Here is a 115343-nt window from a genome sequence, read left to right on the forward strand (position 1 = left end):
AGTCATCAATGCACTTTCGCTCTGGATTAATTTTCAATTGAGGCAAGGTTTTGGGTTCGCGTGTTAATTGTAATTTAACTTGCTCCAAATGATTTTGATAGATGTGGGCGTCGCCCAAGGTGTGCACAAAAGTGCCTGGTTGTAAATCACAAACCTGAGCCACCATCATGGTTAAAATGGCATAGGAAGCAATGTTAAATGGTACGCCTAAAAATATATCCGCACTTCGCTGATAAAGTTGACAACTTAGTTTACCATCGGCTACATAAAACTGGAATAAAATATGACAAGGCGGTAGTTGCATATCATCTATCGCTCCTACATTCCATGCACTAACGATGTGCCTGCGCGAGTCGGGATTGTTTTTGATGCTCTCAATCACTTGCTTTATCTGATCGATATGACCGCCATTGTAATCGGGCCACGATCGCCACTGGTAGCCATAAATAGGGCCCAGATCCCCATTTTCTTTAGCCCACTCATTCCAAATGCGAACACCGTTTTCTTGTAGATATTTGACATTAGTACTGCCTTTTAAAAACCAAATGAGTTCGTGTATGATCGATTTTAAGTGCAGCTTTTTTGTGGTTAATAATGGAAAGCCTTCGCTTAAGTCGAAACGCATTTGATGACCAAAAACGCTGGTTGTACCTGTTCCTGTTCTATCTTCCTTTTTAAAACCCTCTTCTAAAACCCTGTCTAACAGGTCTAAATACTGCTTCATTGTATTGATGTTTGGCGGTAAATAAACTGTTGTTTTAATTAGCAACAGCTATGCTTTTTTAGAAGCAAACAAGCATTTAGTTCAACTTGTTCAAGTTCAAAAAAGCGAGTGTAAAAATAGAGAAATTATTAAGATTTATGGTCTATGAAAAAACATGCTTACGTTTTTATAAAATTATAGTGGCGTTTTTTAATACTGCAGAAATGTGACTGTTTGCTTTTTATTTGTTTTCATCGGGACTGAGATCCAATGTGGTTATTATTGGGTAGTGATCTGATAAATCGAGCTTTAAGCGTTTGAAATTATACGATTGAAACGCATCATCGTGAAAAATGAAATCGATGCGAAAAGATGGTAGGGGACCATTGTATGTTCCGCCAAAACCTTGTCCCGAACTAACAAATGCATCATTTAACTTGCCTCTCATCTTTCGATACACATACGAAACAGGTGTGTCGTTAAAATCGCCACAAACGATAGGCGAATAGGGAGAGTTGGCAATGTATTGTCCAATGTTTTCGGCCTGTGTGGCTCTGCTTTCAAAGGCCGTACTTAATTTACTCGAAATTGCTTTTATTTTTTCGTTTCGCTCGTTTTCATCGGCATAATTAAGGCTATCCATAAAATTTAATTGCTGTCTGCTAAATTTGATCGACTCAAGGTGGTTGTTAAAAATCCGTAGACGTTGACTACCTACTTTTACATCGGTGTAGATACTAAAATTATTCGACTGCTTAAATTTTAGACTGTGTTTCTCAACGATGGGATATTTACTAAAAGTAGCTAGGCCAAAATTGCGTTTGCTTTTGGTGCCTGCCCTGTATTCGATGTGTTGATACCTAAACTGACTGAGCCGCCTAAGTATGTAGTTTTCGTTGTAGTCTTTTGAGTTTCGCGAAGTGAAAAATTCCTGAATGCAAAGTACATCTGGATTTTCCTTTCTGATCATATCAAAAATCTTCTCATTGGTTCCATCGCCTATCCAGTCGTAATAATCAAACATACGAGCATTAAAGCTCATAACCTTTAATGCTTGCGTTATTTCCGATTGATCCTTTTCAGTTGCTTTCCATTGAAATGTGTGTTGCCAATGCACCCAAGTGATAAGTATTGCAATTAAAGGCATAAGCGATTGCCAGCGTCGTTTTATCAGCCAAAAGGCAAATAGTACAAAATTAACCGCCCAAAGAAATGGAAATAAATAGCCAGCAAAGGCCAAAACTGATGTGTGAGTAGGACTTACGTAGGCCGTTGCAGCAGAAAAAAGCAAAGCTCCTGAAGCGATGAGACTGATTACGGTTACTATTGATTTAAAAAAACGTCGTACCACAATTAATTATTTACTGGCATCAAATAATGTTTGTTTTTCCTCCTTGCTTAGGCTGTCGTATCCACTTGACTTTATTTTATCTAAAATTTGATCAACTTCTTTTTGCTTGTAGTTTTTACGAGCATTAAACTCCATATCGGTCATTGGCTTGCGGTGTGTTACCGTCAGTTTCGATTTTGGTTTAAATAAACTGGCCAGTTGATCCATTACTCTATTAAATCCTAAAGTTAGGTCTTTACCTGTTGAAATCTGACTTCCATAAAAATAACCAAATAAGGCACCGCCAATGTGAGTGATATGACCTCCTGTATTGGATAGAGTTGGTATGCTTATTAAATCGATGATAAGAGCTGCCAAAGCCATGTATTTTAAAGGAACAGCACCAAAAAACATGAGGTGTATTTTATGATTGGGGGCGTAGCGGGCAATGGCAAATAGTATGGCCATAACCGAACCCGAAGCACCCATTAAAATAGCATAATGTATTTGCTCTTGAAAAATAGGTATCAGGTTGTAGCTGAGTAAATAAAATACTACACCTGATAAACCACCTAGAATATATACGCCTAATAATTGGCGTGCATTTAAAAATTCGAGAAAAATGCGCCCGAACCAATACAAGTACAACATGTTAACTAGAATGTGCAAGAAATCGTAATGCACAAACATGTAAGAAATAAGTGTCCAGGGTTTTAGCAAAAGTGCCGTAAGGTCAGCTGGCACCGATAACCATGTTAATACGGGATAATCATTAACACTGGCCGACCCTGTTGAAAAACTAAAGAATACTTGAATTAAGCGTAGGGCAATAAATATACCCACATTGATGTAAATCAATTTGGTAAGTGCGCCTCCCTGCTTGTACGATAACTTTATTTCATCAAGTATGCTCATGTTCATTTAATTTAGATGCCTTTTTTCTCCCAATATTTTATTAAGATAAAACCAAAAATCATTCCACCCAAATGGGCCCAATGCGCCACGTTGTCATAAGAGAAGTTAGCAACGCCCATAAATAACTCGGCAACACCATAAATTATCACAAAATACTTGGCCTTTATTGGTATAGGCGGAAATAATAGCATTAACTCTGTATTTGGAAATAACATACCAAATGCCAAAAGAATACCAAATACAGCTCCTGATGCTCCTACGGTAGGAATGTTAAGCGTAAGGTTTAACTTAGCCATGCCAGGATTGGTAAAGTTTTTCATTTGCCCTAGGGCTTGGGCTCCCTGTTCAAAAACGATGGCTATTTGCTCTTCCGTAAGTTGTGCTATTGCCGATCGGTAATCGATATAATTAAATAGTATGTGGATAACTGCAGCACCTACCCCTGTTGCGATGTAATAGATTATAAACTTTTTGGGTCCCCAGTAAGATTCTAATATGCGACCAAACATAAATAAGGCAAACATATTAAAAAACAAGTGCGTAATACCTCCATGCATAAACATGTAGGTTCCAAATTGAGCTGGATTAAACTTTTCAGAAAGAGGAAAATGTAAACCTAGATAATTTGATAAATTAATGCCGAATGTATTTTCTATCACCCAAGTTGCCAATAAAAAAAGCACATTGATGATTAATAAGTTCTTTGTTACTGGCGGCAAGCCCGCTAAGGGTGATGGACGATAGTTCATCTGTTATTATTTTTAAGTTGGGCTTTGACGTACAACATCAGTGCCAATTTTATAATCTTAAATATAACGCAAAATCAGCCAATTTTGTTGGTTAAAAGAGGCTGAGTTTCTGACATTATGGCATTTTTAAAAACGTTTTTGCATTTCTTCAATATCCATAATGGAAATGATGGTTTTACCCGTAGGCGAAAAATTAGGTACCTGACAGGCAAAAAGCTGATCAAATAGCTCACTCATCTCAAGTCCTGAAAGCGCTTTGCCGTATGGTATTGCGGCACGCTGTGCCATGGAGGTTGCTACTTGTTCTGTAACTTCCTTTTGAAGATCTACTTCGCCATCCCTAAAATCGGTTAATATACCATCAATTAATTGAGCGGCAGAAACATTTTCCAATCCAGCTGGTGTTGATAGTACTTTAAAGGTGTCGTCGCCCGACTTCTCAAGTTCCAAGCCCAATGTCATTAAATCAGTGTTAAGTTCACTTACCATTCCCATTTCTTCGGGGCCAAAGCTTAGTTCTTCGGGGAATAAACTTTTTTGCGATAATGAGGCTCCACTTTGTAATGTTCGAATAAAGCCTTCAAAAACGATGCGCTCGTGAGCACGCTTTTGGTCAATCATCATTAGACCCGATTTTACCGAGGTCAGTATGTAACGGTTCTTAAGCTGAAAAAAGCGACTGTTATTATTGGTTTCCTCCGTATTGGCCGACGATAGAATGGTTTGCTGAACAGGTTCATGCTGAGCTTGTTCAAATGAACGCTCTTGAGATTCAGGGCCATTGCTATAATTGGCCTGATCGTTAGAGTTATTGTCTGCGTATAAATTTTCCCAATTTTGAGTCGATCCTTTAGATTGAAATGTGGTAGTGCCTCCACCACTATAAGATGCACCACTTTGTTTGTTTTCCTCTTCAAAAGGATTGTAAAAAGGGTTAATCTCAACCGTTGGCTCAGTCATAGCCATCTCCTGACCCGAAACAGGAATTTGTATCTGGTCTGTGGTGTCAAAATCAATCGATGGCATCACGTTAAATTTTCCTAAGCTCTCGCGGATGGCTGCATTTAATATTTGCCATATGGCACGTTCATCTTCAAATTTAATCTCAGTCTTAGTTGGGTGAATATTAACATCAATAATCTGAGGATCTACTTCGAGGAAGATGAAATAAGCAGGAATGGTTTCGGGTTGTAAAATATTGTCGTAAGCATCCATAATAGCTCGGTGCAAATACGGATGTTTCATAAAACGATTATTGACAAAAAAGAATTGATCGCCCATGGTTTTTTTAGCCGATTCGGGCTTACCAATAAAACCACTTATTTTAATCATAACGGTATCGGTATTGATGGGTACCAGATTGTTACCCATTTGCTTACCATTCATATTTACCACGCGCTGTTTGTTGTTTCCTGCAGGCAGGGTAAACATTGGTACATCGTTGTGGTAAAGCGATAGGGCAATAAGTGGATTGGCCAATGCCACACGCTGAAATTCGTTGATGATATGACGCAATTCGGTTGAGGTCTTCTTTAAAAATCGGCGACGTGCTGGCACATTATAAAACAGGTTTTTTATAATGAACTGACTACCTACGGCACATTGAATTGGCTCTTGGGATTCTACTTGCGAAGCAGCAATGTTGATTTGAACACCCAGGTCGTCTTCAGCCCGCCTTGTTTTTAATTCAACTTGAGCTATGGCAGCAATAGATGCCAGTGCTTCGCCCCTAAAACCCATTGTTTGTAGAGCAAACAAATCACTTGCTTCCCTAATTTTTGAGGTAGCATGTCGTTCAAATGCCATACGAGCATCTGTTTCAGCCATTCCACAGCCATTATCAATCACTTGAATCAGGCTTTTTCCGGCATCTTTGGTAATAACTTGTACCTCGGTGGCGCCAGCATCAATGGCATTTTCCATTAACTCTTTAATTACAGACGCTGGACGTTGAATTACCTCACCGGCGGCAATTTGGTTTGCTACCGAATCGGGTAACAACTGTATAACATTCGACATGTGCTTACTATCTCTTTTTTGTGTTTTATCTGGGCAGATAATTTGTTGTAAATAGGTGTGGTACAATTAGGCATGAAATCGTATGCCCCTTGAGGCATCGTATCATTATGTTGATAATAGATGGTTTACTCAACAAAGAATGTTTCCATCCATGTCATGGCTTCTTGTATGAGGTAAAAACCCAGTATCATCAAGACAATTAGAATAGCCACCAAGCGCAGATTGGAACGTTTTTTTTCACTTCTCGATACTTCGTAATGCGATTTCAGGCGTCGGCGCATGCCTCCTTTTATCCGATTGGCATAACCTGTTTCCTTTTCCTCCTCCGATAAAAGACCCAATTCTTCCTTTATCCTTCGTTGGCGTGCTTCTTGTTTTTCCTTCTGCTCATCGTAATAGATGGGGTCGTGTTGAAAAACACGATGACGTGAAACTTTTGAAAATGTAAACTTCATCCTATTTAATTTTATATGGAAGAACCTGATTGAGTATAAGGTGTATTTAAACACTTTATGTTGTTTTCAGAGTTCGGCCATTGTTATGCAACAAATAGTTGTTTGCATCTGCACCAATGCAAAGATAACAAGTAATCGTTAATTATAAGAAAAGCAGGTGAGCTTGTGTTGATTAAGTGTCTGATATGAATTGATTGTGAGGCATTAGTGATTTACCAACAGCTATTGTGAAGATTTTATTAATAACTTTTTCATGTGTTTATCGTTTTGTATTTAATTGCCACTACTTGTCCCGATTTATCGGGATGGAACTCGCCAAATTAATCATGCTCCTGTGTGAGAAGCTATTCTCATGGCTCGTTTCAAATAAGTTTATGACCACAATATTTGCAGAAACTAGCTTCTTGATCATGTCCTTCTTCGAGGCAGGATGGGCATGAGCGTGAAGTGCTTGGTGTTGTTTGAGTGTTAATGAGTTCGCTGGTAACAATACCTGTTGGTACTGCAATAATAGCGTAACCAATAATCATTATAAACCCAGCAATAAACTTACCGAATACGGTAATTGGAGCTATATCTCCGTAGCCAACTGTTGTGAGGGTAACTATGGCCCAATAGAGACTTTCGGGTATACTGCGGAACCCCTCGTTGTGTGGGTTTTCAATAATATACATAATGGTACCAAGTATGGTTACCAGAATAAGTACCACAAACAGGAAAACACCAATTTTATTACGTGCCAGAACCAAAGCCTTCCACAAAGCGCTGGCTTCTTTAACGTAGCGCGTTAGTTTTAAAACTCTAAATATTCGTATTAAGCGTAATGAACGAACTACAATAAGAAAATGAGTGCCGCCAAGTATTAAGCCTAAAAATGTAGGTAGGATGGATAGTAGGTCGATGATGCCAAAAAAGGAAAAGATATATTTCCGTGGTTTGTCAACGATCCATATACGCAAGAAGTATTCTGCAGTAAAGAGTATCGTAACAATCCATTCGGCTATATTTAACCACTTGTCGGCTTGCGGAGCAATTTGATCATCACTCTCAATCATTACCACAACAATACTAAAGACTATTAAGGCAATTAGAAAAATATCGAAGCGTTTACCTGTTTTGGTATCTGCTTCAAAAATGACTTTGTGCAAGCGACGTTGAAGTGAGGTCATAATTTTATGCTGAATGTGTCATCTCAAAGATAAGAAGCCTTTCAGCGAAAAAAAATTTTAAGTTTAGAAAAGCCATTGTACTTTTACAGCGTAAAACACAATTATGACACGAGACGATATAATCACGGAATTTAAAGAAGCACAAGCTGTATTAGAGCGTTTTATGGCTGAGGATAGTAACTGGGAGAAAATGCTTGCTGCTGGTGATCTAATGGTGAGTGCTCTGCATAAATCTGCGAAGATCATTTCGTGTGGTAATGGCGGGTCAATGAGTGATGCCATGCATTTTGCTGAAGAGCTAACGGGGCGTTTTCGTGATAATCGACCTGGTTTGGCTGCTATTGCTATTGCCGACCCAACGCACATTACCTGTGTTGGTAACGATTATGGTTTTGATTACATCTTCTCACGTTATGTTGAGGCTGTGGGACAAAGTAATGATGTTTTGTTGGCCATTAGCACAAGTGGCAACTCAACAAACGTACTTAATGCGGCCAGGGCCGCTAAAGAAAAAGGAATGACGGTGATTGCTTTAACCGGGAAAAGTGGCGGTGAGTTGGCTGAAGTGGCCGATATTGAATTGCGCGCGCCTCATCAGGGTTATTCAGACCGCATTCAGGAGATACACATTAAAATAATTCATGTATTAATTCAATACATTGAATCGAAAGTTGTATAGCACAGTCTTACAACATTTATATTTCATTATGTGCTGGTGTAATGTCGTTACATCATCAAAGTGGCTTTAGAACTGGAATGCACTAAAGGCATATTTTGATGAGTATGCGGTATTATAATTAAGCAGGATCAACATCTATCTGGAAGGTAACAGAGCGAAATTGCGGCTGTGCCTGTAAGCTAAAAATAGCTTCACGCATAAGGTGTTTAACCTTGTTGGGTGATGCTTTCTTTTCCAGTTTTATTAATACCTTTTTTATAAACAAGTTCTGAATCCGGTTAATAACGGGTGCTTGTGGACCTAGGACACGACTGCCAAAGATTACACGCAATTGGTCGGCAAGTAAAGCTGATGCTTTGTTGCATACTTGCGGTTCTTTGTGTTTGATGGTGATGTAGATAAGGCGATAAAATGGTGGGTATTTAAACGCTTGCCTTTCTTCCAATTGCCCCTTGTAATGCTGAATGAAGTTGTGGTTAATTACATCCATAATTACCGGATGCTTAGGGTTGGATGTTTGTAAAATTACCAAGCCTCTTTTGCGTTTTCTACCTGCTCTTCCACTTACCTGTGTCATTAACTGGTAGCTGCGTTCAAAAGCTCTGAAATCTGGGTAGTTAAGCATGTTATCAGCATTAAGAATGCCTACCACACTCACATTGTCAAAATCCAGTCCTTTGGAAATCATTTGAGTGCCAATTAGTATGTGTACTTCGCCATCTTCAAATTTCTTGATGATTTTATCGTAGCCTGCCTTGCTTTTGGTTGTATCCAAATCCATTCGAGCAACTTTATGGTCGGGATAAAGCAGGCTCATTTCTTCTTCAATTTTCTCGGTTCCAAAACCTCTGGTTTCAATGGCAGGACTATGACATGCCGGACAAACAGTAGGTAATGGTGTACTATGGTTACAATAATGACACACCAATTGATTCAAGTGTTTGTGGTAAGTCATGCTTACATCGCAATTGGTACACTTGGCCACATAAGCACATTGTCCGCACTCAATAAACGGACTAAAACCCCGGCGGTTTTGAAATAAGATGACTTGTTCGCCCTTTTGCAGTGCCTCATCAATTTTCTCTAATAACATGGGTGAGAAATGTGAGTTCATCTGCTTTTTTCGCTTGGCCTCACGCACATCAACAGCCTTAATCTCTGGCATTTCAATGCCCTCAAATCGTTGCAATAGCTCAACCAAAGCATATTTGCCCTGTTGTGCGTTGTAATACGATTCAATAGATGGGGTGGCTGTTCCTAAAAGTGTTTTGGCACCAAACAAACTGCTTAATACGATGGCAGCATCGCGTGCATGGTAGCGGGGAGCAGGATCAAATTGCTTGTAGGTATTTTCATGTTCCTCATCAACAATGATTAAGCCTAAATTGCTAAACGGTAGAAAGATGGATGAGCGAACGCCCACAATCAATTGGTAATTTTTTTGCTTTTGAAGGTTTTGCCATGCCTCTACCCGTTCTGCATCGGCAAACTTACTATGGTAGATGCCCATTTTATTGCCAAAGTGCTTGAGTAATCGCGATGTTATTTGCGTTGTTAGTGCAATCTCTGGTAGGAGGTACAGTACTTGTTTGCCCAATTTGAGTTGCTCCTCAATCAGGTGAATGTATATCTCGGTTTTACCACCTGAGGTAACGCCATGTAATAGTGTTACAGCGTGGGTTTCAAAGCTTGTTTTAATTTCGTCATAAGCGGTTTGTTGAACCTCGCTAAGGGCATTGGCCATTTGCACTTCTTTCTCAGCTAAATCAATTCGGTCGATCGCTCGCTCTTGTTCTAATAAAACCTCCTTGTTGCAGAGTTCCTTTAAGGCAGCAGCACTGGCATTGGCCTTTTTAAGCAATTCGGCCTTGGCTACAACATTGTTGGTAATGGCTCCGTTTAAACCACCAACTTGCGATAAGAGGGTCATTAATAACTCCTGCTGCTTGGGAGCACGCGATAATTGATCAAAAGTAGTTTGAAGTACCTCTTCCGATTGACATTTTGGATGAAGTGAAATTAGTTTCTCGGTTTTGGCTTTATAACTTTCCTTTAGCCGCTCGTTAATAAAAACCGCATTGTACTCTAGCAGACGTTTAATTATTGGTAAGCTGTTTTTTAATCCACTTAGTTGATTAACATCGTTAATGGAACATACTTTTTTGCCTGCTATAATATCAAGTATTTTGTTTTCTCTATCGGATAAGGGGGACTCCGCAACAAAATCAGCATTGTAAATAATGCGTGTTTCACTTTCCATTTTCAAGCCTGAGGGTAAGGCTGCTTTATAAACCTCCCCAAGTGTACACTGGTAATAGTCGGCAATCCAGTCCCAAAATTTTAGTTGAAAAGCATTTACCACCGCTTCCTCATCCAAAATTGAACTGATGTCCTTGGTTTCGTACTCTTCGGGTTTGTTATGATGCAGGTGATAAACAATGCCTGAATACACTTTTTTCTTGCCAAAAGGAACCACTACTCGTTTGCCAACTGCAATTAAATGAGATTGATCGGCTGGAATAGAATAGGTAAATAGCCTTGGTAAAGGCACAGGTAATATAATATCGGCAAATAGTGGTTGGTAATTCATGCATTATTCTTGAGGTGGTAAAGATACAATAGTTCATTCGTTTTTTAGGTAGTCCTATGAGAGAAGCCGCTTAAACCCGCAATATGCATTAGAAAATCTATTACACATTGAAATTGCTTCAAAACAAGTCACTTCGTTGTTTCATCTCAACTCACCAGAACGGTGCTATGCCTCGTTTCGATAAAACCTTTTTTTATTAGTATCTGATTCTTGCTTCGTTCAGCATAGCTTAAGCAAGCTTAGCTCTACTTTCACTTATCGCAATAATTGCACTTCCAATGTTCATAACGACATTCTAATTCATAATCCGGGTTAAACGGATAAGGCTTTTGTTAATGGTTTTAATTAGTAAAGCGAATTGCTACATTCGTATAATCATTTGCTACACTATGAGACTGACGACATTAATTGACAATAAGCAGAGCCGTAAACAAGTCCAGTGCGAACACGGCCTTTCTTTTTTGCTGGAGCAAGATGGACTTAATGTGCTGTTTGATACTGGGCAGTCGGGTAAGTTTTTATCCAATGCCCTAAAAATGGGTATTGACATGAGCGATGTTGATTTTGTGGTTTTGAGTCACGGTCATTACGACCACTCGGGTGGATTGCCTGAATTTTTTAAGCTGAATAGCAAAGCCAAACTATTGGTTCATAAAAACACTTTAAGGCAACGCTTCTCTCGATCATCTGTAATGGTTAAAGAAAATGGCACTCCTTGGCGAAGTGACTTGGCAAAGTATTTACATCGAATTGTTTTTATTACGGAGGATTATCAATTAGCTGAGGGTTTAAATTTGGTGTGCTCCATACCTCGCCGTGAGGGTTTTAATGCCGTTAATGATCGATTAGTTGTTAAACAAGCAGGTGCTTATGTTCCTGATCCATTTGATGATGAGATTGTTTTGGTAGCTGATCATGGCAACAAAACGTTGCTTTTATGTGGCTGTGCGCATACGGGTATCGTTAATATTCTGCATCATGTGAAAGAGCGATTTAATGTCGAAGTTTTTAGCTGCGTGGCGGGCGGTATTCATTTGCACGGGTGTAGCGCCGATTTTATTTTACCAATTGTAAATGAGCTGTCTAATTTTAACATTGAGAAATGGGCTCTGAATCATTGCACCGGCGCGAAGGCTTTTCAGGTTTTTGAAAGCTACTTTCCAAATAAGGTGGAGTATATGGGTAGTGGAGGTCAGCTTGAGTGGTAAATGATTTTATAATAAGTCTGTTAAGTGATGGTGTCATCAGTCCTATAGAAACTCAATAATCAAGTGTGTTGTTGTAAAGTATTTTTAATATCTTAACAATAAAATTTTTAACCATGCTTGTAAAAACCTTTGGCTCGGCCGTTAGCGGCATAGATGCCTACACCATAACTATTGAAGTTAATGTTTCTAAAGGTATCCGTTTTTTTCTTGTTGGATTGCCCGATAATGCTGTAAAAGAGAGTCATCAGCGCATAGACTCATCTTTGAAAGAGTGCGGTTATAAGTGGCCGGGACATAAGATTGTTATTAATATGGCCCCTGCTGATATTCGTAAGGAGGGAGCTGCTTATGACCTGCCTTTGGCCATTGGAGTGTTGGCGGCATCAACACAAATTGTTCATCATAAATTGAGTGATTATATACTGATGGGAGAATTGTCATTGGATGGCAGTTTGCAACCTGTTAAGGGGGTGTTGCCAATGGCCATTCGAGCAAAGGAAGAGGGTTTTAAGGGATGTGTTTTACCACTGGAGAATGCGCGTGAAGCAGCAGTGGTTGAAGGGATTGATATTTATGGTTTTGAAAATATTAAACAGGTTATTCGGTTTTTAGAAGATGATGAGGAGTGTGAGCCTGTGCGAGTTGATACGGTAAAGGAATTTGAAAAAGGCACACAGGCTGTTGACTTCGATTTCTCCGATGTAAAAGGGCAAGAAAGTGTTAAGCGATCATTAGAGATAGCCGCTGCTGGCGGTCATAATCTGATTATGATTGGACCTCCGGGAGCTGGTAAATCCATGTTGGCAAAGCGTCTGGCTAATATATTGCCTCCCTTAACCTTAGATGAAGCTTTGGAAACAACTAAAATACATTCGGTAGCCGGCAAAACTGGTAATGAAACTGCCTTAGTAACTCAGCGACCATTTCGTTCGCCCCACCATACTATAAGCGATGTCGCGCTTGTGGGCGGAGGTTCATTTCCACAGCCAGGAGAAATATCATTGGCTCATAATGGCGTTTTGTTTCTGGATGAATTACCAGAATTTAAGCGAACTGTTTTGGAAGTAATGCGACAGCCATTAGAAGATCGTCGAATTAGTATATCACGTGCTCGTTTTACCATTGATTATCCTGCTAGTTTTATGCTGGTATCATCAATGAATCCCTGCCCATGTGGTTATTTTAATCATCCAGAGAAGAAGTGTGTTTGTAGTCCGGGTGTTGTGCAAAAATACCTGAGTAAGATATCGGGACCATTATTGGATCGAATTGATTTACACATTGAAGTAGTGCCTGTCCCCTTTAATAAGTTGGCAGAAGCGGCCCCATCAGAAAATAGCGTTGCTGTTCGAGAAAGAGTAATGCGTGCTCGAAAAATACAGAATCAACGTTTTGAGGCGCATGACACCGTTCATTGCAATGCACAAATGAGTAGCAGGCAATTGGCACAATACGCAACGCCAAACGAAGAAGGTATGCAAATATTAAAGATGGCGATGGAGAAGCTGGACTTATCGGCTAGAGCTTATGACCGTATTTTGAAAGTATCGAGAACGATTGCTGATTTGGAAAACTGTGAAACGGTTGAGGTACACCATGTGGCGGAAGCGGTGCAGTACCGAAGTTTAGACCGCTCTAACTGGGGTATGTAGAGGTTTTTATGGACTAGTTATTATTTCCAAAAGCGTGTTGATTAAACATTCTGAGTACTTGTGAGTTATTATTAATAGGAGTGCCTTTCGAACAGGGAATTTTAAAGGCTCACGGGATGAAAAGGGAAACAAAAATAATTAAAGTAATTGGAGTTAGGGGCGAAGTGTCTGTTTCTGAAAATGGTGAGGTGCGCTATAATCAAGAGCTTAAACACCAATCCTTAATCAAAGATAAGAGTCATCGCTATGGTTACATGCAGGTATCCATTGAAGGACAACGCTTATATGTGCACCGCTTGGTGGCGCAAGCATTTGTACGCAACCCTAAGCCAGTATCCAATAAAATGGTGTTTCATATCGATCACAATACCTTGAATAACCACTATTCGAACCTTAAATGGGGTAATAGGCAGGACGCCATAGAGCGGATGCGTGCTACTCGCAAGGAAGAGCTGAAAAATCCTAATTACAGGGGTACTTCAAAATTAAGTGGCGACGATGCGGTTAAAATTGCTGCACGTTTGGATGGTGGTGAAACGGCGAAAGTACTAAGTGCCGAATATGGGGTGTCTGAGATGAGTATTGCCCGCATACGTAAACGCTACTGCAAGCAAAAATCCGCCTCGCCACGCTACAGTCAAGAGCATAAAGAGATGGTACGTAAGTTATTAATGAAGTTTCGTCCGGTTGAAGTGGCAAAGAGCACCGGTATTCGCTACGAAACAATATTAAAGTGGAAAAAACAGTTTGCCGCATCGGAATAAGTCATGACTTCTATCTCATTTTGGGCTTCGATAAACAATCGAGTAGTATGCTTGTTTAATAAGCATTCCAAAATCAACAAAAAAGAAAAATATGACTTCAAATAGCTTAATGGATCCGATTGGACGCTTAATGGGCTTACGGTATAAATCTCATCCCTGGCATGGGGTAGATATCGGTGATAAAGCACCTGATCAGCTGACTTGTTTTATTGAAGTGGTGCCCACCGATACCATTAAATACGAGGTAGATAAGAAAAGTGGATACCTTCGTATTGATCGTCCCCAGAAATACTCTAACGTGGTGCCTGCTCCTTATGGTTTTATACCTCAAACATACTGTGGTACACTTGTGGGTAAGTATTGTGCCGAAAAATCGGGTAAGAAAGACATTATTGGGGATGGTGATCCATTGGATATTTTGGTGTTGACAGAAAAAGATATTCCGCATGGGGATGTGTTGGCACAAGCCATTCCTATTGGAGGTTTTCGAATGCTGGATGGTAACCAGGCCGATGATAAAATTATATCGGTACTGCAGAATGACGTGGTGTACGGCGAGTATAAAGATATTAGTGAATTACCTGAAATGGTAATTAAGCGTTTGAAACACTATTTTCTAACGTACAAAGATATGCCAGGTTTGAGTAACGAATCGGAAATCACACATGTGTACAATGCTGAGGAAGCAAAGGAAGTGATTAAATTGTCATTAACTGATTACGAAAATCGCTTTGAGGGATTGCGTGCTGCGCTTTCTACTTACTAAAGTCGAGTTTAAATATGTGTTCTTTATCTTTTTGATCATAGTTGATCACTATGTCGGAGATATCGCAAATACGTTTTACAATAGAAAGGCCAATGCCCAAGGACTGTGGGTGTTGGCTGTTTTTTTTGAATCGGCCAAACATTTGCTCCGGTTCGTAGCTTACCACCTGTCCACTGTTGGTAATCTCAAGCTGTTGTTGTTTAATGGAGATGCGAATATATCCATCAGGTATATTATGGCGAATAGCATTTTTCAATAAATTCTGCATCAATGTATGAGCCAACGATGGGTTCATGTTTGCCAATAAGCGGTCTGTCGATGTCATTTCAACTTTTAACTTAGCCTCCGAAATAAGTGGCTCCAGATTTTCAAGCTCTGTTTGTACAACATCGTTAAAGCTCACACTTTGCGCATTGGCAAATACGCGGTTATCCAGTTTGGCTAAAAATATTAAGGCCTGATTGGTTTTTGATAGTCGGTTGGTTGTTTCAATTAAACCCGCAATGGATTGAATCTGTTCTTCGCGCAGGTTATCAGCCTGAATTAATTCATCGAGCTTAGTGTTAATAATGGCCAAGGGAGTTTGTAGTTCGTGCGATGTATTTTCGGTGTACTCTTTCAAACGTTCATAATCCTCCTTAATCTTTTTATCCATGGCACTAAACACTTCATTGAGTTGTTCAAACTCATCAATGTCAGAGGTCATTAAGTCAAGTCGGTTTTCTTTATTGACATCAAACACGCGTAATTTATTGATGGTGTCGTAAAAGACCGTAAGCGAATATTTGGTTGATGCTCTGTTGACCAGATATAAAATCAGGAAGAAGATAATTGGAAACACAGTGAGCATGAGTGTAAACTTCATCACCATTAGGTCAGATGGTGCAGTGGATCTGATGACTGTATAGTTGACCGCCTGTGCTTCGTTAATGGGCTTTAGCAAGGAGAGCTTGCGATAGAATTCAAAATTACCATCGCCATTATGCATTACTGTGTCGGTAAAGCTATACTGTTCTGTATTAAGTGAAAGTGCTAAGGTGTCAATGGAAACATCGGCATAAGTTAATAAGGTATTGTTATGCTGCTCCACTTGTTGTTGTGCTTCCAATAGCTCGTTATTAAACATTTTATTAACGGCATAGCGGATAAAGTAATAACCTCCTAAACTACCAATGAAAAAGAAAAAGATGCTGGCAGATATGAAGTTGAGTCCGGTTTTCGTTAATAATTTCATTCAACTAAGTTTAATAATTAATGATGGAATAAGTATAAGTGGTTTTTAATTTGAATCGGTAAACTTATAGCCTACACCGTATACATTCTTGATGTAGTCATCACAGCCCGCCTTAATAAGTTTCTTACGTAAGTTTTTAATGTGCGAATAAATAAGGTCATCGGTAAAGCCGTAATCCATAAAATCTTTTGACATGTGCTCGCCAATACCTGTTTTTGTTAGTACCCTGTTTTTATTCGCAATAAAGTACATGAGTAAATCAAACTCCTTTTTGGTAAGGTCTATCGCTTGTCCATTAACTTTTACCAAAAGCTCACTTGGTGTTATCTCTAATTCATTAAACACAATGTTCTCTTCACCTTTAAAGTGAACGCGTCGTACCAGTGATTTTAAACGGGCATTGAGTTCTGCCATCTGAAACGGCTTAGTAAGGTAGTCGTCGGCACCCAACTCCAAACCTTCAATTTTATTCTCCAAACTATCGCGCGCCGAAACCACAATAACGCCTGTTTGCATGCCTTTACTTTTTACTTTCTTGATAACTTCCAGTCCATTGCCATCGGGTAGATTTAAATCAAGAATGATGATGTCAAACAGATTATCTACTAAGTAGAGGGCAGTAGACAAATTGTCGGCCAATTCGCAGCTATGGCCTTCAGAAAGAATAAATTGCTGAATGCTTTGTGCCAGTTGCGGTTCGTCTTCTACTATTAGTATCTTCATTTTTTCTTCAAGCGGATAGACCAAAGACAATCGTCAGCGGTCGGGGTTCAAAATTTAAATAGCATACCTGACAATGTTCATCACCATAGAAACAGTTATCATGGTACATGCTATGCCAAAATACAGAAAATTCTTTTTAAATATGAGTCGTGGTGTATGGTTGCTTTTGGCAAAAATCCAACCAATATGGCTCACAACAAGTGTAAAAACCATTAGGATGAAGTGTTCGACGGCCCAAAAGCGTCCTTTCAATACCTGATTTTGATACACATTAACTTCTCCACTGCTAAATTCGACCATGTACATAATAAAGAGGATGGTGCCCAAAACAAATTGGAGGTAAAGCAGTATAGTGGCCACAAAAGGTAGCTTAACATCCAATTGCTTAAGTTCATATTTCTTTAGCAGGCCACCAATGGCTCTAAAAAGGATAATGCCTGTAATAATAAAGGCCATTATACTTGTTATAATATGAAGTATAAGTATAAAACCTTTCATTATAGAATTTCTTTAGCGATCAAAGTGGCTTGCTTAATGCGGTCGGCCATGCCAATGCCATCACGCAGATTACCAGCAATGATTAATCCAGGGTAGTTATTTTGTACCTCTTCAATGGCTTTAAAACGTTCGTCGGAATTGATGCCATATTGCGGAATGGCATGTGAGTATCGTTTAATTTTAATCATTGATGGATTAAAATGTGGTAGCTCCATTAAGTCGCATACTTCTGATTCCAGTACAGCTAGTAATTCCTCATCGTTGAGATCGCACAATTGCTCGTTACGTATGCCACCCATAAAAATGGTTAGTAAGGCACCACCTTTAGGAGCGCGGTTTTTAAATAAGGAGGACATAAACAGCACCCCAAGCAACTGCCTTTGTTCTTTGTGTGGAATTAAACCGCCAAAACCATCTAGGGCTCTGCCATCCCACTGATCAAAACCCAGTGAAACCTCCACCACACGAGCGTACTTTAGGTTGGTAAGGTTTTGCATTTGTTTTTGCTCAATAAAAGGCAATGTTTTTTCCAGGCCAACTGAGCCAAAGGTGCTAACAACTTTATCAGTTGTTACTGTTTGCGTTTCGCCATCTAATAGATAGCTTATTTGATAACCCTTATCCAAAGGAGTAATCCTTGCTTCAGAAGTATTAAACTGAAAGTGATCTGGGCCGGCACTATTTAATAAAGCATCGCATAGTTTGCTAAGACCTCCCTCAAAGGAAAACACGGCACGATCGGTACGTTTTTCCAATTCGGTCTTAGGTTCTTTGGCTTTTTTACGTGCACCGCCAATAAAACTGCCGTATTTCTGTTCCAAGTTATAAAGCTTAGGCATGGCATGGCGCGTTGCCAATTGTGCCGGGTCGCCTGCGTAAATACCCAAAATAAATGGGTCAATGGCATAATCTAAAAAACTATTGCCCATGCGGCGCTTTACCAATTCAGCTAATGATTCATCTGGATTGCTGCCTTTTTTGCGGAAAGGTTCACCTAAAATTCTGAACTTATCTTTTAAAGAAAACAGGGGTGTAGAAATGGCAGAGATAGGACTGTGGGGGAGAGCCTGCCATTGACCATTTTTTAGTACATAGCGTATCTTAACCAGATCGTTGCCCTTTTCAATTTTTATCTTGTCGCCCAAGTCATCAAATAAAGCCACTACTTCGGGCTGCGATACAATGCCGGAGTTGGGACCAGACTCGTATACAAAACCCTTTTCACTTTGGGTATTTACAACCCCACCGTGGCGATTATTTTGCTCCAGCACTTTAAAGCTGATATTTTGTTTTTTAAGGTGATGAGCTAAGGTTAAGCCTGTGACTCCTGCACCTAATATTACTACCTGATAATGTTGATTACTCATTAATCACTCGTTTAAGTGTTTCAATAAAAAGCGGATGAGCCACAGGTATTTCCACCCTTGAAATGTGCTGTACACGCTCATCGTTTTTGTATATATCAACCAGTTTTATATTTAAATCGTAAACTGTTTCCAAACATTCGGTAGTGAAACTGACAGGTATCATCACTACGTTTTTAGTTCCGTTGGAAACTAATTCTTCCAAATGGTCATCGGTATCGGGGCCAACCCATTTTACTGGACCAACGCGCGACTGAAAGGCCACTTCATAGGGTCGGTCCATAATGTCGGCTAAGCGTTTAGCCATGTGACGAACCGTATCGGGGTATTTATCGCCCCGCTTAACGCCGTAAAGTGGTATGGCATGAGCTGTGAATAGTAATAAGGGATCTTCAATGCCTTGCTGTGCAATATGCTCTTCAATGAGTGTTTGCCAATACTCTAAAAATGTGGGATGCACACTGTAGTCGCAAATTTCGCGTATACGCAAGCTCTTGAGTTTCTTGGCAGCTTTTCGAACATCGGTAAATACCGATGAGGTAGTGGTATCGCTGGCCTGCGGATACATGGTTAGTACATCCATTTTATCAATACCATCCGCTACCATTTGTTCCATCACATCGGCAATAAACGGAGGAGTATAAGAATAGGCTGTGTAAACCGGCATGTTGGCTTCCGCCTGCAAAGCTTTACCCGTAGCTTCGGTGTGCTTAATAATGGGAGTGCCACCTATTAATTGATACTTTTCCCATGACTTAGGGTGCCTTTTCTTGGCAATCATATTGGCAACAAACTGCCTTAATCCCAATGGAAGTGGTAGTATGTATTTATCGCTAAACATGTTTTTTAGAAACAGGCGCATTTCACTAATTGATTGTGGTCCGCCCATATTCACTAATAGTATTCCCTTCATGTTCATTGTGTGATTTAGTTGACTTTTTCTTTCCAACAATTCAACAACAAGATAAGTAGAAAGGTTGACAATTTAATGAAATAAAATTGAGCCTTTTGATACACTTCAATGCCTTGCTATATGGTGTGAAATGTTAGGTGATAAGTTGTAGAAAATGAGAGTTATATGTGTTTGTTGAATTTGTAAGCTTAGAATCTTGAATTTGTCACCTGTGACAAAATGATTTTACACAGGTGATAAATTGATTTGTCTTAGGTGACAAAATCGTTTCTTACCTGAGTAAAAATTTCAGGTGTAGTATGGGTATAAAAAAACTCTCCTGCAAAGGGAGAGTTTGAAGCAATGCTGTATAGTTAAATTAATGGTTCTTTATTCAATAAGGGTTTGTTTAATCTCTTCTAACAAGTCTTATTTTTATTTAACTACACTTATTGAGACCTGATTTTTCATCTGTTGCCATTACAACTATGTTTTTTGTGTAAAAAGGATTAGTGTGTAAGTACTTTGAGTTGTCATACTAATGAACCTTAACAGCTATAAAAATGAAATGTTTTTTTAAATATTTATTTTTAGTTGTGGTGTTTTGTTCAACCAAAGCTATCACCTTATCACAAGTTAAGAATATTAAGGAAAATGTAGCTGAGGAAAGTAATCAGAATACCAGTGGTTCTTGTAGCGATGAAGATGATAATGTGTCGAGCTTTTATTCTGACGATATGAGTTTTGGTGAAAGTTTGATGGCAGAAATCTTTTTAGGAATTATTAAAGGTGTAAGTATAGTAACAGTTGAGGCACAAAGACATGTTTTATCTGATATGGACAAATATCCGAACCTGATCTCTACAGTGGTTGGTGTTGATTACGGAACCAATCTAAGTGCTTTAACTTTAACTCCATCCCTCAGAGTAAATTGGGGTATTGTAGCTTCTGACCTTCGATATTCACTTATACATGATTATACTGGTTCATTGAAATCTTTTGACTGGCAAGTTTTTATTTTGCGAATTCCAGTGGACATAGTCAAGTTGAATTATGGTATTGGATTCACAGCTCTGCTAGAGCCTAATGTAAGTTATTTTGAAAGTTCTTTGGGGGCTGATGTGCATCTGTTGAAAAACAGACTCAATGTAACATCTAACTACCGCTGGACAGCAAAGAAGACAGAAGAGCGTTATAGGCAAGAGTTTAAATTTACTGTAGATTATAGATTGGTTAATAAAGGAGAAATAGATATTTGTCCAATGATTGGGGTTTCATATCAGGACTATTTTAAGGAAGATAACTATCTTTTTTTTAATGTTGGAGTAAAGATAAGGTTCTGTGGTAACGATAGGTAAAGCGTGTATAGTCCTCCTATTGAGTGAAGAATTACACACGCTTATAACATTTTTTTTAAACGGTTTTTGAATACTGGCCTTTACCTTTCTTTAATGCAGGGTCAAATGCCATGGCGATGTTACGAATGACATAACGTCCTTGTCCTTGAACCGTAAAAGCATCATCCTTTATCTCAAGCAAATTATCATCAATAAAAGACTGCACTTTTTCTTCGGCAAACTCAACTGCTGAATATACTTGATCGATGCTTACCGAAAAATCTGCAGCTATTTGCTTGAAGTCGGCATAATAGTTACACATTAACTCATTAATTACCTGACGGATAATCTGCTCATCTTGATTTAAGCGATAGCCACGAACCACAGCTCGTCCGCCTGCCTCAACACGTTCCATGTATTTCTTAATGGTTTTTTCGTTTTGGCTGTAGGCATTAAATAACTGGCTGATGCTCGATGTACCAAAGCCATATACCTGACCTGTTTTCTCGAGTGTGCAGTAGCCTTGAAAATTGCGATGCAATTTTTTCTCATCTAAAGCAATGGCAAACTCATCATCAGGACGAGCAAAATGATCCATGCCAATGGCTACGTAACCTGCCTCAATGGCCATGTTGTAGGCATCTTCCAGCATCGATATTTTTTCGTTTGGCGTAGGCAATCCGTATTGCTCTAGTGTGCGCTGACGTTTAATAACCGTAGGGATGTGAGCATATGAGAATGTCACTAATCGATCGGGATTGGCTGCCAGTGCTTCAGCAACTGTTTCTTTGAATGTTTCTTGCGTTTGAAAAGGCAAGCCATACACCAAATCGAGGTTGATACCTGTAAAACCAATTTTACGCAGGTAAGTAATCATTTCGCCAACCGGCACCTTTGCTGGGCGACGGTTAATGGCTGCGAGCACTTCCTTTTTAAAATCCTGAATACCCAGACTAATGCGGTTAAAACCCATGTCGCGAAGCTGATCTACCATGTCGAAATCGAGGTAAGCCGGGCTACATTCCATGGCCATTTCATACTCATCGGCAAAATTAAAATTAGCCTTTATGGTATCGGTTACCTTGCGAATAAGGTCGGCCGAAATAGCATTTGGTGTTCCTCCTCCCCAATGCACCTGAGTAAGCTTGCGATCTTTTGAAACATCCTGAGATACCAATTCTATTTCCTTAATCAGCACATCAATGTACTTTTCAATGGTACTTTGCCCCATGCCGGTGTAAGTGGTGCAGCCGCAAAAAGTACACAGTTGCGGACAAAAAGGGATGTGCACATACACTGATACGTTCTCAGGCTTCTCGTCATTTGATAGAATCACACTCTCCTTGTAATTCTCATTCCCATACTCCTCATGAAAAAATGTAGCAGGCGGATAACTGGTGTAGCGTGGCCCGGCAATATTGTATTTTTCCAATAGGTTTCTATCAAATTGTAACATAAATCTAAATGATTAATTGTTAATGATTAGTGGTTAATTGCTATTAATGAAACAACAAATGAAGTGTTTTGCTCACTCACATTGATAATTTTACCATTAAGCATTATTAATTATTTTCTTCCCCAATCAACCGACTTTACCCAGTCGATAACAAATTTTACGTTCTCAACCGGAAGATCTGGTAAAATGCCGTGTCCAAGGTTGAATATCCATTTCTGGTTATCGCGACCGAAAGGCAGGTATTTCTCATTCAATACTTTCTCAATCTCTGGCTGTGAAGCGTATAATAAACGAGGGTCAAGATTACCTTGCAACCCAACTTCTGGATCTACAATTTCGCGTGCATGATTCAAACTCATTCGCCAGTCGATTCCAACAAAATCAGCCACTTCTTTATCAATAGCTTTAATGCCATTACCCAAATCTTTTGGGAAATAGATGGTTGGCACGCCAGCATCGCGCACCGCATTTAATATCTTTTTAGAAGCCGGTAAGAATAACTCTAAATACAGATCCTCAGGAATCAAGCCTCCATAGGTTTCAAACAACTGGAAAGCCTGTACGCCATGTTTCACCTGCGTTAAAGCATACTCAATGGACACTTCAGCTAATGCGTCAATAATCTGCTCACTCGCCTTACGGTTTTTATACAAAAACTCTGTGGCATTCTTAAAAGTGATGTCGCGCACATTATCGCGGAACATAAAACAGAAGGTCGTTAACAAGCCCCCGCAGAAACCGATTAATGGTTTTCCTTCGGCACGTGTTTCGATGATTTTATCGATGGCACCATACACATGATCCAACTTGCTCATGTCGCGCTTAAGCTGAGCCACCGGATCATCAAACGTGTGTAAAGGAGCTCCAAATTCAGGCCCGGCATCTGTAAATTTCAATGACATACCCAATGCCTCAGGCACAACCAAAATATCAGAAAACAAGATGGCTGCATCAACACCTAAATCATAAATTGGCATCCATGTTACTTCAGCTGCTAATTTTGGATCTTCCATCAACTCAGAAAACGTGTAATTCTCTTTTAACGCTCTGTAGTTGGGTAATACTCGTCCTGCCTGACGCATAAACCATACTGGCGGACGCTCTGTATTTTTACCGTGTATTGTATCTAAAAATATGTTATTCATAGTTATCCATGCTTAGTGCTTAGTGCTAAGTGTATAGTTCCTGTACTGACAAGAACTGGGCACTTGGCACTATGCACAATTATTACTTAATCGCTTGCAAGGCAGCTCTATTGCCTTTAATCAACTTCTCTAAATCTTTTTCGGTGTGAGCCATCGAAATAAACAGGCACTCAAACTGTGATGGTGCGATGTATAAACCATTTTCAACGGCATGCTTAAAATATGTGGCATATTTACCGGTATCTGAAGTCATTGCTTCGTCAAAAGAGGCCACTTGTTCAGCATCGGTAAAGAATGCTGTCATCATGGATCCAACACGGTTAAGAACAACATTCATACCTAGTTCCTTTGCATTGAGTTTGAAGCCAGCCTCCACAAATGCAGCTTTTTTCTCCAAGTCTTCATAGGCATTTGGTGTCTCGTCTAACTTTTTAAGAGCTGTTAATCCGGCTGCCATGGCTAAGGGGTTACCTGATAGGGTTCCGGCCTGATATACAGGGCCAAGTGGCGCAAGCATGTCCATAATTTCTTTACGACCGCCATAAGCACCAACAGGTAATCCACCACCTATAATTTTCCCAAGCGTTGTTAAATCTGGCATCACACCAAAATACTCCTGTGCTCCGCCTTTTGCTAAACGGAAACCGGTAATTACTTCATCAAATATTAATAAAGCGCCGTTTTCAGTTGTCAGGTTTCGTAATCCCTGAAGAAATCCTTCAGCTGGAGGAACAACACCCATGTTGCCTGCCACAGGTTCAACAATAACCGCTGCAATCTGGTCTTTATTTTCAGCAAATAACTTGGCCACCGATTCGAGGTTGTTGTAATCGGCTGTTAAGGTATCTTTTGCAGTGCTTTTTGTAACGCCGGGACTATCTGGTAAACCAAGTGTTATAGCACCCGAGCCAGCTTTAATTAAAAAGCTATCACCGTGTCCGTGGTAGCATCCCGAAAATTTGATGATTAGCTCGCGGTTTGTATAACCTCGTGCTAAACGTACAGCACTCATTGTTGCTTCAGTACCCGAATTAACCATGCGTACTTTTTCTACCGATGGCACCATCTTAACGATTTGCTCTGCCATTTCTGTTTCAATCTCGGTAGGAGCACCGTAGCTAGTGCCATTGGCTGCAGCATCAGCAACAGCTTTTAGTACATCATCATGAGCATGACCAAGAATAAGCGGACCCCATGAGGCCACAAAGTCGGTATACTCGTTATTATCAATGTCCCAAATGGTTGTTCCTTTGGCTTTTTTAATAAATATTGGGTCGATGCCTACACTTTTGAAAGCTCGTACCGGAGAGTTGACGCCTCCAGGAATAACTTCCTGAGCTTTTTGAAAGGCGCTTTTGCTATTATTGTTGTTCATGTTTTTTAGTATCAAGATTTAAGACACAACTATCAAGATGATTGATCTGATGTCTTATGAAATTATTAAAGAAGCCACTAGCTCTTAATAAGTCGCAAGTTGCTTTTTTATTTCTGTGCATTTAAAATGTCAGCAGCATCTAAAGCATGGTACGTGATGATGATATCAGCTCCGGCACGCTTTATTGACAATAGAACTTCCATCATAACTCTTTGTTCATCGATCCAGTCTTTTTCACCAGCTGCCTTAACCATGCTAAACTCACCGCTTACATTGTAAGCTGCTGTTGGCATTTCAAATTCATTTTTGGTACGGTAGATGATGTCTAAATAACTCAATGCCGGTTTTACCATTACAATGTCGGCACCCTCTTCAATGTCAGAAGCAATTTCGCGCATGGCTTCGTCAGAGTTGGCAGGATTCATTTGATACGTACTACGATCTCCAAACTGGGGAGCGCTCTCGGCAGCCTCGCGGAATGGGCCATAAAAGCCTGATGCGTATTTAGCTGCGTAGGACATGATTGGTGTTTTTTCAAAACCTGCTAAATCTAATGCTTCGCGAATACGTAATACACGACCATCCATCATATCACTAGGCGCAATAATGTCGGCACCTGCTTCTGCTAAAGAAACCGATTGATCGGCTAATGTTTTTAAGGTACTGTCGTTATCCACATCACCATCAATGATTGTTCCGCAGTGTCCGTGGGTTGTGTACTCACAGTTACATACATCGGCTACGATCATAATATCCTCGATCTCCGCCTTAATCGCTCTAATGGCTTTTTGTACAATTCCATCGCTATGGCACGCCACATGTCCGTGCTCATCTTTACTCTCAGGAATACCAAATAAAAGAACGCTCTTTACACCTTTTGATACGGCTAACTTGCATTCTTCAACCAGTGTGTCAATTGACATTTGGTAGTTGCCAGGCATGGAGCTAATTGGTTTTTTAACACCTTCACCAGGACAAACAAACAATGGGTATACTAAATCTTCAACTCGCAAGTGAGTTTCAGTTACCATGTTACGTAATACTTTATTATATCTTAAACGTCGTAGTCGCGTTTCTGGAAATGCCATAGTTATTGAATTTTATAGATTAACGATATTGAGGTTTTAATTGTATTTTCATTTCTTGCCACAAACCCTCGTAAGTAGATAAGCGTGCTACCACTGCAGGTTTTATATTCTGTTTTTTCATGGCTTTAGAGGTTGCTGGTCCAATGGAGGCAAAGCCCACTTCATCGTGAATGAGTGAACCATATAATTTCATAAAACCATTGAAACACGATGGACTGGTACACACCACTAATAATGGTTTGTTGGATTTAAGTAGTTCCACTGTTTCGTTATTTTGTTGTTCGGCTATAATGGTGCGATAAACATTGTATCGCTTAAAGTTACACACGTTTTGCAAGCCATCAGCCAAGGTGTTTTCAGCCAATTCGCCCAACATGCCTACCCATTTTTCATTGGGGCGAATGTGAGCTTGTTGTAGTTCCTTAACCAGGTCAGAAGCTGTACGACCACTGGATACCCACCAGGGTTTCATGCCGTGCTTTTCTAGTACTTGTGCTGTTTTTTTTCCGATGCAAATAAAACTTTTATCGAGTACATCGGCTGGTTTAACCTGCTGAAAGAAGTACTCGACACCCCTTTTGCTTGTGAAAATGATGCGTCGACTTTGGTAAAGATGTTCACGACATTCATTTTCTAAATTCACCTGCTCCGTGTCAATCATTGGGTCGCAGACGACATTGATTCCCTCACTCTTCAAACCATTAAACAGCAAATCGTCTTTACCCAAGGGGTGGGTTAGTACTACTGAAGTTTGTCGTGAGTATGGATCCATGTTACTGATTATTTAGATTCCGAACTTTATCAAGTATTTCGATGCCGCCTTGTTTGGCAATTTGCTGTGCCAATTTACGACCAATTGATTCTGCATCGCAAGCTTTTCCTTTTAATTCACCGCGTAATTCTTTTGATCCGTCGGGCATGGCAACTAATCCTAATACGCTTAGTTCGTCGCTCTCAATTTTTGCGTAGGCACCAATCGGTATTTGGCAGCCGCCTTCCAATTCGTTTAAGAAGCTGCGTTCTGCGGTTATCTGCTGGTAACTTTTGGTACAATGTAGTTTTTTTACAACTGCATCAATCTCGCTATCATTCTCTCTAATTTCAATGGCAATAGCACCTTGACCACATGCCGACACAAAATACTCTGGATCAAAAAGTGATGTGATAACATTGTTGTATCCTAAACGAATGAGGCCAGCTCCTGCCATTACCATGGCATCACAATGTCCTTCATTCATTTTTTTGATACGGGTATCTACGTTACCACGTATATCAACCACTTTTACTTTTGGGTTGATTTTGTGAACCTGTGCTTTTCGTCGTAAACTTGACGTAGCCACGGTATGTGTCTCATTCATTTCGTCTAATGATAAGCCATCTTTACTTACCCAGGCATCTTTAAATTCAGCTCGTTGTAAAATAGCTCCTAGCTGCGCTCCTTCAGGAAACACGGTTGGTAAATCTTTAAGACTGTGCACACACATATCTACCTCACCATTGAATAGGGCTACCTCTAGCTCTTTGGTAAATAAACCCTTATCACCAATTTTAGATAAAGCAACATCCAGTATTTTGTCGCCTTTTGTGGTAATAATATTTATTTCGAATGTTTTATCGGGAAAAGCTTCTTCTAGTTTTGACTTAACTAAATTGGCCTGGTACAAAGCTAGCTTGCTGCCGCGAGTACCTATTTTGATATTGGATTTATTCATATACTTAAGGGATTCTAAACTAAAATACAGATGTTGTTGCATCTGTATTTATACTATGAGTTAAAGTTAAAAAATTCTTCAAGGATTCTTACTTTTTCCGAATCGCGACCTTCGTTGGTGACAGTCTTCATTTGCTTAATGAGCATACGCGTCAATTTAGCACTTAAGTGATCTCCATACTCGTTAATCTTTTTCGAAGCGTCGGTATCGTCTTTAACTTTTTTATAATTTTTAGCCTCTAACGAATGTACACCTTTAAACGTGTCAGTGATTGCACTAAAGGCAGATCTCATACGACGAATGTTCAACCAGTCGTCAAATTCTGTTAATACCTCTTCAATAATAGATTCTGCTTCTGCCAACTTGCCTTTGCGTTTTTCAAAATTAGCCTTAACAACTTCTTCCAGGTGGTCAAGATCGTATAAAGTCACATTTTCCATGTTAGCAATCTGTGGATCTACGTTACGAGGACTGCAAAGATCAAGTACTGTAATGGGCTTGTACTGTCTTCTTTCCATTACTTCTTCAAGCATTTCTTTGTTTAAAAGAACACGTGAAGAGCCCGTTGTAAACGTTACCATGTCTACTGCCGCTAATTGATCGGTAAATGTATCAAAAGGAAATGCCACGCCTTGAACACGATCGGCCAATTGTTCGGCCTTGCCCATTGTTCTGTTGGCTATCCAGTTATGTACACAACCTTTTTTCGATAAGTTTAATGCGACTATTGTTCCTGTTTCACCAGCTCCAACCGTTAATGCTTTGATGTTTGGAAAGCCATTGAGTTTTTTGCTCATTAGGTCTACTGCAGCTGAACTTACTGAGATAGCTCCTTTGTTTAACGCTGTTTTGGTACGAACCAGTTTGCCAGCTTCAAAAGCCTTGTGCACCATTCTTGTTAATTCAGGACCTACCATGGCTGTGTTGTCAACAACTGCAAAAGCTTCTTTTAATTGAGAAACAATTTGATATTCGCCAAGAAGTAGTGAGTCTAAACCTGTGTTAACACGAAATAGGTGTCTGGCACAGTCGATGTCGGTATGTGTGTAGAAATAAGCTTTGATGCTTTCTGGTTGATTGAAGTAAGCCACGCATGCATTGCTCATTTCCTCCATAAATGCATCCTTATCATTGACCTTGCAGCTATCAATTTCAAAGTACATCTCAGAACGGTTGCAAGTGCTTAATACCATTATTCCATTGATATCGCATGCTCTGTTAAGGTGCTCGTACAAACCAGGAACTTCATCTTTGGAAATTACCATTTGTTCTCGTATCTCGAGTAATGCTGTTTGGTGACTGATACCAATTAAACCAACCATATCTTCAATCTGAGTTACTTGTTTTTGTTAGCTTCAAGCTGCTTTGTCAGCTTAGTAATCAAAAATAGAATTGAAATCTGTAGCAAATCTGAAAGGCAAAACTAATTTGGGTACGCCCCTGTTTTTTTAGAATAATTATAGATAAGGGTTGATTGATGAGCTTAAATGTCTAAACAAAGGTAACTCTTGCGTGCAGAGTGAACTATTGAATTAATGTGCCAGATGCTTTGATGATACGAACAAAACCATCAACACCCAGTACATCACCATCGGCTATTATTTGTGCTTGATTATAGTAGCTTTCTCGTTCGGCTAGTTTAGTGGATATAAATTCTTTTAGCTCTTCGCCTGACTTGCCGATTATGAGGGGACGAACCTGTTTTGCACTACTTAGTCGATTGGCCAGAGTGTTGATTGATAGCTTAATGTAAATGCTCAAGCCACTTTTATTCATGACCTGCATATTGTCGAAATAACAAGGGGCGCCGCCCCCTGTTGCTATCACTACCTTTTCTTTATGGCTTACTTCTGCCAGCATTTGTTGCTCGGCTTTGCGAAAAGCCTCTTCACCAAATTCAGCAAAATACTGTTTGATCGAAGTATTGAAGCGGTCTTCGAAATAATCATCCAAATCAAGAAAGTCCCAGCCAAGCTCTGATTTAAGACGCTTGCCTAATGTGGACTTTCCACTGCCCATAAACCCGATGAGGAATATTCGCTGTATTTCCATTACGATTCGAATAGTGACATTTGGTTTTTATCATCTTCCTCGCCAAGTTCATTATTGCCTGCCTCTGAACTTTCAGGTTTTGGCTCATCCTTAATGATAGGCTCAATTTCCTGAATTTTTGAGATTTGGAATGTTGTTAAACGTTTCCCTTTAGCTTTGAAGCTTTTTATTCCAATAAATTCGGCTACTTCAACTATCAGTTTCTCTTTTAGTTTGTCATCACCACCAAACTTAACTTCCAAGCGCGGATAATCAACGTGCATAATTTTCACTAAACGCGATTTTGCATTGTCGCCAATAAATGATTGACTCTTACTTGAGTTATCAAATTGGAAACGCTTGATGTAATAGAAGTTTTGGTCGGCATCGAAATACACTGCTGACCATACAGCATCGTTCTTGTATTTCTCTATGATGAGAATATTGTCTTCGTAGTGGTTGCTTAAATCATATGATGTTAGATAGTACTGTCCGTCCTTAGTAATGACCAAAACTTGATCGCCTCCATGGAATTCTCCAATAAACTGACCTCTTCCATCGGCATTTAAGCGCAATGTTTCGTGCTCAAACCAGATTTTACGACCACCAAGAGTTGACTCGCCTTTTCTTTTCAGCGCGATAGACTTGACTTCGTATTTAGTTAAGATATTACCCATGGCAGCACGGCCTTTGATGGCTAGTTCACCCATGTCCACTTCAAATACCAAGTTTCGAATTCGTGCTTTAGGGCGCAATACTACTTTCAATACTTCTGATTCGCCATTGGGGTTAGCACTAAAGTACATCAGCTTAGTGCCAGGTGTTTCTCTGGTAATGTGGTATTCTTTATCACGAGTAATGCTCGTTACAGCAAAGCGTTTCATGTATACGTTGCCCGCTTTTCCATCGCGATAAACAGCATTATAAATAGTGCGTTTATCATTCTTTTTAAATACCGCTATGTGGATGATGTTTTTACCCACAAAAGCTTTGTCAGTTACCTTGGTAACAATATATTTTCCATCCTTGTAAAAGATGATGATGTCATCAATGTCAGAACAGTCGCAAACAAATTCATCTTTACGTAAAGAGGTACCTATAAATCCATCTTCGCGGTTGATGTATAGTTTTTCATTTTTCACCACCACCTTTGATGCTTCAATACTGGCGAAGCTTCTAATTTCGGTTTTACGCGGGAAGTTTTTACCAAACTGTTTTTTAATGCGTTTGTAATAGGCAATGGAATAGGCAATTAAATTAGCCAGATGGTAGGCTATTTGTTCCATTTCCTCCTCTAAAGAGGCGATGTATTCATCTGCTTTTTTTGCATCAAATTTAGAGATACGAATCATGCGAATCTGTGTTAACTTGATGATGTCATCCCGTGTAACCTCGCGTCGTAGACGTTCTTTAAATGGTTCCAGACCATGGTCAATGGTTTGCACTACTGCCTCCATTGTTTCACAGTCTTCCATGCGCTGGTAAATCTTATTCTCAATAAAAATGCGCTCCAATGAAGACATGTGCCATGCTTCATCCAGCTCATTTTTTCGAATCTCCAACTCACGCTTGAGCAGCTGAACAGTATTGTCGGTGTTCTCCTTCAGAATTTCACTAACACCAATGAAATAGGGCTTGTTATCCTGAATCACACAAGCGTTTGGCGATATTGATAGCTCGCAATCCGTAAAGGCGTACAAGGCATCTATCATTTTGTCAGGCGACGAACCTGCTGGTAGGTAGATGAGTATTTCTACGTTCTCAGCTGTATTATCATCAATTTTCTTAATCTTAATCTTTCCTTTGTCGTTAGCTTTAAGGATAGATTCAATTAAGGAAGTTGTATTTCGTCCAAAAGGAATATCTGAAATCATTAAGGTCTTACTATCTACCTTACTGATTTTTGCTCGTACTTTAACGGCTCCACCACGGATACCATCGTTGTAGCGAGAAACATCGATCATACCTCCTGTTGGAAAATCAGGAAATATCTCAAATGGTTTATCTTCAAGATAGTTGATCGAAGCATCAATCAATTCGTTGAAGTTGTGTGGTAATAGTTTGGATGCCAAACCAACTGCAATTCCTTCAACACCTTGTGTTAATAATAGCGGAAATTTAACAGGCAGCGTGACTGGCTCATTATTACGACCATCGTAACTTTGCTTCCATTCTGTTGTTTTTGGGTTGAAAACAACCTCCTGCGCAAATTTTGTTAAGCGTGCCTCAATGTATCGTGGAGCTGCCGCCCTATCGCCCGTATACACATTACCCCAGTTTCCCTGGCAGTCGATTAGTAAATCTTTTTGACCTAACTGTACCAAAGCATCGCCAATGGACGCATCCCCGTGCGGGTGAAATTGCATGGTGTTACCAATAATGTTGGCCACCTTGTTGTATCTGCCATCATCCATACGTCGCATGGCGTGAAGTATACGGCGTTGCACAGGTTTCAAGCCATCATTGATGTGAGGAACAGCACGTTCTAAAATTACATAGGATGCGTAATCAAGGAACCATTCGCGGTACATACCTGGCAAATGACTTATGGAAGTTGAGTCAGCATCCCATAGGTGCTGCTCTTCTTTCTGCTGATTTTCTGGTGACTCTGAAGGTATTTCTTCAGGTGTATCTGGGGTGTTAGTATCGTCGAAACTCATTCTTCCTTAATTATTTATTCTTCCGTAACAAGGTCTTCCTCAATAACCAAATTATCGATTATAAAAGTTTGTCTGTCAGGCGTGTTCTTACCCATGTAAAATTCTAACAGATCTTTTATCGGTACATCTTTTTTCAAGCGCACAGGCTCTAATCTTATTTCTTTGCCAATGAAGTGTTTGAATTCATCAGGCGAAATCTCACCAAGTCCTTTAAATCGCGTAATTTCAGGTTTGGGGCCACACTTTTTCATGGCCGATAATTTCTCCTCATCCGAGTAACAGTAAAAGGTTTTCTTTTTGTTACGGACGCGAAATAGTGGTGTTTGTAATATGTATAAATGACCATTTTTCACCAATTCGGGAAAGAATTGTAAGAAAAACGTCAATAGTAATAAGCGAATGTGCATGCCATCCACATCGGCATCGGTAGCGATGATAACATGGTTGTAGCGTAATGTATCCAGGCCGTCTTCAATATTTAAGGCTGCCTGCAATAGGTTGAACTCCTCATTTTCGTAAACCACTTTACGTGTTAGTCCAAAGCTGTTGAGCGGTTTTCCTTTTAAACTAAAAACGGCTTGAGAATTAACGTTACGCGCTTTGGTAATAGATCCACTGGCCGAATCACCCTCGGTAATGAAAATAGAGCTGTCAATATTTTGCTCTTTTTTAATGTCGGTGTAATGGATGCGGCAATCGCGTAGTTTTTTATTGTGAAGACTTACTTTTTTAGCCCGTTCGCGCGCAAGCTTTTTAATGCCCGAAATGGCTTTGCGCTCTTTCTCCGATTCAATTATTTTCCTCTGAAGAGCTTCTGCTGTTTCAGGGTTTTTGTGTAGGAAGTTATCCAGATGCTCGGTAACAAAATCTAATATAAAGTTGCGTACCGATGGACCTTTTGGACCAATGTCTTTAGAACCTAACTTTGTTTTTGTTTGTGACTCAAAGACCGGTTCCTCAACCTTAATACTCACCGCTGCAATAACACCTGTGCGAACATCAGATACATCGAAGTTCTTATTATAGAAATCGCGAATGGTTTTTACGTAAGCCTCGCGAAATGCCACCTGATGTGTGCCACCTTGAGTCGTGTGCTGGCCGTTAACAAAGGTGTAGTAATCCTCGCCATACTGGTTGCCATGAGTGATGGCAATTTCAAGATCTTCGCCTTCTAAATGAATAATTGGATACAAACCTTCGGCATCCATGTTCTCGTTTAAGAGGTCGAGTAAGCCATTTTTACTTTGAAAGGTTTTTCCATTGTAAATAATGGATAGTCCCTTATTTAGATATGTGTAATTACGTAACAAAGTCTCTATGTACTCGTCACGGTATGTATAATGTTCAAATATGCTTGTGTCTGGTGTAAAAGAAATGTAAGTACCATTCTTTTCTGTTGAGGTGCTCAGTTCGTGATCCGTAATGACCTCGCCACGACTAAACTCAACAAGTTTTGTTTCGCCTTCGCGATAAGCCTGTACCACAAACTCATTACTTAGTGCGTTAACTGCTTTGATACCAACACCGTTTAGTCCCACTGACTTTTTAAAGGCTTTGGAGTCGTATTTGGCACCCGTATTCATCTTCGAAGCAACATCAATCACTTTTCCAAGGGGAATGCCACGTCCATAATCCCGAACCGTTACGCGCCCTTCTTCCACGGTAACTTCAATTTTTTTACCATTGCCCATCATAAATTCATCGATGGAATTATCCATTACCTCTTTGAGTAACACGTAAATACCATCGTCGGCAAATGTTCCATCTCCCAATTTACCAATGTACATACCCGGACGTCGACGAATGTGTTCCTTCCAGTCCAATGTGCGAATGGCATCTTCGGAATAGTTCTGTGTATTTTGACTACTCATATTTTAATCAACTAATAAATTCGGAAAAGTGAAAGCTCTCATTTTGCAGAAAACCACCCAAATATAATTAAAACAAGAAATGTTTCGTAATTTCTTTATTAACAATGTTGGTTGACAAGTGCTCTAAGTCCTTACGTTCTCTCTGGGAATCAGTCCCATTCTTTCCATTAGGTAGGTTGCATTATGACTTTGAGTAAGGCCTGTTCTAAGCTTGTAATCAAAACTTAAACCGTCATCGTTAAAGCTTACCTCAAAGCAATTGTTGAAAACTTGTCCATTTGTCTGATCTGGTAGTTGTCCTAACTCTAAATCGTGTGTGGCCACCAAACCGCATCCATTATGTTTCAAAAGCTGTTTGATAAGTGCCATGGATCCCTGGTATTTATCCAAAGAGTTAGTGCCTTTTAATATTTCATCCAGTATAAAGAAGAGTTCGCCTTTTTCTTTGAGCTGTTCTAAAATCATTTGTAAGCGACTTAATTCGGCAAAAAAGTAAGACTCGTGCTTTAATAAGTTGTCGATGGCGCGCATGTTGGTAATGAAAGGCATTGGTTTGTAGATAAACTGCTTGGCACATACCACACAGCCATTGCCTGCAAGCACCTTGGCTACCCCTATGGTGCGTAAAAAAGTGCTTTTGCCAGCCATGTTAGCCCCAGTTACCACGCAAATGCGTTGGTCTTGTTTGAACGAAAAGTCGTTATTAATGCGTTCGTTATCTGGAATTAATGGATGTCCCAGATCGCTTGCCTCAAAAATAACTGTGTCGGATATACTTGGATAAACAAACAGAGAGTGGTTGTATGCGAATGTGGCCAGGCTATTCATGGCTTCCAGTTCGTGTAAGTTGTCGAGCCACTTTTCTAATTCGCCACCATAGGCTTTATACCACTTTTGTAGTTTGTAGCATATAATTAAATCCCAAAGGAAGAATCCATTGAGCAAAACACCGAGTAGCATGTTTAAGCGTTGATCGAATAATTTGATGTTTTTGGCAAGCAGAAGCATTACTTCACTGGCATTTTTGCCTTCGGTTTTTAATTCTGATTTAACCTTGTTTAAATAAATGGAGCTTAGCTCGGTGTTTTCAACATGTTGTATGAGCTTCGAGTAGCGTTGAAGAAAGTTGCCTAGAGATGCCACCTCGCCATGTACTCGATTGATCTTTTTTAAGTGAATACCTACAAAACCTAGCCCTGTAAAGAATAGGTACATGAGTATACTGCTTGACCAAATGCCCGATGTAATTAATAAAATAGAAACGGTCATGAGTGATAGGAAGAGCACTATTCCTATTTTACTGGCTTTGGATATGAAAGATAAATCGGGTCGTTTATCAAGGTTGTAAGGATGATTACGTTTATTTTCTTCGGCAACCAAAGCTCCCAAAGCATAAAAGTGCTGCCGAAATTCGTTAAGTGGTGTTAGCTCTTTTACTGCTGCTTGTTTGTCAATAATGTCATCAGCATTGAGCGATAAGTTTTTGAGCTTGTGTGCAAGTTTTAAATAAGCCCCCCTGGTAGATGTTCTGTTGATGAACTGAAATAATGATCCTTTGCCAAATAAATCAAGGTCGTGCGCAAAAAGATGATCTGGCTCTATTAATTCTGAGCCATCAACATCGTCTGTCCACTCCTCATTTATACACTTGATTTCTTTTGTGAGTAAGGCAATGCGATGAGATATGTATTTGCGGCGGGCAGAAATTTTATTGGCCCTTCTAACCAATAATAAAAAAGCAGAGAACAGAAGTGTAAAACAGGCAAAAAATTCGAGGGCCCAGAGCTCCAGTAGGCTGAAAGGTAAGGCAAAGGCTGCCACAAAAGCACTTAGTCGCAGCCATCCATTTATAATAAATCGGCTTTTAAGACTGGATTCTTGAATGAGCCAGTCGTTTAAAGCCGATTGGTATTCTGTTAGTCTTTCATTGTTTCGTTGGCTGCCATCAGTTGCTCCCATATCAGATCTTTCAATTCGGTAATTCCATTATTGGCGACCGAAGATATAAAAATAGAAGGTAGGTCAGGTAAATCCTGTTTGATTTCATCTATCAGTTCCTCGTCTAGCATATCGGCCTTTGAGATGGCTAGCATACGGCCTTTATCTAATAATTCAGGATTATATTGCTTTAGTTCATTGAGCAGAATGTTGTATTCTTTTTTGATGTCTTCTGCATCTGCAGGAACTAGGAATAACAGTATGGAATTACGCTCAATGTGGCGTAGGAAACGAATTCCTAATCCTTTACCTTCGCTTGCTCCTTCAATAATACCTGGTATGTCGGCCATGGCAAATGATTGGTGGTCGCGATAGGAAACGATACCCAGGTTGGGTACTAAGGTGGTAAACGGATAATCGGCAATTTCGGGCTTGGCAGCTGACATAACGGAAAGTAGTGTTGACTTACCAGCATTGGGAAATCCTACCAGTCCGATGTCTGCCAATACTTTAAGTTCCAGTATGGCGGCCATTTCAATGCCGTCTTCACCGGGCTGTGCGTAGCGTGGTGTTTGGTTGGTCGATGATTTAAAGTTCCAGTTACCCAAACCACCTCGTCCGCCTTTGGTCAATACAATCTCTTGATCGTGCTCGGTTATTTCGAACAATAATTCACCTGTTTCGGCATCTTTAGCAATGGTTCCCAAAGGTACTTCAATGGTTCTGTCTTCACCATCAGCACCACTTGATCGTTGCTTGCTTCCATTGCCACCGTGACCGGCAACAACGTGTCGTTTGTATTTTAAATGTAGCAGTGTCCATATGTTGCGATTGCCACGCACAATGATGTGACCTCCACGCCCGCCATCGCCACCATCGGGTCCGCCAAAGGCTTCAAACTTCTCACGGCGCAAATGGGTTGAGCCAGCACCACCTTTTCCTGATCGACAGAAAATCTTTACGTAATCTACAAAATTTGAACTCGCCATATGCTAATCCTTTAAAACACAATAAGCCACGGTAAAAAAGCTTACCGTGGCTCAAATATCGTTAAATTAAACTACTTCAGCTTATTTAATACTTCAGAAATGCGCCCGAAGATATCATCGATGTTACCAACGCCTTTGATAGGCTTGTATAAACGCTTCTTTCTGTAGAATTCAATTACAGGAAGTGTTTGCTCTTCGTAAACCTCCAAGCGCTTGTTAATGGTTTCCATGTTATCGTCTGAACGATCTTCTGTTTCAGCACGTTTAAGCAAGCGACTTAACAACTCTTCGCGTTGTACTTCTAGGTTCAATAAAACAGAAACCCTTGTACCATGCTCTTTCATTATTTCAATAAGAGCTTCGGCTTGAGCCACAGTGCGTGGAAAACCATCGAAGATAATGCCTTGATCGATCGGGAGCTTTTCAAGAAAAGAATCCAGCATATCGATAATTGTTTCATCAGGCACTAGTTCGCCTTTGTCGATGTAACTTTTAGCAATCACACCTTCGTGCGTGTTATTATGAATAGCTTTTCTACATAACTCCCCTGTAGAAACGTGTGCTAAGTTAAATTTCTCTGCAATTAATTTGCTTTGCGTACCCTTGCCTGAGCCGGGTGCGCCAAAGATGACAACATTGAGCATGTTCGTTACTCCTTAAAAATAAATAAATAGATGTTCTACTCTACTACTGTATATATATCTTTCAGATTCCTTCCGTATCCGTCGTAGTCAAGTCCATACCCTACAATAAAATCGTTTGGAATGTCCATGCCCACATAATCAAGCTTAACATCGCGTTTGCAAGCATCTGGTTTAAACAACATGGTTGCTACTCTAACATCAGCAGGTCCCATTTGTTTTACTTGTTCTACCGTATTGATAATGGTTAAGCCTGTGTCAACAATGTCTTCAAGCAAAACAACCGTGCGATCTTTAATATCTTGATTTAATCCAATAATTTCTTTTACCGTACCTGTTGAGCCTGTTCCTGAATAGGACGAAAGCTTAACAAAGCTGATTTCGCACGCAATGGTTAGGCGCTTCATTAAATCAGAAGCAAACATAAATGAACCATTCAGAACACATATCATTAACGGGTTTTTCCCGTCTAAATCTTTGTTGATGCGTTCAGCCACCTGATCAACTGCTTTTAATAACTTCTCTTCTGGTATAGATAAATCAAATTCTCTATCTAATATCTTCACTCGGTTCATGGCTTCTTTTTTTTGCGATGAATTAAAAAATACCAATACTAATGCGACTATCTGAAATTAAGACAATTACATAAGTAATTCAATCGGTAATTAAATAAAAGTCTGGATTTTAAGGTGCAAAAGTATAAAAAATAAAGATAACGCCATGATTATATTGCTTTCTTAACTATTTTTGTAGCGGGAAAAAATTAACGAAAGGTTCTTTAAGAGAATTTTTAACAATAAATAAATAGGTAATTATGCAACCAAAAGTTAGTATTATTATGGGGAGCACGTCCGATCTTCCGGTGATGAAGAAGGCGGCTGATTTTTTAAATGATCTTAAAATTCCATTCGAAATTAATGCGCTATCTGCTCACAGAACGCCAGAGCAAGTTGAGGCATTTGCTAAGAGTGCTGAAGATAGAGGTGTTAAGGTAATTATTGCTGCGGCAGGTATGGCAGCTCACTTACCAGGTGTAATTGCTTCAATGGTGAAAATACCAGTTATTGGTGTGCCTATTAAAGCAAGTCTTGACGGATTGGATGCACTATTGGCAATCGTACAGATGCCTCCTGGAATTCCTGTAGCAACAGTTGGTATCGACGGAGCTCAGAACGCGGGTATATTAGCAGCTCAGATGATTGCAACTGGCGATGCTGAAACATCGGCTAAGTTGGCTGACTTTAAAGAAAGCCTAAAAGAGAAGATTGTAAAAGCCAATGAGGCTTTAAAAGAAGTGACGTACGAGTACAAAACGAACTAATTTCTGATAAAAGAAAAATTAGGAGGCTGTCTTTTTGTTAAGGCAGCCTTTTTTTTTGTTATAAGATGCGATAGTTATTAATTTGATCGGTTTCAAGATTGCATCCTTAATAGTAAGAAAACCTGCTCTGTGCCTCCGTGTTTCATTATGAATAAAAAAAGCCCCACATCCAAAGATGTAGGGCTTAAATCTAAAGTCTATTATCTAACAGTCTATTCATCTACTTATACTCATCCCAATGCTTAATGCTTATTTGGTCGATTCCAATTTTACAGAAAGCATAAATAAAGGCACTTGCCAGGCGAGCGTTGGTAATCAACGGAATGTTAAAGTCAATGGCGTCACGACGAATCGAGTAACCATTCTTCAACTCATCCTTGCTCAGGTTCTTTGGAATGTTAATCACAAAGTCAATTTTCTTATCGCGGATGTATTCCACTGTGTTTGGCGACTTGTTTTCACTTGGCCAGTGCAGCAAAGTTGTTTCCACATTGTTTTCTGCAAAGAATTTATGTGTTCCACCTGTTGCAAATAAGTTGTAGCCACGCTCCTTAAGCATGCGAGCACTTTGCAGTAATTCCAGTTTCGAACGTGCAGGCCCTGATGATATCAAAATGTTCTTCTCAGGTATTTTGTAACCCACTGCCAACATCGATTGCAGGATGGCGTCGTAATAGTTATCGCCAATACAACCTACCTCACCAGTTGACGACATGTCAACACCCAATACAGGATCGGCCTTGGCTAAACGAGCAAATGAGAACTGAGGAGCTTTAATACCTACGTAGTCTAATTCAAACGAGCTCTTGGTCAGTTTTTCAACTGGCAAACCAAGCATGGCACGGGTGGCCAGGTCAATTAAGTTTACCTTCAGTACTTTCGATACGAATGGGAAACTACGCGAAGCACGCAGGTTACACTCAATCACTTTTATATCGTTGTCCTTGGCCAGCAGCTGCATGTTAAACGGACCGGTGATGTTCAATCCTTTAGCAATTTCGCGAGCGATGCGTTTCACACGACGAATGGTCTCTACATATAGTTTTTGTGGAGGGAATACGATGGTGGCATCGCCTGAGTGTACGCCGGCAAACTCAACGTGCTCACTAATAGCATAGCCAACAACCTCACCATTATTGGCAACAGCATCCACTTCAATTTCCTTGGCTTGTTCAATAAACTCCGATACAACAACAGGGAATTCTTTCGATACGTTAGCAGCCAGTGTTAAGAAGTGCTCCAGCTCGTCTTTGTTCGATACCACATTCATGGCAGCACCTGATAATACGTACGATGGGCGAACTAATACGGGGAAACCTACTTCATCAACAAAGGTAAAGATGTCGTCAATGGAGGTTAACTCACTCCAACGAGGCTGGTCAACTTCCAAATCATCTAACAGGCTTGAGAATTTCTGACGGTTCTCAGCACGGTCAATGTCTTCAGGCGAAGTACCTAGTATTGGTACTTCCTGACGGTGTAGCTTCATGGCCAGGTTATTCGGAATCTGACCACCAACCGAAACAATCACACCTTTAGGTGTTTCCAGGTCGATGATGTCGAGAACACGTTCTTGTGTTAGCTCATCAAAGTACAAGCGATCACACATGTCGTAATCGGTGCTTACCGTTTCGGGGTTATAGTTGATCATTACCGAACGATAATCCTTGGTAGCATTAATGGTGTTGAGTGCATTTACACTACACCAGTCAAACTCAACTGATGAACCAATACGGTAGGCTCCTGAACCTAATACAATAACTGATTTGCCATCTTGAGTATAATCGATGTCGTGTGTGGCACCGCTATAGGTCAGGTACAGGTAATTGATTTGTGCCGGAAATTCTCCTGCCATGGTATCAATCTGCTTCACTACCGGAAGAATATTATTGGCCTTACGGAAGTCGCGCACAGCCAATAGACCTTCTTCCATGTTGGTCGACTTCATAACTAAACGTGCCACCTGAAAATCGGAGAATCCCATTTTCTTGGCATCCAGAAGTGCGTCTTCGGGTAGTTTATCTAATCCATCGTGCTTACCAAGTAAATTGGCATGGTCCGATATGTTCTTTAGTTTTTCAAGAAACCACTTATCAATGCGAGTCATTTCATGAATCTCATCCACCGTAGCACCCTCTTCCAATGCCTGAGCAATGGCAAATACGCGTTGGTCGGTAGGTTCTTCCAGCTCCTTTTTCACATCTTTGGCAAATGGTTGGTTGCCTACAAAGCCATGCATGCCTTGTCCTACCATTCGTAAGCCCTTTTGTATGGCTTCTTCAAAATTACGCCCGATGGACATAATTTCACCAACAGACTTCATGCTAGAGCCGATCTCTTTTGATACACCGGTAAACTTGCCTAAATCCCAACGCGGTATTTTACAAACAATGTAATCCAATGCTGGCTCAAAAAAGGCAGTGGTTGTTTTGGTAACAGAGTTTTTCAGTTCGTGAAGACTGTAGCCAAGACCTAATTTTGCAGCGATAAAAGCGAGTGGATAACCGGTTGCTTTTGATGCTAATGCCGAAGAACGTGACAGACGAGCATTCACCTCAATCACACGGTAATCTTCTGAGTAAGGATCTAAGGCGTATTGTACGTTACACTCACCCACAATACCGATGTCGCGAATAATTTTAATGGCTAATTCGCGCAGTTTATGATATTCGGCATTAGATAGTGTTTGCGATGGAGCTACTACGATTGACTCACCGGTATGAATACCTAGCGGGTCGAAGTTTTCCATGTTACAAACGGTGATACAGTTGTTATAAGCATCGCGTACCACTTCGTACTCAACCTCTTTCCATCCTTTTAACGATTCTTCAACCAAAATTTGATTGGAATAGGAAAAGGCATTTTCAGCTCGCTCAATCAACTCTTCTGTAGAGTGGCAAAAGCCTGAACCCATTCCTCCAAGTGTGTAGGCGGCACGAACAATGATTGGAAAGCCAATTTTTTTAGAGGCCTCAACAGCACCTTCTACTGATGTTACTGCAATGCTGACTGGTGTTTTAACGTCAATTTTTCGAAGCTGATTGGCAAAAATCTCACGATCTTCGGTGTTGATGATGGCTTGAACTGGTGTTCCTAATACTTCAACATTGTACTTTTCTAAAGTTCCTGCTTGGTATAAAGCCGTACCGCAGTTAAGAGCCGTTTGGCCACCAAATGCCAAAAGAATACCTTCGGGGCTTTCTTTCTTAAGTACCTCTTCTACAAAGTAAGGTGTTACCGGCAGATAGTAAATCTTGTCGGCAATGCCTTCTGATGTTTGAACAGTGGCAATGTTCGGATTGATTAGTACTGTCTCAATTCCTTCCTCCTTAAGAGCTTTGAGTGCTTGCGATCCTGAATAATCAAACTCACCTGCTTCTCCAATTTTAAGGGCTCCCGACCCCAGAACTACAACCTTTTTGACGTTCTTCTTCATCTTTGTATATATTATTATCGTTTCTTCTATATATAACTTCTGTTGTTTCCCTCAGTAAGTTCGATACATAAATACCTATTATCAAATAATGAGCTGTATTTAGTTTGTGCTATTTGGTCTTTTTTGTTTTATAATTATGCATTTATTTCTGCTAAACTGACAAATATTAGCTCCTGTATCCTAAAATATTCTCATTTTTATGCATGATAATGCTGTATATGCATTGCTGCATATGTGCCTGGTTTATCGGTAAAAAATAGAATGGGAATAGAGGGTAATAGCCCTTGTGAAGCGTAGTCAGAGAAGTTTATGTACAGACCAAAGTTAGTCACTCGTTAACTGCTGTTTTATGCGTTTTTTAAAATATTGTCATGCAAAAATACATATTTTTTACAAAAAACAACTTTGAAATTAATAATTATTGAATAAATTTGCAAAGCGAATGTATAAATATGCATTCACAAAAGAAGAAGAACCAAATGAAAATTAAAGCACAACGTTTAATCGCCATTAAACAAATCATCAGTTCGCGAAAAGTAAGTTCGCAGGAAGAGCTGGTTGTTTTGTTGGAAGTAGAAGGGTATAAAATTACGCAGGCAACACTGTCGCGTGATTTAAAATATTTGAAAGTGGCAAAAGTGCCAGATGCTGAAACGGGATATAAGTATGTTGTTCCCGATACAGCACAAAACCAGGATGAGCCAATTAAGCAGGAAGAGTTTCCGGTTAGTGGAGTTGAGTCTATTGAGTTTTCCGGTCATTTGGCCATTATGAAAACGAGACCGGGGTTTGCCAATGGTATTGCTTCTGTAATAGATAGCCATGGCCCTTATGAGATACTCGGAACTATTGCGGGCGATGATACGATATTACTCATCAGTCGTGAGGGAGTTTCGAAATCGGATGTGATCAATGCTCTATCGCTGTTTATGCCTGGCTTAAAGGAAAAGACGTTATAAATTTTAGGCTGTAATTAAATGAATGAGTTCAACATATTTGTCGCAACAAAAGAGCATCTGCCGTATGTAGATGTGGTTCTTAATGCAATAGCCGATGCGGCTAAGGTGAGAGGGACTGGTATTGCTAAGCGAAGTCCTGAGTATCTTCAAAAGAAAATAGAAGAGGGTAAGGCTGTTTTGGCTTTACAGGGAGAGGTGTTTGCGGGTTTCTGTTACATCGAAACCTGGGGTCACGACAAATTTGTAGCTAACTCGGGTTTAATTGTGGTTGATCAGTTTCGCGGACATGGTTTGGCGAAATTAATTAAAACAAAGGCTTTTGAGTTGTCAAGGGAGCGTTTTCCTAATGCGAAAATTTTTGGCTTAACCACCGGTTTAGCGGTGATGAAAATTAATTCAGATCTGGGGTATCGGCCTGTTACATTTTCTGAATTAACAAATGATGAACAGTTTTGGAAAGGCTGTCAGAGTTGTGTCAACTACGATATTTTGGTGCGAACAGAGCGCAAACACTGTTTGTGTACTGGTATGTTGTTCGATCCTGCGCGCCAGAATCATTCCATTAACAATAAAAAGTCAAGCAATGTTTTGTCCCGTATCAAAAAAGCAGTCAGTAAAAAGGATAGTAAAATCGGACGAACTTTAAAGGCAATAACGGCCCTGTTTTAAGTAGTATAGATAAATATATAATGATGAAGGAAAAGGTAGTTTTAGCGTACAGCGGTGGATTAGATACTTCGTTTTGTGTGAAGTATTTGGCTGAGGAAAAGGATCTGGAGATTTATTCAGCCATAGCCAATACTGGTGGGTTTAGTGGCGATGAGCTAAACGATATTGAAACAAAAGCTTATGAGTTAGGTGTTGCTAAGCACGCAACGCTTGATGTTACTGCACGCTATTACCGACGCTGTATCCGTTATATGATATATGGTAATGTACTTAAAAATAATACTTACCCACTTTCAGTAAGTTCCGAAAGAATATTTCAAGCATTGGCCATCGTTGAATATGCGCGTTCTATTGGTGCTAAATATATTGCTCATGGAAGTACCGGTGCGGGTAACGATCAAATTCGTTTTGACTTAACGTTTCAGGTATTAGCACCCGAAATACAGGTGATTGCACCTATTCGTGATTTGAAATTATCGCGTGAGGCTGAAATCGATTACCTGAAAGAACGTGGTGTTGTGCGCGACTGGAGCAAAATGGAGTACTCTATTAATAAAGGGTTATGGGGAACGAGCGTTGGAGGTAAAGAAACCTTGACATCGAATCTAACCTTGCCCGAATCGGCTTATCCAAGTCAATTGCAGAAAGAGGGAGAGGAAACCTTGGAGTTGGGCTTTGAAAAAGGTGAGCTATCAACTGTTAATGGGGAAAAGTATGCCGATCCAATTGAGGCTATTAAAGTAATTGAAGGGCTTGGTGCTGCATATGCCATCGGTCGTGATATGCATGTTGGCGATACCATTATTGGTATAAAAGGACGTGTCGGCTTTGAGGCTGCCGCACCATTGTTAATCATTAATGCACACCGTGTGTTAGAGAAGCATGTATTAACCAAATGGCAAATGCACTGGAAAGAGCAGTTGGCGAATTGGTATGGTATGTTCTTGCACGAGTCGCAGTACCTGGAGCCTGTTATGCGTGATATTGAAAAGTTCCTGGAGAGTTCGCAATGCAATGTAACGGGTAAAGTTATTCTCACGCTTAAACCTTATCGTTTTGATGTGGTGGGCATTGAATCGGACCATGATTTAATGAGTAGTGCTTTTGGTGAGTATGGTGAGATGAATAAGGCCTGGACTGCTAGTGATGTGGAAGGATTTACAACCATAATGGCAACACCAATGAAAATATTTAATGCCGTTAATAAAGGGCAGTTAGATCTAAAAGATAGCGATGATTAAAGTTGGTGTTGTAGGTGCTGCTGGCTATACAGCAGGTGAACTAATTCGTATTCTTTTAAATCATTCGCAAGCTGAAATTGCTTTTGTACAAAGCAACAGTCAAGTTGGTAAATCGGTGGCTGATGTGCATACTGATTTAGTTGGGGAGACGGATCTGATTTTTAACGTGGAAGTAGATTATACTGTTGATGTGCTGTTTTTGTGCATGGGGCATGGTCGATCGCGAAGTTTTGTGGAGCAATTGCCGAGTGATTACAAGGGTAAAATCATTGACCTGAGTCACGATTACCGATTGAAAAAGTCAGCCGATGGTTTTGTATATGGTTTACCAGAACTCAATCGCGAAGAAATTAAAAGTGCTGATAAAATAGCTAATCCTGGATGTTTTGCAACCGCTATTCAATTGGCTTTGCTGCCAATGGCTTCAGCCAAGGCTTTAAGTGAGGTGCATATTCATGCAGTAACGGGCTCAACGGGTGCGGGGCAGGCTTGCTCTTCAACTACTCATTTTAGTTGGCGAAATAATAACGCCTCGGTTTATAAATCCTTTGAGCATCAGCATTTGGGAGAGATTGGTGAGTCCTTAGTGCAGTTGCAGCCCAATTTTTCGGAGGATGTCAACTTTGTTCCCATGCGAGGGAATTATCCGAGAGGAATTTTGGCATCGCTTTACTTTGAAAGTAGCCTGTCAGAAGGGGAGGCAAAGGAGCTCTTTAATGAATATTATAAAGAGCATGCATTTGTTTTTGTGGTGGATAAAAATCCAGATGTGAAGCAGGTAGTTAATACCAATAAAGCATTGGTATGTGTTGCTAAACATGGATCTAAAATGCATATAGTCAGTGTGATTGATAATCTCCTTAAGGGAGCATCTGGTCAGGCTGTGCAAAATATGAATCTTTTATTTGGTTTGGATGAAGCAGAAGGTCTTCGCTTAAAGCCTGTGGCATTTTAAGTCGGTTAAAGAATCGATGGCGACAGGTGATTTGGTTTAAATTTTAGGTGTTCATTCTTCTTTGTATGAAGACCAACTGCTTTGAGCGCCCGGGATTTTTCCCGGGGGCTTCATCCTAAAAAATATTTTCATTTTATAATTATCAATTACTGGAGGCAATAACTATGGAGTTATTTGACGTATATTCTCTTTTTGATATTACACCGGTTAAGGCGCAGGATTGCCACGTTTGGGACGATAAGGGTAATAAATACCTGGATCTGTATGGTGGGCATGCCGTTATTTCGGTTGGGCATAGTCATCCTCATTATGTCGATCGTATAAGTTCGCAATTAAATAAGATAGGCTTCTATAGTAACTCTGTACAAAACCCTATGCAGCAAGAGTTGGTGAAAAAATTGGGTGCTTTAAGTGGTATGGACGACTATCAGTTATTCTTATGCAATTCGGGAGCCGAGGCGAATGAAAATGCTCTGAAGGTAGCTTCATTTCATACTGGTCGAAAGAAAATAGTGGCTTTTGAAAGAGGGTTTCATGGCCGTACGTCTGGCGCTGTGGCAATAACGGATAATGCAAAAATAATTGCTCCTTTTAATGCTGCTCACGAAGTGGAGATAGTGCCATGGTGTGATATTGTGGCCCTCGAAAAGGCTTTGAAGAACAATGATGTTGCAGCTGTTATTATTGAAGGTATTCAAGGTATAGGAGGTATTCATATTCCATCGCCCGATTTTTTGGAGGAACTACAGGGTGTGTGTAAAAAACATGGTACCCTTTTGATTTTAGATGAAATACAATCAGGCTACGGTCGTAGTGGGCGCTTCTTTGCTTTTCAATATGCCAACATTCAACCCGATATGGTAACCATGGCCAAAGGCATGGGTAATGGCTTTCCGGTTGGTGGAGTTTTAATATCGCCACAAATTAAAGCAGAGAAGGGGATGTTGGGATCAACCTTTGGCGGGAGTTACCTGGCATGTGCTGCTTCTTTGGCTGTGTTGGAAATAATGGAGGCCGAAAGCTTAATTGATAAGGTCAATAAAAGTGGAAAATACTTTTTAAAAACACTATCTAACTTCAAGGAAATTAAGGAGGTAAGGGGTGTTGGGTTGATGTTGGCCATAGATTTTTTTGAAAAAATTGCACCAATAAGGACGAAGTTATTAACGAAAAATTATACTTTTACAGGTGTTTCCGGCACATATACAATGAGGTTATTACCTCCAATGACTCTCAAAAAGAGCCATATAGACTGTTTTTCAGATAGTTTAGAGGCTAGTTTTGATAGTGGATAATACTTGATAAAATGGTTAAATCGTACTGGAACGAAGAGTGGAAAGAAGTTGAGTTTGAAAAAGGCGCATTAAAAAAGCGTTATGCTATTTCAAACTATGGAAGAATAATCAGTTTCATCGACAAGATTGAAGATGGTGATTATATTAGAGGGGGCAAATTAAGGGGATATCCTACATTACCCTTAAGACCGTTTGGAAAATCAAAAACACTTTACGTACATAAGTTAGTGGCCGAGCTTTTTTTACAAAAGACTTCGGAGGAACAGCAATATGTCATCCACGTCGACTACAATAAGTCCAATAATTACATCGAAAATTTGCAATGGGCCGATAAGGATGAGATGTTTGCACATCAGCAAAATAATCCATCTGTATTGGAGGCTCGGGAAAAACAAAAGGGACGAAAAACACAACAAGGTCATAAGTTATCTGCCACTCAGGTAATGCGTTTAAAGATGAAAATCAATGACCCGAATCGTAAAACAAGGCTGAAGTTAATAGCACGTGAATTTGGTATTAGCGAAATGCAACTTTATCGAATTAAATCGGGGGAAAATTGGGCGCATGTTGAGGTAGAGCTACCGACAGAAGAGGGTAAGTAGGCTTTCTGTCGTATTTTTGGCTGTTTTTGTGTAAATTTATAAGTCTAAATTTGTTTTTTCTTATAGGTTGACGCAAGTGCAATCCCAAAAATAGTCGCATGAAAGTTAAAAAAATAGCCATTATTGGTGGCGGTAATTTAGGTACGGCAATTGCCAGAGGTTTATTGTCGCAGGAGTTATTTAAGCCATCAGAAATTTATATTACCAGACGACGTACAAAATTGCTGAGTGAATTTGCTCAGCAAGGTGTACTGGTAAGCAATGATAATATTGAGGCAGCTAAAGATGCTAACATTATCATGTTGGGCGTTAAGCCTTATCAATTAGACGATATCCTCAATGAAATAGCACCTGTTCTATCGGCTGATACCATCATGGTCTCATTAGCCACAGGTGTCTCTTCTGAGCAAATACAAAAAGCCTGTCAGCATTCCTTGTCTATCTTTAGGGCTATGCCCAATACGGCAGTTGAAATTGGTGAGTCAATGACCTGTATCTCCTCACTAAATGCTTCGCAGGAACAAGAAGAGGATATCTTAAAACTGTTCACATCCATGGGGCAGGCTATTATCATTCCAGAAGAATTAATGGCCGCTTCAACCGTATTGGCGGCATGTGGTATTGCCTACGCCATGCGTTTTATTCGTGCAGCTACACAGGGAGGTATAGAAATTGGTTTTGGCTCTAAACTTGCTTTGCAAATTGCGGCTCAAACCGTAAAAGGCGCTGCCGATTTATTGATTCAAAAGGAAACCCATCCTGAAGATGAAATTGATAAGGTAACAACGCCTCGCGGAGTTACCATATCTGGCCTTAATGAAATGGAGCATCAAGGCTTTAGTTCTTCCTTGATAAAGGGCCTGCTAACTTCGTTCAATAAAATTGAAAACGGTAAATAGTTAGTATGTACGATAAGGTCTGTATAAAAATTGGCTCCAACGTGTTGGTTAGTCCCAATGGCGGTCTTAATAAAAGCCGAATCAATGAGTTGGTAACGCAAATTGCCCGATTGCATCAGCAGGGAATCAAAATCATTTTGGTTTCATCAGGTGCGGTTGCTGCTGCACGCGACTCTGTTACTGTTGATAAGAAAACAGATCGGGTTTCGCAAAGACAGCTGCTTTCGTCGGTAGGGCAAGTTAAGTTAATGAATTTATATGCCCAGCTATTTGATTTGCACGATATGCAAATAGCTCAGGTCTTAGTTACAAAACAGGATTTTAGTTCGCGCGAGCACTATTTAAATATGAAAAATTGTGTGAGTGCCTTATGGGATCAAAATGTTTTACCAATAGTTAACGAAAATGATGCGGTATCGGTAACGGCCCTCATGTTTACCGATAACGATGAGCTAAGTGGCATGATGTCTTCGATGATGGGTTGTAAAGGGCTCATTATCCTATCCAATGTTGATGGTATTTATAATGGTCATCCACAGGAGGCGGGAGCAGAGGTAATCCCATTTATTGAAGCAGAAGAGAAAGGATTAGAGCAATACATTACTACTTCCAAGTCTGATTTTGGACGGGGAGGCATGCTTACCAAGTGCCGAGTAGCACAAAAATCAGCCATGTCGGGTGTGCATGTTCATGTGGCGAATGGCCAGGTGGATGGGGTGCTTATTCGACTGATGAATGATTCCAAAACGGTAAACCATACTCATTTTGTTGCCGGGCAAGGGTATCCGGCAGTTAAGCAGTGGATCGCCTACTCCGAGGGGTTTGCAAAGGCCGAAATAGTGATCAATGCAGGAGCTTTTTCTGCACTTTGTTCAACTAAGGCCGTAAGTTTGTTATTGGCGGGCGTGGTAAAAATAGAGAGTGATTTTGAAAAGGGTGATCTCATAAAAATAATGAACGAGCAAGAGCAGGTGATTGGTATTGGTCGGGCTTCTTACGGTAAAAGTAAGGCTGAAAAGCATTGGCACGATGAAAAGTATAAACCCCTGGTGCATTACGATTATTTATATGTTTTCCCTGAATTTTTAAGTTAAAACAGTCAATCCATGTATCAATCTTATTTCGAAAAGGTAAAGAATTCTTCACGTTTGATGACGCGCTTGAGTGCGGATAAAACGACTGAAATTCTAATGGACATCAGTAAGAAACTGAGGTCGTCTCAGGCAATTATTATGACTGCTAATAAAGATGATTTGGATCGTATGGACCCGAATAACCCGCGCTTTGATCGTTTGAAATTATCGGAAGAACGGATAGCATCCATTGCATCAGATGTTGAAAGTGTTGCTCAGCTGCCTTGCCCTGTGGGGGAGTTGTTGGAGAGTAAGATACTTGCGAATGGATTGAGTCTGGAGAAGAAAAGAGTTGCTTTAGGTGTTGTTGGTGTCATTTACGAAGCGAGACCGAATGTAACAATTGATGTGTTTGCACTTTGTTTGCGATCGGGTAATGTATGTGTTTTAAAAGGCGGTGCCGATGCTGAGAATTCCAATGTTATATTGGTGGATATTATCCGACAGGTCCTAACTAATCATGGAGTCGACCCTGAAATTATTCAATTGTTACCACCCGACCGAAAGGCTTCAGAAGAGTTAATGAATGCTGTGGGGTACGTTGATGTGTTAATACCGCGTGGTTCGCAGGGTTTGATTGATGCTGTGAGGAGTAACGCTAAAATTCCTGTGATAGAAACAGGAGCTGGTATTGTGCATACCTACTTCCATCAATCAGGTGATTTGGATTTGGGACAGTTGATTATTTTAAATGCTAAAACCCGACGAGTGAGTGTTTGTAATGCCTTGGATTGTTTAGTTCTGGATCAAGTGCGATTAGGTGATTTGCCCGTATTGATTCATCCAATGGCAAAAGAGGGAGTAGAGGTGTTTGCCGATGACTTGGCTTATCAGCAATTAAAAGGTTTATACCCTGATAACTTATTGCATTTGGCTTCTGACGCTGACTTTGGAACCGAATTTTTGTCCCTTAAATTATCGATTAAAACAGTTGCTAATATGGATGCGGCACTTGATCATATTTATCGTTTTAGTTCGAAACATAGTGAGGCTATTATTGCTGAAGATGAGGATGTGATAGAGCGCTACTTAAATGAGGTGGATGCGGCGGCAGTGTATGTTAATGCCAGCACTGCCTTTACCGATGGTGCTCAATTTGGTTTGGGTGCTGAAATCGGAATTAGTACACAAAAGCTTCATGCTCGTGGGCCAATGGGGCTACGTGAGCTAACATCTTATAAGTGGATAGTGAAAGGAAATGGTCAGGTGAGATCATAATAAAGGGTAAGATTATTGGGCAGGAAGCGAGTTGTGAGTATGGCTTCTCACCCAGAGTGTGAGCAATTTTGGCGAGTTTCTTATGGTGAATGAAAGCAAATTTTAATGACATGAAGAGATATTTAAAAGTTAGCGATATAGGCGATTTAAATTTAGCCTTGCAAGAAGCGCTTGAGGTAAAGAAGAATCCTTATGCATGGGATGCCATCGGTAAGAATAAAACCATTATTCTTCTGTTCTTTAATTCGAGCTTGCGAACGCGCCTGAGCACGCAAAAAGCAGCTATGAATTTAGGCATGAATGTAATCGTGTTAGATATCAACAAAGATGGATGGCAGTTGGAGACTGAATTTGGTGTGGTGATGGATGGCGATAAGCCTGAGCATTTGCGTGAGGCTGTGCCAGTAATTGGCCGATATTGCGATATTATTGCCGTGCGCTCATTCGCTACTTTTGAGAATAAAGAAGATGATTACCAGGAAAAAATATTAAGTCAGTTTATTGAATTTGCAGGGGTGCCTGTAATTAGTATGGAGTCGGCAACAAGACATCCGCTTCAGGCTTTTGCCGACCTCGTAACGATAGAGGAAAAGAAAACTAAAAAGAAACCCAAAGTTGTACTAACATGGGCGCCACATCCAAAAGCGCTTCCACAGGCTGTTCCTAACTCTTTTGTTGAGTGGATGAAAGAAGCAGATGTTGATTTGGTGGTAACTCATCCCAAGGGCTATGAATTAGCTCCAGAGTTTTCTGATGGAGTAACGATTGAATATGATCAAAATAAGGCATTTGAGGGTGCTGATTTTGTTTACGCTAAAAACTGGGCCTCTTATCACGAATATGGTCAGGTACTCAGTAAAGATAAAAGCTGGACGGTTGATGAGGCAAAAATGGCTTTGACCAATCAGGCTAAATTTATGCATTGCCTGCCCGTGCGACGGAACATGATAGTGACGGATGAGGTCATTGATAGTGAAAACAGTATTGTTATTGATCAGGCGGCTAATAGGGTTGTATCTGCGCAAGTTGTAATTAAGCGAATGATTGAATATTTAAATAAATAATATGCACGATAGGTTAACGATCGTTAAAGTAGGTGGTAAAGTGGTTGAGGAACCCGATTCATTGAGTGCTTTTTTAAAAGGTTTTTCAGGCATTGCGGGTCAGAAAATCTTGATTCACGGTGGTGGACGCTCGGCAACCAGCATAGCCGAAAAGTTGGGCATTGAAACCAAGATGGTGGATGGTAGGCGCATCACAGATCAAGATATGCTTGATGTTGCAGTGATGGTTTATGGTGGTTTGGTTAATAAAAATATTGTTGCCCAGCTGCAGGCTTTAAACAAGCAAGCAATTGGCCTTACAGGTGCCGATCTTGATTTGGTAAGAGCTGTTAAACGACCTGTTAAAGAAGTTGATTATGGTTATGTTGGCGACGTAACAGGCGTTAATATTGACAATGTTGAGGAGATGATAAAAAACGAGGTAATACCAGTTGTTGCACCTCTTACGCACGATGGAAAGGGCCAGATGCTCAACACCAACGCTGATACGATGGCGGCGGAGCTTGCCAAAGCTTTTTCTTTCGTTTTTCGTGTTTCATTAGTCTATTGTTTTGAGAAGAAAGGTGTTTTGGCTGATCCACAGGATAACCAATCGGTTATTGCCAATTTAACACCCGAATTGTTTGATGAATACAAAGAGAGTAGTGTGATTAGTGATGGTATGATACCAAAATTAGATAACGGGTTTGATGCTTTAAAGCGGGGAGTGTCGGAGGTTTTTATAACCAATGTTGATGGTGTTAATAATGGTTTTTCCTCGGGTACTTTATTATCAAATAGCTAGAGATTGGGTGTGTTTTGACTCTGCCCTTGACGTAATGAGAAATGAATAATGACAAAACAAGAAAAATATACTTTAGAAGCCATTGAGCTACTAAAGCAAATGATAGAAATACAGTCCTTTAGTAAGGAGGAAGATGAGGTTGTAGATCTAATGCAGAACTATCTTTTAAGTAAAGAACTGGATGTACAACGGCAGGGCAATAACCTATGGGTTTATGCTGCTCAGCGCAACGATGCAAAGCCTACAATCTTATTAAACTCGCATCTCGATACGGTTCGTCCTTCGGATAAATGGAAGTATAATCCTTTTGCGGCAACATTAGAGGGAGATAAATTAACAGGGTTGGGCAGTAATGATGCTGGTGGCCCTTTGGTAGCTTTAATGGCTGCTTTTTTATGTCTTAAAGATGAGGAATTGCCGTATAATTTGGTTTTTGCTGCCACGGCGGAGGAAGAAATTTCAGGTGCCAGTGGAGTGGCTTCTGTCTTGGATGAAATTGGCACTATCGATTTGGGTATTGTCGGCGAACCCACGCAAATGCAAATGGCTGTTGCCGAAAAAGGTTTGATGGTTTTGGATTGCGAAGCGCACGGTAAAACGGGGCATGCTGCACGTGATGAGGGTGATAATGCGTTGTACAAAGCCATGGGTGATATTGAGTGGTTTAAGAACTACCAGTTCGATAAGGTGTCGCCGCATCTTGGACCAGTAAAAATGACGGTAACACAAGTGGAAGCAGGGAGTCAGCATAATGTTGTACCCGATTCTTGTCGCTTTGTTGTTGATGTGCGCTTAAATGAGTGCTACAGTAATACGGAACTACATCAAATAATCGAACAGTATGTAAAATGTGATGTAAAGCCCCGTTCATTTCGTTTAAATAGTTCGTACATCTCAATGGAACATCCCTTTGTTTTAAAAGGTATTGAACTGGGATTAACGGCTTATGGCTCTCCAACAACGTCCGATCAGGCCGTAATGAATTTTACGACCATTAAAATGGGATGTGGAGATTCTGCTCGTTCTCATACTCCCGATGAGTATATATACCTCTCCGAGATTAAAGAAGGCGTAGGGATTTACTTGAATATTCTTAAGGGTTTGATATTAATCACGTCCTAAACGTTTTTTATTAATAGCTCGAAACGTCTTGTTATGAACCGGCCTCAGCCAGTGAGCCAAAAAACAGGGTTAACATGACGGTTAAGAATTGTTTTTCTGTTTAAGCAGTTTGAGGAACGAAAAGTGTGAGTTTAAAACAATTTCAGTCATGAATCCTAGTTTTTTGAGTGAGGTGGGTGCAGCCGGCGGATTTTTTGCTTACTTTTTTGACTGTAGAAAAAAGTAAGAGCCATCACGGCTTGAGTGAAAAATAATTAGGATAACATTAGTTTGATATTATGATTTATAATTATTTCAGCAAAAAGTCCAGTTTGGGCGGATAGCCCAATGGCAATAATTAATTAGGACAACTTTGATGATTATTTATAAAAATTCAAAATACTGACAAATATCATATAAATATGCATAAATGGCATAATTATAAATAAAAAGTAAATATATTTGCCAATTCGAAAGGGTGAGGTTTTTTAAAGTATCAAATAGTAACTCGCGAAATTGGCTTTATACAATATTAACGTCAAAAATGTAAGTTGATGAAACGAACATGATTAATTAAATCATTAACAAACAGGATAATGATTGAATTAATTATGAGAGTTCCATGTGACCATTTTTTAAAATAGATACACATGAAGCTATGGGATAAAGGAACCTCAGTAGATAAACGAATTGAAGAGTTTACGGTCGGACGAGATCGAGAGTTGGATGTTTTGTTGGCTCCGTTTGACGTGTTAGGTACAATGGCGCACATAACAATGCTGCAAAGTGTTGACTTGCTTAGCAAGGATGAGTTGGAGAGTTTGTTAGTAGTGCTTAAGAAATTGTACAAACAGGCTGTGGAGGGTGAAGTACAAATTGAAGAGGGGATTGAAGATATTCATTCGCAGGTGGAATTAATGTTGACCAGAGAGTTGGGCGATGTTGGTAAAAAAGTTCATAGCGGACGCTCTCGTAATGATCAGGTGCTTCTCGATTTAAAGTTATACACCCGTCATCAAATAGAGACGCTGGTTAATGCCGTGGATAAGTTGTTTGTGGTATTACAGCAGAAGAGTGAAGAACATAAAGATGTTTTGATTCCAGGTTATACACACTTGCAAGTGGCCATGCCATCCTCTTTTGGAGTTTGGTTTGGAGCTTTTGCTGAGAGTTTATCTGATGATTTATTGATGTTGCAAGCTGCTTGGCGTACGGCTAACCAAAACCCATTAGGCACAGCTGCGGGTTATGGTTCATCATTTCCATTAAACCGAACAATGACAACCGAGTTGTTAGGTTTTGAGGATTTGAACTACAACGTAGGATATGCGCAAATGGCGCGTGGTAAAATGGAACGAACGGTTGCTTATGCAATGGCATCGGTAGCACAAACAATTGGTAAGCTGGCAGTCGATGGTTGCTTGTTTACTAGTCAGAATTTTGGATTTTTAAAGTTGCCCGATGCCTTAACCACTGGGTCGAGCATAATGCCACACAAAAAAAATCCGGATGTATTTGAATTGTTGAGGGCTCATTGTAATAAAATACAGGCTTTACCTGAGTCGATTGGTGCCATTATTACCAATCTGCCAACAGGATATTTTCGCGATTTGCAATTAATCAAGGAAGTGTTTATGCCGGCTTTTGATGAGTTGATTGATTGTATTGAAATTGCTGCCTATGCCATCGAAAACATTGAGGTGAAGACCAATGTGATGCAAGATGAGAAGTATAAGTTGGCTTTTAGTGTTGAAGAGGTTAATAAGTTGGTGTTGAGTGGTGTTCCTTTTCGCGATGCCTATAAGCAGGTAGGAATGGCCATTGAAGCTGGCTCTTTTGAAACAGATGGTCAGGTTAAGCATACGCACGAAGGCTCAATTGGTAATTTGTGCAACGATAAAATTGAATTGAAGAAGAATAAAATTATACAAGAATTTGGCTTTGATACTGTATCCAATGCAGTTCAAAACCTTTTAAAATAGAATTTATGGCAATATTTGAGAAATTAGCGAACGATGCCGTGGCGTCAAGTGATATAGAAAAATCGTTGTTTGACGAGTATAGTGTTAAACGAGGATTGCGTAATGCTGATTTCTCAGGTGTGCTTGTTGGTTTAACAACTATTGGCGATGTTGAGGGCTACGATAAGGTTGATGGTAAGCTGGTGCCAAAAGATGGTAAGCTATTTTACCGAGGTGTTGAGCTAAAGGATCTAGCAAAAGGTTTCCAGTCCAAAGGACGTCATGGTTTCGACGAAACGGCCTACCTGCTTTTGTCTGGTAATCTACCTAATAAAGAAGAGTTGGAAGAGTTTTCTGGCAAACTGGCCGAAGAGCGCCATTTGCCTCCATTCTTTTCTAAAAATATGATTTTGTCTCTTCGTGGACGAGATGTTATGAATATGTTAGCTCGCTCGGTACTGGGTTTATACACAGCCGACGAAGATGCTGAAGATTTATCGCCGGAAAACCTGATAAAACAGTCCATTAGCTTAATTGCTAAGTTTCCGGTTATCGTGGCCTATTCTTATTTTGGTATGCGTCATTCGTATCAAAAAAAATCATTAGTCATACGTCATCCTCAACCAGGATTGAGCACAGCTGAAAATTTCCTTTACATGCTTAAGGGCGATAATTATTCAAAGTTAGAAGCCGACTTACTGGATTTATCTTTGGTGATACATGCTGAGCACGGAGGGGGTAATAACTCATCGTTTACTACGCGTGTTGTTAGTTCTGCTCAAACCGATACCTATTCGGCTATTGCAGCTGCATTGGGTTCACTAAAGGGAGGTTTGCATGGCGGTGCCAACCTAAAGGTAATGGATATGATGGAAAACATTAAAACCAATGTATCTAACTGGCGCGATGAAAACGAAATCAAAGCCTACCTGCAAAAGATACTGCAGAAAAAAGCCTTCGATAACACCGGGAAAATTTATGGTATCGGACATGCTATTTATACCAATTCCGATCCGCGTGCCGTATTGTTAAAAGAGAAAGCTGAAGCATTGGCCATTGAAAAGCAGCGATTGGATGAATTTCATTTGTATGCTGCCATTGAACGCTTGGCACCTCAGGTGTTTTATGAGTTTAAAGGAGCTAATGCCAAAGTTATTTGTGCCAATGTCGATTTCTATAGTGGCTTTGTTTATGAGTGTCTACAAATTCCAAAAGAAATATATACACCTATTTTTGCCGTATCGCGCATTGCAGGCTGGTGTGCACATCGTATCGAAGAGGTGACTTTCTCGAGTCGTCGAATCATTCGACCTGCATATAAAAATGTATCAGAAAGAATAGATTATCTTGAATTGAACGATAGATAAAAACGATTTTGTTGATTGGGTATGAGGGACCGTTGCATGGGGGAGATTTGCATGGTCCCTCATTTTTGTTTTTGATGGTGCTTGGCGCTGCATGTAGTTGGAGTAAAGTGTATAGAGAATCCATTTAAGAGTCAATCTTTGATAAATTAAAATGAACACACGCACTGCGTAGTGACATTATCCCAAATGAATAACAAAATGTTTGATAAAGCATTTTGCTTATATCATGGGTTAATGCCATAACAGAATCACAGATTGTTTTTTTATCAATCGTTTTGATTCGATCGGTATTATCCTTCACTTTTGACCATCCTTCTTGCCCCACTCGAAATGCAATTTCGGCAGTGCGGTGGCCTGTTCCATTGGCGGGCATGCGAAGGCGTGAATAATGATTAATTTAATTGAACATCAAAGGGGCTTGACCTACTTTGATTGTGAAAGTAATTTATCATTAGAGCGGGAGGTAGCATCAATGGGACTAGTGTTTTGTTTCTTTTGGGCGATGCAAAAGAAAGGAAAACCATCTCACACAACAGGGTATTTCATTGCTTCCTTTCGTTACAAATTTTTATTAATCCACAGGAATATCCTATGACCCTTAAAGTTCGCTGGAGTTAGGTGTATCTGAAGAACAGTGTATCAGATTTTTATTGGTCGAAAACTTTGCATTTCACACAACTATAATGCTTATAAAAACAATTCCAATAACACCTCACACTAATAAAAATTTGTTAAAAGCAATTGTACGAACGATTAGCATAAATAATTGTTTAGTACAAATAATTATAACTCCAGGTTAATAGATTATAGATCTAATTAAAGCAATTATATAATTAGCTCGAACAATTATATACCTAGTTAAAACAAGTGTACGGTATGACTACGCATGTTTTATCTGATGTTTATCACAAATATTCTTTAAATGGGACTTAGGATGAAGTTTTACATGGCGTTAAAAGTCGTTCAGCGTGCTTGGAGTTTGTTATACCATTTAAATATTAAAATGCGCTGGTATAATGCCGATACATATTCATAGTGCTTTTAGGAGTGAAGCGAACGAAAGGCGCATTTTGAATAATAATCGGTATTATTCCTAATAAATATGGTAGAGTAAGACCTTACTGCTAGTATTTATATCGTACAATAATGCATACTTATGCGTAAGCTTAATTTTTATGTAATAAATATGCAAACAAAGCTTAAAAATTCGAGTGTTATACAAATAATTATTACATTTGTACCGCATAAGGGAGTCCCTCTGCATGCATTTATTCCACATAATGGATAGATGCATTTTTTATATAGGTTTTAAGTGTAAATCAATTAAGCATCTGAAGGCATGCCTGAAATAAAAAAGATCAAATTAGTGTTGGAAGACGGAACGGTCTTCGAAGGAAAATCATTTGGATATCATCAGTCGGTAGCTGGAGAGGTTGTTTTTAATACAGCCATGACAGGGTATCCTGAGAGTTTAACAGATCCATCTTATGAGGGTCAAATATTGGTTTCAACCTATCCCTTAATTGGGAATTATGGTGTGCCCAAAAGCGATGTTGAAAATGGTATTCCAAAGTTTCATGAGTCTGATCGGATTCATATTTCTGGTTTAGTAATTTCTGATTATTCCTTTGAATACAGTCATTGGAACGCTGAAAATAGTCTGCGTGAATGGTTGATCCAAAATAAAGTTCCAGGTATTTTTGATATCGATACACGTGCTCTTACCATGATACTTCGTGAGAAAGGCGCTATGTTGGGTAAGATAGAAGTTGAGGGCGACGAGATTGATTTTGTAGATCCGAATAAAGAAAACCTGGTTGCCAAAGTTAGTGTTAAAGAGAAAAAAGTATACGGCAACGGTAAGCATAAAGTAGTGTTAGTTGATACCGGCGCTAAGAATAATATTTTGCGTAGTTTATTAAAGCGCGATACAACCGTTATTCGTGTTCCTTGGGATTACGATTTCACTCAGGAAGATTATGATGGTATTATGTTGTCAAATGGACCTGGTGATCCTCAAATGTGCGAAATTACCATTAAGCACATTCAAAAAGCCATGGAAATTGGTAAGCCTATTTTTGGTATTTGTTTAGGAAATCAGTTGCTAGGAATTGCATCAGGTGCTTCTACCTACAAATTAAAATATGGCCACCGTGCCCATAACCACCCAGTAATTAGAGTGGGTACCGATACCTGCTATATTACTAGTCAAAATCATGGTTTTGCCATCGATAACGACACCTTAACTGATGAGTGGGAGCCTTTCTTTGTTAATATCAACGATAAAACCAACGAGGGTGTTATTCATAAAACAAAGCCATTCTTTTCAACTCAGTTTCACCCTGAGGCATCTAGCGGACCAACCGATACGGAGTTTTTGTTCGACGTGTTAATTAAAAAAATAGAAGAAAGTAAGCTCTAGTAGCTTTGCTTAAGAAATAATTACGAAGGTCGCCGCAAGCGACCTTCTTTCGTATAAAACAAATTGCGTATTTTTATTGCTTAACCAAAACGAACCGCAATTATGGCAGTTGGTGCAAAAAATACCGCAATTGAATATCATTCGCGTATCAATCAAACGCTTGATTATATAGAGAAGAATTTGGAGAAGCAATTCACTCTTGATGAACTAGCTTCTATCGCCGCCTTCTCCAAATACCATTTTCATCGTATTTTCATGGGTGTTATCAACGAAACACCTTTTCAATTTATTACACGCTTGCGTTTGGAGAGAGCTGCTACCATGCTTGTAATGAATCCGCAATTGCAGATTGGCGATGTGTTTGTGGCTTGTGGTTTTTCCGATATATCAATTTTCTCACGAAACTTCAAACAGCATTTTGGTCAATCGCCAAGTCAATGGCGTAAAGAAATGATTCAAAAAAGCAATTTGAGTCAAGTCAAAAGCAATCCTAAGAAAATACAGCAGGAGCTGAGTGTCTACTTTTGTTCCCATACTAAATCACTTAAATGGATGACGAATATGGAACTAAACAAAAGTATTGAAGTGAAGAACATGCCAAGCATGACAGTGGCATATGTGCGACACATTGGACCTTATAAAGGTGATGAAGAGTTGTTTCGTGGCTTATGGCATAAAATGATGACCTGGGCAGGGGCCAAAGGCTTGTTGGCTCAGCCTAACTTTCAATCATTAGCAGTTTACCACGATGATCCTAATATTACCGACGATATGAAGCTGCGAACCAGTATTTGTATCACAATTCCTGAGGATGCGAAAGTCGATGGCGAAATTGGTAAAATGGTGGTAGAGGGCGGTTCGTATGTTGTAGCTCGTTTCGAAGTTGAAGCGCATGAATTTGCTGAGGCCTGGAACTGGATGTATGCAAGCTGGTTTCCTAAAAGCGGTTATCAGCCCGACGATAAGCCGTGTTTTGAATTGTATTCCGAGGAGCCAAAGGACAATAAATTCATCGTCGATATTTGTGTGCCCGTTAAGCCTTTGTAACTTCTTAAGCAAAGTCAGGTCATTAACTATTGGTTGATGGCCTGGTACTATTCTTCTTTGGTCATTCCGCTACAATAGATCTTCTTTGTAAACTCTTCTTTTTATGATATCTTTATTGGGAACCTATGTGTTTTATAATTTAAAAAGTTGCCCTATGGATGATTTAATAAAAGTTTATAGTGATACGGAATTGACGATTACACATTTAAAAAATGTATTGGCCGATGCTGGAATCGAATCCTTGATAAAGAATGATTATGAATCGGGTGTTTCAGCTGGCTTTGTTGCGGGAACGCTATCTGCCATAGATTTATATGTATTTGCTAAGGATGAAGAAAAAGCGCGTCCTGTTGTAGAAAAATTTATTAGCGAACTGCAAAAATAAAACGAATGTTATTACCAACTTCTCGGGATGTTATTAAAGCTTACGACTTAATTAAGCCAATTGTTCATTGTACCCCAGTTTTGTCGTCACAGGCCATTAATCAAATTACTGGAGCCGATGTTTATTTTAAATGCGAAAACTTCCAAAAAGTTGGGGCCTTTAAATACCGAGGTGCTACTAATGCGGTGTTGTCATTAACTGATGAGCAAAAGAAAAATGGTGTTGCAACACACTCCTCGGGTAATCATGCTGCAGCTTTGGCTTTGGCGGCTGCAAACAATGGGGTAATGGCTTATATTGTCATGCCCAAAAATGCTCCTGAGATTAAAAAAGTAGCTGTTGCAGGCTATGGCGCAGAAATAACCTTTTGTGAACCAACCTTAGAGGCACGTGAGCAGACGCTTAATGCCGTTATTGCAAAGACGGGGGCTACTCTGGTGCATCCTTATAATCAGTTCGAGGTAATTTGTGGGCAAGGAACGTCTTCTCTTGAATTGATGCAGCAAGTTAACTCACTTGATATTGTAATGACACCCGTGGGCGGTGGAGGCTTGCTTAGCGGTTCAGCAACTTATCTTTCTGAAGAATTTCCAGAAGTAAAAATTATTGCTGCTGAACCTGCCATGGCCAGTGATGCTTACCAATCGTTCAAGAGTGGTGAGTTTCATTCGGTTGTTAATCCCAATACCATAGCCGATGGTTTACGTACTTCTTTGGGCGATTTAACATTTGAGATTATAAAAAGTAAGGTGCATGAAATTTATACTGTCTCGGAACAAAGTATTGTTGCAGCTATGCGCCTCATTTGGGAGCGAATGAAAATAATTGTTGAGCCATCTTCAGCCGTTCCATTGGCTGTGTTATTAGAGAATAAAGCGGCGTTTAAGCATCAAAAGGTGGGCATCATCTTAACAGGAGGAAATGTGGATCTTGAAAAGCTGCCCTTCAGTTCAAAATAAAAATGCCCCGATAGTATCGAGGCATTTAGGGGGAATGTAATAAGCAATAAAATGCTTAACTACAGTATGCTAATTACTGATTAGTTAGCTTATTCAACAAATCTAATGCCAAAACTGGTTACTGAAGTTGTTTAATTCCAAATTCTTAAGGTATTACCACTAACCGATGTTTGGTAGCGCTTTAATGGCCATTTGGCTGGTCCTTTTATAATGCTGCCGTACTCTGCTGCGACATTAAATTCTGATTGGCACTCGGGACACACCAGTACAACATCTCCTATGTTGTCAAAATCAACAAAAAAGGCACCTGTCTTTTCATGCTGATGCGTACACATAAGGTCGAAAGCATAAAATTCCGACGAACTAACTTCAAATACAACCACGCCATTAATACCCACATATCGGTTGGTGCCACCAGGTCTTATTATAAAAGGGTTGCTTCCTGCATATTGTGGGTTATCCAGATTTATGGAGGCGTTAAATTTAATATTCGGTATTATCTCTACAGAATCTTTGCTGCACGATAAAGAAATGAATACGATGAATAGATATATTGGTTTTTTCATTTGTCTAAAATTTGTACCCATTTATCATATGGAACTCGCCAATTTTGCCATCCTCCTGTGTGAGAAGTAGTAATTAAGGCTTGTTTCATATTAGTAAGGATAATTATAAACGTTCTAGCTTTTTATTTATTGTTTGGTATGCGCAAAGCTAGTTTGAATGTGCAATATTAGGGTTTTTATTTTAGATGTTTTAAAAACTGTAATTGATATTCAAAGCTCTTGCATATACCGCTTCAATACATATAGAATTTACTTTCAAAGCTCATATTTTACAGATTTAGCTTTACTAAGCTTTTGCTTCATCTGAACTGATTCAAGTCAACCTCTAAATCTTGAAATAGAATAGACCTGTGCGAAGTGTAAGGCATATAGTGTGGTCTTTAGATATCTGCCACAGGGTGCTTGAATGTTAAAGGATTGCTGTGAATAGAGTCTTAGTTATGCAACTTTTTAGCATAAAAATGGTAAATTGGCTCAATATTTAAGATTTGCTTTATGGATGATTTAGGTAATATATTATATATCATTGCTATGCTTGCTGCTTTAGTTATTAGTGCATTAAAGAAGCAGAAAAAGGCAAGGGCAAAAGAAGTTATGCCCGATACGAACGAACCCATGCAGCCTAGTGTTGAGGAGGAAGATATTCTGGCAGATTTGAAAGATCTTTTTCAGCAAAGCACCGAAAAGAAAGAGAAAGTAGTTCCAGTGCAGAAACCTAAGCCAAAACATGTGCCTTTGCATATGCAAGCAAAACCTCAGGTAAAAACGAAAGTTCGCAATGTGGTACAAAAGCCATTGGATCTTAAGCATGACGAGTACGAAAATGATGGCTTTGAATTTGATAAAGAACAAATAGATTTGCGCGAAGCAGTCATATACTCCGAAATATTAAACCGACCATATGAGTAGTTAATGATTTGATAGATAGTGGTTAGTGTTCTTGTTGATGTTGGTGCCTTTTGAATTATCTGATATCTTTAATATATTTGTAGCAAAGAGTTCTGGGACATCAGGATTCTTTATTTTTTTTATATCAAGTAGAGTGTAATGATGCAAGAATGTATACAAGGCAGCATTACTGTTAACATTTAAAATTTATTCAAAATGAAATATATAACCGAAGCCGGCTTAAAGAAGCTTAAAGAAGAGTTACATCAGTTAGAGACTTTTGAGCGTCCATCAATTTCTAAGCAAATTGCAGAGGCTCGTGATAAAGGTGACTTGTCGGAGAATGCAGAATATGATGCAGCAAAAGAAGCCCAAGGTTTACTAGAGATGCGAATTGCGAAGATGAAAGATACATTAGCGAATAGTCGAATTATTGACGAGTCGAAAATTGATACTTCAAAGGTGCAATTGTTGAATAAAGTGAAAATTAAAAACCTGAAGAATAAGGCTACGATGACTTATACTTTGGTTCCTGAGAGTGAGGCTAATTTAAAAGAAGGAAAAATTTCCATATCAACACCTATTGCCAAAGGTTTATTGGGTAAAGTAGTTGGCGATCAGGTTGAAATAAAAGTGCCTTCAGGCATGATGACATTTGAGGTTGTAGAGATATCCATTTAATTGTTTGACGATGCCAACCATTTTCACGAAAATAATAAACGGAGATATACCGTGTTATAAAATAGCAGAGGATGAGCGCTTTTTTGCGTTTTTAGATATTAATCCTTTGGCTAAAGGTCATACATTGGTTATTCCTAAGCAAGAAACAGATTATCTGTTTGATTTGGAAGATAACTTGCTTGCCGATATGCAGGTGTTTGCTAAAAAAATTGCAATAGCGCAAAAAAAGGTGATTGAGTGCAAGCGTATTGGTGTAGCTGTGTTAGGGCTTGAAGTGCCGCATGCACACATCCATCTTATTCCAATGAATATTGAGGCTGATGTCAACTTTTCGAACGATAAATTAAAGTTATCGCAAGAGGAGTTTGAAGCCATTGCAAAATCAGTACGTGGAGCATTGTAAAACGAATACACTACATTATAAAAGTTAAGACTGCTGATAGGCGGTCTTTTTTTTGGGATAGATTCAACTTCCTTAGTAGTTAAACGTTGCTTAATTTGTACATCTATATTTGAAGTGTTTTGAGTGTTGAAAACGTGGATTAAGCGGATGTTGAATGACAAAAGATAGCGTTGAAATAGTAATTGCGGTTATTTTGTTTTGACGAACGGCTAATAATTAAAGACGAAGGACTTCTAGAGTATGGTTAAAATAAATTTTGATTGGTGATTTTTAATTATGTTTGTAAGAGCTGGGAACATTATTAATTATCAAGCGTATACTGCTTGAATGATGTATGGTTTGGGGACTTTACGTTGCTAATAATATTAATGGGAATGAAAAAATATCTACACATAATTTTAACGCTATCCTTATGGATTGGCGTTACTAATCTATATGCCCAAGGAGCGAAAGCTACTGTTGGATTTGACCAATTGCGTTTCTGTGAATCAGGCACAGTAACAATGACGATACGTTTTGAAGGTCCGGCACCATATGAATTTAAATATAGTTATGCGGGTGGTATTTATTCTGAGCCAGATTGGAATAGTGATGTTTTTACTAAAGAATTTACTTTTGATACAGACGTAACTATAGAAGTATTCGATTTTAAAGATGTTAATGGTGTTGATGGAGATGTTGTAAATGGGCTTGAAACAGTTTTAATTGACCAAATGCCTACTCCAACGATAAGTCCCAATGTGTTAACCTGTCGAAAAGAAGTAACGCTTAGTGCTGATCCAGGAGGAGAATTCACAGATTTTAGTTGGACGGCTTCTGAAAGTGGTGTTTTTGATCCGGAAACAATTGATAAGGCCACGTTTTTTGCTGACAACACTGGTTCACATACAGTTACTTACCAAGTAGAAAATGGTGTCTGTGTTGCCTCCACTCAACGAGTTTTGGAAATCGAAGAAGTGGCTACTCCCACTGCTCAATTTCGTATCGTTGAAGATCGAATTTGTAATGGTTCAAATGCTACTCTTGAGTTTAGTAATATAACAGGTCGATTTCCAATAGACGTTTCATATACCGATGGAGAAAGTGAATTCTCATCGATCTTGAATAACAGTTTGGAAAAAATAATTGTTACGCCAACAGGTGCATCAAGTGCTAGCTACACTCTTAACACATTGATAGATGTTGAAGGGTGTGATAACACTTTAAACACCAGTGATGATGTTATTTTGGATGTTGTGCCAAATCCAGTAGTAGATTTTTATGATGAGGCTTTTTGTGGTGATGAAGCAAACGTAAGCGTTACCTTGTATGAAAGCAACAAGTGTGAGTGGAAAGTTGTAGCTGATGAAAGTGATGGCAGTGGATTGTATTTTGAAGATCGTACCATGGCAGAAACAAAAGCTTACGTAAATTCTAATGAACAGCAGGCTTATGAATATTATCTCTTAGAACTAACTGAGATAAATGTTTTGAATGAGTCTTGTACTGGGAGTGATGGGGTTTTACTGGAGTTGTATAAAAAGCCAATTATTTCCTTGGGGGCACCAGATACAACGGGTTATCTTGATAAAGCAATTTTCTTCTCTACCCTTGGCTTAGAGGGCTTACCTTATGAATGGGATTTTTCAAATGGTTTAAATATAAATGATGAAAGACTCGATAAGGTTATTGTTAGTGGTCTTTTAAGTGGTTTAAACGAAGTTATATGCACTGTTGAAAATGGTACTTGTCCAATAGTAGAAGCAACTAAAGAAATTACAATTCTTGATTTGTATCAGACAACTGGCTTTTCTCCAAATGGAGATTTTACCAATGAAACCTTTATAATTGGAGGAGCTCACAATATTAGCAACAACACATTCACGGTTTATGATATGTCAGGAAAAGTTGTTTTTCAAGAAGAGAACTTCTGCCATGTTGACCCAGATGGTGATCCAGATGGCGATGAAAAGATTGGTTGGGATGGAAACAGTAATGCAGGTCCTTGTCCTGAAGGTACATACTACTATACTTTTAAAGGTGACGAACTTGTCAAACCAATACAAAACTACCTAATCCTAAAGCGAAGTAAACCATGAGACAGGTAATTAATAATATAATTATAACACTTTTGTTGTTGTGTTCTGTTGCTCCTGTTCTCGCTCAGAAGGACATGGTGATGAGCCAGTATTTGCACAATCGCTATGCACTAAACTCTGCTTTTGCAGGTAATCGTGAAGTACTGTCTTTGTATGGAGGTTACCGTAAAAAATGGGCTGGTTTTGAAGGAGCACCAGGAACCATGCTCTTTAGTATGCATTCGCCACTAAAAAATGAAAAAGTGGCCTTGGGAATGGAGGTTTTCAACCAGCAATATGGCGTGACTAAACAAACAGGTTTTTCTTTTTCCTATACCTATCGTATAAAAATGGCTAATAAAGCAAAGCTGGCCTTTAGTATTAATGGTGGAGGCAATTTTCATAGTTCCAATTGGTCCGATGTCAAAACGTTTGAAGGTGGTGGCGATGTAATCGATGATGTATTCTCAGTTAATGAGTCCAATTTTTCTCCGATAGTGGGTTTTGGAACAGCATGGTATTCATCAAAGTATTTTGTTGGTTTTTCTATTCCTAACTTTTTTTATTACAATGCATACATAGATGGTGGTTCAAGTAGTTTGGAGCTGAATCAGGCCAATTACCTACTAACAGGTGGCGTTTTGTTTGACGTGTCAAACGCATTGCATTTTCAACCGAGCATGATGCTGCGTTACAACCCAGAACAAACCACATGGCTTGATGTAAATGCTTCCCTTATTTATAACAATGCCTTATGGTTGGGTGTTGGTTACCGCACCACTAATGAGATTACTGGAATGCTGGCTTATCAGGTGAGCCCTCAGTTGCGATTCTCCTACAGTTTGGATTATTCCACAGGAGATATTAGTTCTCATAATAATGGAACACATGAAATAGCGATCCAATATGATTTTGGGTTTAAGGTAAAATCAAGTAGTCCTAAATTCTTCTAAGCGATTATGATGAAGCAGTTATTTGTAGTTCTAGGTCTGATATTCATATCAAGTTTTTCTGCATTAAAGGCACAAGGTCTTAGTGTTAAAACGCTTTCTTTTAATGAAAAGCATAATGACGAAATGGCTCCTTTTGTGCAGGATTCACTATTGTATTTTCGTTCCAATAAGAATGTGAAATTTGGAATTAAAGGAGTCGATCAGGATAAGGAGAATATGCTTAATCTATTCTCTGTTTATCAAGCTGCTGATTCCACTTGGGAAGAACCTGTGCAATTTATGCCCAATTACTTCTCTGACCTTAATACGTCTTCGATTGTATTTTATCCCGATAGCAACGAAATTTATTTTACAGAATCGCACATAAAAGATAAAAAAGAGTTAAAGAAAGGGACTGTAGATTTCCGAGGAATATATGTAGGGAAAGCTAAGGAAAACGGATTTAAACGAGCTAAGAGTTTGCCCTTTAATTCTCGTCGTAGTTTTAACGTTGGACATCCAACACTATCTCCAGACGGCCAGAAAATGTTCTTTACTTCAGATAAAGAGGGTGGTTATGGTGGTTATGACTTATATTTTTCTGAACGACAAGGTGATAGTTGGGGAGAAGCTGTTAACCTAGGTGATGTTTTAAATACTGGTGGGCATGAGTTGTTTCCTTTTTATCATCCAAGTGGCAAGCTTTATTTTGCTTCAGACAGTCTTGGCGGACAAGGGGGCTTCGATATTTTTTATACCGAGAGAACTGAATCTGGTTGGGAACGACCAATAGCTATGGATGAACAAATAAACACAGAAGCCAATGAATATAGTTGTTACATTTATGCCGATGGTCAGCGTGGTTATTTTGCATCTGATCGTTATGGGAGTAGTGATATATTAGAATTTGAGTATCTGTTTCCTGTATTTCATACCGCCGATAAACAAAAAGAGAATACTTTTACCTATCGCTTTTACGATCAAATGAATGGTAAAGGAGATGGGCCATTAAAATATGTTTGGCGCTTTGGCGATGGCCATCAGGCAGAAGGAGATACCGTTATTCATAAATACAAAGCTGAAGGCGAATACCATGTGCAATCTGTATTGGTTGATACTGTAGAAAATGTTGAGCTTTTTGTATTGAATGACTTTTACCAAACTGTAGCAAAAAAAATACAGGTGTATATTAATGTGCCCGATGAGGTAAAAGTGGGAGATAGAATACGTCTTGATGCCAGCTCATCAAACTTTGGAGAGTTCGTGCCAAATGGTTATTATTGGGAACTTCCTGATGGATCGAAGCAAAAAGGTGAAACAATTGAGTATATCTTTCGAACAAAAGGAAAACACATTGTCAAGTGCGGAACCATTAGTATGGATGATCCACACAATAAAATGTGTACATATAAAGAAATTAACGTAAGCGAATAATTATGACCAAACTACTTAAGCTATCTTTTTTGTTATTGTTGGTTGGGGTGTTGAGCAAGGCTCAGCCAGTGCCTGGTGGAGATGAAAATATACCAAACCTGATTACTTTTGGAGCCGAAGCGGAAACATCATGGGGCGATGCCAACTTCTGTCAAATTATTTTCTTTACAGTACCAAAATCACATACTGCTCCTATCTATATCAAAGTTTACGACCCCGATTGTGGTGGCGAAAATGATGAGATGCAGGGCGAATGGAATACAGAAACTTCGTTTAGTATTTATGGTGGACAGGGAAGTTGCTCAAGTGATGATGCCAAAAAGTTAAACCTGGACGGTAATTACGATGAAGGAACGCTTTTAGCCTCTCAAACTTTTTCAAACGAGCCCGAGTACGATCAAAAATGGTACACATTTGGTCCTATCAATCCATCGGAGGGGGAGTTTTTACCTGAAGAGGGTGGGCATGTGTTTAAAATAATCGTCGAAGGCGTTGCTGGCGACGATGGGAATATGTATCAGCTGTTTATGAGTACAAAAAGTGAGGCTGAGGATGAAGTTGAAGGAGGTTATGCGTATTATTACAAGTACACTGTCAGGCTTCACGATAATCCGCGCGAGATGTCGCATATTTATCCTTACATCAATGACTCAAGCATCGTATCCATCAAGCAAACCAATTTTGATTGGGATAATGACGGTTGGATTATTGTACGTTCAGTGGCCACAGCTGGTCAAATGATGAAGATATCTAAAGATAACGAGTGGGCCACCAGTTTATACAACATTAAACCTGAGGAATATAATACATCATTGGATATTCAAATGCGCAAGCATCCATCTGGTAGTATTCGAAACAATAATGTGGTTATATATTTCGAAAACCAATATGGCGAACTTATGAAATCGTATAGTGTGCCAATTGGTGGCGTGCCTAAATACAAAGGTAAGCCAGCTTCGGAGGAACTATAAGAGAATCATGATAGTACTCTGGTGGACTAATTGACTGTGTACAGGATGGTGCATAGTAGTAATTAAGAGTAATTAATCGTTTGCCCGATAATTACGATGATTAATAAAGAACAAACTATGCAGCAAATTAAAATACGTACCTTCTTTTGGGTTTTGTCCCTTTGTTTATCTTTTTCAAGCGCAAGTTTTGCACAGTCTTTCGACTTTAAGGTATACAATACTTCTGAAGGGCTAGCCGATAACGATATTATTGCACTTACACAGGATAAAAACGATTATATCTGGATGGCCACAGACGAGGGCTTAATCCGATACGATGGGATTGAATATGTGGTTTATACTGTTGCAGATTCTTTGGCTCATAATTATATCAATTGTTTGCATTTCGATAAAAAAGATCGCCTATGGATCGGTCATAAAAATGGCCTGATTACCTATCGTGAAGACGATGAGTTTCATAAAATTGCTGTAGAAGGATCTTCTCAATTGATTTCAGCTATTGCCGACGATGAGCATGGCAATATATGGGCTATTGACCAAAAAAGGGGTTTGATACGAATCGATACAAAGGGAGTAGTCACTACTTTTTTCGATCGAAAAATATATGGTCGTAAAAACTATACTTCCTTTCAATGTCTGTCCAACAATCGATTTTTGATAGGAACCGCACGTCAGGGGCTTTTTGTTTTTCAATTCGATGCAACTTATTCTTCAGTCGAAATTACAAAAGTGCCAGATATTCCTCACACCTGGATTAATACCATTAATAAAAGCAACAGAAGTAATAACTATTGGATTGGCACGCGTGGAAAAGGTTTTTATGAGTTTATCGATCAGGTAGATGGTGTTGGGGCTGAGCATGTTTCTGATCATACTTTGTGTCAGAAATTTGATATTGAATCGGAAAGTGTAACTGATATTTATGAAGAAACAGAAGGTCATTTGCTAATATCGACCCTCGGAAGTGGTGTTGTGCGTTTAATTTATGATCCAGTTGTTGGGCAATTTAACGACTCCTTTAAATACTCAAACAATAACGGATTAAGTAATAATGATGTACAAGATATTTTGTGCGATAGAGAGGGAAATTACTGGTTTGGAACAAAGGGTGGCGGTGTATCACTTTTGGTAAATCAGTACTTTGTTTTTTATAATCTTGATGAAATAGGATTTCATTATAAAGCTTCTTCGGTTTATAAAGATGGTGAAAACCTTTGGGTTGGGCTTGATCGAGGCATGATGCTAACCGACCCTTTGTGTTTTGATATACGTTATTATGATGATCAATACGGAGGCATACCCAACGATGAGATAGTCGATTATTATAAAGATGAGAATGAAACATTATGGATGGCTACTGCTAAAAGTGGTTTGTATTTCAGGACTAAGAACTCAGAAACATTCCGAAAAAAGAACTATTACAACGATAAGTTAGCACTTTGTATTAATGGCATCACAGGTGTCAAAGACGAGCTGTTTTTAGCTACACAAAGAGGTTTATTTATTATTGATACCCAAAAAGGAGCCATAAAAAATTACGAGATTAAAGATGGATTATCTCATAACAACATCAATTTTGTTTATGTCGATTCGAAAACGAATATATGGGTGGGCCCTAAAGACGGAGGGCTTTGTAAAATCAATCCAGTTCAAAATAGAATAGAACGACACCCATTAAAAGATAATCGGGCGGTTGACGTAACAGACATGACCGAAGATGATGATGGAAATCTATGGATTAGCACCAAAGGAGAAGGTGTTATGTCGTATGTCGATGATGTGGTTACGCAGCAATTTACCACTGCAGATGGGTTGAAAAAAGATTTTTGTTATGCCATCCATAGCGATATCAAAAATAGACTATGGGTTTGTCACGATGGTGGATTATCGCGAATTGATGTTGCCAATGATGCCCTTAAGAACGATAAGGTTAAAATATATGGCCATAACGAAAAATTGGGTAGCTCTTTTTACCAGATAAGGCAAGATGCTACCGGTGGTTTGTGGTTTGCTTCAGACAAGGGGGTGGTCAACTACCTTCCTGAAAATGATAGACCCAATACTGTGGCGCCAATTTTAAATGTACTTACAATGCATTTAGATGATGAGGAAATTCCAGTAACGAAGCGCTTGCAACTGAAATACCCTTATGGTAAGAAACATTATAAATTGAGTTTTGATTTTAGGGCTATTAGTTTTAAAAAACCAGAGGATGTTAGTTATCAGGTAAGAATTGATAAGGCGGGGGATGATAATACAACTCAAAAATGGTCGGATTTAGGAAATGTTAATCGAAAAGAGATTGATTACCTAGGCTATGGCGATTATAAAATTCGTATCAGAGCTTTTAATGCCGACGGAATAGAAACGAGTTTGCAAAAAACAATAAGTGTTTCAATTGATAAGCCTGTTTATTTATCAGTTTGGTTTATTGTGTTGATGGTAGTTCTTTTTGTAGTTTGCGTTTACCTGATAATGAAGTATCGCGAGCGACTATTAATAAAGCAAAAGCAACAGCTACAAAATGAAGTGGCATCACAGACTGTTGTGTTGAGGGAGCAGAAAGCTGAGATTGAGCGTAAAAATCGAGACATTACCGACAGTATTAATTATGCAAAAAAAATACAATCATCCATATTGCCTGCGATGGATGATTTAATGAATGTCTTTCCTAATTCGTTTGTTTACTTCAAGCCTCGTGACATTGTAAGTGGCGATTTTTATTGGTTTAACCATTCCAAAGATTATTTCATAGCCTGTTGTGCTGATTGTACTGGGCATGGTGTTCCAGGTGCTTTTATGTCAATGATTGGAACCACCATTTTAAACGATATTTTTCGCTTACCCGAAATAGATTCTCCAGCCGCTATGCTTGAGCGTTTGGATGAAGAAGTGAAGAAGCTACTTCAGAAGAACGAAGGAAATGAAAGTATGGATGGTATGGATATCTCAGTATTAGAAGTACACATCCCGACTAGGGAAATACGCGTTGCATCAGCTAAACGTCCGGTTTATATGATTATTAACGATGAAATGTCGGTGTATAAAGGAAGCCGACGAAGTATCGGAGATAATTATGAAGAGCAACTAAGTCCATTTGTAAATGTAGAATATAGCTGTAATAAGGGTGATACAATCTATATGTTCTCCGATGGTTACCCCGATCAGTTTGGAGGTCCATATGGTAAGAAGTTTATGAAGGCTGGTGTAGAGAATTTGATTGTTGAAATGCAAGATAAAGCTGGAAATGAACAGCTTGAATTAGTAGATAATAATTTTGAACAGTGGCGAGGTGATTTGGAACAGATTGATGATGTTTTGTTTATGGGAATAAGACTCTAATTTAAGTTATGGTAAATAGTGTAAGGTGCTGTCTACTAGCTTTTATGGTGTGTTTTAGTGCTGTTTTGGATCTAAAATGTGTTACGTTTCTCGATTTTTGCAATTAATAAGTAGAGAACCACTAACCAATTTAGTATGAGAAATCCACTAATCAACAGTCTTGTTCAAAAAGCAATTGTCGTTTGGAGCGATATTGAATCAGAAAGGGAGCAACGAATTGATGTTTTAAACACAGTAAGACATAGCTTAGCTCAAATTGCTACACCAAACGAAGAAAACAATGTTAAAATTGACTTAGTACGTCGCATATGTGAGCGACTAAGAAGAATGTATCCATCCTACACAAATTCAATTGATGAGATTGTAATGCCTTTCGAACAGCATCTAACAAAAGATGAGTTAGCAATATTACCTTTTAAGCAGATAGATGAACTCACGTATCGGATTTTTATGAAGCAAAATATGATGGGTTTTGTAGGTTAATAAATGGTTGACTAATCACTTTCTTACAAAAAACCTTTCATTCATATAGATTTTGTGAAAGAAAAAAGAGCTGCTTAGCTCGCACTTACGTTTATTTATTGTTTCAATAACTCTCCATGCATTCTTGATGCAACATACGAATAAAAGACTTAGGCCTGTGTAGCTCTTTGTAAAAAGAAGTTATGTACTTATATATTTGCTTTCGCTGCTTTAAATCCAACTCTTCAAAATTTAATATTGTTTCATAAATACTTTCTTCGACAGCCAAATACTCATCAATCAGAGTATGGTAATTATCATCATTGCTACGACAGCGGCCAATGTATTGGCGCTCAGTTACCGACCCAACAGACGCCCATTCAGCAGGCATTGCGTAAGATGTATTAACCAAACCAGCATGGTCAAAATCGTAGGGTATCGAGGTAACCTCTTCTCGACGATGTCCAAACCGCTTAATAAACTTGACATTATGACCACTCTTGATGCGCCAATCGGTATTCCCTATCATGTAGCAAAAAAATGCCATTCGATCTGCATCCATTGTGTTAATTTCATGATCTTTAAAATACTCACCATCCACCTCAATGGTATTCGTTCGATAAGCCATCATGTACATGGGCTCAATTAAGAAGCCTTTAGCCTGCAAATTCTTACCTTTTTTACCTGTATCGACGTAATTAATATCTAATAATTTCGTACGGAATGCATAAGGACTAATAAGCTCCCATAATTTATAAATCAAATACTCCTCGAGCACATACTCCGTATATTGTCGAGAATTTACACAATGGGTCACCATCTTAACCTTTGTTAATGGCCCATCAGTCGTGAATAATGTATCAGGTTTAAAATTAAGAATTAAAGGAGCAAAAAAACATTTTTCTTTGCGATAGTTACCTCTGGCACGACACCTCACATCCACCATAATCGAATCTTCATCATCAAAATAAAAAACAATTTTACCTGGTTTATAATCTTCACTTTTTTTGCGTAAATGCGTCGTTATATCAAAATGCAAGCTTATTGGCAAAACATCATCGCCATCAAATAAAGATGGACAAACAGCTGTTGCTTTCTCTTGCGCAGAAACCTGAGAACAATAAAAAGCAAACAAAACTACTGTGATTACAAGCCGATTAAGAGTCATATCATTTGGTTGTTAGAACCATAATGTATAAAAAAAACAGAGCACATGAAAATCACCTTGATATTGAAAATATTAATACGTAGTTTGAAGTATCAAAACACATGCTTATGTATAGATATGCAATTGACAATGAGGAAGAATTAAAAGAAGGTTTAACGAGAGTGCTAATAGAGCAGTATGCTTTCATTATAGACCAAATAACTATACCACTAAATATTGATTCGACTGTACACCAAATTAGGAAAGCACTGAAAAGAATAAGAGCGGTTCTTCGATTAGTACGTTGGGATATTGGTGAAGAGTTGTACCAAAGCGAAAATATGCGCTATCGTGATTTAGCACGTCAGATATCAAAACTACGTGATTATCACGTTATCATTTCCTATTTAGCTGATATATTTGAAGCCGAAGAATTACAAATACCAGAGAGTCAATTTATCCAATTGATGAGTCACCTCAATGGCGAGAAAGAAATAGAACTAAAGCGCTTAGTAAATGAGCAAACGCTCGAAACCCTCAAAGATCAAATGGAATTGGCAATCAAGGATGTTCAAAGTTATCCTTTTGACTTTCTTGGCCCTCATACTATCAGACAAGGTGTAACGAATGCTTATAGCCAGTGTTTGAATAAAATGACCAAAACCCAACTAAAACTGGGCGATCAGCCATTGCATGAACTACGAAAAAGAGTGAAATATCTACTCAATCAGATGAATTTGATTAGAGAGGTTTGGCCTGATTTTTTTACCACTTATTCTACTTCCCTTAAAAGAGCCTCTGATTTATTAGGCGACGACCATAATAGAGCGGAAGCCATTAATGCTATTAACGAACTCCCAAGTAGAATTATTTCTAATGAGGACAAAACGAGCTTAACGGCTGATTTCACTCAAGAAAGGGAGCACATTCATCGTGAGCTATGGCCGCTACTTGGTAAACTTTTTACCGAAGACACAAAATCATTCGTAAAACGTATCACTTCGTATTGGTTAATTAGTCGCGAATAAAATCATGCGAACAATTAGCCTATCATACTGTTTCTTAATTTTAAAACAAGAAGCATATGTACAACGGACTATTACATGCCCATAGCGGTTTCAGATATTTAGTATTAATTACCTTAGTAATGGTAATCGGCCAAAGCCTTATGGGTTGGCTTCGTCAGAGAAAATACAGCAATAAGCACAATTGGCTCATAAGAACCAATGTGGTATTACTGCTAATTCAAACTGCCGTTGGACTTGGTCTATTCTTCATGAGTAGCAAAGTTCTTTTTTCTGTTGAAACAATGAAGAGTACCATTTTACGTTTTTTTACTGTTGAACATCCGGTATTAATGATTTTTGCAGCCATTTTAATTCTCATAAGCTCACTTAAGGCAAAACCTTATAGCAACTACAAAACTCACAAACAACTATTCTTAAACCACATAATGGCATTCGTATTAATAATTATCTCCATTCCATGGCCATTTAGAGAACAGTTAGGTGCGGGTTGGTTCTAGGCCCGTAATGGCTATTTAGATTCTCACATACTACTAAAAAGACAGGTTTAGACTGATAGCTCATGGAAGAGTTTGGTCTAAATTGTTGAACAGTTTGTGTATAATAATACCTGTAAACTTGCCATTACTAAGCTGTCAATTATGCAAATTGCAACAATTTACTATCTCACATATTAAGTCCAAAAACTGAATTTGCTAAATAATTCAAATACCTAAAACTTCCACCTTAGTCTCTTACTTAAGTTGAGGTAGGACATCATCCATGATTTTCAGTGCAGCTGTATTTTATCCTTTATCTAAAAGTCTTATCTTCACTGCACAATAAAAATCAACTACTAACCTATGATGTTTCTTGAAGCAAAACAGGTGGTTAAGAAGTACGCTAACCACCTTGCACTTAATAACGTTAATTTACAAGTGCCTGAAAACAGTATCTATGGTCTGCTTGGTCCTAATGGAGCTGGAAAAACAACACTAATACGTATCATCAACCAAATTACTGGCCCTGATTCTGGCGAGATAATTTTTAATGGTCGCCCCTTGCAGTCAGATGATGTACATCGCATTGGCTATCTGCCCGAAGAACGTGGTTTATACAAAAAGATGAAAGTGGGAGAGCAAGCACTTTACTTGGCTCGCATGAAAGGACTATCAAGGCATGATGCTCTACAAAAACTTAAATACTGGTTCGAAAAATTTGAAATTCAACCTTGGTGGGATAAAAAAGTTGAAGAGTTATCCAAGGGTATGCAACAGAAAATACAGTTTGTAGTCACTGTGCTGCACGAACCTAAACTATTAATTTTCGATGAGCCTTTTAGTGGATTTGACCCCATAAATGCCAATATTTTAAAACAGGAAATTTTAAGGCTAAAAGAAAACGGTGCGACCATTTTGTTTTCAACACATAACATGGGATCGGTTGAAGAACTATGCGACCACATTACACTCATCAATCAATCACAAACAATACTCAACGGACAAATTGATGACATCAGGCAAAGCTACAAAGACAATCTCATAAAGCTTGAGTTTGCAGGCGATGGAAACATCATTAAAGAAAAGTTGACAACTGACTTTCATATCGACAGCATTAGCAGCATTAACAGCCACCAGGTTGCTTACGTGAAAATGCAAAACAACGCAACGGTTAACCAACTAATTGGCAATGTTATTAATGATGTTCAAATACTTGGATTACAAGAAGTATTGCCAACAATGAATGACATCTTTATTAAAGTTGTTGAACAAAGCAACCTATCTAAAACCCAAAAATAATCTGCCATGAGTAAAATTTCATTAATCATACAGCGCGAATATTTAACACGCGTAAGAAAAAAGAGCTTTATTGTAATGACCATTATTGGTCCATTGCTCTTTGCTGCCATGATGGTTTTACCTGGTTGGTTTGCTTCCATGGAAGATACCGATGCCAAAAAGATTGCCGTGGTTGATCATACTGGTAAATACACCAACCGAATTTCAAGCACCGAATATCTGAAATTTAGTTGGCTAAACGACCAAGAAGCAACCACTATTGCAGATGAATATCGGGATAACGGATTTGAGGCTTACCTGGTAATTGAAAATGATTTATTAGAAAAGCCTGATGCAGCAAAGATTTATTCCGACACACAAATAACCATTGACGTTAAAGAACATATTTCAAGAAGCCTGGAGAAACATCTGGAAAACGAAAAACTTAACAGTTACAAAATTGATGGTTTAGATGCGATTATTTCAGACATAAATGACGTAAACGTTAAGCTAAAGACTATTAAACTTTCGGAGGATGGTTCTGAAAAAGAAAGCTCTACCTTTTTAGCAATGATTGCTGCCATTGTTTTTGCAATGATGGTATATATGTTTGTATTAGTTTACGGCATGCAGGTAATGCGTGGTGTGATGGAAGAAAAAACAAATCGAATAGTTGAAGTTATTATTTCTTCGGTTAAGCCTTTTCAGTTAATGATGGGGAAAATCATTGGAATTGCTTTAGTGGCTATCACACAATTTATGCTTTGGATTATCCTTACACTAAGTATTGTAGCGGTGCTCTATAGCGTTTTTGGAGGCAACGTAGCCGACTCGGTTGATGCCAACCAAATAAACATGGTTAACTCCATGAACGAACAAGCGGTTGACGCTGAGCAAATGTCAGATATGGCCATTGAGTTCAATAAAGTCATTGATGGCGCCTTATCATTGGATCTTATTTCAAGTCTATTTTTATTCCTGCTTTACTTCTTGGGTGGTTACCTACTTTATGCCAGCTTATTTGCCGCTTTGGGTGCTGCCCTAGACAACGAAGCTGACAGCCAGCAATTTGTAATGCCTGTAATGATGCCTTTAATCCTCTCCATATATGTGGCAATGGCAGCATTTCGTAACCCAGCAGGCGATTTGGCTTTTTGGTTTTCTATGATACCATTTACATCGCCAGTGGTAATGATGGCACGTATACCATTTCAGCCGCCTGTTTGGCAAATCGCTTTATCATTATTCATACTTATTGCCAGCTTTGTATTTACAACTTGGTTTGCAGGCCGCATCTACCGAACTGGTATTCTGATGTATGGTAAAAAAGTAAGCTATAAAGAATTATGGAAATGGTTCCGTTTCTCAGGAAAATAAAACATCTATATTCAAGCAATTTATAGAATGTGAGTGGTAAAAAATTACTTCTTGCAAGCAAAACAAACATCAAACGAGGCTGTTTCATTTATTCGAAGCAGCCTCTGTTTATTAGAAACAACTTGTTTTATGTATTTTTGAGCTCCTAATTTAATTACACTATATGAGAACAGCCATCATTGATTTGGGTACCAACACTTTCAACCTGTTAATTGCCGAACAGTTTGATAACACATATAAGATACTACGTGAAGAAAAGTACCCAGCTAAATTGGGTAAAGGAGGTATCAATGATAAAAAAATACTTCCCGAAGCAATGGATAGGGGCATTGAGGCCTTAAAAACACATTTAAATACGATTGAACCCTATCAGGTGGATAAAATATTATGCATGGCTACTGCCGCCATTCGTAGTGCTTCCAATGGTAGTGAATTTGTAAAACGTGTAAAGAATGAACTCGATTTAGATATTAACGTAATTGACGGACAAAAAGAAGCTGAACTTATTTTCGATGGCGTTAAGCAAGTGGTGCCAATTGGCGATGAGCGTGTCATGATTTTGGATATAGGCGGAGGATCAAACGAGTTTATCATCGCTAACAAAAATGGCGTACTTTGGAAACACAGCTTTGATTTGGGAATGGCCCGCTTATTAGACCGATTTAACCCAACTGACCCTATTTCACAAAAAGAAATTAGAGAAGTTGAATCATACATTAAAACTGAGCTAGACCTACTTTATAAAGCACTTGAGAAATATCCAACCACAACATTAATAGGATCATCGGGCTCATTTGACACCATTTCAAATATGATAGCTGCCAAGCATCATCCTTTCCTGGATATGAAAAAAGTAACGACCTATCACATACCTTTGGCTTATGCAAAAGAGATGCATCAAAAATTTCTTTCTTCAAGCATTGAGGAACGCAGAAACATGCAACGGATGGATTTACATAGGGTTGAAATGATTGTTCTGGCAAGTATTTTTATTAACTTCATCGTTGATGAATTTCAAATCGAAGAAATTTGGCAGTGTGGCTTCGCACTAAAAGAAGGTACCATCCTACAGATTTTAAATAACCAACTATAACTCACTAAACATGGCAAAGATACTAGTAATCGACGATCAAAGAAGCATACGCAATACACTCAAAGACATTCTTGAATACGAAAACCACACTGTAGACCTTGCCGAAGATGGCGAACTAGGCCTTGAGCAATATAAGAACAACAAGTACGATGTGGTACTTTGCGATATTAAAATGCCTAACATGGATGGCATGGAGGTATTGGACAAAATTCACGCTACAAATGTTGACACTCCAGTAATTATGATATCTGGGCATGGAAACATTGATACGGCTGTTGAAGCAATAAAAAAAGGTGCTTATGATTTCATCGAGAAGCCGCTGGATTTGAACCGCATGCTGGTTACCATTAGAAATGCCATTGAAAAGAAAGACTTGGTAACCGAAACAAAGGTGCTAAAACGAAAAGTGAGCAAAACCTACGATATGATTGGCGAATCGGAGCCAATAAGCAAGGTTAAAGACATGATTGATAAGGTGGCTCCTACCGATGCACGCGTATTAATCACTGGCGAAAATGGTACTGGAAAAGAATTAGTTGCCCGTTGGCTGCATGAGAAGAGCAACCGAGCTGGTCAGCCATTTATCGAAGTCAATTGTGCTGCCATACCGTCGGAACTCATCGAAAGTGAACTATTTGGTCACGAAAAAGGCGCCTTTACTTCAGCTCATAAACAGCGCAAAGGTAAGTTTGAACAAGCCAATGGTGGCACTATTTTCCTTGATGAAATTGGTGACATGAGTCTTCCTGCACAGGCCAAAGTATTGCGAGCTCTACAAGAAAATATTGTTAGCAGAGTAGGTAGTGACAAAGACATTAAAGTTGATGTAAGAGTATTAGCTGCAACCAACAAAAGCCTGAAAGATGAAATTGCCAACACCAATTTCAGAGAAGATTTATACCATCGTTTAAGTGTTATTCTTATTCATGTACCCGCACTTAACGATCGTAAAGAGGACATTCCAATGCTCACAGAGCATTTTCGTAACCTTATTTGCGATGAGTTGGGAATGCCAATCAAAACATTTTCAGATGATGCTATTGAAGAATTAAAAGCCATTAATTGGACTGGTAACATACGTGAGTTCCGCAATGTAATTGAGCGTTTAATTATTTTAGGTCAGGAAATCATTACTAAAGACGACGTGGCCTCATACGCTCGTCCTATGAATTAGATTTATGAGAGTTGAAAGTGATTTTTTAGGAGAAGTAAACATACCAGATGATGCACTTTATGGTGTTCATTCGGTTCGTGCTGTTGAAAACTTCCCTGATAATACGCCATTCTCTAAGGAATGGTACAAAGCAATCGGATACACCAAACTAGCGTGTTATATTACCTATAGTAAATTCAAAAGGGCTGCCTCGCAAAAGTATCAGCCAAATGAGTTACCAATCGATTTTTTTGATGATACTATTATACAATCCTTAATTGCGAGTGCAGAACAAGTGGCCAAGGGAGATCACTTTCAACATTTTATTACGCCAGCTATACAGGGAGGTGCCGGAACATCCATTAATATGAATGTTAATGAGATAATTACGAATGCCTCACTTTTAAAACTAAAACAAACTCTAGGTGATTATTCAATCATTGATCCTTTTGAACAAGCAAATGTTTTTCAATCAACCAATGATATAATTCCTACAGCTTTAACTGTTGCTGCCATGCAACTATTATACGAACTGGAAGAGTCTATTAATGACTTACGTCAGCAGGTAGAAATTAAAGAAGGGGAACATCGTAATGCTATACGTCAGGCCTACACTCAAATGCAAGCTGCCACTCCCAGCACCTACGACAAACTTTTTAGCACCTACAATAATGCGCTTTCAAGAGATTGGTGGCGCGTAAGCAAATGCTTTGAACGAATTAAAGAAGTAAATTTAGGTGGGGGAGCAATTGGAACGGGTTTAAGCATTCCACGATTTTTTATCATGCAAGTGGTTAATGAGCTACAACAACTAACAGGACTTCCGGTAGCTCGCAGTGAAAACATGAGCGATGCTACTTCCAACCTTGACCGTTTTGTGGAAGTGCACGCAACACTTAAAGCCCACGCCGTTAACCTGGAAAAAATGGTTAACGACCTGCGCTTGCTAGGCTCTGATTTATTTAATAATCGCGAGCTGAGCATACCTCAAAGGCAAGTTGGTAGTTCAATCATGCCTGGTAAAATAAATCCTGTTATTCCTGAGTTTGTGATCAGTGCCGTGCAAAAAATATATGCCAATGATCAGTTAATTTCATCTTTATGCGGGCAGGGCTGCCTTGAGCTTAATGCCTATCTGCCAAGTATTGGTCATGCACTGCTTAATACTTTAAAGCTCCTTATTGCGTGTAACAATACCCTGCGCAAGAACTTAATTATCGACCTTCAAATTAAAGCCAGCAATAACACTGTTAATGCTGTTTACTTTAATCCATCGGTAACCACTGCACTAACGCCATACATAGGTTACCATAAGTCTGCTGAGTTGGCTGCCTTAATGAAGAAAGCTGAATTGAGCATATTTGAAGCAAATCAAAAGCTCAAAATAATTGATGATGCCAGGCTTAACAAACTGATGAAGCCAGAATCATTAATACAGCAAGGGTATAGTTTAAAGGACTTTACTTAAAAGTTCAGGACTAAAAAAGGACATATCGATGCCAATATTTCAAACATCTTTTATATATTTAACACAATTATTATTCAAACACCAACTTAAATACCCCAAAATACTGTGATACCTTTCTCTACAGAGGACAAAAATCAATCGTTTGATGATACATCGGAATTGAAACGTCCTTTTAATTTTTCGTATGACCTAAGCGCTGTAGGTCAGGTTAAAGGTACTATATCAACCCAAGATCAAATTGTTGAATTTCACCTACACAACAATACCAATCCATTAATCGATTTATTAAAAGGAATGATAAATCTGGTATTTGAACCATCTCACATTTGGGGAGAGGATAATATTAGTTGGGTGGACTGGTATGAAGAAGAAGGTGGCATTAAGTGGGTGTTATCCACTGAAGATGGGCTATTGGTTAGAATAAAAATAATTCGTTACGAAGACTTTTTTGATGAGTCAACAGGCAAATTAGTTCTCGACACTGCCCTGAATTTACTCGATTTTTATTATGTCGTAGTGCATCGCTTAGATATTCTTATTAAAAAAGAAGGCCTACTCAATTATGAGCAAAAGTGGCAAAAGGATGAGTTTCCATTCACTTACTTTCTATTACTAAAAAAGCACCTTATCGAAAAGGGACATTGGATTTCTACAAAAGAGCGTTTAGGTCCCTTGAGTGATGAAATTGATTTTTTATTAACGTAATTCGTCACAGATTACTTACAATCTATCAACAATTCAATGATTTGTGATTCATTTTTATTACATTGATTAAACCATTTTATTAGTTTAGTCACAATGAGTAAAAAACCATCATATCGGCAACTTGAACAACGCATTAAAGAGTTGGAAGATAAACTTGCTCAACAAATTCCCGAAGATTTTAATCAAGAGTTAATCGACAGCGAAGAGCGCTTTAGAGCCTTATCTGAGGCTGCTAATGAAGGTATTTTTATAACAGAAAATGGCACTTGCGTTGAAGCCAACAAGAGTGGATATGAGCTTTTTGGTTATAGCCACGAGGAGGTAATTGGCATGTTTGCTACTGAAGTTTTTGCTGATGAATCAAAAGAATTGGTAAAAACTAAAATAAGAGAGGAGTTCAGTGGAAAATACGAAGCTATCGGAAAACGTAAAGATGGCTCTATCTTAATCGTTGAGATACAGGGGCGCAACTACATTTATAAAAATAAAAACGTTCGTATAACTTCGGTAAGAGACATAACAGAATATAAAAATGCTCAAAAAGCACTTATAGACAGTGAAGAGAAGTACAGAGAGGTAGTAGAGAATGCGGGCGACGGCATTTTGCTTGGTAACCTAAAAGGCGAAATAATTGAAGTGAACAATGCCTTTTTAAACATGACTGGTTTTACCAAGGAAGAAATTATAAAAAAACACATAAAGTACATATTTGCACCAAACGAAATTAAGAATAAACCCCTGCGATTTGACTTGATTAACAAAGGTGAATCGGTATTGATAGAAAGAAACCTCATGGGGAAGGATGGATCTAGCATCCCTGTGGAAATGAATTCAAAACGACCTCATTCGAATTATTATCTAGCTATTATACGGGACTTGAGAGAACGTAAAAAAGCAGAAGAAGCTCTCAAAAGAACCAATAAAAAGTTATTAAAAGCAAAAGAGCAAGCAGAGGAAAGTGATCGTTTGAAATCGGCATTTTTGGCAAACATGAGCCATGAAATACGTACGCCTATGAATGGAATAATAGGCTTTTCAGAATTGATGAAAGCAGAAAGTGCTAATGATAGTAATAAAAGCAAACATTTAGATGTGATAATTAGCAGTGGTCATCAACTGCTTAAAATCATTAATGATGTATTAGAAATATCAAGAATTGAAACAGGACAAATACACTTAGTCAAGCAGCATTTTAGCCTGAGCAAACTTATTAAAGAGCTACAAACATTCTTCACACCTACTGCACTCAAACAAAATTCTGAATTGAAGATTGAGATTCCCGATCAAGAAGTTTTCATAATTGGCGATGAAGCTAAAATAAAACAGATACTAACTAACCTTATTAGTAACGCTATAAAGTTTACAGAAAACGGAACAATATCGACATCACTAATAGTGGAGAATAACCATATTTCAATATCAGTTAAAGACACCGGCATTGGCATTCCAAGTAGCTTTATTAATAAAGTATTTGATCGATTTCTTCAGGCCACTAACAAACGTGATGTTTATAGTGGCACTGGTTTGGGACTTTCGATAAGTAAAAAATACGTTGATTTAATGCATGGTGAAATTACAGTCCAATCTACTGAAGGACTAGGATCTGAGTTCACTATTCAATTACCACAAGACTAACTCTTCACAACACTCTGGTTAAGTGAAATACTATCATAAACCAATTCAGTAAGGTGCTCGTAAGTTTCTCCACTTGGATATACGGGTTTTAAAAATTCAACACTTACCTTTTTAAAAGGCCGTGGAAACTTAGCTCCACGAGGCAATGCATTAATCGCACCTTTAATCGACACTGGAACAATTGGCACATTTAACTCACGACTAAGGATGGCAAATGTCTTTTTAAATTCACCCATATTACCATCGAAAGAACGAGTTCCCTCTGGAAAGATAATCAGCTTTTTCTTTTTCTTTAAAGCTTCACCCATTTTTTGGATAGATTCTTTCAAATCCTTATTTAAATCCATGATGATAATATGGTGGCGATTGGCAAAGTACTTCAAGAATCGCGACTTAATATGCTTCTCTTTGGCATAAAAGTAGGTATTACGAATACTCTTGTTTTTTAACCATGAAGCCACAAATAGACCATCGAAATAACTCTGATGATTAGGCGCTATAATACAGGCTCCATCAGGAATATTATTTGCTCCTGTTCCTCTAAACCTGAAATATAAATGAAAGAAAAATTTTGATATTTTTAAAAATACAGCACCAGTGAACCAGGTTTTTGGCAATTGTAACACTACTTTTTCTTTCAATATCTTCGACCAGTTAATTTTCTCAACTGACATTTTAGTGCGCTTATCAGCAATGTATTCGCTCAAGTCAAGAATTGAAGAAAAACCAATCAATTGATCAACTTCCATCTCAATACCAAAGGTTGATTGAATAAACACTAAAAGCCCAACCTTATCTAAGGAATCCATTGCCAGATCATATTCAATATGATCCTTTGGACGAACGTTGCAGTTTTTTTCACTAGCAATAAAATCGGCTACGATCTTATACTCTTCCAACTTAACCTCTTCAGCTAACTCTTCGGCTTGATCCTTTTGTGCAGCAAACTCCACCAATTTAAATCGCTGTAACTTACCCAAGCGTGTTCGCGGCAACTCCATATCTGTCACCGAAAACTCCATAATTTTTTTATAGGCTGAAACCGACTGATTGTAAACATCTACAACCTCCCAACGCAACTTCTCCAGAACTTGCTCAGATGACAAGCCAGCAACATCAGCTCGATTTGGAACAATAATGGCTTTTAACTGATCTTTATCGGCATAAACACCAATATCTGCAACACAAGCTGCATTATTTTCAATTTTGGCCTCTACCTCTGATGGGTTAATATTTTTACCATTTGACATGACGATGATTTCTTTTCGTCGTCCAGTTATATATAGGTAGCCATCATCATCTAAGCGTCCTAAATCACCGGTATACAACCAACCATCTTTAAGAACATCGGCAGTTTCATCAGGTCTATTGAAGTAACCCTGCATCACATTAGGTCCTTTCACAACCACTTCATCATCGCGAATTTCTACCGTTGCATTAGGCAATACTTCACCAGGACTGCCAATACGAACTCGTCCAGGTCGCGTAAATGTAATCATTGGTGCAGCCTCTGTCATTCCAAAACCCTCAAGCACTTCAAAACCGAGTGTTTGATAATCGCCGCCCACTTCAGGGTCTAAGGCAGCGCCGCCACAGACCATAAACTCTACTGCTCCACCAAATTTTTGATGAACTGATTTAAATATGGTGCGCGAAAAGCCTTTAGAATTAATGGCTTTAGCTAATTTAAACAAGGCCGAAGCAATTTTGCTTGCATCAATTTTCGTTCGAATGCCTTTTCGTATTGCAGAGTAAAGTCTTGGTACACCAATTACAATGGATACTTTATTATCCTGCAATGTTTTAATTATATCTTCGGAGGCCATTGATGGAGAAACAGCTATGGTACCACCAACAAATAAGGGCGCGATCATTGTACCCATTAGAGGAAAAATATGATGCATCGGTAAGAGCATCATAACAACACAATCCTTTGTATAAATATTGATGTGATTAGACACAGCATCAACATTAGCCATTAGGTTCTGGTATGATAGCATAACACCTTTAGGGCTACCTGTAGTACCAGATGTATATATAATTACTGCTGTCTTTTCTTCTTCTGTTTTAATTTCACCTAAATTATCAATGCCAGAAGTAGGTAATTGATTACAGTCTTCTATTACGTAAATTTTGGTGTCGATACCAGCCTTTAGAACTGCACTTTCTAACAACTCTTTCTTTTCCTGAGAAGTGAAAACAACTTCAGGGAAACAGTCTTTTAAAATGTAGGCAACTTCATCTTCTGAAGACATAAAATCAATAGGAACAATGGTTGCATCATTATACCAACCAGCATAAAAAGAATATACCCATCCTACCTGATTTTCAGAGAAGATAGCCATCCGCTGTACTTTGTTTTCCGAAAGTAGGTTCGCATAAGTCGCAATTTTCTGCATCAGTGAATTATAACTCACTTTAACATTACCGCACGAAATAGCTGTCTTTTCTCCTCCATTATAAATCATATCTTTCTCCTTTGCATTGTTTTCCTTGTGACAAACCTAAGTAATTTTTCGAATTTAAGCATGACCATTCACACTTTGCTTCATCAGCATCACTACAGATAATCGGGTGTTGATACTTCTTCAGTTCTCACAAATGGCTGAATAGCTCTTTGATAAATTCCCTGCACATAAGCAATAGCCATACCATAATTAGTAATGGCTACATTATTGGCTTTTGCTGGTCCCAATCGGTTTAATAATTGTTTGCGCGTAATCATGCATCCTCCACATTGAATAACGAGCGCATAGTCTTCAATTGGCCTTTCCACTTTATCGAGTCCAGCTACGACATCAAAATTCAGTTGTTTACCCGTATAAGACGCTATCCATCGAGGTATTTTCACACGGCCAATATCATCGCAGGCAACATGGTGTGAGCAAGACTCTAGCATTAGTATTCGGTCGCCATCTGTCAAGGTATCAATTTTAGAGCTTCCATTTAAATAGCTTTCAAAATCGCCTTTAAAATGTGCCAATAGAATACTAAAGCTGGTTAATGGAATGTCCTTTGGGACAGAGGCGTCAGCTTTTAAAAATATTTGACTATCGGTAATGGCCAAGGCTGGTTTGATCTTTGTTTTTCGTAAAAAGACATCTACTTCACGTTCTTTTAAAACAACACAAATAGCATCGTTATCCAGAATATCGCGAATTGCTTGTACCTGCGGCAAAATCATTCGTCCTTCAGGGGCCTCTATATCAATAGGGGTTATTAGTAGAACAATATCGCCGTAACTGATTAAATCGCCTACTAAAGATGGCGTGGTAAAGGCTGATTCTGGTATGGCGTTTTTTATCGCACTAACAAGAGCGTCCGCATTCGATTCAAGAGCACTAAAAGGGAGTACGGCTGACGCACCAAGTTGCATACAGGCTTCTTGCCATTTTATTAACATCGGCACCACATCCGTTTTGTTATGAACAACTAAAAACGGGGTATCGAATTTGTTAAAATCATTAAGCAAGTTCTGTTCATCATCTCCCCATTGGTTATTAACGACTACTAAAACAGCTAAATCGACTAGTTTAATAGCCTCGCGAGTTTTCTTAATCCTTTTTTTGCCCAACTCACCGACATCATCAATCCCAGCTGTATCGATAAGAACAACGGGCCCAAATCCAGAAATTTCAAACGATTTTTTGACAGGATCAGTAGTTGTACCTGCAAAATCAGAAACAATAGCTATTTCCTGCTTAGCTAAACAGTTAATGAGTGAACTTTTTCCATTATTACGCTTTCCGAAAATACCAATGTGTGGTGTTCTTTCTTTGCCCATTTTATCATTTTAAACAGGGTACAAATTTAAAGGAAAAAAACCAATTTATCACAGGTGCTAATGGCAGTGTGATAGACACTTAGGTGGGTGGTGTAAATATAGCTTTAAAAATAAGTGATATTCTGTCACCCTAAAAGCATATAAAAGTGTCTTACTAAATGAATACGAAAGCGTATTTAGCTATTGGCGTAAGTGAATAGTTTCTCATGGGTTTAGTAAGGACTGTGGTTTTGTAAGAACTTTCATAATAGACTAAAGGTATAAGCGAATACAAAAAATACCCGCAGTCCTTTTTTTTAGACGAATCAATTGTGTTAAAATGAATCCATTTTAACCCTTAGATAATTAACCTGAAAAGGCTCATTCGTGAGCCTTTTTTTTATTTGGTGAAATACCAGTCGCAATATTCAGGAAAATCTTTTTGTATATGTTTTTGATTGTAGTTGATATAGTAGTGTTTTCGATATCTATATTGAGCTAAATAAAAGGTGAATAGGATGGTTTGATCTTACTATCTGGCACCTTGAATCTAATGTTTCTAGCCATTTTTCTTGGTCTGATCAGCTAATTTAGGTCCAACCGTGGCTTGTACAAATTCTTTGCGCAATTCATCAGCTAAATTGTTAAATTTCAATAACTTTGTTGTCCACAAAATAAAGTGTGTTCTGTGATTAATTGTTTGGATGATAGTCGTTTCAAGAAGTTGGGGTTGTTATTTATTTCCTATTATGAAACGAGCCAGTAGAATGGTTTCTCACACAATGGAACGACGAAAATAGTGAGTTCCATGTGGCAATAGAAAATAAATTTAAGCAGATGAAAAAGTCAATCAGTATTTTGGGATGTGGATGGTTTGGGATGCCTTTGGCTGTGTTTCTTCGTGAGAAGGGATGGCATGTGAACGGTTCTACTACATCGGAGGAGAAATTGATTCAACTGGAGCAAGACGGTATCAAACCTTATTTGATTAATATCGCGGAAGATGATGGCTTTGATACTGACTTTTTTAATGCCAAGGTTATTTTAGTTAATGTTCCTCCTAGCAAACTAATGCGAAATGTGAATAACTATAAACCTCTGATTAAATCCATTGAGAGAGCGAAAGTAGAAAAGGTTATTTTCATTAGCTCAACATCGGTTTATAAGGCTAAAGATTCGGAAGTGACTGAAGATGCAACTGAATTAATACCCGACGGAGAGAATGCTCTTTTAGATATAGAAAGGGCATTTCAAAATGCAAGCTTTCAGACAGTAGTGATTCGGTTTGGAGGTTTGGTGGGGGGTGCTCGATATCCTGGAAGATTTTTTAAAGGTGATAAGCCCGTTAATGAATCTCAGCAGTCCATCAACCTCATTCATTTAGAAGATTGTATACAAATGGTTGATAGGGTTTTGGAATTAGAGTGTTATCCCCAAGTTTTAAATGGTGTTGCCGATACACATCCCACTAAAGAAGCGTTTTATTCTCTTGCTGCAGAGTTGAATGGAACGGAGCTTCCTACTTTTATTAAAGGGGTGGAGCCGAGTAAGCTTATCTCTAATCAAAAGGCGAAGACATTATTGGGCATTGATTTTATACATGCTGATTTAATGGATATGTTACGCAACGATTTGCTGTGGAGCAGAAAATGATAAAATACATTTGTTTGGAAGTTAATTAGCAATAAACTAAGTTTGCAGCAGCTCTGTCAACTGTGACAGATGTTTGAGTTTATAAAGAAGAGGGGAGAGACAGGCTCTGTGAACCTCTGGCAACCACCAAAATGGCAGGTGCCAAAACCTGATTCCCAAGGGAAGTTGATGAATTTAAACAAACACAAATGATGCAATTATTTTACTTTCGAATGCCCTGTCGGGCATAGCTTTTTTTACACCAAAAATTCAATGCTGACATAGTTCAGTTAGTTAATCTGTTTACTAACGGCGGTAAGCCAATACCTATTTATATCATATAATGAAAAAAATTGTTGCCAAGTTCGGAGGCTCCAACCTTAAGAAAAAGGAAGATATCCAAAAGCTAGTACGTGTGATCAAGACATATGACCGACCAATGGTTATTGTTGTATCTGCTTTTTACGGTATTACGAATCATCTGATTAAGTCCATGGAAGCAGTGCAAGAGGAAGAATCCAATATTGAGAAATTAGGTCATTTTCTTAAAGAATTAAAAAAAGAGGCGATTCTTGAGAACTTTGAAGATAAAGAATGGCAGGATAAAACCTTATGCGCCGTTCAATCACGCATAAAAGAATTAAATAGGTATCTAACCGGTATTCATTACATTGGTGATGTTCCCGATTTTGTGGGTGATGTTATTTTAAGTTATGGCGAGCGTTTAAGTTCACTGGTGCTGACATCTATTTTGCAAAGCAAGAGCATAGATGCCGAAGAGGTTTTGCCTGAGCAGATGCCTTTGGTTACTGATGGTGAATTTGGTAATGCCACGGTTAATTTTGATATATCAACACCAAATGTTCAAAAGCGTCTGGCTGGTAATAAAATATATGTGGTACCTGGTTTTTACGGAGTATCAGAGCAAGGGAAAATTACCTTATTAGGCAGGGGAGGAAGTGATTATTCTGCCGCAGCCTTGGCGCGTTGCTTGGATGCGGAGTCTTTAGATGTGTGGAAGGATGTTGATGGCTTTTTGAGTGCTGATCCAAAATTGGTGAAAACGCCCCAACGTGTAACGCATCTGTCCTATGCCGAAGCAGCTGAATTATCCTATTTTGGCGCTAGCATTCTTCATCCTCGAACAGTGGAGCCTTTAAAAGAGGTGGGTATTCCAATTCACATTGGAAATATTGATGCTTTTACCGATAGTGTGAAGCCAAGGACGGTGGTGCATGGTAAGGAAACAGTTAGTGAATGCATTATTAAAAGCGTTACCTATAGCGATGATTTTTGCATTTTAAAATTACGCGGAGCGGGAGTTGGTGTTAAAAAAGGGGTTCTTGCTAAAGTAACGGTGGCGCTCGATAAGGCGGGCATAAATATTAAATCTGTTATTACTTCGCAAATCGTTATTAATTTATTATTGGCCGAAAAGGATATCAGACGGGCCTATAAGATTGTGGAAGAATTAGAACTATCTTCTATCACAGAGTTGATTGCTAGTGAGCAAATGTCGACGATTGCTGTTGTTGGCGAAGGTTTGTTAGATGCTCCTGGTGTATCGGGGCGTTTGTTCATGTCTTTGGCTAAGCGTTCTATCAATGTGGAGATGATTGTTTCTGGAGCATCGGCGGTGGCAAGTTATTTTATGGTGTCGAACAAAGATCGAAATGCTGCCATCGAAGCCATTCATGAAGAGTTTTTTAGTTGATTTAAAGCATAAGAATAAACAAAGAAGAATGGCCTGCAAAACGTTTATGCAGGCCATTACTTTTCAATATAAAATAAAACAACGCAACATTTAATCTTAGCCCTTATGCGATGGAATTTTCATCACCGCACAGAGTTTATGTTTTTAGTAGTTGTACGAACTTTGTCCGTGTTCATGAATATCTAGTCCTTCACGCTCTTCCTGTTCCGAAACGCGTAATCCCATAGTAGCTTTTAAGGTTTTAAACAGGATCAAGCCAAGTATGAATGCCCAGGCTCCAATGGCTAAAATGCCAATTGTCTGTGTTCCTAATAATGAAAATCCTCCACCATAGAATACGCCACCATCGGTAGCGAAGAAGCCAACAAGCAATGTTCCTGCTGCACCGCATACGCCGTGTACCGAAATGGCACCAACGGGATCATCGATTTTTAGTTTTTGGTCGATAAATTCAATTGAGAAGACAACGATAAGGCCAGCGATAGCACCGATCGCTACAGCACCTGTTGGTGAAACAATGTCGCATCCTGCTGTTATGCCTACTAGGCCAGCTAAGGCTCCGTTTAATGTCATCGACAAGTCTGGTTTACCATAGCGGAACCAGGTGACGAACATAGTAACAACGGCTCCTGCTGCTGCCGCTAGGTTGGTTGTTATAACAATGAGTGCAACGGAATAGGCGTTATCTCCACTAATAGCTAACTGCGATCCAGGGTTAAAACCGAACCAGCCCAGCCATAAGATGAAAACACCTAAGGCACCCAAAACCATATTGTGACCTGGGATGGCATTTGTTTTACCATTGTACTTACCAATTCTGGGTCCAATCGTCCAGGCTCCAGCAAGGGCAACCCATCCACCTACCGAGTGTACAACAGTTGAGCCAGCGAAATCGTGGAAGCCAAGGTCGCTTAACCAACCACCGCCCCATACCCAGTGACCTGAAATTGGGTAAATAACCACAGTAATGATGAGTGAGAAAATAAGGTATGTGCTGAACTTTGTGCGTTCTGCCATAGCACCAGACACGATGGTAGCTGCTGTAGCTGCAAATACTGTTTGAAAGAATAAATTGTGTAAGTCTGTTCCGTCGTTGTAGAAGAAGTCAAATGCCCCAAAGAAAGCACCTTCGCCTCCATACATTATGCTATAACCAATTACCCAGAACATAATTGATCCCACAGAAAAGTCCATGAAATTCTTCATGATAATGTTGCCCACGTTTTTAGCTCTGGTAAAGCCAGCTTCCACCATGGCAAATCCGGCCTGCATAAAAAAAACTAATATCCCGGCCAGTAAGACCCATAATATATCTAATGCACTGTTTGCGTCCATAATACTATAATTTTGTAAGGTTTCGATTCGATTTTTTTATTTCTCGTAAAGTGTTTCAGGACCCGATTCACCAGTGCGAATACGATAGGTGTCTGCAATGTCTGAAACGAAGATTCTACCATCGCCTATTTCGCCTGTTTTGGCTGCATTAATGATGGTTTCAACAGTTTTATCCATGTTCTCGTCACGCACAATTATTGATAAAATACGTCTTTCAATAATGCTGGTGTCGTAAACAGTACCACGGTAAAGGTGACCCTCGCGCGCTACGCCAGTGCCCCTTACATCCCAGTAAGAGAAAAAGGTAATGTCTTGTTCTTCGAGTGATTTTTTTACTGCTTCAAATCGAGATAACCGAATGATGGCTTCAATTTTCTTCATCTTGTTTGTTGTTAGTCGTTAATATTTCTTTTGAAAAGACCGAAAGCAACAGAATTGTACTGGTTCTTACCGTGTCTTGTAATTGATAAAATGAAAAATAAGAGCAGCCTTAAATGGCGATAAAGGTTTAAGTCAATTAAGACAAGTTTAAAATGTTAGGCTGCTCTTATTTTCTTCCATAGATTTGGTTTGTTGTTGGTTTATTTGGCGATTTTTTAATGTTGATGTTTAAAATGCATAGATCGCAGCCACTAAAAATTGAGATGCTGATCCGTGTGGATCTTCATCGCTATTGACGAACCAATCTTCACTGGCGCTATCCATTCTTAGTTCTGTTGAAAATGTTAAAGGACCTGCGTAGTAATTAAGAGTGAATGTATTTGAAAACACGTTCTCGCTTGCCATATCATTTATTTTATCCTCTTTAAGAATGAAGTATTCACCTCTGTAGCCTAAGCTTAATTTTTCGCTAAAAGCAACTTGCGGATATAATGCAAAACCAGTATAACCTCCCAGGTCACTTTCGTCATAAGTATAGTCGGCAGCATTTAGTCCTAAATAAAAACCGTCTGTTATTTGAAAACCAGTTGTAAGGTCGATGATCATACCAGACTCTGAGCCGGTTAAAAAGTTGAGGTAGGCGTCCCATCCATCAACAGGACTAGCAAATAATTGAATACCGAGGTCAGAAATGCCATTCACGTCTTCATATACATTCCAGTCGTCAAATACTCCTGCCATTAAGCCAAATCGCTCACTAATTGACCAATCGATTTTAAAACCTGCATTCTGAAAGGGACCAGCACTAAAAAGGTATGAAGTACTGTAGTTAAAGTTTCCAGCTGGTGAAATAACCTCATATCCTACGAATGTTCCCATGTATCCACCTGTTAGTGATACCTTTTCACTTAATGCGTAGGAAATAAATAAGTTTTGAATATTAACGTTTTGTCCATCACCAAAACCATCGTGGTTGGTGTCAAATGTCGGAATTGATTTAAAACTGCGTGGTCCAAATGAAATCTCACCCACAAAACTTGCTTTCCCAATTGTTTGTGATAAAGCAATGTCTAGCATACCTATCGAAATAGAGTTGTGGTTGTCGGCAAAACTTGTTGGTATGTTTGATTCGCCTGCAAAATCATACTTAAAGTAGGTGTCAACTGAACCTGAAATGTCAAGGCCTTTCTTTTCTTCTTGAGCATTAATCGTGTTTAATACAAGCCCTAATCCCAAAATCAATAAAATCTTTTTCATACTCATGTGTGGTTAATAGTTAATATTCTATTTCATGCCTTGTTGATTGGGGGTGTCGGCTTAAAAAAACATCTTTTCGAAGTGGGTACCCTCTATTTTCTATAGCTTGACACTACAAACAAATAAAAAATATTTATCACCCCCTAATTTTATGGGGGTAAAAATTCAAAATAATATAAAATACAATGAAATACCCCTGATTCGAAAGGGGTGTTTGTTGAAAAAGTATCAATTTGAAAGATTGAGGGGTGTTTTTGATGGGGTGTCGTGTTTTTGATGAGGTGTTTTAAATGTGTATCCAGATAATTGAGGGGGTAATGATCAATAAATGGCAAATGTGATTGGATTTAATCCTTTTTTTTAGTGCTTGTCCGAAATATTGATAAGATTTATATAAATGCTCCTTCGTGAATTATAGAAGCCTTAGTTCTAATAAATGAACCAGAATTGACGAAAAACATGTCAAAAGTCATAAAAAAGAACAGCTTTTCTCATGATGTGTTGGTATATATAAATGAAAATTCTATTTTTGCTTTCGAATTATAACACAAAAGACTATAAAACATTCTAAATGTAAGATAGTGTGTTATTGATTTATCCATTCCAATAGCGAAAAAGGAAAGCCTTATATAAGGGGTGCAGTAGATTTCTCAAAAACAAAGCAATATGACAAAACGATTTCCAAATCCTCAGGGTCTGTATGATCCTGCTAATGAAAGAGATAATTGTGGGATAGGATTTGTGGCCAATATTAAAGGTTCACAGTCCAATGAAATAGTGACAAGGGGCTTGGAGGTGCTTACGAATATGACTCATAGAGGTGCCGAAAGTTCAGATAACAAATCGGGCGATGGGGCAGGTATTTTAATGCAAGTGCCTCATGAGTATTTTTCAACCTTTGGTTTTAACCTGCCGGCAGCTGGTAAATATGGTACCGGACTAGTGTTTTTACCTCAAGGTGAGAAAGAGGCTGCTTTTTGTCAGCAAACGCTTGATCGCTTTTTCGTAGCTGAAGGACTGGAGCTTATTGGATATCGCGATGTTCCCGTGGATAGTGATGTAATTGGTGAAATAGCAAAAGGAACTGAACCAAAGATTGTTCAGGTATTTGTTCAGGGTAACTATGAGCAGGATGCGCTGGAGCGTCGTATGTATTTAGCACGTAAGCAGGCCGAGAATACGATTCGCAGTTCTGATCTTAAGGAGAAAGAGGCTTTTTACTTGCCAAGTTTATCTTCCAAGATATTTATATATAAAGGTATGTTAACGCCTGCACAGCTCGGTTTATATTTTGAAGACCTGAAAGATGCTCGCGTGAAAAGTGCAATTTCTCTAGTGCACTCACGTTTTAGTACTAATACCTTTCCAACATGGGATTTGGCACAGCCTTTCCGTATTATGGCTCATAATGGGGAGATTAATACCATTAAAGGGAACCGTTTGTGGATGCAGGCACGTGAGAGTTTGTTAGAGTCTGATTTGTTTGGCGATGACTTAAAGAAATTATTTCCGGTTGTGACACCTAATATGAGTGATTCAGCATCGCTGGATAATGTTTTAGAATTTTTGTTCTTAACAGGTCGCTCTTTGCCTCATGCATTAAGTATGTTGGTGCCCGAGTCGTGGAACAGTAAAAACCCAATTCCTAAAAGCTTAAAGGCTTATTACGAGTATCACTCCACTATTATGGAACCTTGGGATGGACCTGCGTCTATTGTTTTTTCCGATGGCCGTTATGTGGGCGGAACACTTGATAGAAATGGATTACGCCCGTCACGCTATGTAATCACCAAAGATGATATGATAGTGATGGGCTCGGAAGTGGGTGTTCAGACTTTTGCTGCCGAAGATATTAAAGAGAAAGGGCGTTTAAAGCCTGGGAAATTATTATTAGTGGATACACAATTGGGGGTTATTATTCCTGATGAAGAAATTAAATCGCAATTGGCCAAGAGCCGTCCTTATGGCAACTGGCTAAAGGAGAATCGAATTCGCATGCGCGATATTGATGTGCAAGAGCGTGTGCCATCTGGATTAGGCGATAAATATGATACTTACATTAAAGCCTTTGGGTACAATCGTGATGATTTTGAGCATATTATTGCACCCATGGCCAAGTCGGGAGGCGAGCCAATTGGTTCAATGGGTAATGATACGCCTATTGCGGTTTTGTCAGATAAGCCACAGCGCTTTTTCTCCTACTTCCGTCAGCTTTTTGCCCAGGTAACCAATCCGCCAATCGATCCAATTCGTGAGGGCTTGGTAATGGCATTGACCAATTACATTGGTTCTGTATCAAAGAATTTCTTAAGAGAAGAACCATCGCAGTGTCGCTCCATAAAGTTTGAGTCGCCTTTGATGACCAATACCGACCTGGGGAAGATCAAAGATTACATGCGTGAGGAATTTACACACGTAAAGATACCAATGACTTTTGCCGCCGATAAGGGTGGAAGTGGCTTGGAAGAAGCGCTTGAGCGTATTTGTAAAGCTGCAGAAAAAGCGGTGGACGATGGCATGAATTACATCATCCTGAGTGATAGGGATATTGACGAGCAACATGCGCCTGTGCCATCGTTGTTGGCAGTGGCGGCAACGCATCATCATCTTATTAAGGCCAAAAAGCGTATGCAAGTTGGTTTGGTGGTTGAAACAGGTGAAGCACGTGAAGTAATGCATTTTGCCTTATTGTTAGGTTTTGGTGCCAGTGTAATTAATCCATATGTATGTTTTGCAACCATTAACAAAATGGTGAAAGATGGTAAAATTGACATGGATTATGCTTCTGCTCGTGAGAATTATATGAAGGCTGTGGACAAGGGCTTATTAAAGGTTCTTTCGAAAATGGGTATTAGTACCTTGCGTTCGTACCATGGAGCACAAATATTTGAAGCCATTGGAGTTTCGGAAGAGGTGATAAATAAATACTTTATTGGTACACCTACTAAAATTGGTGGTGTGGGACTCGATGAAATTGCCAAAGAAAGTACACTGGATCTTCAAAAAGCTTTTAAGCCGAAGTTTCAGAGTAACCCATTTGATACGAAAGGGAGTTACTCATACCGCAAGTATGGCGAAAAGCATGGATGGAACCCTGAAACCATTGGTTTATTGCAGTGGGCAACATCTGAGGGAGATTATAAAAAATACAAAGAATATAGCCATCAGGTTGATAAGGATAACCAAACGCCACTATTTATACGTGGTTTGATGAAGCTGAAAGGGAAAAAGCCAATTGATATTGGTGAGGTGGAACCTGCTTCTGAAATTATGAAACGCTTTGTTACGGGGGCCATGTCCTATGGTTCTATTTCTAAGGAAGCACATGAAGCCATGGCTTTGGCCATGAATGAGGTGGGCGGACGAAGCAATACGGGTGAAGGTGGAGAAGATGCGAAACGACTTAATAGTCCGGCACGAAGCTCAATTAAGCAAATTGCCAGTGGGCGTTTTGGAGTAACTAATAATTACTTAACCAATGCCGATGAACTGCAGATTAAAATAGCACAGGGCGCTAAGCCAGGTGAAGGTGGTCAGTTGCCAGGTTTTAAGGTGGATAAAATTATCGCTCGTTTGCGTAATTCAACGCCGGGTATTACTTTAATTTCACCGCCTCCACACCACGATATTTATTCCATTGAAGATTTGGCACAGCTGATCTTTGATTTAAAAAGCACCAATCCATCGGCGCGTGTGAGTGTTAAATTGGTGTCGGAGAATGGCGTAGGTACTGTTGCAGCAGGTGTAGCCAAGGCACATGCCGACTTAATAGTGATTAGTGGAACAGAGGGAGGAACAGGTGCGAGCCCAAGCAGTTCGATTAAACATGCTGGCTTACCGGTTGAAATTGGTTTATCTGAAACACAACAGACGCTGGTAATGAATAATCTGCGTGGACGTGTTAAAATACAAACCGATGGTCAGTTAAAAACTGGTTTAGATGTTATTAAAATGGCTTTGTTGGGTGCCGAGGAATATGGTTTTGCCACTTCAGCCTTGGTAACCTTGGGTTGTGTAATGATGCGTAAGTGTCACTTGAATACTTGTCCTGCAGGTATTGCCACGCAAGACGAAGAATTACGTAAGCGCTTTATCGGTAAATATAAATACGTGGTTAATTTCTTCAACTTTATTGCTGAAGAGGTGCGTGAGTATTTAGCTGAATTGGGTTATAAATCCCTTGATGAGGTTATCGGACGTACTGACCTTTTGGAGCAAGACCAAGAAGTTAAGAATTGGAAATCGACGGGTGTTGATTTAAGCCGATTATTATACTTCCCTGAGGAGGGTAAGAAGTATCCGATAAGAAATACAACGGAACAAGACCATGGTTTAGATAAGGTGTTGGATCGTTTTCTAATTAAAGAAGCACAGTCGGCACTCATCAATAAGGAAAAAGTGTGGCTGGCCAGCGATATAATTAATACAGATCGTACCGTAGGAGCCATGTTATCGGGTGAGGTATCTAAGCGATATGGCGAAGAAGGATTGCCAAAGAATACTATTAACTGTAGTTTTCATGGTTCAGCAGGGCAGAGTTTTGGAGCTTTCCTAAGTAAAGGAGTCAGCTTTAAGCTAGATGGTGATGCCAACGATTACCTGGGTAAAGGTTTGTCAGGGGGTAAAATTATTGTGGTACCTCCACATGGAACAAGCTTTAAGCCTGAGGAGAATATTATCATTGGTAACACTGTATTATACGGTGCTACATCAGGATTTTTATATGCACGAGGTGTTGCAGGTGAACGATTTGCAGTGCGTAACTCAGGTGCTCATGCAGTGGTTGAGGGAGTAGGAGATCATTGTTGTGAATACATGACTGGTGGACGTGTTGTTGTTCTGGGATCGACTGGACGAAACTTTGCTGCTGGTATGAGTGGCGGTATTGCTTATGTGCTGGATGAGTCTGGGAATCTAGATTATTACTGTAACAAGGGATTGGTTGATTTAACGCCTGTTGAAGATGCAGCTGATATTCAGGAACTTCAGTTTATGCTAAACAAACACCTCTTACATACCAATAGTAGCAAGGCGCAAGAAATATTAGTGAATTGGACTACTTACTTGCCAAAGTTTGTGAAAGTTATTCCGTTTGAATATAAAAAAGTATTGCAAGAGCAGAAGATTAAAGAGTTGGAGCGCAAACTACTTGAAACGGAAGATGAGCCTCATTTACGAGAGTAAGTGTGGGAAGTATTAAGAGATAATGAAAAAGATTTAATAGCTATTCGCTACTAATGAAAGAATATTGGGGGATTAGGAGAATGAGTGAATGGGTTCAAAGGAACCGCCCCCAATTTCTTTAAAAATTACGATTATGGCAGATCCAAAAGGGTTTATAAAATATGGGCGTAAAGAGGGCGGATATCGTCCCGTAGCCGAGCGTGTTGATGATTATGGTGAGGTGGAGCAAGTGTTAAACGTTGCCGACCGAACTTTACAGGCTTCACGCTGTATGGATTGTGGTATTCCATTTTGTCACTGGGCCTGCCCGGTGGGAAGTAAAATACCCGAATGGCAAGATGCTGTTTATAAAGGTGAGTGGAAATTGGCAAGTGACATTTTGCATTCAACCAATAGCTTCCCGGAGTTTACAGGGCGAATTTGTCCTAATCCATGTGAAAAATCGTGTGTACTGGCCATTCACGATGAAGCGGTAACTATACGCGAGAATGAGTGTTCGATTGTAGAAAGGGCTTTTGATGAGGGCTATATCGAACCACGCATTCCTGAATTTAGAACGGGTAAAAAAGTTGCAGTAGTGGGTGGTGGTCCTGCCGGGCTTTCGGTGGCTGACCTACTGAATCAAGCTGGTCATTCCGTTACAGTATTTGAAAAGGACGATGCTGTTGGTGGTTTACTTCGTTATGGTATTCCTGATTTTAAGCTGAACAAGAAAGTGATTGATCGCCGAGTGGCCATTTTCGAAACCGAAGGCATCGAATTTAAAACGGGTGTTTCGGTTGGTGAGGATGTAAAAGGACAGGCGATATTGAACGATTACGATGCTGTTGTGCTTACCATTGGCGCCATGAAACCTCGTGACTTACCAGTTGAGGGGCGTGATTTAGAGGGTGTTCATTTTGCCATGGATTTTTTAAAGCAGCAAAACAAAGTTAACCGTGGCGAGACATTCACCAACGGTGAACGTTTGTTGGCAACAGGTAAAAATGTATTGGTGATTGGTGGTGGCGATACAGGAAGCGATTGTGTTGGTACATCCAACCGCCAGAAAGCAAAGTCGGTAACACAAATAGAAATATTGCCAAAGCCATCTGTTAAAAGGGCGGAAGGTAACCCATGGCCCTATTGGCCTACAACGCTTAAGTCTTCTACCTCTCATGCCGAAGGTTGTGAGCGTAAATGGAGCTTGAGCACCAAGCGTTTTATTGGTGAAAATGGTAGGTTGAAACAGGTAGAGCTTGTTGAGGTCGATTGGAGTAAGGGAGATAATGGGCAGTGGCAAATGACTGAAAAGCCTGGTTCGGTATTCGTCATGGATGTAGAATTGGTTCTTCTGTCAATGGGCTTTGTGAGTCCTGTGCATGAGGGTCTAGTCAACGAATTTGGTTTGGACCTCGATGCTCGTGGTAATATCAAAGTTAGTGAGGCTTATCAAACGAGTAAAGAAAAGGTGTTTGCCGCAGGTGATGCCTCAAACGGTGCCAGTTTGGTGGTAACGGCCATCGCGAAAGGGCGAGAAGCTGCTAAAAGTGTGCATGAATTTTTAATGAACGAAGAAGTTTAAAAGCAAAGATTCGAATATTATCAATTAGGTTAAGATTAAATGCAGAAAGAGCTGTTCCAAAGGGAATGGCTTTTTTTATGGATCATAGGATATTTCTGCGGATAAATATAATTTGTAACGAAAGGAAGCAATTAAATACCCTGTTTTGTGAGATGGTTTTCCTTTCTTTTGTATTGCCCAAAAGAAACAAAATGCTAGTCCCATTGATACTCCCACTCGCTCTAATGATTAATCGATTAAATAATGCACCAGCAGAGCTTATCCTTTTTCTCCTTGATGAGAAAAGGATACAAAAGAATCAAGGCTGCTTTTAATCTTGTATTCTTTTTTTTCTAAAGCCCAAGTGCAACCGAACGATCTTCGAACAAGTTCTCAGCTTTTCGGTTTTACTAAGGCTTTTTTCAAAACGAAACCAAAATTAAAAGAGGCCACAATGCATGACGCATAAAAAAGCTAATCAAACCATCCAAACCAAATCCTCAATACAATACTCATAATCTACCCCAATCGAAACAAGGTTTCGAACGATTGAAAGTAAGTGATAAGAGTGGATATTGCGGAATGGCGTCCTTGACGAAGGAAAGGGGAAGTCTGTAGCAATAAATCCATCTCTGGTGCGTAGCAATCACCTCTTTCAATCAGGTTTTGCATCCTTTTTTGAAAAGGATGTGCCAGCCCGGCACTAAGGGCAGTGAATTATTTGTTCTTACAGTACTAATTATTTCTCTATACTTTCTATTGTATCACCCAAAAGAATGAATAACGATTGTAGTGTTTTTTGTATAACCATTGATTAGAAGGTATACTGTTTACTTTTTTGTCCACAAGAATATCTATTGATCCCTTTTTTTATGCACGGTTTCTATTGGCTGATTAAAATTAAAAAGGGACTATCCAGAAAATGAATAGCCCCATGTGTGGATTGAATTTATAATGGTTACTCAGCAATCGGTTTTGCTTCTCGTCGCGTTTTGCGTGCTTTAGCGCTTGAGGTTACATCGGTAATAATCTCATTGATGTTGCCAATTAGGTTTTCAAGTTCGCTGGTGCTGTTAAATTCGGCCATGGTCTCGAGATACGATAAAGTCGATTTCAAGTCTCCATAAAGCATTTTGCGCGTTGTTGATACAATCGGTTTATCTTCAGTATCAAGTTTTACTCTTTCAACGCTGGTGTTCTCAAAATCGTTCTGGCACTTGCTAAAATTGCTTAACCATTCGCCTAAAGTGCTTGTTGCTATGTGTGTTGCTGCTGGTTCCTTTTGTAGTTCTGATATTAATGCATTGCTGCTGGCCGATTGGGCTGTGTAGCCACTGTGGTGCATGGTCCAACCATTTCTTCTAATGACTTCAACAATGTAATTAGCAGCTTCTTTAATAGTCTCATCCCAATGGTAAGTTAAGGCCTCAGCACTGGTTCTTAATCCCATAAATAAGTTGTCGCGTTCATCATCGAGCTGCTCAAGCTTTTCGGTTAATGGGTTGGTCTTTTTTCGGTTGAGGGCTTCATCAAAAATGATTAATTGTTGCAGAAGCCTGCTTTTTAGCATTGATTTTGTTGCCTCGTCAATTGATGAGTTTTCAATGGCGGTAATAATCCTTTTTACAAGCGTATAAAACTCGCTCGAAAACAATAAGTGATTTAAAATAGGTTTAATCATACATTTAAATTTAGTTGTATACTAAAACTAGATTTAATTCTATGAAACAAAAAATAACGTTTGATAGTTAGGAACTTTTTAGTCTAAGTGGTTTAGTAGTTGGCAATAGATTGGCATTTGTTTATCAAAATATTCTATCCGTTCGTCAATATAAGCCTTGGCTTGACTAATTTTTATTTTTCGTATTATCAATCAAGCATTGGATTACGATGTATTGGTTTTCCAGAGCGCCAATCAAACGTTTGTTGATGACCCTGTGAAATTGCAGGGAGGTAATTGAGTGTTTAATTGTGACTACCAATATCTTAAGCTTATTAATTAAACACTAGAATAGAGCAACCTTATTTTACGAACTGTAAATCAAGCATTAGTTCACCGTTATTTAAAATACTGGGATGATATTAATGTGTTTGAATGATGCATTGGTGTTTTCAAGGTTTTCAATTCAATGTGTGAATGCTGCTCTGTGGTTTTCCCAGAAGGCACGCAAATGATAGTTGTTCGTGCCATCAAAATAAGAATGGAGTCCACTTCCTAAGAATCTCTAAGATGCTAAGGAAGTGAGAAGTGACTAATGTGCTTTGTGAGAATTTTATAAACAAATAGCCTGGAACAAATGCTCCAGGCCATTCACTTTTTAATTTGTATATACTATTCGGTAATACCTAAGATTTTTACTACTATAATGGGCAATCAAATTGTGGGTCTACGTCGCATTTGTAGTATATGCGGAAATTCTCTACAGCATCTTTTAGCTGAGGAACACCTAGCATTACATCACCCTCTGAGTAATAGTCGCGTGAGTACAAAACGTTAGTCGTGCCTTTCTCAAACTTCACAATCGACATGCCTGGAGCAACAAGCTCTGCTCCGTCAACATTGCCACTCATGGTCCATGTTGCCATATAGATATCGTCCACTAAAGTTTCGTCCTCCACAACAGTAATCAAGGCCTCTGAAGTAGACTCATCAAATAAATTACCTAGTAATCCATTCATCTTGTCCTTGCTGTTAATAAGTGTGATGGTTTCACCGGGCTTAGCAGGGTCTTGCATCGAGACAATTGGATCATGATAATTGTAAGCTTTATCCAGGAATGGACTTACCTCTTTATAATTACACCTATCGAGCTGAACCAAAAGGCGAGCAACTTCTAGCTGATTATTGTATGTTGGATTTGGTTCGCATGGTTCTGAACCTTGCGTGCTTGCAGCTGCAGTTGGAGGTGGTAGTTGGCATTGGTGATCTGGAACAACAGAGCATTTGTATTGCTCCCTGAAGAAAAACATCATTTGATCCATACCTTCTATAGTGGCCATTATATCACCCTCTGAATAGTAGTCGCGTTGATAGTATACCTGATGCGAGTAAGGTTTGAACTTAAAAATGGAAATGCCATGGGCGTAATACGGAATTCCGTTAAACAACCCTTCCATTACCCAGGTTGCGCAATAGGTGTCGTCAATAAGGGTCTCATCTAATACAGTTGTGGTAAGGTCCATGCCATCACCTTCAATAATGCGATAGAGGAATTCCTTCATGTCTTTCTTTCCATCTATTTCCACAATTGGATCCTGATAGTCAATGTCATATGAGTAGTAAGGCATTATTTCATCTACTCCACCTCGTGTAACAACAAGCAGCGCTTCTCCAACATCAAGTCGCTTCTCGTGTAGTTTGTCAAGCATGGCCGAACCGGCAGGTGAATCAATGTAGTCACAGGCTTGGGCAATTAGGGTAATGCCAATGAGCATTGCGAGTGCTTTGGTAATTTTTCTCATGTCTTTAATGGTTTAATTAAACGATAGTAAATTAAAAACACGAATTGCTTAAAGATTGTAGGTTAATGGATTAGCTAAATTAGACCAATAATTGTAGAATGTAAACTTATTTAAGTGTTATTTATTTCTGATAAGGTAGTTTGCTAACGAATGTTAATAACTATGTGGTACTTAAGTTGTAAAGAAGAGCCTTTCGGCTTTGTATAGTATTTGTTTGTTGGACTTGTACGTGTAGCTGAGCATTTCATTGTCTTGTTATTAGGAAAGAGATTAGCAGCAATTCTATTTGGAAAAATTAAATGATGTATCGAATCAGTAAATTATTAGCGATAGGAGCGCTTGTTATATGCGCGGCATGTAGTAGCGATGAGGTGGTGGATAGTTATAGTGAGCATGGTGCTGACTACGATAAGTTAATGCTGGCTAAGAGTGCCGAATTGCTCGATATGGAGTTGGTGAATTTGGGTACTGCCGATTTTCCTACCTTATGTCATTCCATGGCGAAACGAATTGACGGTGTTGACCTTGATGGGAATGCTGTTTTTGTTGAGGCTATCATCGATATTGGCGAACTCATGTTTGATGGAGAAACAGCGGACTGTTACTTTGAAGAGCTAATGAAGCTTACTTTCGATAAGGAGTATTACTGCAATGTGTTGATAAGTGAGGGTTTTGGTGTTTGGCAATGGAATCAGGATATAGAAGATTTTGAGAAAATAGCTGAGCACGAGTCGGAGATTCAGTTTGTATTTCCGTCAGCTGATGGCGATGACACTGATAATGCCATTTTATCGGTATCCGAAATTGTATTCTTCAATGGTGCCTTTCCGGGTAAGGGCGATGAATTGACCGATGGTACAATTGTTAATGCTGCTTTGGAAGCATTAAAGCTAAACATTAGAATAAACGATAAGCTTGTTTTAAGTAGTAACGTGTTGGCTTCTTTTAATGATGAGGGCTATTACAACGATGTGGCCATGACCTTTAATCCGCAGCCTTATTATTTGCGATGCGAGCTGGCTCGTGAAGATGAAAATGCTTATTGGATGTTTTCTTTCAACCGCAATGAGGAGGTTATATTGAGTCACGATTTAGTTTTAGGCCTCAATAATAAAAATACTGAAGATCCGGTGCGTAGTTTAGCAAATCAGCTTCGAATTGATGATGTGGTGTTTAATACTGAAGCGGCCAATGCTGAGTTATATGCTGAGCTTTTAAAAGTGGATGAGCTGGAGAAAGGAACGAAAAATCATGCGGAAGCGATGGTGATGGCGCTTAATAATTATGCCACGATGGATGTTCGTTATGTGAGTAATAATGCCATTATTGCCAAAGCAGAAGCAGTGGCCAAAAGAACTGAAAGTGATATTGACGAATGGTGGGTTGATTTGGAATTAGAATTTAGTGATGCCAGTCGTATGAGTAGCGAAGTATATTTTGACGATTACCTGGCTAATTTTAAAGTTGAGCTAGAGCAACTTGTTGCTGAGTTTGAAAGTAAGTTTGGAATTTGACTCTTGATGCCTGATTATATAATAACCCGAGTTCGATTAAAATTAAACAGCTCAGATTTTATTAAATGACTGATATGCAATATAAATTTTTGGAAGCATAGCGAGCTATGTTGATAAAATTTAGAGAAGTAGATCAGTTATTTAATGAAAAGCCAAGTTCTCCACTTGTAAACAACTGTTTTCTTCGTCATATTTGCTTAGCATAGCCCGCTATGCCTTCGCAAAGATTCCTTGAAAACAATTATCTACAAGCGGTCTGAGCTATTAATTTTATGTCGAACTCGGGTTAATAATCGATGAACTAAGAAAGGTGCTCATAGTAAGCACCTTTTTTATTTGCTAGATGTTCGTTTAAAACTCGTAATCCACACACGAACGCGATTCTAAAACTTCTCTAACTATTTTGCCTACCGCTAAATGATCAGGATGTTGAGCATAGGCATGCATATCGTCCATGTTATTAAATGTGGTGCTTAAGGCAATGTCAAATGTTTCATTGGGGTTGCAGTTTAATCCAACTTCAATAGATTGTAACGATGGCACTTTACCATCTAAAGCCAATAGTCCTTGTTTAATCTCCTCTTGTTTGGCCGTTTTTAAAGCTTCGCTCTCAAAGCTTTTTAGTTTAAAAAGAACAATGTGTTTAATCATAACGGAATTATTTTCTTATTTTGTTTTTCTCATAATAGAAAAGCAAAATTAGTAAAATGCTGATAATAGGAATAGCCGGCGGCACAGGATCGGGCAAAACAACAGTGGTACGTAAGATAATGGAACAACTGCCCGAGGGCGAAGTGGCTATTCTTCCACAAGACTGTTATTACAAGGATAGTAAACACTTACCTTTGGCAGAGAGGCAGAAAATAAATTTTGATCATCCCAATGCCATCGAATGGGAGTTGCTGATTCAGCACATCAACGAACTTAAGGCTGGTCGTTCAATTAAAATGCCCCAGTATTCTTACCTAACTTGCACTCGATCAGACGAAACCATTACTATTGAGCCACGCGATGTTATTATAGTTGAGGGTATTTTAATTTTAGGAAATGCCGATTTAAGAGATTTGATGGATTTAAGGGTATTTGTGCATGCCGATGCCGATGATCGCTTGTCGCGCGTAATTCAACGCGATATATTAGAGCGTGGTCGAACTGTAGAAATGGTTTTGGAGCGCTACGATCAAACGGTAAAACCAAGTCACCTGCAATTTATTGAACCAACTAAGCGCTATGCCGATTTAATTGTGCCCCAAGGAGGAAGTAACCTCATAGCCATTGATATTTTAAGGCATTTTATTGAACGTAACCTAAGTAGCTTAAAATAAACCACTATGCTCGATAATATTAAAGTAGAAGATATCATGTTTTTAGATATCGAAACTGTGCCGCAAGAATCCAGTTTTGATAATGTTGATCCGGTTATTCAGGAGTTGTGGGATAAAAAATCGACCTACTTCAGGCAAGATGATGAATCGCCTGCTGATGTTTATGGGCGAGCGGGTATTTATGCCGAGTTTGGTCAAATCGTTTGTATCTCGGTAGGTGTTATTTCTGCCCGTGGCGGTAAACGCATTTTTAGAGTCAAATCATTTGCTGGCGATAATGAAAAAGTTTTGCTCGAGGACTTTGGTCAAATGTTGAATAATTTCGCACGCGATATTCATAAAAATATCTGTGGACATAATGCCCGTGAGTTTGACTTTCCATTTATTGCCCGCCGTATGTTAATACACGGTGTTAAATTGCCCGCTATACTTGACGTGGCTGGTAAAAAGCCATGGGAAGTTAAGTTCTTAGATACCATGGATATGTGGAAGTTTGGTGATTATAAACATTATACCTCACTTAATTTACTAACCACCATATTTAATATTCCATCGCCCAAAGATGATATTGATGGTAGTCAGGTGGCAGCAGTTTTTTACGAAGAGAATGATGTGGAGCGCATTGCTCGTTACTGTGAAAAAGATGTATTGGCTACGGCTCAGTTGTTTTTACGTTTCAAGGGCGAAGACTTGCTCGATGATGAAGCCTTGGAGCACGCTTAATCCAATAAGAAATAGGCCAGTGTTTTAATAAGAAGTTCTGGCTGTTCAGCATGTAACCAATGGCCAGCATCAGGAATACTTATGAGTTCAGCATCTTTAAAAAACTTGCGAATAATCATGGTGTCTTCATCCATTATATAGCCCGATTTCTCTCCACGAATAAAAACTGCCGGCAAGCGTACTTGTTGTTCTTCTGGATTAAAATGGGAGAAACCATCCATTATTAACTCCAGTGTTTGTTTGATTATTGGTAAGTTAAGTCGCCATTGGTAGGTGCCATCTTTTTGTCGCTCAACATTTTTAAGTAGGAACTGACGTAGTTTAGCATCGGGAAGTTTGGCAGATAATTGTTGATCAATATTTTGGCGCGATTTAACCTCATCAAAACACACGTCTAGCATGCTGTTAATTATCAGTTCGTGATTGTTGGTGATTTGGGCGTAATTGCTAAAGGATGCATAGGATTTAGGTGCTATATCTAAAATCACCAATTTGTTGACCCTTTCTGCATGCTTTAAGGCAAAATGCATGGCAGTTTTTCCACCCATCGAGTGCCCAACTAAATGCGCACTCTCAATTTGTTTGTCATTGAAAAATTCGAGCAAGTCTTCCGACATGCTATCAAAGTCATGGACAGGGCTGTGGGGTGATTGACCGTGATTGCGCTGGTCAAGAATATAAATTCGATAATCTTTTTCGAGCTGTCGGGCTATTGAAACCCAATTATCAGAAGCGCCATATAGGCCATGCAATATTACCAGGGTTGGTCCGGCATGGCCATATTCACGGTGAAACAGTTTCATGATTAGCTTATTTAATCAATTGCTGTTGGTAAAGTTGTATGGTTTTTTCAAGGCCAATGTATAGAGCATCACTTATTAAGGCATGGCCAATCGAAACCTCCTTTAAATACGGAATACGCTCGTTGAAAAACTTCAGGTTATCCAAATTTAAATCGTGACCTGCATTAATCTTTAAGCCAATTTTGTTCGCTAGCTCCGAGGCTTCAACAAAAGGAGCAATAGCTGCTTCTCTGTCTTTGCTGTATCCAATCGCATATGGTTCGGTATATAATTCTATGCGGTCGGTATTGGTTTTTACAGCACCCTCAATGTTGCTAAGGTTGGTGTCGATAAAAATAGATGTACGAATACCAGCTTCACTAAAACGTCCGATTACATCCTGTAAAAAAGTAAGGTTATTTATCGTGTCCCAGCCTGCATTTGAGGTTAACGCTTCAGGTGGATCAGGTACCAATGTTACCTGGTGGGGGCGCACTGCTAATACCAAGTCTATAAACTCTTTTGAAGGATAGCCTTCGATATTAAACTCCGTTTTTATGGCAGGACGAATGTCATGAACATCTTTATAGCGTATGTGCCTTTCGTCTGGCCTGGGATGAACTGTTACGCCATCGCCACCAAATTCTTGTACATCAATAGCTGCTTTTAACACACTTGGTGTATTGCCTCCACGTGAATTGCGTAGCGTAGCAACCTTATTTATGTTAACACTTAATTTTGTCATTACTTTTTAATTGATGAACACCCTTTATTGGGTGACTAAATGCAAAATAAACTATCCTTAAACTTTGTTTGTTATAATCATTGACAGTATTTTTAATACTCAAACAATTACGCAGACAAAGGGTTCTTAATTGTCGCGCAAAATTATAAAGTATTTCCGAAAGTAATCTATGTTGGCAAAAGAATTAATATCAGAAGTAGTACCATCTCTTAAAACCTCAGACACAGGGCTCGATGCTTTAAACTGGATGGAGGTCTTTAGAGTTTCTCATCTGCCAATTGTTAATCGGAAAGATTTTTTGGGTTTAATAGGAGATGTTGATATCTACGATTTAAACAAAGCCGAAGAGGCTTTGGGCAATCATTCATTGTCATATGCAAGGCCATATGTATATGTGCATCAGCATATTTTTGATGTTATTGAAGTGGCATCGCGATTAAAATTAACTGTTGTGCCTGTTTTAGATAAGAATGAAGAGTACATGGGATTAATCACACAAAGCGATCTCTTACATACCTTTGCTGATTTGATTGCAGCACATACTTCAGGGGGTATTATTGAGCTAGAGCTTATGCCTCATGATTATTCTTTATCTGAGATATCTCGTATTGTTGAGGATGCAGATGCGAAAATATTAAGCTTGTATGTGTCTCAGCCAACCGATTCTGAAAAACTGTGTATTGCCATTAAATTGAATAGAACAGATTTGCGTTCGGTTATTAATGCGTTCGATAGATATGATTATTCCGTTAAAACAACCTATATTGGGGATGATTCCTACGATGATACTATGAAAAAGAACTACGATGCACTCATGCGGTATCTTGATATGTAGTAGTTAAAAAGTGATTTATGGATAAGGCTTATTTGAATAGCCTCAAAATCTTGATTTGGTGTATCTTATTGCACATCTTTTGTTTACCTGTTATTGCCAATAATTCAATTGATGATGGCGGTACACAGTTGAATGATGGCTATGTTGTGGTGCAAAAGGTCTTAATCTCAGGGAATAAAATCACAAAGCCACGGGTGATATTAAACGAATTAATTTTTCAGCAAGGCGACAAACTGTTGGTGAGTAAATTGGGGCAAGTTGTCAAGCGGAGTCGGCATAATCTTCTTAATACTTCCCTCTTTAATTTTGTAACGATTCGATATACTCTTCAAGCAGATAACACCGTAGTTTTTCATGTAAATGTTGATGAGCGATGGTATTGGTGGGTTTTCCCAATATTTGAAGTGGCCGATCGTAACCTTAGTTCTTTTTTTAATAATGGGGATTGGTCAAGGGTAAATTATGGTGTTTACTTAAAACGCGATAATTTTCGTGGCCGTAATGAACAAATAGTTGCGCGTATTAGACTTGGTTTTACTACACAAATTATGTTGGGGTATAAATCACCCGAATTTCAGAAACGAGGTGGTTGGGGTGCTTATTTCGATTTTCGCATGTACGACCAATTGCCTTATACTACCGAAGGTAATCAACAACTTTTTACAGGATTGGAAGAAGGTTTGGCACAGGTAACCTATTTTGGCTCTTTGTACTATTCCTTACGTTCAAATATTTATAATCGACATCGACTAGAGCTTAGCTATAAAAACTATAATGTGAGCGATTCAATAATTGACAAAAATCCCAATTACCTGGTTGACGGAGGAAATGAACTGCAATTTATGGAGTTGAAATACGCCTTTGCTCGTGATAAACGAGATTCAAAAGTGTATCCCCTTAAGGGTAATCGATTAATGGTTGATGCCATGCAATCTGGATTTGGTGTGTGGGAAGGCGGATTAAGTAATTTGAAAATAGCCAGTCAGTACGATCAGCATTTTAAACTATATGATCGCTGGCATTGGTCGAGTAGTTTATACGGTGAATATAATACGAGTAATAACCTGCCCTATGTGCTGAATACTGGGAGTGGGTATCGAAGTTTTATGAATGGATATGAATTATACGTAATAGATGGAACGCGATTAGGAACTATGAAAAATCAAATGTTATTTACCCTGTTAAAGCCGCGCGTTAAAAATATTGGCTTTATGCCATTAACCCAATTCGCGAAGGTCAATTATGCATTCTATCTGAAAGCCTACTACGATTTTGGATATGTTTGGCATGAGAATCCGGCAATAACTAATACATTTGCTAATGATTGGCAGTATGGTTACGGTGCCGGACTCGACTTTGTTACTTTTTACGATATGGTCTGGAGTTTTAATTATTCCGTCAATAAGCACAAGCAACATGGCTTTTTTGTACATTTCAATATGGCCATTTAATACTTATTGATTAAAACTATTATCATGCAAATAGCTGTATTTGGCAAGCAGTTTAATAAAGTGTTTTTTAATTCCTGTAGAAACTTATTTCAGCTTTTTAAAGAGCACGAAGTGGAAGTGATTATTTATAAGCCATTTTATGAGTTTTTGCTGACGGATGTTAAAATGAAACCCGAAGTGAGTGGTTTTTTTACTGATCACGAAGGAGTTCGACATGCTGATTTGGTTTTTAGTATTGGAGGTGATGGAACTTTTTTAGAGGCTGTTACATTTGTTGGGGATAAAGGGATTCCAATTGTGGGTGTTAATAGTGGTCGCTTAGGTTTTTTAGCAGATATTTCCCAATCGGAGATGCAAGTTGCCATTCGTCAGGTGTTGGAGGGGAATTACCAAGTAAGACAGCTAGATTTGTTAGCTCTTAAAACGGAAGATGGATGTTTTGGCAATAATAATTTTGCTTTAAACGAATTGGCTATTACCAAAAGAGATAGTTCGGCCATGATTACCATTCATACCTATGTCAACGATAAGTTCTTAAATTCTTTTTGGGCCGATGGTTTAATTATATCAACAACAACTGGTTCAACAGCATATTCTTTAAGTGTTGGAGGTCCTATTCTGCACCCTGATAGTAAAAGTTTCATTATTACTCCTATTGCTCCGCACAATTTAAACGTTCGACCTGTTGTTGTCCCTAACGATGTGGAAATTACCTTAAAAGTTGAGGGTCGCGATTCGAAGTTTTTGGCTTCTCTTGATTCTCGAAGTGAAGTGTTTGAAAATACGGTTCATCTCAAAGTGAAAAAAGCAGGGTTTAGCGTTAAAGTAATTGAACTGGAGGGGCATTCATTCTTCACAACATTGCGTAATAAATTAATGTGGGGTGTTGATAAGCGCAATTAATCTTTATTTTAGTGCAATATTTTTTGCATAATTGTGTTTGAAACTTGTATTATTCTTCGAGAATGCTGCAACTGACCCAACAATGTATTCCGTATAAAAATGTTGAAAATAGCAACCGTATTACAAATATTTAAAATGAAGCGCTATGCCCTTTTGGGTGTTGTTGTATTGATGATTTTTAAAAGTATGGTCGTTGGTGCGCAAGATAGGCTTGAACTGGGTGGGTTTGTAGGTGCTTCATATTATTTTGGTGATTTAAGCAAGGGTATTCCCTTTGCGAATTCTCATTTTGCAGGTGGGGGTATCGGACGTTATGTGTTTACCGATCGAATAGCGCTAAAAGGGATGGCCCTTTTTGGGAGTATTAGTGGTGACTATCATGGCCAAGATCTTAAATATCTAGAATCAAGCGATGCTAACTATGAATTTAATAGAAGTATTGGTGATTTGTCTGCCCAGGTAGAGTTTAATTTTCGTTCATACGACCATAAATTTATTTCATCAACAACTTTTACGCCGTACATATCAGCGGGGCTTGCTACAACTATTTATAACAGAATTGATACTGATAATGAAAATTCTGCCGGCAAACCAAGTTTTATATTATCTTTGCCGTTCGGTATAGGTGCGAAGTACAAGATTAATAAATATGTTAGAGTAGGGGCCGAGTGGACCTTTCGCAAAACATTTGTTGATGACTTGGATTACATGGGCGATGGGAGTATTAATCCTTCTGACCCATATGGATTTGGAGAGAGTACCTATACGCATAATAACGATTGGATATCGTTTGCAGGTGTTTACGTGACAATAAGTATGTTGAAACGGAAAACCAAATGTAATGATGGTATAAAAAAATAGACAGTTTGAACGAATGTCGTTAAAAGACGAACTAATAAAGGATAGACTGCCAAAGCATGTGGCAAT

The 115343-nt window shown here is 39.0% G+C and carries 95 protein-coding genes and 1 riboswitch (2 of these 96 cut by a window edge); of the genes, 55 read left to right on the forward strand and 40 right to left on the reverse strand.

What is annotated here, in order from left to right; genetic code table 11:
• From FNN09_RS02290 to FNN09_RS02320, 7 genes are all read right to left on the reverse strand, one after another.
• Positions 1–724, reverse strand: the 5' portion of a protein-coding gene (locus FNN09_RS02290; RefSeq protein ID WP_143299855.1) for a thymidylate synthase. 71 nt of this gene lie to the left of the window's left edge; the window shows 724 of its 795 coding nt (coding positions 1–724); it begins with the start codon at positions 722–724; the stop codon falls past the left edge of the window.
• 220 nt (positions 725–944) lie between these two features.
• The gene (locus FNN09_RS02295) at positions 945–2054 is read right to left on the reverse strand and encodes an endonuclease/exonuclease/phosphatase family protein (RefSeq protein ID WP_143299856.1); all 1110 of its coding nucleotides are present in this window, start codon (positions 2052–2054) and stop codon (positions 945–947) included.
• A gap of 6 nt (positions 2055–2060) precedes the next feature.
• Positions 2061–2948: a rhomboid family intramembrane serine protease gene (locus FNN09_RS02300; protein WP_143299857.1), complete on the reverse strand. Its 888-nt coding sequence runs from the start codon at positions 2946–2948 to the stop codon at positions 2061–2063.
• An 11-nt stretch (positions 2949–2959) separates the two neighbouring features.
• Positions 2960–3697, reverse strand: coding sequence for a rhomboid family intramembrane serine protease (locus FNN09_RS02305; protein WP_143299858.1), 738 nt, complete (start codon positions 3695–3697; stop codon positions 2960–2962).
• Between the two features lie 126 nt (positions 3698–3823).
• Positions 3824–5716 (reverse strand): DNA mismatch repair endonuclease MutL, encoded by a 1893-nt coding sequence (gene mutL, locus FNN09_RS02310; protein WP_143299859.1) that lies wholly within the window; start codon positions 5714–5716, stop codon positions 3824–3826.
• 125 nt (positions 5717–5841) lie between these two features.
• Positions 5842–6171, reverse strand: a complete 330-nt coding sequence (locus FNN09_RS02315) for a hypothetical protein (RefSeq protein WP_143299860.1) — start codon at positions 6169–6171, stop codon at positions 5842–5844.
• 362 nt (positions 6172–6533) lie between these two features.
• On the reverse strand, positions 6534–7340 hold the full coding sequence (locus FNN09_RS02320; protein WP_143299861.1) for an ion transporter: 807 nt from the start codon (positions 7338–7340) through the stop codon (positions 6534–6536).
• A 103-nt stretch (positions 7341–7443) separates the two neighbouring features.
• On the opposite strand from FNN09_RS02320, the gene lpcA reads away from it, so the two are divergent.
• Positions 7444–8019 carry a D-sedoheptulose 7-phosphate isomerase gene (lpcA, locus tag FNN09_RS02325; RefSeq protein ID WP_143299862.1) on the forward strand — a complete coding sequence of 192 codons (576 nt, stop codon included), beginning with the start codon at positions 7444–7446 and terminating at the stop codon, positions 8017–8019.
• Positions 8020–8137: 118 nt separating this feature from the next.
• Here the strand turns inward: lpcA and priA are convergent, their stop codons facing one another.
• The gene (gene priA / locus FNN09_RS02330) at positions 8138–10609 is read right to left on the reverse strand and encodes a primosomal protein N' (RefSeq protein WP_143299863.1); all 2472 of its coding nucleotides are present in this window, start codon (positions 10607–10609) and stop codon (positions 8138–8140) included.
• Between the two features lie 389 nt (positions 10610–10998).
• Here priA and FNN09_RS02335 point away from each other — a divergent pair, with 389 nt between their 5' ends.
• The 4 genes from FNN09_RS02335 (at position 10999) to FNN09_RS02350 (ending at position 14999) form a co-directional block, all read left to right on the forward strand.
• Positions 10999–11817 (forward strand): MBL fold metallo-hydrolase, encoded by an 819-nt coding sequence (locus FNN09_RS02335; RefSeq protein ID WP_185968821.1) that lies wholly within the window; start codon positions 10999–11001, stop codon positions 11815–11817.
• Positions 11818–11930: 113 nt separating this feature from the next.
• Positions 11931–13469 carry a YifB family Mg chelatase-like AAA ATPase gene (locus FNN09_RS02340; RefSeq protein ID WP_143299865.1) on the forward strand — a complete coding sequence of 513 codons (1539 nt, stop codon included), beginning with the start codon at positions 11931–11933 and terminating at the stop codon, positions 13467–13469.
• Positions 13470–13585: 116 nt separating this feature from the next.
• Positions 13586–14233, forward strand: coding sequence for an HNH endonuclease (locus FNN09_RS02345; RefSeq protein WP_143299866.1), 648 nt, complete (start codon positions 13586–13588; stop codon positions 14231–14233).
• A gap of 91 nt (positions 14234–14324) precedes the next feature.
• Complete coding sequence (locus FNN09_RS02350) at positions 14325–14999, forward strand: inorganic pyrophosphatase (protein ID WP_143299867.1); 675 nt, start codon at positions 14325–14327, stop codon at positions 14997–14999.
• On the opposite strand, the gene FNN09_RS02355 is transcribed toward FNN09_RS02350, so the two are convergent.
• Genes FNN09_RS02355 through hemH form a run of 5 tightly spaced genes read right to left on the reverse strand, consistent with a single transcriptional unit; the run spans position 14989 to position 19731 of the window.
• Positions 14989–16233, reverse strand: a complete 1245-nt coding sequence (locus FNN09_RS02355) for a HAMP domain-containing sensor histidine kinase (RefSeq protein ID WP_143299868.1) — start codon at positions 16231–16233, stop codon at positions 14989–14991. The two genes, FNN09_RS02350 and FNN09_RS02355, sit on opposite strands and share 11 nt — an antisense overlap.
• A 45-nt stretch (positions 16234–16278) precedes the next feature.
• A complete protein-coding gene (locus FNN09_RS02360) occupies positions 16279–16956 on the reverse strand; it encodes a response regulator transcription factor (protein WP_143299869.1) in 678 nt (225 codons plus the stop codon).
• A gap of 54 nt (positions 16957–17010) precedes the next feature.
• On the reverse strand, positions 17011–17454 hold the full coding sequence (locus FNN09_RS02365) for a hypothetical protein (RefSeq protein ID WP_143299870.1): 444 nt from the start codon (positions 17452–17454) through the stop codon (positions 17011–17013).
• Positions 17454–18821, reverse strand: coding sequence for a protoporphyrinogen oxidase (gene hemG / locus FNN09_RS02370; protein WP_143299871.1), 1368 nt, complete (start codon positions 18819–18821; stop codon positions 17454–17456). The genes FNN09_RS02365 and hemG overlap by 1 nt, the downstream gene beginning before the upstream one ends.
• Positions 18814–19731 carry a ferrochelatase gene (gene hemH / locus FNN09_RS02375; RefSeq protein WP_185968822.1) on the reverse strand — a complete coding sequence of 306 codons (918 nt, stop codon included), beginning with the start codon at positions 19729–19731 and terminating at the stop codon, positions 18814–18816. Before hemH ends, hemG begins: the two co-directional genes overlap by 8 nt.
• A 542-nt stretch (positions 19732–20273) precedes the next feature.
• Between hemH and FNN09_RS02380 the strand changes: the two genes are divergently transcribed.
• Positions 20274–21068, forward strand: a complete 795-nt coding sequence (locus FNN09_RS02380) for a hypothetical protein (RefSeq protein WP_143299873.1) — start codon at positions 20274–20276, stop codon at positions 21066–21068.
• Between the two features lie 55 nt (positions 21069–21123).
• On the opposite strand, the gene hemN is transcribed toward FNN09_RS02380, so the two are convergent.
• The 14 genes from hemN to hpt form a co-directional block, all read right to left on the reverse strand.
• Positions 21124–22503, reverse strand: coding sequence for an oxygen-independent coproporphyrinogen III oxidase (hemN, locus tag FNN09_RS02385; protein WP_143299874.1), 1380 nt, complete (start codon positions 22501–22503; stop codon positions 21124–21126).
• Between the two features lie 110 nt (positions 22504–22613).
• Positions 22614–23648 (reverse strand): uroporphyrinogen decarboxylase, encoded by a 1035-nt coding sequence (gene hemE, locus FNN09_RS02390; RefSeq protein ID WP_143299875.1) that lies wholly within the window; start codon positions 23646–23648, stop codon positions 22614–22616.
• 82 nt (positions 23649–23730) lie between these two features.
• On the reverse strand, positions 23731–25023 hold the full coding sequence (hemL, locus tag FNN09_RS02395) for a glutamate-1-semialdehyde 2,1-aminomutase (RefSeq protein WP_143299876.1): 1293 nt from the start codon (positions 25021–25023) through the stop codon (positions 23731–23733).
• A 107-nt stretch (positions 25024–25130) separates the two neighbouring features.
• Positions 25131–26111: a porphobilinogen synthase gene (gene hemB / locus FNN09_RS02400; protein ID WP_143299877.1), complete on the reverse strand. Its 981-nt coding sequence runs from the start codon at positions 26109–26111 to the stop codon at positions 25131–25133.
• A 19-nt stretch (positions 26112–26130) separates the two neighbouring features.
• Positions 26131–26883 carry a uroporphyrinogen-III synthase gene (locus FNN09_RS02405; RefSeq protein ID WP_143299878.1) on the reverse strand — a complete coding sequence of 251 codons (753 nt, stop codon included), beginning with the start codon at positions 26881–26883 and terminating at the stop codon, positions 26131–26133.
• A gap of 1 nt (position 26884) precedes the next feature.
• Complete coding sequence (gene hemC / locus FNN09_RS02410) at positions 26885–27823, reverse strand: hydroxymethylbilane synthase (RefSeq protein WP_143299879.1); 939 nt, start codon at positions 27821–27823, stop codon at positions 26885–26887.
• 53 nt (positions 27824–27876) lie between these two features.
• The gene (gene hemA, locus FNN09_RS02415; RefSeq protein WP_143299880.1) at positions 27877–29145 is read right to left on the reverse strand and encodes a glutamyl-tRNA reductase; all 1269 of its coding nucleotides are present in this window, start codon (positions 29143–29145) and stop codon (positions 27877–27879) included.
• Positions 29146–29347: 202 nt separating this feature from the next.
• Positions 29348–29875, reverse strand: a complete 528-nt coding sequence (locus tag FNN09_RS02420; protein WP_221932403.1) for a shikimate kinase — start codon at positions 29873–29875, stop codon at positions 29348–29350.
• Complete coding sequence (locus FNN09_RS02425) at positions 29875–32514, reverse strand: DNA gyrase/topoisomerase IV subunit A (protein WP_143299881.1); 2640 nt, start codon at positions 32512–32514, stop codon at positions 29875–29877. The genes FNN09_RS02420 and FNN09_RS02425 overlap by 1 nt, the downstream gene beginning before the upstream one ends.
• Before the next feature lie 14 nt (positions 32515–32528).
• Positions 32529–34385 (reverse strand): DNA topoisomerase IV subunit B, encoded by a 1857-nt coding sequence (locus tag FNN09_RS02430; protein WP_143299882.1) that lies wholly within the window; start codon positions 34383–34385, stop codon positions 32529–32531.
• Between the two features lie 123 nt (positions 34386–34508).
• Positions 34509–36344, reverse strand: coding sequence for a hypothetical protein (locus tag FNN09_RS02435; protein WP_143299883.1), 1836 nt, complete (start codon positions 36342–36344; stop codon positions 34509–34511).
• On the reverse strand, positions 36302–37312 hold the full coding sequence (obgE, locus tag FNN09_RS02440; RefSeq protein ID WP_143299884.1) for a GTPase ObgE: 1011 nt from the start codon (positions 37310–37312) through the stop codon (positions 36302–36304). Before obgE ends, FNN09_RS02435 begins: the two co-directional genes overlap by 43 nt.
• Positions 37313–37383: 71 nt before the next feature.
• Positions 37384–37956 carry an adenylate kinase gene (locus FNN09_RS02445; RefSeq protein ID WP_143299885.1) on the reverse strand — a complete coding sequence of 191 codons (573 nt, stop codon included), beginning with the start codon at positions 37954–37956 and terminating at the stop codon, positions 37384–37386.
• A 35-nt stretch (positions 37957–37991) separates the two neighbouring features.
• Positions 37992–38528: a hypoxanthine phosphoribosyltransferase gene (gene hpt / locus FNN09_RS02450; protein WP_143299886.1), complete on the reverse strand. Its 537-nt coding sequence runs from the start codon at positions 38526–38528 to the stop codon at positions 37992–37994.
• Positions 38529–38767: 239 nt separating this feature from the next.
• On the opposite strand from hpt, the gene purE reads away from it, so the two are divergent.
• Positions 38768–39274: a 5-(carboxyamino)imidazole ribonucleotide mutase gene (gene purE, locus FNN09_RS02455; RefSeq protein WP_143299887.1), complete on the forward strand. Its 507-nt coding sequence runs from the start codon at positions 38768–38770 to the stop codon at positions 39272–39274.
• Positions 39275–39494: 220 nt separating this feature from the next.
• Here purE and carB read toward each other — a convergent pair whose 3' ends face one another.
• Complete coding sequence (gene carB, locus FNN09_RS02460) at positions 39495–42710, reverse strand: carbamoyl-phosphate synthase (glutamine-hydrolyzing) large subunit (RefSeq protein ID WP_143299888.1); 3216 nt, start codon at positions 42708–42710, stop codon at positions 39495–39497.
• A gap of 479 nt (positions 42711–43189) precedes the next feature.
• On the opposite strand from carB, the gene argR reads away from it, so the two are divergent.
• The 18 genes from argR (at position 43190) to FNN09_RS02550 (ending at position 62771) form a co-directional block, all read left to right on the forward strand.
• Positions 43190–43669 (forward strand): arginine repressor, encoded by a 480-nt coding sequence (argR, locus tag FNN09_RS02465; protein ID WP_143299889.1) that lies wholly within the window; start codon positions 43190–43192, stop codon positions 43667–43669.
• An 18-nt stretch (positions 43670–43687) separates the two neighbouring features.
• Positions 43688–44338: a GNAT family N-acetyltransferase gene (locus FNN09_RS02470; protein ID WP_143299890.1), complete on the forward strand. Its 651-nt coding sequence runs from the start codon at positions 43688–43690 to the stop codon at positions 44336–44338.
• A 23-nt stretch (positions 44339–44361) separates the two neighbouring features.
• Positions 44362–45579, forward strand: coding sequence for an argininosuccinate synthase (locus FNN09_RS02475; RefSeq protein WP_143299989.1), 1218 nt, complete (start codon positions 44362–44364; stop codon positions 45577–45579).
• A complete protein-coding gene (argC, locus tag FNN09_RS02480) occupies positions 45572–46534 on the forward strand; it encodes an N-acetyl-gamma-glutamyl-phosphate reductase (RefSeq protein WP_143299891.1) in 963 nt (320 codons plus the stop codon). The genes FNN09_RS02475 and argC overlap by 8 nt, the downstream gene beginning before the upstream one ends.
• Positions 46535–46698: 164 nt before the next feature.
• Positions 46699–47829: an aspartate aminotransferase family protein gene (locus tag FNN09_RS02485; protein WP_143299892.1), complete on the forward strand. Its 1131-nt coding sequence runs from the start codon at positions 46699–46701 to the stop codon at positions 47827–47829.
• Between the two features lie 11 nt (positions 47830–47840).
• A complete protein-coding gene (locus FNN09_RS02490) occupies positions 47841–48431 on the forward strand; it encodes an NUMOD4 domain-containing protein (protein ID WP_143299893.1) in 591 nt (196 codons plus the stop codon).
• A gap of 98 nt (positions 48432–48529) precedes the next feature.
• A complete protein-coding gene (proC, locus tag FNN09_RS02495; protein ID WP_143299894.1) occupies positions 48530–49330 on the forward strand; it encodes a pyrroline-5-carboxylate reductase in 801 nt (266 codons plus the stop codon).
• 5 nt (positions 49331–49335) lie between these two features.
• On the forward strand, positions 49336–50424 hold the full coding sequence (gene proB / locus FNN09_RS02500; RefSeq protein ID WP_143299895.1) for a glutamate 5-kinase: 1089 nt from the start codon (positions 49336–49338) through the stop codon (positions 50422–50424).
• Positions 50425–50436: 12 nt separating this feature from the next.
• A complete protein-coding gene (locus FNN09_RS02505; RefSeq protein WP_143299896.1) occupies positions 50437–51681 on the forward strand; it encodes a glutamate-5-semialdehyde dehydrogenase in 1245 nt (414 codons plus the stop codon).
• A gap of 110 nt (positions 51682–51791) precedes the next feature.
• Complete coding sequence (locus tag FNN09_RS02510; protein ID WP_143299897.1) at positions 51792–52745, forward strand: N-acetylornithine carbamoyltransferase; 954 nt, start codon at positions 51792–51794, stop codon at positions 52743–52745.
• A 1-nt stretch (position 52746) separates the two neighbouring features.
• Entirely contained in the window at positions 52747–53529 is a 783-nt protein-coding gene (gene argB / locus FNN09_RS02515; RefSeq protein ID WP_143299898.1) for an acetylglutamate kinase, read from the forward strand.
• A 48-nt stretch (positions 53530–53577) separates the two neighbouring features.
• On the forward strand, positions 53578–54651 hold the full coding sequence (locus tag FNN09_RS02520) for a M20 family metallo-hydrolase (RefSeq protein WP_143299899.1): 1074 nt from the start codon (positions 53578–53580) through the stop codon (positions 54649–54651).
• A gap of 629 nt (positions 54652–55280) precedes the next feature.
• The gene (argH, locus tag FNN09_RS02525; protein WP_221932404.1) at positions 55281–56612 is read left to right on the forward strand and encodes an argininosuccinate lyase; all 1332 of its coding nucleotides are present in this window, start codon (positions 55281–55283) and stop codon (positions 56610–56612) included.
• Between the two features lie 5 nt (positions 56613–56617).
• On the forward strand, positions 56618–57958 hold the full coding sequence (locus FNN09_RS02530; RefSeq protein WP_143299901.1) for a citrate/2-methylcitrate synthase: 1341 nt from the start codon (positions 56618–56620) through the stop codon (positions 57956–57958).
• 1339 nt (positions 57959–59297) lie between these two features.
• On the forward strand, positions 59298–60380 hold the full coding sequence (gene carA, locus FNN09_RS02535) for a glutamine-hydrolyzing carbamoyl-phosphate synthase small subunit (RefSeq protein ID WP_143299902.1): 1083 nt from the start codon (positions 59298–59300) through the stop codon (positions 60378–60380).
• Between the two features lie 102 nt (positions 60381–60482).
• A complete protein-coding gene (locus tag FNN09_RS02540) occupies positions 60483–61427 on the forward strand; it encodes a GyrI-like domain-containing protein (protein ID WP_143299903.1) in 945 nt (314 codons plus the stop codon).
• A gap of 154 nt (positions 61428–61581) precedes the next feature.
• Positions 61582–61812, forward strand: coding sequence for a putative signal transducing protein (locus FNN09_RS02545; RefSeq protein WP_185968823.1), 231 nt, complete (start codon positions 61582–61584; stop codon positions 61810–61812).
• A gap of 5 nt (positions 61813–61817) precedes the next feature.
• The gene (locus FNN09_RS02550; RefSeq protein ID WP_143299905.1) at positions 61818–62771 is read left to right on the forward strand and encodes a pyridoxal-phosphate dependent enzyme; all 954 of its coding nucleotides are present in this window, start codon (positions 61818–61820) and stop codon (positions 62769–62771) included.
• Between the two features lie 131 nt (positions 62772–62902).
• Here FNN09_RS02550 and FNN09_RS02555 read toward each other — a convergent pair whose 3' ends face one another.
• Positions 62903–63337, reverse strand: coding sequence for a Rieske (2Fe-2S) protein (locus tag FNN09_RS02555; RefSeq protein WP_185968824.1), 435 nt, complete (start codon positions 63335–63337; stop codon positions 62903–62905).
• 495 nt (positions 63338–63832) lie between these two features.
• On the opposite strand from FNN09_RS02555, the gene FNN09_RS02560 reads away from it, so the two are divergent.
• The 9 genes from FNN09_RS02560 (at position 63833) to FNN09_RS02600 (ending at position 74528) form a co-directional block, all read left to right on the forward strand.
• Positions 63833–64246, forward strand: coding sequence for a hypothetical protein (locus FNN09_RS02560; RefSeq protein WP_143299907.1), 414 nt, complete (start codon positions 63833–63835; stop codon positions 64244–64246).
• Positions 64247–64441: 195 nt separating this feature from the next.
• Complete coding sequence (greA, locus tag FNN09_RS02565; RefSeq protein ID WP_143299908.1) at positions 64442–64906, forward strand: transcription elongation factor GreA; 465 nt, start codon at positions 64442–64444, stop codon at positions 64904–64906.
• 10 nt (positions 64907–64916) lie between these two features.
• Positions 64917–65309: an HIT family protein gene (locus FNN09_RS02570; protein ID WP_143299909.1), complete on the forward strand. Its 393-nt coding sequence runs from the start codon at positions 64917–64919 to the stop codon at positions 65307–65309.
• A 374-nt stretch (positions 65310–65683) separates the two neighbouring features.
• The gene (locus tag FNN09_RS02575) at positions 65684–67387 is read left to right on the forward strand and encodes a gliding motility-associated C-terminal domain-containing protein (RefSeq protein WP_185968825.1); all 1704 of its coding nucleotides are present in this window, start codon (positions 65684–65686) and stop codon (positions 67385–67387) included.
• Positions 67384–68319 (forward strand): type IX secretion system membrane protein PorP/SprF, encoded by a 936-nt coding sequence (locus FNN09_RS02580; RefSeq protein ID WP_143299911.1) that lies wholly within the window; start codon positions 67384–67386, stop codon positions 68317–68319. Before FNN09_RS02575 ends, FNN09_RS02580 begins: the two co-directional genes overlap by 4 nt.
• Positions 68320–68328: 9 nt before the next feature.
• A complete protein-coding gene (locus FNN09_RS02585; protein WP_185968826.1) occupies positions 68329–69732 on the forward strand; it encodes a PKD domain-containing protein in 1404 nt (467 codons plus the stop codon).
• A 2-nt stretch (positions 69733–69734) separates the two neighbouring features.
• On the forward strand, positions 69735–70703 hold the full coding sequence (locus FNN09_RS02590; protein ID WP_143299913.1) for a hypothetical protein: 969 nt from the start codon (positions 69735–69737) through the stop codon (positions 70701–70703).
• Between the two features lie 117 nt (positions 70704–70820).
• Positions 70821–74045, forward strand: coding sequence for a two-component regulator propeller domain-containing protein (locus tag FNN09_RS02595; RefSeq protein ID WP_185968827.1), 3225 nt, complete (start codon positions 70821–70823; stop codon positions 74043–74045).
• A 135-nt stretch (positions 74046–74180) separates the two neighbouring features.
• Complete coding sequence (locus FNN09_RS02600) at positions 74181–74528, forward strand: hypothetical protein (RefSeq protein WP_143299915.1); 348 nt, start codon at positions 74181–74183, stop codon at positions 74526–74528.
• Between the two features lie 103 nt (positions 74529–74631).
• Here FNN09_RS02600 and FNN09_RS02605 read toward each other — a convergent pair whose 3' ends face one another.
• On the reverse strand, positions 74632–75675 hold the full coding sequence (locus tag FNN09_RS02605; protein WP_143299916.1) for a hypothetical protein: 1044 nt from the start codon (positions 75673–75675) through the stop codon (positions 74632–74634).
• Positions 75676–75782: 107 nt separating this feature from the next.
• Between FNN09_RS02605 and FNN09_RS02610 the strand changes: the two genes are divergently transcribed.
• The 9 genes from FNN09_RS02610 (at position 75783) to FNN09_RS02650 (ending at position 85867) form a co-directional block, all read left to right on the forward strand.
• Entirely contained in the window at positions 75783–76682 is a 900-nt protein-coding gene (locus FNN09_RS02610) for a CHAD domain-containing protein (protein ID WP_185968828.1), read from the forward strand.
• A 56-nt stretch (positions 76683–76738) separates the two neighbouring features.
• Positions 76739–77179 carry a cytochrome B gene (locus FNN09_RS02615; RefSeq protein WP_143299918.1) on the forward strand — a complete coding sequence of 147 codons (441 nt, stop codon included), beginning with the start codon at positions 76739–76741 and terminating at the stop codon, positions 77177–77179.
• Positions 77180–77521: 342 nt separating this feature from the next.
• Positions 77522–78457, forward strand: coding sequence for an ABC transporter ATP-binding protein (locus tag FNN09_RS02620; RefSeq protein WP_143299919.1), 936 nt, complete (start codon positions 77522–77524; stop codon positions 78455–78457).
• A gap of 6 nt (positions 78458–78463) precedes the next feature.
• A complete protein-coding gene (locus tag FNN09_RS02625; RefSeq protein WP_143299920.1) occupies positions 78464–79813 on the forward strand; it encodes an ABC transporter permease in 1350 nt (449 codons plus the stop codon).
• A gap of 163 nt (positions 79814–79976) precedes the next feature.
• Complete coding sequence (locus tag FNN09_RS02630) at positions 79977–80906, forward strand: phosphatase (RefSeq protein WP_143299921.1); 930 nt, start codon at positions 79977–79979, stop codon at positions 80904–80906.
• Positions 80907–80916: 10 nt separating this feature from the next.
• Positions 80917–82080 carry a sigma-54 dependent transcriptional regulator gene (locus tag FNN09_RS02635; protein WP_143299922.1) on the forward strand — a complete coding sequence of 388 codons (1164 nt, stop codon included), beginning with the start codon at positions 80917–80919 and terminating at the stop codon, positions 82078–82080.
• Positions 82081–82084: 4 nt separating this feature from the next.
• Positions 82085–83527 carry a lyase family protein gene (locus tag FNN09_RS02640; protein ID WP_143299923.1) on the forward strand — a complete coding sequence of 481 codons (1443 nt, stop codon included), beginning with the start codon at positions 82085–82087 and terminating at the stop codon, positions 83525–83527.
• Between the two features lie 105 nt (positions 83528–83632).
• Positions 83633–84232 carry a hypothetical protein gene (locus FNN09_RS02645; RefSeq protein WP_143299924.1) on the forward strand — a complete coding sequence of 200 codons (600 nt, stop codon included), beginning with the start codon at positions 83633–83635 and terminating at the stop codon, positions 84230–84232.
• A gap of 93 nt (positions 84233–84325) precedes the next feature.
• Positions 84326–85867, forward strand: a complete 1542-nt coding sequence (locus FNN09_RS02650; RefSeq protein WP_143299925.1) for a PAS domain S-box protein — start codon at positions 84326–84328, stop codon at positions 85865–85867.
• Here FNN09_RS02650 and FNN09_RS02655 read toward each other — a convergent pair.
• Positions 85864–88335 (reverse strand): AMP-binding protein, encoded by a 2472-nt coding sequence (locus tag FNN09_RS02655; protein WP_143299926.1) that lies wholly within the window; start codon positions 88333–88335, stop codon positions 85864–85866. The two genes, FNN09_RS02650 and FNN09_RS02655, sit on opposite strands and share 4 nt — an antisense overlap.
• Positions 88336–88427: 92 nt before the next feature.
• On the reverse strand, positions 88428–89651 hold the full coding sequence (gene hydF / locus FNN09_RS02660) for a [FeFe] hydrogenase H-cluster maturation GTPase HydF (protein WP_143299927.1): 1224 nt from the start codon (positions 89649–89651) through the stop codon (positions 88428–88430).
• 816 nt (positions 89652–90467) lie between these two features.
• Between hydF and FNN09_RS02665 the strand changes: the two genes are divergently transcribed.
• The gene (locus FNN09_RS02665; RefSeq protein ID WP_143299928.1) at positions 90468–91283 is read left to right on the forward strand and encodes an NAD(P)H-binding protein; all 816 of its coding nucleotides are present in this window, start codon (positions 90468–90470) and stop codon (positions 91281–91283) included.
• 76 nt (positions 91284–91359) lie between these two features.
• A riboswitch (SAM riboswitch) is annotated at positions 91360–91458 on the forward strand.
• 147 nt (positions 91459–91605) lie between these two features.
• Positions 91606–92976 carry an aspartate kinase gene (locus FNN09_RS02670; RefSeq protein WP_143299929.1) on the forward strand — a complete coding sequence of 457 codons (1371 nt, stop codon included), beginning with the start codon at positions 91606–91608 and terminating at the stop codon, positions 92974–92976.
• Positions 92977–93120: 144 nt separating this feature from the next.
• Here FNN09_RS02670 and FNN09_RS02675 read toward each other — a convergent pair whose 3' ends face one another.
• The 3 genes from FNN09_RS02675 to FNN09_RS02685 form a co-directional block, all read right to left on the reverse strand.
• Positions 93121–94311, reverse strand: a complete 1191-nt coding sequence (locus FNN09_RS02675) for an ammonium transporter (protein WP_143299930.1) — start codon at positions 94309–94311, stop codon at positions 93121–93123.
• Between the two features lie 36 nt (positions 94312–94347).
• Positions 94348–94692, reverse strand: coding sequence for a P-II family nitrogen regulator (locus FNN09_RS02680; protein WP_143299931.1), 345 nt, complete (start codon positions 94690–94692; stop codon positions 94348–94350).
• A 228-nt stretch (positions 94693–94920) separates the two neighbouring features.
• The gene (locus tag FNN09_RS02685; protein WP_143299932.1) at positions 94921–95949 is read right to left on the reverse strand and encodes an outer membrane beta-barrel protein; all 1029 of its coding nucleotides are present in this window, start codon (positions 95947–95949) and stop codon (positions 94921–94923) included.
• Positions 95950–96615: 666 nt separating this feature from the next.
• Here FNN09_RS02685 and gltB point away from each other — a divergent pair.
• Positions 96616–101133, forward strand: a complete 4518-nt coding sequence (gene gltB, locus FNN09_RS02690) for a glutamate synthase large subunit (protein ID WP_143299933.1) — start codon at positions 96616–96618, stop codon at positions 101131–101133.
• Between the two features lie 133 nt (positions 101134–101266).
• Positions 101267–102697 carry a glutamate synthase subunit beta gene (locus FNN09_RS02695; protein WP_143299934.1) on the forward strand — a complete coding sequence of 477 codons (1431 nt, stop codon included), beginning with the start codon at positions 101267–101269 and terminating at the stop codon, positions 102695–102697.
• Between the two features lie 937 nt (positions 102698–103634).
• Here FNN09_RS02695 and FNN09_RS02700 read toward each other — a convergent pair.
• Together FNN09_RS02700 and FNN09_RS02705 are read right to left on the reverse strand one after the other, a co-directional pair.
• Positions 103635–104357: a DUF6261 family protein gene (locus tag FNN09_RS02700; RefSeq protein WP_143299935.1), complete on the reverse strand. Its 723-nt coding sequence runs from the start codon at positions 104355–104357 to the stop codon at positions 103635–103637.
• 680 nt (positions 104358–105037) lie between these two features.
• On the reverse strand, positions 105038–106138 hold the full coding sequence (locus FNN09_RS02705; RefSeq protein WP_143299936.1) for a nuclear transport factor 2 family protein: 1101 nt from the start codon (positions 106136–106138) through the stop codon (positions 105038–105040).
• Between the two features lie 299 nt (positions 106139–106437).
• Between FNN09_RS02705 and FNN09_RS02710 the strand changes: the two genes are divergently transcribed.
• The gene (locus FNN09_RS02710; protein ID WP_143299937.1) at positions 106438–107652 is read left to right on the forward strand and encodes a hypothetical protein; all 1215 of its coding nucleotides are present in this window, start codon (positions 106438–106440) and stop codon (positions 107650–107652) included.
• 351 nt (positions 107653–108003) lie between these two features.
• Here FNN09_RS02710 and FNN09_RS02715 read toward each other — a convergent pair whose 3' ends face one another.
• Positions 108004–108303 carry a Dabb family protein gene (locus FNN09_RS02715; RefSeq protein WP_143299938.1) on the reverse strand — a complete coding sequence of 100 codons (300 nt, stop codon included), beginning with the start codon at positions 108301–108303 and terminating at the stop codon, positions 108004–108006.
• A gap of 56 nt (positions 108304–108359) precedes the next feature.
• Here FNN09_RS02715 and udk point away from each other — a divergent pair, with 56 nt between their 5' ends.
• Positions 108360–108977, forward strand: coding sequence for a uridine kinase (gene udk, locus FNN09_RS02720; RefSeq protein WP_143299939.1), 618 nt, complete (start codon positions 108360–108362; stop codon positions 108975–108977).
• A gap of 6 nt (positions 108978–108983) precedes the next feature.
• Positions 108984–109700: a 3'-5' exonuclease gene (locus tag FNN09_RS02725; RefSeq protein WP_143299940.1), complete on the forward strand. Its 717-nt coding sequence runs from the start codon at positions 108984–108986 to the stop codon at positions 109698–109700.
• On the opposite strand, the gene FNN09_RS02730 is transcribed toward FNN09_RS02725, so the two are convergent.
• Together FNN09_RS02730 and FNN09_RS02735 are read right to left on the reverse strand one after the other, a co-directional pair.
• Positions 109697–110503, reverse strand: coding sequence for an alpha/beta fold hydrolase (locus FNN09_RS02730; protein ID WP_143299941.1), 807 nt, complete (start codon positions 110501–110503; stop codon positions 109697–109699). The two genes, FNN09_RS02725 and FNN09_RS02730, sit on opposite strands and share 4 nt — an antisense overlap.
• Positions 110504–110510: 7 nt before the next feature.
• Entirely contained in the window at positions 110511–111227 is a 717-nt protein-coding gene (locus FNN09_RS02735) for a pyridoxine 5'-phosphate synthase (RefSeq protein ID WP_143299942.1), read from the reverse strand.
• Positions 111228–111396: 169 nt separating this feature from the next.
• On the opposite strand from FNN09_RS02735, the gene FNN09_RS02740 reads away from it, so the two are divergent.
• The 5 genes from FNN09_RS02740 to FNN09_RS02760 form a co-directional block, all read left to right on the forward strand.
• Positions 111397–112062 carry a CBS domain-containing protein gene (locus FNN09_RS02740; protein WP_143299943.1) on the forward strand — a complete coding sequence of 222 codons (666 nt, stop codon included), beginning with the start codon at positions 111397–111399 and terminating at the stop codon, positions 112060–112062.
• A 17-nt stretch (positions 112063–112079) separates the two neighbouring features.
• Positions 112080–113513, forward strand: coding sequence for a POTRA domain-containing protein (locus FNN09_RS02745; RefSeq protein WP_143299944.1), 1434 nt, complete (start codon positions 112080–112082; stop codon positions 113511–113513).
• Positions 113514–113537: 24 nt separating this feature from the next.
• The gene (locus tag FNN09_RS02750) at positions 113538–114416 is read left to right on the forward strand and encodes an NAD kinase (protein WP_143299945.1); all 879 of its coding nucleotides are present in this window, start codon (positions 113538–113540) and stop codon (positions 114414–114416) included.
• 99 nt (positions 114417–114515) lie between these two features.
• Complete coding sequence (locus FNN09_RS02755; protein WP_143299946.1) at positions 114516–115277, forward strand: DUF6089 family protein; 762 nt, start codon at positions 114516–114518, stop codon at positions 115275–115277.
• 13 nt (positions 115278–115290) lie between these two features.
• Positions 115291–115343: the 5' end (the start) of an isoprenyl transferase gene (locus FNN09_RS02760; protein WP_143299947.1), read on the forward strand. The gene runs 691 nt beyond the window's last position; 53 of the gene's 744 nt are visible here — the first part of the coding sequence; its start codon is at positions 115291–115293; its stop codon lies off the right edge, out of view.

Source organism: Carboxylicivirga sp. M1479 (assembly GCF_007097485.1).
Lineage (GTDB): Bacteria > Bacteroidota > Bacteroidia > Bacteroidales > Marinilabiliaceae > Carboxylicivirga.

Coding starts and splice junctions, on each gene's coding strand:
- FNN09_RS02300 (WP_143299857.1), bottom strand. CDS start 2,948: ATGAGCATACTTGATGAAATAAAGTTATCGTACAAGCAGGGAGGCGCA.
- FNN09_RS02305 (WP_143299858.1), bottom strand. CDS start 3,697: ATGAACTATCGTCCATCACCCTTAGCGGGCTTGCCGCCAGTAACAAAG.
- mutL (WP_143299859.1), bottom strand. CDS start 5,716: ATGTCGAATGTTATACAGTTGTTACCCGATTCGGTAGCAAACCAAATT.
- FNN09_RS02315 (WP_143299860.1), bottom strand. CDS start 6,171: ATGAAGTTTACATTTTCAAAAGTTTCACGTCATCGTGTTTTTCAACAC.
- FNN09_RS02320 (WP_143299861.1), bottom strand. CDS start 7,340: ATGACCTCACTTCAACGTCGCTTGCACAAAGTCATTTTTGAAGCAGAT.
- lpcA (WP_143299862.1), top strand. CDS start 7,444: ATGACACGAGACGATATAATCACGGAATTTAAAGAAGCACAAGCTGTA.
- priA (WP_143299863.1), bottom strand. CDS start 10,609: ATGAATTACCAACCACTATTTGCCGATATTATATTACCTGTGCCTTTA.
- FNN09_RS02335 (WP_185968821.1), top strand. CDS start 10,999: ATGAGACTGACGACATTAATTGACAATAAGCAGAGCCGTAAACAAGTC.
- FNN09_RS02340 (WP_143299865.1), top strand. CDS start 11,931: ATGCTTGTAAAAACCTTTGGCTCGGCCGTTAGCGGCATAGATGCCTAC.
- FNN09_RS02345 (WP_143299866.1), top strand. CDS start 13,586: ATGAAAAGGGAAACAAAAATAATTAAAGTAATTGGAGTTAGGGGCGAA.
- FNN09_RS02350 (WP_143299867.1), top strand. CDS start 14,325: ATGACTTCAAATAGCTTAATGGATCCGATTGGACGCTTAATGGGCTTA.
- FNN09_RS02355 (WP_143299868.1), bottom strand. CDS start 16,233: ATGAAATTATTAACGAAAACCGGACTCAACTTCATATCTGCCAGCATC.
- FNN09_RS02360 (WP_143299869.1), bottom strand. CDS start 16,956: ATGAAGATACTAATAGTAGAAGACGAACCGCAACTGGCACAAAGCATT.
- FNN09_RS02365 (WP_143299870.1), bottom strand. CDS start 17,454: ATGAAAGGTTTTATACTTATACTTCATATTATAACAAGTATAATGGCC.
- hemG (WP_143299871.1), bottom strand. CDS start 18,821: ATGAGTAATCAACATTATCAGGTAGTAATATTAGGTGCAGGAGTCACA.
- hemH (WP_185968822.1), bottom strand. CDS start 19,731: ATGAAGGGAATACTATTAGTGAATATGGGCGGACCACAATCAATTAGT.
- FNN09_RS02380 (WP_143299873.1), top strand. CDS start 20,274: ATGAAATGTTTTTTTAAATATTTATTTTTAGTTGTGGTGTTTTGTTCA.
- hemN (WP_143299874.1), bottom strand. CDS start 22,503: ATGTTACAATTTGATAGAAACCTATTGGAAAAATACAATATTGCCGGG.
- hemE (WP_143299875.1), bottom strand. CDS start 23,648: ATGAATAACATATTTTTAGATACAATACACGGTAAAAATACAGAGCGT.
- hemL (WP_143299876.1), bottom strand. CDS start 25,023: ATGAACAACAATAATAGCAAAAGCGCCTTTCAAAAAGCTCAGGAAGTT.
- hemB (WP_143299877.1), bottom strand. CDS start 26,111: ATGGCATTTCCAGAAACGCGACTACGACGTTTAAGATATAATAAAGTA.
- FNN09_RS02405 (WP_143299878.1), bottom strand. CDS start 26,883: ATGGATCCATACTCACGACAAACTTCAGTAGTACTAACCCACCCCTTG.
- hemC (WP_143299879.1), bottom strand. CDS start 27,823: ATGAATAAATCCAATATCAAAATAGGTACTCGCGGCAGCAAGCTAGCT.
- hemA (WP_143299880.1), bottom strand. CDS start 29,145: ATGGTTGGTTTAATTGGTATCAGTCACCAAACAGCATTACTCGAGATA.
- FNN09_RS02420 (WP_221932403.1), bottom strand. CDS start 29,875: ATGGAAATACAGCGAATATTCCTCATCGGGTTTATGGGCAGTGGAAAG.
- FNN09_RS02425 (WP_143299881.1), bottom strand. CDS start 32,514: ATGAGTTTCGACGATACTAACACCCCAGATACACCTGAAGAAATACCT.
- FNN09_RS02430 (WP_143299882.1), bottom strand. CDS start 34,385: ATGAGTAGTCAAAATACACAGAACTATTCCGAAGATGCCATTCGCACA.
- FNN09_RS02435 (WP_143299883.1), bottom strand. CDS start 36,344: ATGGGAGCAACTGATGGCAGCCAACGAAACAATGAAAGACTAACAGAA.
- obgE (WP_143299884.1), bottom strand. CDS start 37,312: ATGGCGAGTTCAAATTTTGTAGATTACGTAAAGATTTTCTGTCGATCA.
- FNN09_RS02445 (WP_143299885.1), bottom strand. CDS start 37,956: ATGCTCAATGTTGTCATCTTTGGCGCACCCGGCTCAGGCAAGGGTACG.
- hpt (WP_143299886.1), bottom strand. CDS start 38,528: ATGAACCGAGTGAAGATATTAGATAGAGAATTTGATTTATCTATACCA.
- purE (WP_143299887.1), top strand. CDS start 38,768: ATGCAACCAAAAGTTAGTATTATTATGGGGAGCACGTCCGATCTTCCG.
- carB (WP_143299888.1), bottom strand. CDS start 42,710: ATGAAGAAGAACGTCAAAAAGGTTGTAGTTCTGGGGTCGGGAGCCCTT.
- argR (WP_143299889.1), top strand. CDS start 43,190: ATGAAAATTAAAGCACAACGTTTAATCGCCATTAAACAAATCATCAGT.
- FNN09_RS02470 (WP_143299890.1), top strand. CDS start 43,688: ATGAATGAGTTCAACATATTTGTCGCAACAAAAGAGCATCTGCCGTAT.
- FNN09_RS02475 (WP_143299989.1), top strand. CDS start 44,362: ATGAAGGAAAAGGTAGTTTTAGCGTACAGCGGTGGATTAGATACTTCG.
- argC (WP_143299891.1), top strand. CDS start 45,572: ATGATTAAAGTTGGTGTTGTAGGTGCTGCTGGCTATACAGCAGGTGAA.
- FNN09_RS02485 (WP_143299892.1), top strand. CDS start 46,699: ATGGAGTTATTTGACGTATATTCTCTTTTTGATATTACACCGGTTAAG.
- FNN09_RS02490 (WP_143299893.1), top strand. CDS start 47,841: ATGGTTAAATCGTACTGGAACGAAGAGTGGAAAGAAGTTGAGTTTGAA.
- proC (WP_143299894.1), top strand. CDS start 48,530: ATGAAAGTTAAAAAAATAGCCATTATTGGTGGCGGTAATTTAGGTACG.
- proB (WP_143299895.1), top strand. CDS start 49,336: ATGTACGATAAGGTCTGTATAAAAATTGGCTCCAACGTGTTGGTTAGT.
- FNN09_RS02505 (WP_143299896.1), top strand. CDS start 50,437: ATGTATCAATCTTATTTCGAAAAGGTAAAGAATTCTTCACGTTTGATG.
- FNN09_RS02510 (WP_143299897.1), top strand. CDS start 51,792: ATGAAGAGATATTTAAAAGTTAGCGATATAGGCGATTTAAATTTAGCC.
- argB (WP_143299898.1), top strand. CDS start 52,747: ATGCACGATAGGTTAACGATCGTTAAAGTAGGTGGTAAAGTGGTTGAG.
- FNN09_RS02520 (WP_143299899.1), top strand. CDS start 53,578: ATGACAAAACAAGAAAAATATACTTTAGAAGCCATTGAGCTACTAAAG.
- argH (WP_221932404.1), top strand. CDS start 55,281: ATGAAGCTATGGGATAAAGGAACCTCAGTAGATAAACGAATTGAAGAG.
- FNN09_RS02530 (WP_143299901.1), top strand. CDS start 56,618: ATGGCAATATTTGAGAAATTAGCGAACGATGCCGTGGCGTCAAGTGAT.
- carA (WP_143299902.1), top strand. CDS start 59,298: ATGCCTGAAATAAAAAAGATCAAATTAGTGTTGGAAGACGGAACGGTC.
- FNN09_RS02540 (WP_143299903.1), top strand. CDS start 60,483: ATGGCAGTTGGTGCAAAAAATACCGCAATTGAATATCATTCGCGTATC.
- FNN09_RS02545 (WP_185968823.1), top strand. CDS start 61,582: ATGGATGATTTAATAAAAGTTTATAGTGATACGGAATTGACGATTACA.
- FNN09_RS02550 (WP_143299905.1), top strand. CDS start 61,818: ATGTTATTACCAACTTCTCGGGATGTTATTAAAGCTTACGACTTAATT.
- FNN09_RS02555 (WP_185968824.1), bottom strand. CDS start 63,337: ATGAAAAAACCAATATATCTATTCATCGTATTCATTTCTTTATCGTGC.
- FNN09_RS02560 (WP_143299907.1), top strand. CDS start 63,833: ATGGATGATTTAGGTAATATATTATATATCATTGCTATGCTTGCTGCT.
- greA (WP_143299908.1), top strand. CDS start 64,442: ATGAAATATATAACCGAAGCCGGCTTAAAGAAGCTTAAAGAAGAGTTA.
- FNN09_RS02570 (WP_143299909.1), top strand. CDS start 64,917: ATGCCAACCATTTTCACGAAAATAATAAACGGAGATATACCGTGTTAT.
- FNN09_RS02575 (WP_185968825.1), top strand. CDS start 65,684: ATGAAAAAATATCTACACATAATTTTAACGCTATCCTTATGGATTGGC.
- FNN09_RS02580 (WP_143299911.1), top strand. CDS start 67,384: ATGAGACAGGTAATTAATAATATAATTATAACACTTTTGTTGTTGTGT.
- FNN09_RS02585 (WP_185968826.1), top strand. CDS start 68,329: ATGAAGCAGTTATTTGTAGTTCTAGGTCTGATATTCATATCAAGTTTT.
- FNN09_RS02590 (WP_143299913.1), top strand. CDS start 69,735: ATGACCAAACTACTTAAGCTATCTTTTTTGTTATTGTTGGTTGGGGTG.
- FNN09_RS02595 (WP_185968827.1), top strand. CDS start 70,821: ATGCAGCAAATTAAAATACGTACCTTCTTTTGGGTTTTGTCCCTTTGT.
- FNN09_RS02600 (WP_143299915.1), top strand. CDS start 74,181: ATGAGAAATCCACTAATCAACAGTCTTGTTCAAAAAGCAATTGTCGTT.
- FNN09_RS02605 (WP_143299916.1), bottom strand. CDS start 75,675: ATGACTCTTAATCGGCTTGTAATCACAGTAGTTTTGTTTGCTTTTTAT.
- FNN09_RS02610 (WP_185968828.1), top strand. CDS start 75,783: ATGTATAGATATGCAATTGACAATGAGGAAGAATTAAAAGAAGGTTTA.
- FNN09_RS02615 (WP_143299918.1), top strand. CDS start 76,739: ATGTACAACGGACTATTACATGCCCATAGCGGTTTCAGATATTTAGTA.
- FNN09_RS02620 (WP_143299919.1), top strand. CDS start 77,522: ATGATGTTTCTTGAAGCAAAACAGGTGGTTAAGAAGTACGCTAACCAC.
- FNN09_RS02625 (WP_143299920.1), top strand. CDS start 78,464: ATGAGTAAAATTTCATTAATCATACAGCGCGAATATTTAACACGCGTA.
- FNN09_RS02630 (WP_143299921.1), top strand. CDS start 79,977: ATGAGAACAGCCATCATTGATTTGGGTACCAACACTTTCAACCTGTTA.
- FNN09_RS02635 (WP_143299922.1), top strand. CDS start 80,917: ATGGCAAAGATACTAGTAATCGACGATCAAAGAAGCATACGCAATACA.
- FNN09_RS02640 (WP_143299923.1), top strand. CDS start 82,085: ATGAGAGTTGAAAGTGATTTTTTAGGAGAAGTAAACATACCAGATGAT.
- FNN09_RS02650 (WP_143299925.1), top strand. CDS start 84,326: ATGAGTAAAAAACCATCATATCGGCAACTTGAACAACGCATTAAAGAG.
- FNN09_RS02655 (WP_143299926.1), bottom strand. CDS start 88,335: ATGATTTATAATGGAGGAGAAAAGACAGCTATTTCGTGCGGTAATGTT.
- hydF (WP_143299927.1), bottom strand. CDS start 89,651: ATGGGCAAAGAAAGAACACCACACATTGGTATTTTCGGAAAGCGTAAT.
- FNN09_RS02665 (WP_143299928.1), top strand. CDS start 90,468: ATGAAAAAGTCAATCAGTATTTTGGGATGTGGATGGTTTGGGATGCCT.
- FNN09_RS02670 (WP_143299929.1), top strand. CDS start 91,606: ATGAAAAAAATTGTTGCCAAGTTCGGAGGCTCCAACCTTAAGAAAAAG.
- FNN09_RS02675 (WP_143299930.1), bottom strand. CDS start 94,311: ATGGACGCAAACAGTGCATTAGATATATTATGGGTCTTACTGGCCGGG.
- FNN09_RS02680 (WP_143299931.1), bottom strand. CDS start 94,692: ATGAAGAAAATTGAAGCCATCATTCGGTTATCTCGATTTGAAGCAGTA.
- FNN09_RS02685 (WP_143299932.1), bottom strand. CDS start 95,949: ATGAAAAAGATTTTATTGATTTTGGGATTAGGGCTTGTATTAAACACG.
- gltB (WP_143299933.1), top strand. CDS start 96,616: ATGACAAAACGATTTCCAAATCCTCAGGGTCTGTATGATCCTGCTAAT.
- FNN09_RS02695 (WP_143299934.1), top strand. CDS start 101,267: ATGGCAGATCCAAAAGGGTTTATAAAATATGGGCGTAAAGAGGGCGGA.
- FNN09_RS02700 (WP_143299935.1), bottom strand. CDS start 104,357: ATGATTAAACCTATTTTAAATCACTTATTGTTTTCGAGCGAGTTTTAT.
- FNN09_RS02705 (WP_143299936.1), bottom strand. CDS start 106,138: ATGAGAAAAATTACCAAAGCACTCGCAATGCTCATTGGCATTACCCTA.
- FNN09_RS02710 (WP_143299937.1), top strand. CDS start 106,438: ATGATGTATCGAATCAGTAAATTATTAGCGATAGGAGCGCTTGTTATA.
- FNN09_RS02715 (WP_143299938.1), bottom strand. CDS start 108,303: ATGATTAAACACATTGTTCTTTTTAAACTAAAAAGCTTTGAGAGCGAA.
- udk (WP_143299939.1), top strand. CDS start 108,360: ATGCTGATAATAGGAATAGCCGGCGGCACAGGATCGGGCAAAACAACA.
- FNN09_RS02725 (WP_143299940.1), top strand. CDS start 108,984: ATGCTCGATAATATTAAAGTAGAAGATATCATGTTTTTAGATATCGAA.
- FNN09_RS02730 (WP_143299941.1), bottom strand. CDS start 110,503: ATGAAACTGTTTCACCGTGAATATGGCCATGCCGGACCAACCCTGGTA.
- FNN09_RS02735 (WP_143299942.1), bottom strand. CDS start 111,227: ATGACAAAATTAAGTGTTAACATAAATAAGGTTGCTACGCTACGCAAT.
- FNN09_RS02740 (WP_143299943.1), top strand. CDS start 111,397: ATGTTGGCAAAAGAATTAATATCAGAAGTAGTACCATCTCTTAAAACC.
- FNN09_RS02745 (WP_143299944.1), top strand. CDS start 112,080: ATGGATAAGGCTTATTTGAATAGCCTCAAAATCTTGATTTGGTGTATC.
- FNN09_RS02750 (WP_143299945.1), top strand. CDS start 113,538: ATGCAAATAGCTGTATTTGGCAAGCAGTTTAATAAAGTGTTTTTTAAT.
- FNN09_RS02755 (WP_143299946.1), top strand. CDS start 114,516: ATGTTGAAAATAGCAACCGTATTACAAATATTTAAAATGAAGCGCTAT.